Below are 115343 nucleotides of genomic sequence, written 5' to 3'. Positions count from 1 at the left end.
AGTCTCTGCTGCAGCTGCATCAGCTGCGTCAGCAAGTTTCTGCTTCAGCAGTTCGCCCAGAGTGTTACCGCTGTCGGCAGGACCGGAACGGAATTCTTTAGGCTGACGTTTTTCAGTGTCTTCCTTGAGCTGTTTGATGGAGAGGCCGAGGCGACGCTCATCAGCAGATACGTGGATGACTTTAGCCTGGATGGTAACACCTTCTTTAAACATCTCGGAAGGATTCTTGATCTTCTTGTGAGAGATTTCAGAAACGTGAACCAGACCTTCAATACCTTCTTCAACTTCTACGAAGAGGCCGAAGTCAGTGATGTTGGTAACGAGACCTTCGAGGGTGCAGCCAACGGGGTACTTAGTGGGTACCTGAGACCAGGGGTCTTCGGAAAGCTGTTTAACACCGAGGGTGAACTTCTCGTTTTCTTTATCAACAGTGAGGACTTTAGCCTGTACAGAGTCACCCACAGCGTATACTTCTGAAGGATGGCGAACCTTGCGGGTCCAGGAGATATCGGAAACGTGAATCAGGCCGTCAATGCCGTCTTCGATGCCGATGAACACACCGAATTCGGTGATGTTTTTGATCTGGCCTTCAAGGATAGTACCTTCGGGGAATTTCTCAGCAACAACATCCCAGGGGTTCGGCTTAACCTGTTTCATACCGAGGGAGATGCGCTTCTTGTCGGGGTCAACACCCAGAACAACTACGTCGACTTCGTCGCCAACGCGTACCATCTGGGAGGGATGACGCAGCTTGCGGGTCCAAGACATTTCAGAAATGTGAACCAGACCTTCAACGCCAGCTTCCAACTCAACGAATGCACCGTAGTCAGCGAGGTTGGTAACCTTACCGGTGTACTTAGCACCTTCGGGGTATTTGCCGGAGATATCTTCCCACGGATCGGGAACGAGCTGTTTGAGACCGAGAGAAACTTTCTGGCCTTCTTTGTCGAAGTTCAGAACTTTCAGTTCGAGTTCATCACCGAGTGCGACCATTTCCTTAGGATGCTTGATGCGCTTCCAGGACATGTCTGTGATATGCAGAAGTCCGTCGAGACCGCCGAGGTCAATGAACACACCGTATTCGGTGATATTCTTGACTTTACCTTTAACGGTCTGCTCTTCTTCAAGAGTTCCAAGCAGCTGGGAACGCATTTCGTTGCGCTGTTCTTCGAGAAGAACACGGCGGGAAACGATAACGTTGCTGCGACGACGGTTGATTTTGAGGATCTTGAATTCGTAGGTCTGATCCACGAGAGCGTCCATATCGGGAACGGGGCGCAGATCGACGTGAGAACCGGGCAGGAATGCTTCAACGCCACCGAGATCAACGGTGTAACCACCTTTGATGCGGCGGATGATTCTGCCTTCGACAACGCCTTCGTTTTCCTGCATTTCTTCGAGTTTGTCGAAGAGCTGCATGCGCTTGGCTTTGTCGCGGGAAAGGTGGATGGTGCCTTCGTTTTCGTTTTTGTTAGCAACAAAAACGTCTACTTTATCACCAACAGCAACAGTCATGTTGCCGTCTGCATCCAAAAATTCAGATACTGCAATCTGGCCTTCGGACTTGAAGTTAACGTCGATAAGAACGAAGTCCTTGTCTACTTTAACTACTTCACCGGAAACGATGCTTCCTTCGTCCAGATTTCCGAAATCGGCATTAAGATAATCTTCAAGGGCAGCCTCGAAGTCCATTTCCATTTCGGCGTTCATGTTTTCATTGTTTTCCATGGGTTACCTCCAACAACGATGTCCTCGGACAAAATTTTGGCATATATATCATGGGAGAAGCGCATTGGAATCAACCTGCTCACACGTTCCGAGGCAGCCGATGCCCAGATTGTCCGTTGACCCAAGGGGGCCACACTTCATCCCTAATGCCCGTTACGGGATAATTCCCAGCGGGTATTAAACCCTTCTGAGATTAAGAGAACTGCTTCTATCCTAAAAAAGCACTTATGTAAACCTAATTCCTCAGCCCCCTGAGACCTGAAATCGTTTGCATTCAAAGCTTAAGACAAAAAAAGAGCCGGACAAACCCGGCTCTTTCACATTGAATATTTCGCAGACAAAGTCAGCTGCAGTCTACCCTTTACACTGATGCTTGATATTCACACCCTTGGTTATAAAAATCACAGATTCGGCAATGTTGGTGGCCTGATCTGCAATACGTTCAAGACTGCTGGCAGCCATAATAAGATGCACTCCGCGCTCAACAATCCTTGTCTCGGAAACCATATTCTCGATAAGTCCCTTGAGAATCCTGACATTGAGGGCATCAGCTTCATTATCCATGCCGCAGACCTGAGCCGCGAGCTCATGATCCTCATCTGCAAACGCCTTGACCGCTTTGCTGACCATTTCTGAAGCCACAGAACAGATCTGATCAAGCTGCTGGTTGAAAGGAAGCGGCGGGCGGGTGCTCAAGAATACCGCACGATGGGCAAGGTTGACCGCCTGATCGCCGATACGCTCAAGGTTGCTGCTGATCCGCATGGCTCCGACGATAAAACGCAGGTCTCTCGCCATAGGCTGATCCAGCGCCAGCAGACTCAGGTTGTGTTCATCAAGTTCACATTCCAGTTCGTTGATCTTGATGTCATTCATGATAACGTCTTCAGCAAGCTCAGCATTGCATTCAGCCAAAGCCTTTACGGAACTATGCAAGGCAGTCTCCGCCATGCTGGACATTCTCAGAACCTGGACCTTCAAATCATCCATTTTTTTTATAAAATGAGCACGTTGCTCCATAAATAAACACTCCTCAGCAGTCCATTAACCGGACCTCAAATATAATTCAAAATCGACTTAACCAAAACGACCGGTGATATAATCTTCGGTCTGCTTATTCTTTGGCTTGGTGAACATGGTTTCGGTTTTGCCTGTCTCAATAAGACGCCCCATATAGAAAAATGCGGTCTGATCGGAGACTCGGGCAGCCTGCTGCATGGAATGGGTTACGATGATGATGGTGAAATTCTTTTTGAGCTCGTGAATCAGGTCCTCGATCTTCTGGGTTGCGATGGGATCGAGCGCAGAGGCAGGCTCATCCATAAGCAGGACTTCCGGTTCAACAGCCAAAGCACGGGCGATACAAAGACGCTGCTGCTGACCGCCGGAAAGACCTAGAGCCGAAGAATGCAGGCGGTCCTTAACTTCATCCCAGAGCGCGCCGCCCTTGAGACTGTCTTCTACCTTTTGGGCAACATATTCCTTATCCTGAATGCCGTTTACACGCAGGCCGTAAGCAACGTTCTCAAATATGGATTTAGGGAAAGGGTTGGGCTTCTGGAAAACCATACCGACACGCCTTCTCAGGGTAACCACATCAAGACCCTGAGCATAAATATCTTCCTCATCCAGAGTCAGGTCGCCGTCAACACGGGTTCCGGGGATAAGGTCGTTCATCCTGTTCAGGCAGCGCAGAAAAGTACTCTTACCGCAACCGGAAGGTCCGATAAGTGCGGTAACCCTGTTTTCCTCAAAATCCATGGAAATATCTTCAAGAGCCTTGAAGTCCCCGTAATAAAAATCCAAATTCCTTGAAGCGATTTTAACAGCTTGCCCCATTACATTCTCTCCGTAATTATATAAAAATAAAATCGGATCAGGCTCAACCGATCCCTGATCTTACTTGATACTCACCGAATAGTGGCCAGCCTGCATCAGCTGACACAAACTAACTATCCGGCACGGGTTACAGAGCAATGACTCGGCTGTTACGTTTATGTTACGCAAAATAAAGATGCCAAAAAGAACTAAAAAACAAATAGTTATCAGCCCAAAAAACAAAAAAACGCCTTGTAAATATATTTACAAGGCGTTTTAAAAATCAAAAAAAGTCGAAAAATCAGAATCCTAAATCAAAAGACAACCCTTTATCATGCTTACGTATCCCCGGTTTTATTTTCGCGGGAACAACTTTCTCATCAAGGTAGACAACCACACGAATCTTATCCGGATGTTCGCCAAGTACAATCTTCTGAACCGGGCAATCTTTCAAACGATATAGCGATTTAGCCTTATTCTGCCATTTCCCGTGGATATCCATAACCAACCTGCGCGGTTTATCAAGATTGAACCAGCTTACTTTTCCGGGAGCAGCAGAAAGCGCAACATCCACAGAAGCTTTAGCAGATTCACAAGAGAAGCTCACTTTTGAGATCGTCCTCTTGGAAACAGAGGATTTTGAAGGCTTCGCGGCAATCTTTTTCTGTTCCACAACCTTTGTTTCAACAGCCTTAGGCTCTGCAACCTCAGGTTTTGCAACAGGCTTTTCAGCAACAGAGACGACTTCCTCTTTCTTTTCTACAACGGGTGACGGCTGGGTAACAGTAGGCTCCTGTCCACTGATATCGGCTTCATTCAACTCTTCAGCTACGTCTGGAGCAGTTGATTTTGCGGACTCAAGAGGCAAAACAATCTTACTGACCTCCCGACGCACAACAGGACCTTCACCTTCCTGCTGCTGGCTTACTTCCACCTTTTCAGCGAAAAAAGCATCAAAAAAGCCCATGTGAAAAAGAGCAGTGCAGACTCCTGCCAACAAGAGGATAATCAGTAACAGGGCTGTAAAAGGACGAAATTTCATTTTCATTATCGGTAATCCATTTTTGTTATCATTCCGGAGGCGATAATATAAGAGAATTTCCAGCTTAAGGCAAAGCCGCCCTCATCCCGCTAACTATATAGGCTAATACAAAAACATATCCGCCTGCCCTCAATGAAGGCAGACGGACATGCTAATGATTTGCAAAAAAGACCAGACTATTTATCCATATCCATAGGCCGCACGCCCCAGATATTACGGGCATAGTCCAGAATGGCCCGGTCACTGGAAAAATGTCCTGATCCGGCTGTGTTGAGAATTGAACTGCGCAGCCATTTCTTACAATCCAGCCACAATTCATCAACCCGAGCCTGAGCATCAACGTAATCACGGTAGTCGGCAAGAACCATGTACTGGTCACCGCCGTTAAACAAGGCATCAAGAATCGGCCTGAACAACTCCCGGTCACCTTCCGAGAAAGTCCCGTCACCAATGTAATGCAGGGCCTCGGCAAGCTCCTGATCCGTCGAAGCTATTTCAGAAGGATTGTAGCCGTTATGCCTGCGCGCGGCCACTTCATCGGCATCCATACCGAAGATAAACATATGCTCGCGGCCGACCTCTTCCATGATTTCGATATTGGCCCCGTCAAGGGTACCGATGGTCAAGGCACCGTTAAGGGCAAACTTCATATTACCGGTACCCGAAGCCTCGGTTCCTGCGAGGGATATCTGTTCCGAAAGGTCTGTGGCCGGAATAATCCGCTCAGCCTGCGAAACCCGGTAGTTGGGCATAAAGGCGATGCGCAGCTTATGGTTTACAGCTGAATCGGAGTTGACCACCGCGCCCACGGAGTTGATCAACCTGATGATGCGCTTGGCAATGAAATAGCCCGGTGCAGCCTTGCCTGCAAAAATCTTCAGCCTCGGCACGGCAACACTGTTGGGATCTTTCTTCAGGCGGCAATAAAGGGTTACCGCATGGAGCACATTAAGAAGCTGCCTCTTGTACTCATGAATACGTTTAACATGGACATCATACATCCAGTCCGCAGGAAGGTAGAGCCCGTATTCATTACGTGCGTATTCTACCAGCCGCCTTTTTTCCTTGAGCTTGCATTTGTACCAGCGATCCTGAAATTCAGGATCTTCAGCCAGCGGCTCAAGCTTGCGCAACTGCGCGAGATCAGTGACCCACCCGTCACCTATCTTTTCGGTGATCAGATCAGACAAGGGCTGGTTGCATTGGCGCAGCCACCTGCGCGGAGTTATTCCATTCGTGACCGAGGTAAAGCGGCCCGGATACATTTCCACAAAATCCTGAAAGATACTCTTCTTGATCAATTCTCCATGCAGAGCGGACACCCCGTTCACAATAAAACTGCCTACTACGGCCAGCCAAGCCATACGCACCTGCGGAAACTCACTGTCCTCGACAATGGACATGCGCTTGAGCCTATCCTCATCACCGGGAAAACGGCTCTTCACATCTTCCATAAAACGGCGGTTGATCTCGAAGATAATTGAGACATGACGGGGCAGGACCTTGCGCATCATATCCAGCGGCCATGTTTCAAGAGCTTCCGGCATGACCGTATGGTTGGTGTAGGCAAAAGTCCGGCGGCAGATACGCCAAGCCACATCCCAGTTCAACATATGCTCATCAATAAGGATCCGCATCAATTCCGGAATGGCGATAGCCGGATGGGTTTCGTTGAGCTGGACCACAGCCCGATTGGGTAATTCCGAATAATCAAGCTTGAGCTTCATAAAACGGCGCATCATATCCTGAATGGTTGCCGAGACAAAAAAGTACTGCTGCACAAGACGCAGCTCCCGCCCTTCACTCAGCCTGTCATTCGGATAAAGCACCTTGGAAATTGTCTGCGAACGAACAGCATCTTCCATGGAACGTATGTAGTCACCACTGTTGAACAGATCGAAATTGAACCGCCTTGCGGGCTGGGCTTCCCAGAGACGCATATTGATAACGTTTCCGTTCCTGTATCCGGGGATCAACATATCCACAGGCACAGCCATGACCTTTGCACTGTCAGCCCAGCGATGTCGTACAGAACCGTCTTCATGTGTATACTGCTCTTCGCGGCCGTAAAGCCGGACAGTAAACATAAATCCCTTACGGTTGAATTCCCAGGGATTACCGCTATGCAGCCAGTCATCCGGGGCCTCAACCTGCTCCCCGTTCTCAATGGCCTGTTTGAATATTCCATACTCATACCTGATTCCATACCCGTATCCGGGAATTCCCAAGCTGGCCATAGAATCCAGAAAACATGAAGCAAGCCGTCCCAATCCCCCGTTTCCCAACCCAGCATCAGCTTCCGCACTTTCTGCTTCATCAAGGGTAACATCGAATTTTTCCAAAACCGCGGCCACTTCCTTTTCCACGCCAAGGCTTATGGTATTGCTTGCCAACGACTTCCCGGTCAAAAACTCCAAAGAGAGATAATATACACTCTTGGCTCGCTGACTGTAGTAGGATCTCTGGGTTTTAATCCAGTTTCCCACCAGCCGGTCACGCAGTGTATAGGCAAGAGCCTGATAAAGTGAAAACAGATCGGTCCGTCCATAATCGCGTCCCAAATACGACAGATGATGCCGGCAAACACTATTCACAAGGGATTCAACGTCCATTCCTCCAATCTCTTCCAGAAACTCAGCAATATCCTTTTTAGGCATAGCATCCTCTCTATCTATTCGAAATTGATATATTTAAACCCACGCTTAACAAGGTAAAACCCGACACAGCCTATTGAAATTAATTCTACATAGTTTTTATACATCAACTCTCAAAAAAAAGTAACGCAAACATGCTTTTTAGATTAAAACAAAAAGTTACATCCTTGGGCATTGACATTAGCCTGAACTATTTATTCCTTAAGTAGCGAACTAAACCACACTAAATTCGGCAAGTTATTATACTCTGCATTCCAGCTTTCTAAAAAAGTAGAAAGTTTTTTCATATTCTACTTCACCTTTATGGACATATAATGCTATTCATAGTTAGTCTTAGTTGATTAAATTTTCGAAGCGAGTATTAGCTCTCATATTAAGCTTCTACACCAAACAGAATGCGCTCTTACATCAACAGACTAAAAATTTAATACATAAATTATACGGCAACCGTAAAACATGGGAAGGGAGAGAACATGGAAGATAATCTTAAAGAAGCTCTTGAAATAGTAAAAGCACAGGCCAGTGTTAGAACCATGACTGAAGAAGAAATTACTTCCATGGTACATAAACTTGCCTCAGGAATAAAAAAAATAAGCGAAGGAATGATCGACAGCAGCTCTCCTGAACCGACGCCCCCGGTAGACCCCAAGAAAGCTATCAGGGAAAAAAGCATTATCTGTCTTGAATCAGGCAAGTCATTTAAAGTACTGACCAAAAGGCATCTGGCAAAATACGGCCTGACCCCTGACGAATATCGCGAAAAATGGGGATATGCCAAAAAGACTCCGCTGGTCTGTAAATCTCTGCAACGGGAACGGCGCAAGAAGATGAAAGAAATGAAGCTCTGGGAAAAACGCAAGAAACAATAGAACATTCAGAAATTACAACATAAAACAAAATGCCCGGTATCTGGAAAAGACACCGGGCATTTTCAATGCTGCAAAAATTATATTTACCAGCTATCAGAAGGCGGTTGGTAATAAAATTCCACCCTGCGGTTAATTGCCCTGTTTCTATTTGAAGTATTGGGCACCAAAGGCTTGGTCCCGGCATAGCCTACAGCCTTAACCCTTTTGGATGAAACACCGGATTTCTTGAGTATGTACCGCAGGCAGGAAGCAGCTCTGGCTGCTGAAAGTTCCCAGTTGGAACTGTAAAGATTATTCTTGGTAGCCCGGTCATCTGTATGCCCACGCACCACCAGATTAAATTTCTTCTTTTGCATAATACTGGCAACCTTATCCAGCACCATCGTGGCATTGGGGTTAATCTGGGCGGTACCGGGTTTAAAAATAGCCCGGGAAGGCACTCTGACCAATACCCCCTGCTGGTCAGTATTAACTGCCATCAACTTCTGCATCTGCCCCGCCGAAATAAAAGCCCTGATATCAACCTCTAGGGCTTGCATATCTTTTTTGGCTTTTGCGCTTGTGGAGGATGCAGAATGAGGGCTCTTGGAAAAAGCCATATGCTTTCCTGTCTTATCCTGACTCTGGATACCGAAGGCATCACGCATGGAACCTTTCAAGGTCTCAAAGTTGGCAACGTCCTGGTTGGCAAAGGAAAGCAGCAAAACAAAGAAGCAAAGCAGCAGGGTAACCATATCCGCAAAGGTGGCCATCCACGGCGGCAAGCCCTCTTCCGGCGGCGGCTCCGCTTTAGCTTTCGCTACAATATAAATTATCTCTTCTTTTTTACGGGGCACTGAAAATACACTCCGGGCAAAACCGTTCTATTCAAAAAACAGATAGCGGCTACCCGCCCATATTGCAAATTCAAAGTCAGCTAGCCAAGCATACGCCTGATTTCACTTACCATAACATCGCAAGTCGGCAGCGGTTTAAGAAAAATTGAATTGGAAACACAGGGAACTTCAGCCAGATCAACAGGAATACTGAACTCAGGTGACCCCGTATAAATTATAAATTTAAGCTCCGGCCATTTTTGCCGGGCCTCTTTAATGAAATCAGTACCATTCATACCGGGAAGCCGCAAATCAACAACAACCAGATCAACCGGCTGTGCTTCAAGAAACTTCAAAGCTTCTTCAGAGCTGCCTGCCTCATAGACTTCAAACTCTTCATCTTCAAGGCTTATTGCAAGACTTTCCCTTACATGGATATCATCGTCCAGAACAAGTATTGAGTGTGACATAGTTAAGCCTCCCGCCCTGAAATAGGAATCTTGATTCCAAACCGGGTCCAACTTCCCGGAACAGAGCTTACTTCCATATGACCTTTATGCTGATCGGTTATAATAAAATATGAAACAGAAAGCCCCAACCCGGTCCCGGACCCCACTCTTTTGGTGGAATAAAAAGGCTCAAACACCCTTTTACGAACGTCCTCATGCATTCCCGGACCATTGTCCTCAACTTCAATAACAGCCATCTGCCCATCTTTCTTCAGTCTTAAGATAAAACACGGTTTATCTTCAACATATTCCTTTTCCATCATTGCCTGCGCCCCGTTTTTCAGCAGATTAAGAAAAACCTGCTGAAGCTCGTTTTCTTCACAGACAACACTTGAAAGTTCTGAACTGTATTCTTTAATTATTTCAATTTTCCTGAAATCATACTCTCTCTTTAAATCGTAATCATTGGCCGCAAGCTCCAAGGTACTATTCATCAATTCAGCCAGATTGCATTCACCGAACTTACGTTCGCTCTTACGACTGAAGCGGAGCATATTGCTGACAATGGTCGCTGCTCGGTTGCAGGACTCGGAAATTCCATTCAGCATTTTCGGAATATCCCTTCTGGAAAGATATTCCCGGAGATTTTCCAGATCAACATCACATTCACTGGCTGTCTTGTGGTTCTGCTCCAGATCTTTATAGATGCGATTCAAAATATTCTGGGAGTTACCGACAATAGCGGCAAGAGGATTGTTGATTTCATGGGCCATACCTGCAGCCAGACCGCCGACTGACATCATCTTCTCGGACTGGATCATCATCTGTTCCAGATTACAACGCTCGGTAACATCGTCTATCTGGATAACCGCCCCGTCAACACCGTTGGCAATAAGCGGAAAGATAGTAACATCCTCATAACAGGTACCGCTTTTACCCTGCCGGGTCTTGCGCTCCTCGCAGCATGGCCGGCGCGTTCTGATGGTCTCTTTGATCTTGTTCATCTCCGACGCCATGCGCGGAAACACGGAAACAAGGGATTTCCCCTGCGCATCTCCGGCGGATATTCCGGTAACCTTTTCCGCGGTCATATTCCACTGGGTAACGAGCCCCTCTGCATCCACCCCCACAAGGATAGACGGCATTGAGTCTATAATGTTGGATAAATAGTTTCTCAGCCGACGTAACTCCTCACGCTGGCGATACTCTTCGGAAGAATCCCTGAAAACAAGGACCGTACCCGAAATTTCACCTTTCTCATTAAAGACCGGAGCTGCGGAATCTGCAATATGAAACTCTTTTCCGGAGCGAGAGATAAGTGCGGTATGATTCGCCATTCCGACAACTCCTCTCGTCTTCAGGACCTTATCAACAGGACTTGTGCAAGGATGTCTGGTGACCGGATTAACTATCTTAAAAACATCTGTAAGGGGGAGTCCCGCAGCCTCTTCAATAGACCAGCCGGTTAATTGCCGCGCAACCGGATTCATGCGGGTTACATTTCCAGTGCTGTCTGTGGCAATAACCGCATCTCCGATGGAATTGAATATGGTTTGTATTTCAGTTTCGCTCTCACGAGCCAGTTTTTCGGAACGAACAACCCGGTCATAGAGAAATGAAACAACTGCTCCACCTAATAAGAGAAAACAGACCAGCATACCACGCATATATATTTCATGAATATTATCAAAAGGCAGAAGATAGTAAGAAAACTGGCGTTCCGCTTCGTTGAACCACACAAATTCGAAATAAGAATCCATGATCCACAACAAAGCCGATACAAACCCGAATGTTAACAACATCTTTATGCCTGCATGTCTGTAACTGCTCATAAATCCATCCCGGTCCGATATCAAAACAGCAACTCACAATTTACAGGTTATCCGACTCCATCCACTCCGCAATCAAAGCATGCGGAAGACTCTAACAATAACCCAAACGATTCTTTTTTTCAGCAATAAAAAAGGCGGAAGCAACTACTTCCGCCTCTTGAGATATGACTCAACAAATCCAATAATTCTGATGAACGAAGTTAAGAAAGAGCCTCGTCAGGAGTCACTACCTCAATTCCGAAAGCCTCTCCTACAGCAGCGTAAGTCAGTTTACCTTTCATCGTATTGAGGCCGAGCTTGAGGGAATTATTCTCACGCAATGCATCGAGTCCTTTATCGGCAAGCTGCAACGCGTAAGGCAGCGTCTGGTTTACAAGTGCAAAAGTGGAAGTTCTGGGAACCGCACCGGGCATATTGGCAACACCGTAATGCACGACACCGTCCACAACATAAGTCGGATCACTATGGGTGGTAGGCTTGATTGTTTCAACACAACCGCCCTGATCAACAGCAACATCGACAATTACGGAACCTTCCTTCATAGTGGCAAGCATGCCTTTGGTGACCAGATTCGGTGCCTTAGCACCGGGGATAAGGACTGCACCGATAATAAGGTCTGCCTCTGCCACTGCTGCACGGATGTTTGGTTCAGTGGAAGTCATGGTTGTTACCCGGCCATTGAAGATATCATCCAGATACTGGAGACGGGCATGGTTGACGTCGAAGATAGTAACTTTAGCACCCATGCCTGCAGCAATCTTGGCCGCATTGGTTCCGACCACACCGCCACCGAGAACCATGACCTTTGCAGGAGCAACACCGGGAACACCGCCCACAAGGATACCGCGTCCGCCCTTGGGCTTTTCAAGATGCAGTGCTCCTTCCTGAGCCGCCATGCGTCCGGCAACTTCACTCATGGGTGTAAGCAGGGGCAGGGAACCGTCGGGCAGCTGTACGGTTTCATAAGCTACACCGGTAGTTCCGGATTCAAGGAGCACTTTTGTCAAAGGTTCGTCTGCGGCAAGGTGCAGGTAAGTAAACAGCAGGAGGTCTTCGCGAAGATATTTATATTCAGAAGCAATAGGTTCCTTGACCTTGATAACCATTTCAGCGGCCCAAGCGTCATCCACAGACCCCATCTTGGCACCGCAAGAAACATATTCTTCATCGGAAAGACCGGAACCGAGCCCGGCTCCCTTTTCAACTACAACGGAATGACCGCGACGAACGAGTGTTTCGACCGCACCGGGGGTCATAGAGACCCTATTCTCCATAGTTTTAATCTCTTTGGGAATGCCAATCAGCATGTCATCAACTCCTGCTGCTAAAAGTTGTAGATTTAAAATTATGCAACAATCTAACGCAACAGTAACTTTCTTAGCAACGGATAATTTCGAATAAAGTACAGAATATTTTTGGACCCAAAGACTTTTTTTCTACTTTGATATATTTTAGAGAAACATAACACTCTCTCAACCCGTTGACACGTAAAGGATTCAACAAAATGCCTGTTTGCCCAAACAATATACCAACCATTCTCATAGTGGATGATGAACCGTTCAACCTCGAATTTCTTGAATTGGTACTTAAACAACAGGGCTACAACATCATTACTGCTAACAACGGACGCAAAGGAAGAATCATTGCCGAACAGGAACAGCCCGACCTGATTCTGCTCGATATAATGATGCCCGGTGAAAACGGGTTCGAATGTGCATCCGTCCTACGCCTGTCACCAGAAACATCTGAAATACCGATCCTTTTCCTAAGTGCCCTTGATGATGAGACCAACACATCCAAGGGATTCGATGCCGGAGCCGTAGATTTCATTGTCAAACCGTTTGCATATAAGGACGTCATTCAGCGCATCAGACTGCACCTGAAACTCATGTCTTGCGACAGGCTGCTCAAAGATGAGTGTCCTGCTGCCCCCAGACAAAAACCGGTTGAAGCAGACTTTCCGGTAAAAGGTTCGAGAGCCTTTTTCCCGAACCATCCCCGCAATTCCGAAATGTTTATGCATGAGAGCGTAATCCTGACTGGTAAAAGCGAAAGCCACCTGCTGCTGAACTGCACTGAGCCGAGTCCCGATAACTTAGCCGCAACAATCAAAGAACTGCTGGCCGAAAACAGCGGTCCACTGTTCAGACCTTCGGAAACTCTGCGCAACATCGGCATCGGCCTAAAAAAAAATATCAGCAGCAAAAATGAATTTTCGGCCGCTTACATCCATCTTGATCGGGAAGATGAATCCCTCACTGTGGTCAACGCCGGAGCACTCCCGGTAATTCTCCTGCGCCGGGACAAATCCCCGCAACTCATCGAAAGACAAAGCGGCAATCTAGGCAGCCTCGGCATGGGACTGCCGCCCTGCTCCACTTACGACATGAAGAGAGGAGATCGCGTTTTCATGTTCAGTCGGGAAATGCTCAGCTCCTACGCACGCGAAGGCGATGCCATTAATGAACTGATGGAAGCCTGCCACCTCTCATCAGGTGTAGACCTAGAAACAGCCTGCCAAGCCGCAGGTGAAATGCTCCTGCGCAATGGAGAGCAACCGGCAGGAATTCTGGTGGGGATTGAGGGGTAAGAAAAGTTTAGACGGCTAAGAAAGTGCCAGATGCAAAAAGCCCCGGCACACAACGCACCGGGGCTGGGAGAGAGAACTGGGTTTGGACCCAGTTTGAAATTATTTTACAGAACCGACAGGATACTTTGCGCCTTTCCAAGCGAAGATGCCGCCGGGGTATCTTTTTACATTGGTGTAACCGAGCTTTTTGGCCCATGCTGCGCCGTTGTGGCTGCGGGTGCATTTTACGAAACCGCAGTAAACGACGATGAGCTTGTCTTTGTCAGGTCCGAGCAATTCAATGTACTGCTCTTTGGTCTTACCGTCAGTTTCCTTGACGTCCCACTCTACCATGTCGGGAATGGGGAAGAGGAACTGCTTGGCACCGGGAACGTGCTCTTTCTTATAGCTTGCTTCGTAGGGCATGGTATCGACAATGATCATGTCCTCTTTCTTATCCAGCAGAGCCTTAAGTTCAGCAGTAGTGATAATATCGTAATCACCACGCTGTACTTCCTTAAGCAGCTTTACAGCACCTTTTTCTTTTTCAACTTCCTGTGCGAATTTGTCAGAACCGAGACATCCGGTCATTGCAAACATCAGCGCGCACAGAGCCGCAATTACAGAAATATTCCTAACCATCTTCATTTCATCATCCTCCAAATTTCAAATTGATATTTAACGGGCAGCAAACATTGGAACAGGCCGGGCGCGGTATCCTTTTACCCGACGCAGGAAATACAGATATCCACAGGCGGCAAGCATAACAGCATCACGCAGCAAAGCTTCACGAAGAGAATGGTAAGCTTCTCCTTCCGGGTCACCGGGAGCAAAGCATCCGCAATCAACATCTAATCCCATGTTGATCCCATGAGCCAGCACCGCCATGAACATGAGCAACAGCAGCACGTAAGAAAAAAGAGAACCTTTCACATCCCAGAGCAGTCCCAATGCTATTACTACTTCCGCCAGAGGCAATCCAACCGCCGCAACATAATTCAATTGTCCGGGAAGCAAGCCATAACCGCTGATGACCGTGGCGAACCCCTGAACATCCATCAGTTTCCCAGCTCCTGCATACAGAAAAACAGCAGCAAGGACACACCTGAGAATGAAATACACCTGTTTGGACATCATCTTTTCAAGCATTACAACACCCGTTCAAAATAGTTTAATCGGTTCAGAAATACCTGCAATCTCAAACCAAGATCAAATAGTTAAACCCAATCGGGCACTTAACTTTACATCCATTTTTTCGATACTATCCATTGCATGCCAAAATACCCTTTGCAAAATCCGATAGTTATAGCGTAGTGTTTTGCGGATATTTCAAGTTTTAATAGGAAAAACATTTATGACCAATTCAAAAGACGACCAAGCTGCCCAAAAAATGCAGAACGAAAGCGTTCACGATGAACCGGATAAAATAGTTGAGCCCGAAGAGGCCCTCCCGGAAATCACCAAAGACAGACTCCCCCCATCCATACTGAACGCCCTTGATAAAGCGGGCTGGGACAAACTCACCCCGGTCCAGTCCAAATCCCTCCCCTACCAGTTATACAATCGTGATCTCATGGTGCAGGCCAAGACCGGAAGCGGTAAAACCGGCGCATTCGTCCTGCCGCTGCTGGAAAAACTCGATCCCAACATTAATTATACTCAGGCCTTGATCCTTGTACCAACCCGTGAACTGGCACGTCAGGTTGAACGTGAAGCAGAAAGAATTTTCGAAGGTTCAGAATTACGGGTTCTTTCCGTATACGGCGGAGTCGGCTACGGACACCAGCGCGAAGAACTGGAGAAAGGCGCACATATGGTTGTAGGTACCCCGGGCAGGATTCTGGACCACCTGCTCAAGCGCACCTTTGACCTTGAAGACCTTGAGACCCTGATTTTTGATGAAGCTGACCGCATGCTGTCTATCGGCTTCTACCCGGACATGCGTGAAGTTAAATCCTACCTGCCGCGCAGGCCTATTTCCACCTACATGTTCTCGGCAACCTTTCCGGAACATGTAATCCGTCTCTCCAACGAATTCATGTACAAGCCGCAAATGCTCAGCCTGAGCAGCAAGCAGGTACATGTAACCGAGATCGACCACGCCTATTACGAGGTCCCTTCCATGGGCAAGGAACGCCAGCTCATGCGCATCCTTGAAATGGAAAACCCCACCTCGGCCATCATTTTCTGTAATACCAAGGCCAATGTTGAATTCGTCACAGCGGTACTCAACAACTTCGGCTTCAATGCCGCAGACCTGACCTCTGACCTTTCGCAGTCCAAGCGCGAACGGGTGCTGGCCCAGTTGCGTGATGGCGAAGTGCGTTTCCTCGTAGCAACCGACATTGCAGCACGCGGCATCGACGTACCGGACCTCTCCCACGTAATCATGTACGAACCGCCGGAAGACAAGGAATCTTACATCCACCGTGCCGGACGTACAGGACGTGCAGGATCTTCCGGGGTGGCAATCTCACTTGTGGACGTAATCCAGAAGATAGAACTGCAGCGCATCGCTACAGCCTACAACATAAATTTTGAAGTCCGCGAATTGCCTGATGACAAGCAGGTACTGGATACAATTAACGAAAGGCTTACGACCATCCTTGAAGGCAAATTCCGTTCACGGACAATACTTGAAAGGGAACGCATCGGGCGCTATAAAGATCTGGTCCGCCAACTTGCCGAGGATGACGAGCAATGCACCCTCGTGGGCATGCTTCTGGACGAACTCTACCAGAAATCCCTGCACGCCCGTGCAGAGCAGCCCCCGGCTCCCAAGCCCAGACCGCAGAAACAATCCCGCCCCCGCAATAAGAACTACCGTGGCAAGCCGAAAGGCGGACACTACCAGAACAAGGGCCGCAGCGGGAATTCCAATAGCAACCGCAGATAACGGAGAATTAAAATGAAACTTCTTTCAACCCAAGTGGAAGGATACATCGAACGCTCATCCTGGATTCGCAAGATGTTCGAAACAGGTATTGAACTGAAGAAACAATACGGTGAAGACGCAGTATGCGACTTTTCACTGGGCAACCCGGACGTTCCCGCGCCGGCAGCAGTTGGTAAAGGTCTTAAGGAACTTGCTGAAACAGCAGACAAACCTTTTGCTTTCGGCTACATGCCCAACTTCGGTTACCCTTCCGTCCGCGAAAAACTCGCAGAAACAGTTTCCGAAGAACAGGGCGTAAAAGTATCCGGTTCAGACCTGATCATCACCTGCGGTGCTGCCGGGGCTATCAACGCTTTTTACCGGGCCATCCTCGAACCGGGCGACCAGATTCTCTGCCCCGCTCCCTATTTCGTGGAATACGGCTTCTATGCCCAGAACTCCGGCGGTGAACTGGTCACCGTACCTTCCAAGCCGCTGACCTTTGAACTGGACCTCGACGCTATTGAAGCAGCCATCACCGAAAAGACCCGCGTGCTGCTCATAAACTCTCCCAACAACCCCACCGGGGTTGTCTACACCAAGGAAGAGCTTGAAGGTCTGGCCGCAGTTCTCAAAAAGGCAAACGAAGGCCGCGAACGCCCCATCTTCCTCGTAGCGGATGAGCCTTACCGCTTCCTCGCATTTGATGGTGTTGACGTACCTTCCATCCTGCCGCTCTACCCCTACAGCGTAGTGGTAAGTTCTTTTTCCAAGAACCTTTCCCTTGCCGGAGAACGCATCGGCTACGCCCTGCTCAATCCGGAAATGCCCGAAAAAGCCAAACTCATGGCCGGCATGGTGCTCACCAACCGTATCCTCGGTTTCGTAAACGCACCTGCAGTAGGTCAGAAGCTGCTTGAAAAGGCCCTCGGCTCACAGGTAGACAAGAACATCTACCTTGAACGCCGCAATGCCATGGATTCCGTACTCAAAGATGCAGGATATTCCTACACCATGCCCAAGGGAGCATTCTACTTCTTCCCCGAAGCACCCGGCGGTGACGATGTAAAATTCTGCGCCGCACTGCAGGAAGAAAAAATCCTCGCAGTTCCCGGAACAGGCTTCGGCTTCCCCGGCTACTTCCGCCTCGCCTTCTGCGTCGGCACCGAAGTAATCGAACGCTCCAGAGAAGGATTTAAGAAGGCCATCGCATCTTTTAAATAAGATGCCTCCGGCGTCGCTTCGCTCGATTACGCGCAGCAACTAATAAACCCCGTAATATCTTTCGAGATATTACGGGGTTCTTTTATGGCAATATTTTGAAATGATATTCGAAACAGCTTAGAACTTATATCTCAAATTGAAAAACGCTCCGAAAGCAGCCTCCTGATCCTCTGATCCGAACTTATCTCCGTTCCTGTCAAAGAACTTTGTTTCTCTGGCAAAAACATATTCCGGACCGATGGATATGGAGCAATTATTGATGGGTTTGTAGTCATAGTAGACACCGACCTTCATGCTGCTCGTCTCAATATATCCCGCATCTGAAACAGCACTGCCATCCTTGAGTCGGTAAGTCTTACCGTCAAAGTTGAATGCAGCACGCAGGGTGGAAACCTTGTCAAAGGAGTAGCCGAGCTCAGTGGCGGGCATGCCGAGGTTTACGAAATAACCGGAGCCGTCAGCAGCATAGTCAGTGTAGTTGATGCCGAAATACGGCATAGCTGAAACGCGGATAGAGTTGGCAAAGGCGCGCAAACCGATCAACGCCTTTAAATTTTCATTAAAAGAGTAACCGATGTGCCCGCGCAAGGCTCCACCAAAGGAATCTTCCATCTGCTCTTCAAAGGCGGAAGTCCCGGTAATCCCGGCTCCATAAAACCAATTCTCATCGATTGCGCCATTCAAAGTATAACCAAGACTGAAACGGTGCAGGGTATTCCATGGATCATCCTGACCGTTGCCGAAATTAAGCTGCCCGACATTGTCCCATGAATAGTGCTGTCCTTCGTAACTGAATGAAAATCCACCGGCATTCAACCGCACCTGACCTCCGGCAATGCTGGAAGAACCGTCACTATCCTTGTAGTCGGCATCTGAAAGATAATCCCCGGTAAAACGAATGGATATGGGATCAAAAAGGCTGATTTCCTCGGCTGCTGCGGTACTGGCGCAACAAAGTATCAAAAAAGCTAATATAATATTTGTAACTTTGGTCATGTAATGCAACTCCTTCGAAACGTATTATTCTTTGCGACTAGCAATCGAATAACACCCGCAATGTGAACAACTTGTAATTAGCATGTGAAACTTGCGGAAAATAGCAACCCGAAGGATAGATGACATCTTAATTTTTCTTAAGAATCCACAACAAGAAAAGCTTACTCAATAACCTCTTCGGTTGAACTGAAATCAATGGAAACAATTGTACCGCCCTCAAGGCGACTGCTTATTGAAAAAAGCCAGCCGAACCGACCACACAATCTTTGGACAATAGACAGGCCCAGTCCGAAGCCGCTGCTACTTGAACCTTTTACATAAGGCTCTGAAATATTTTTCATAACATCATCGGAGATGCCAATTCCCGAATCCCTCACGGTCACAATCGAACCCTTTATGAGGACTTCTACAGATCCACCCGGAGAAAAATTATAGGCATTACAGAGCACATTATTGAAAACAATGGAAAAAGCACGTTCAGGGGCATGGTTTGAAGAACGATCGATCACCTCAACAGCCAGGTCAATCTTCTTAAGTTCAGCAAGTGGCTGCAAACTGCGAAGGACTCTCTCAGCCGCTTCACTTATATCGAACAGACCTTCGGAGACTTCCTTATTTTCTTCCCGGGCTATCCAGAGCAATGTTTCTATGGTCTCTTCCATGTCCTTCACTGAACGTTCTATACGCCCCAAAGGTTTCTGCAGCTCAGGGGTTTCTGATGAACGGGAAAGCCTTATGATTTCCAGGGCCCCTTTGATTACACTCAGCGGGGTGCGCAATTCATGGCTGACATCTCTGGTGAACTCCTTTTCACGCTTAATAAACATCCGCACTCTCTTAAAAGAATTCTGAATATTCAAAGCGATCAGACCTATTTCATCTTTACGCGATGACTCAGGTAGCTCCCTATTCAAATCATCCGGCCTGTACGCCCGGATTTTATCAGCCAATGAATCAAGGGGACGAAATACAATTTTACCGATAAAGATAACAAGAAGAATACTCAAGGCAGCGGTGCAAACGAAATAGAGAATAAAGATGCTGGTAGTGCCCAAAAAGCATGACTGTCTGGCAAGTACATGACTGGCATCATAAATCAGGAACAGCCGCCTGCCCCCTTCAGGATAAGTGCGCACTAATGTGTTGTGGGTAGAGGGACCGGGGATTGCTGCCGGGCCGCTGGTCTCATAAAAACCGTCCCGCAAAAATGGGAGCGAGTCCTTGAAATCATCAGGAAGCTGTGCCGGGTCTGTTGCCGCTTGCAAATTCCGCAACATGGGCAGGCGGGCATTTTTGTCTGCAGCGTAACGCCTGAAATAGTCATCAGCCTCATCACGGAGCATGTTGTTGATTACTTCGTCTTCTGTAATCCGCACAGTACCGAACTGTGCCCAGCTGTATAACCCCAGCAGAACAACCAAAGAGACACTGTAGGAGACAATCGCCTTAAAACGTAAGCTGTTAATCTTCATTGTTCCCGGCCAACTTAAATCCGACACCGTAAACGGTCTGTATCATTGGGTAAGAGAACCCCTTATCCACCTTGCAACGCAGTTTGTAGATATGACTGCGCAAGGAATCGCTGTCCGGAGGATCTTCACCCCAAAGGGAAAACTCAACATCCGTACGCGGCACTACATTAGGGTAGGCCTCCATAAGGAGCCGCAAAAGCTGAAAACAGGCCCTGTTAAGCTTGATGGGGACTCCTTCTCTGGTTACAGACCTCCGCCCGGTATCCATGACCAAAGTCCCGACACTAAGCGAAGACGGACCTCTCCCCCTGTTGCGGGCGGTAATTGCACTCAGCCGGGCACTGAGCTCTTCCAGAGCAAAGGGCTTAACCAGATAGTCATCCACTCCGGCATCAAAACCTGACAGCTTATCCTGCAATGTGTCCAAAGCTGTAAGCATGAGAATGGCAGGCTGGACAACGGAAGTCTTGCGAATACGGGAACAGACTTCAAGCCCGTCCATTCCCGGAAGCATCACATCCAACACCATAGCATCATAATTATTAGTCACAGACAGATGTAAACCGGCAACACCGTCCGCAGCATAATCTACCACATGACCGCATGATTCCAGATAATCACATATATTTTCAGCAAGATCATGATGATCTTCGACAACCAGCACTTTTAATGGCGGCATGGCAAAACCTCATTTCACAATAAGTAAAGCTACAACTGTAGATTAAAAACATCTTCCTCATACCCGGCAGCACCGGAAAAGGCGAGAAATAGCCGTAAACCTAAGCTGATTTTTGTGAAATAGATGTGAAAACCTTATCCTGCCTAATCTGCCCGCCCCTTCAAGCGTAATTCACGGTCCACAAACTGGCTGAGAACAAGCGAGATCAAAGACATTCCCGCTGCACCGAGGAAGACAATGCGGTAATCCTGCATCCATGCGATCCCACCCAATACGGGCACGAAAACAGCAGCAATATGGTTGATGGTAAAGCTGACCGCCATGGACGGGGCAATGTCCGGCTTATCGGCAATCTTCTGGAAGAAGGTCTTGATGGCCATGGTGAAGTTGAAGAAAATATTGTCCAGAATATAAAGTAGAGCACCTACCAGCGGACTGTCGGTGTAGGCATAAGCGGTGAAGATCAGGAACAGGCTGGCGTACTCAAGGGTCAGCACCTTGCGTTCACCGAACTTGTTCACCGACTTGGCAATGATCGGGTTGACGAAGTAGTTGATCACGTTGTTAACCACAAAAAGAATGGCGATGTGCTGCAATGAAAATCCGAACTTCTTGACCAGCAGGAAGACAGCAAAGGCCACAAAAATCTGTCTGCGCGCCCCGGCGATAAAAGTTAAGGCATAGAAAAGCCAGTACTTGGAACGAAAAATCATCTTCTTGTGCTGCGGCGGCAGGTCCGGGGAAGAAGGATCACGGGTCAGGCAATAAAGCCCCGCCAACACAGCGACAACGCCTGCCCCAAAGAAAATTTCAGAATAGCCCATGAAACCGGAAATCGAGATAACAACCACACCCACGCAAATATTGGTCGCTGCGGCAAGGCTGCGCAAACGGCCCATAACCAGCGGAGCCTCTGTGTAACCGAAATACTGCAGGGTCAGGGACTGGTTCAGGGTCTCGTAATAGTGAAAACCGAAAGACATAACCAGAGTAGTAAAAGCCAGTCCGGCAAAAGAAGGCATGAACCCGGTTATGCAGATACCAAGCCCCATGATAATTACAGAAAGTGCTGCCAAACGGTGCTCCTTGATGAACATGAGCACGTAGATTACAAGCAGGGCAAGGAAGCCCGGGATTTCACGAATGGAGCCGAGCATGCCGAACTGACCGCCGTCCAGTCCGGCCACTTCAACCGCAAAGTTGTTCAGCAGGGTTCGCCAGCCCTGAAAGCCGATAGTGGTGGCAATGGTCAGCACCAGCAGAAATATATACATCTTACGGGAAGTGAAGCTTTTTGTAGGCACGATGTGATCCTTAAAATGGTGAGATTATGATAAACGGATGCGTTCAATAAGGACGGAAAAAGTAATCCCGCGTGCGACATAAAACAAGTCAAAATTTAGCAGGAACAATATGGCAGACTTTCCTCCCCCGTACTCAGTGCGGGTCAGCCCAAGGGCAAAAAACGTAATAATCAAATTAATTCCGGACAAAGGAATAGAAGTAGTGCTGCCAAAGGGAGCCAACCGCAGGGATGTCCCCTATTTTCTGGAAAAACGCCGGGATTGGATAGAACATAATATCCGTAAACTGGAAGGAAAAGGATTGTCCCTGACCCCGCCGGAACTGGTTCTGCCTGATGAAATCTGCTTTGCCGCCAGCGGGAAAGTCTTCTCGGTAAGGAGAGTGGAAAACCGTAAATCCGGCCTGCGCATGCGACGTAATGTGGATAAGCTGCTCTTGAGCGGCAAAGGCTGGTCACCTGAAGAAGAACTTGAAGTACTGACCCGTTTTGTGCGCAGCGAAGCCCGCGACTTCCTTGTGCCGGAACTGAAAAAAATTTCAGAAGAACTTAACCTGCCCTTCAGCAAGGTCTTCATCCGCGCGCAGCGCAAACGCTGGGGCAGCTGCTCCGCCAAAGGCAACATCAACCTGAACATGAAACTCATGTTCCTGCCCTACCGCCTAGCCCGCTATGTACTCATTCATGAACTCTGCCACACAGTACACCTGAACCATTCCGCTAAATACTGGAGGCTGGTAAAAATGGTCGAACCGAATGTAGACAAATTGGAAAGAGAACTTTCCGAAGCTGGAAGACTGGTCCCGGCATGGATTAATTTTCAGGAAGATCAAAGCCTATAAAACGTCTTCCTCTTTACAAACCACCACAAATGGATGAAGTTAATCTTTTAATAAATACACATCTAAGAACGAATCACACAGCCATATCTCTTTAAGGAATCACAATGGAAATCAGCAGCAAAAAAGTCGGCGAAGTATTGATCATGGGCATAAATGGCCGCCTTGATGCCCTTACCTCCAGCAAGCTGGAAAGCAGGATGTGCGAACTCATCAACGCCGGCGAAACTAAAATTGTTCTGGATCTCGGTGAGCTGGAATATATTTCCAGTGCAGGACTTCGGGCCATACTTTTTTGCGCCAAAAAGCTGAAGACAATTGATGGAGACATAGCCTTCGCTAATATCACCGGGATGATAAGTGAAGTTTTTGAGATTTCCGGATTCGGAACTATGTTCAATCTATACAGTTCCGCCCTTGTTGCTGCGGAAAAAATATCCTGAGGAGCCCGGCATGCTACGCCCTGCCCTGACTATTCTGCTGACTTCGGCAATAATTTTTCATGCACAAATATGCGGGGCAGAAACTTCCCGGACCGTTAGCAAAGAAGAGGTCCGCCAAATCCTTAAGGACAACCCCGAAGTCATCTTCGAAGCCCTTCAGGGACACGAAGAAGAACTCTATGACCTTTTACAGGTCGGACTGGAAAAAAAGAACAAATCACGGATCAGAGAAGGCAGGCTCAAGCAACTTAGAAATCCAAAAATAGCAGCTCTCCACCCGGACCGTCCGATATGGGGATCTCCCAATGCGAAAATCAGCATCATTGTCTTTTCAGACTTCCAAAGCGCAACCAGCGCCAAGGCTGATCTAATTATTCATAAACTTCTGCAGCAAAACCCTGATATCAACTACCGATTCCGCCATAATCCTCTGGGATTACATAAAATGTCACTTCCGGCAGCCAGTTATTACGAAGCCCTTGCCCTGCAGGATCAGGCTAAAGCAAAAAAGCTTAACCGACTGATCTTAAAGAACAGATTGGCAATTAAGAAAAACGGGATAAAAAAGCTTGATGAGCTGGCAGAAGAATGCGGTGCAGACATGAATCAATTGCACCAGAACTTGAATTCCCCGCAGGTAAATGCGCGCATTGACGGAGACCGCAAGGAGGCACGCAAGCTCGGCCTGACAGCCTCCCCGGTCTTTCTTGTTAACGGGGTTACTGTAACTGGAGCTGCTCCCCTCGATGAATTTGAGGAAGTACTCCGGATGATCCGCACCAATTAAGCTATTTATAACAGAGACTTCACACTCTATTATTTAAGCTGAACAACGCGAAAGAGCATAAAATACTGGGCAGCAATGCGATAGTGATATATTATCATAAGACCTGCTAAAAATTTCCAAATCGCGGACAACATGAACACAATGCCACAAAATCAATCTGATATCCGCAGGGTATTCCTGCATACCGGAGACGCATACCTCGGAGTTAAACCGACTATTGTCTCCACCGTACTCGGGTCCTGTGTGGCAATCTCCATGTATTCTTCCCGGAAAAGACAAGGTATCATCTGCCACGCATTCCTGCCTTCACGCGCTGAAATCAAGGATATAAACGAGCCGTCAATTCAGATTTGCAGATATGTGGACACAGCAGTAGACCATTTGCTAAAGAGCATGAGACGTTTGGGGGTCAGGAAAAACGAACTTGAAGTAAAACTGTTCGGTGGTGCAACCGGATTGACTTATTCTCAGGTAAGGCCCTCATGCGCGCTGGGTATCGGCAATAGAAATGTTGATGCCGCACTTCAAAATTTGGAAGCAAAAGGACTCAAGCCTGTAAGCATGGATGTAGGCGGAAACGTGGGCAGAAAACTTCTTTCTGTACTTACTCCGGAGACGTCTGGATCAAGCGGCTTGAAAAAAATATGTTCTAGCCATCTAACCGGCCACCGTCTGCAAGAATAAAATGAAATTCACTAGCAAGCTATATTCAGTTCTTTTACTGTTCACTATCTTTCTTTTCAGCCTAACCGGAATATCCCGTGCCGGCGAGCCCATTTACCAATATTCGATCATTGATTCCCTGCTTGCAGGCAATTATGACGGGGAATTAACTATCGGCGGTCTCAAAAAACACGGGGATACCGGACTGGGTACATTTAACCGGCTGGACGGGGAAATGGTTTTCCTCGATGGCGAAGTTTACAAGGTTAATGCTCACGGCACTGCCGTTAAAATGAATGATAGCGAACGCACTCCCTTTGCTGCTGCTGCCTTTTTCAAGACAGGAAAAATAATCAAGCTTGATTCAGTTAAATCCCTTGAAGACTTGAACAGCAAGATTTCAAACTCTCTCGACTCTGAAAATCTTTTCTACATCATCCGTATTGACGGTAAATTCAGCAAAATACGCACCCGCAGCGTTCCTGCTCAGGATAAACCATATCCTCCGCTGAAAGAAGTGGTTAAGAATCAGAGTATTTTCGGATTCAAGGACATCACCGGGACCTTGATCGGCATTAAGAGCCCGTCTTATATCAAAGGAATCGGTGTTCCCGGCTTCCACTGGCACTTTATTACCAAAGAACGTACCTCCGGGGGACACGTCTTGAATTGCATTTTCAGCAATCTGGCTGCCAAGGTCGGAACATACAGCGAATTTCAGCTCCAGCTCCCGGAAACCAAAAGCTTTCTCGAATCCAGATTTGAACAGGACAGACAAAAAGAATTAAAAGAAGTGGAAAAAGATTCTGAGAAGAAGTAACATTGGTCAAAATCTAACAATTCCATTTTGTGACTGAATTATATTGTCCGGGAGATATATTATGAGTGAACGCATTCTCGTACAGGTAGATGAAGACCTTGAAGCCATCATGGACCGGTATCTGGAAATCAGGCAAAAAGAACTTGTTGAACTTGAAGAAGCTGTTGAGCAAAAAAATTTCGAAATCATAAGGCTTCTTGGACACCGCCTCAAAGGCACGGGGTCCTCATACGGGCTTGATGAACTGACCCGGCTGGGAACACTCATTGAAGACAAAGCCATGGGGGAGGATATGTCTGATGTTCCGGACTACACGGCAAAAATCAGACATTTTCTAACCAATCTGGACATTGAATACATCGAAATAGATGAGTAAAAACAAGGCCGGAAGGAGTATCCTTCCGGCCTTTCATATTTAAATCAGGAACTCTCCGGTCACTGAATTCGGGTTGGCAATAATCTCTTCAGGAGTCCCCTGAGCTACAATCTGCCCACCGGACTCCCCGCCTCCGGGACCTAAATCAAATACATAATCAGAAGCACGGATCACATCGGTATTATGCTCGATGACTATAACCGTGGCCCCTCTATCTACCAACTGCTGCAGGACCTTGATCAGTTTGCCCACTTCGTGCATATGCAGGCCGGTAGTAGGTTCATCAAGGATGTACAATGTTCCGGGCAGGCTGCGTTTACCAAGCTCGCGGGAAATCTTGATCCGCTGTGCTTCACCGCCTGAAAGGGTGGTGGCGGGCTGTCCCAGCTGCAGATATTCAAGGCCGACCTGCTCCAAGACTTCCAGCCTGCGCTTGAGGGTAGGATGATTTTCAAAGAAGGCCTTGGATTGACGCACGGTCAGATCAAGAACTTCGGCGATGTTCTTGCCCTTGTAATCCACTTCCAGAGTCTGGCTGTTGTAGCGCTTGCCCTTGCAGACATCACAGGTCACGTAGACATCGGGCAGAAAGTGCATTTCCACCCTGATCTGACCGTCACCGCGACATGCTTCGCAACGTCCGCCGCGCACGTTAAAGCTGAATCTTCCCGGCTTGTATCCGCGTTTCTTGGCTTCCTTGGTAGCGCAAAAAATCTTGCGTATTTCATCAAAAATCTTGGTGTAGGTGGCCGGGTTGGAACGCGGGGTCCTGCCAATGGGTGACTGGTCAATGGAAATAACTTTCTCCACTTTTTCAATCCCTTCAATTCCTGCAATACGTCCGGGCTGATCAACCTTCACACCGCGCGAAAGGGCAAGATGCTTATACATGGAATCCACAACAAGAGAACTTTTGCCCGAACCGGAAACCCCGGTAAAGCAGCAGAGCACCCCCAGCGGGATATCAACATCAAGGTTCTTGAGGTTGTTGGTCTTAACACCCTTGAGCTTAATCCAATCCTTGGGAATACGCCGCTCTTCAGGCTTATCCAAGGCAAGTTCACCACGTAGATACTTGGCGGTCAAAGTCTGAGCCTTGCCAAGCAGCTGTTTCACACTGCCCTGAAAAACAATCTCCCCGCCGAGCATACCCGATCCGGGACCGATTTCAATAACATGGTCGGCATTGCGAATGGTGGATTCATCATGCTCCACCACCAGCACGGTATTGCCGCGGGACTGCAAGGAACGCAGAGTCTTGATCAAACGCTCGTTATCACGCGGATGCAGACCGATGGAAGGTTCATCAAGCACGTAGGTAACGCCCACCAGCCCGGAACCGAGCTGACCAGCCAGCCTGATGCGCTGAGCCTCCCCACCGGAAAGGGTCGCCATATTCCGACCAAGGTTAAGATAATCAAGCCCGACATTAACCATGAATCCCAAGCGATGGGTCAGTTCCTTCAGGAGCGGCTCAGCGATGAGCAGTTCATGGCCGGTAAACTCCAGCCCTTCCAACCAGTCCAATGCACGTTTGATGGACATGGAGCAGAATTCAAAAATTGAAATGGAGTTCACTTTTACGGCTAATGATTCAGGACGAAGCCTCGCACCTTCACAGGCCGGGCAGGGCTGCGACTGTCTGAAACGGGAAAGCTCATCGCGCCAGATACGCCCGAGATTATGCCCCACTTCAAGCAGGTCAACCACGCCTTCCCAGCCCAATTCCTTGTCACCGTAGAACAGGGCCTTATATGCGTCAGCTGAAAATTCTGCGAGCGGAGTATCTACCTTGAAGCCATGCTTCTTGCCCAGCGCCCGGAAATCCTTTTCATAGCGCTCGAACATCTTCGGGGATTTCCACGGAATGACCGCTCCGGTCTTTAATGAAAGCCCCTTGTTGGGTGCCAGAAGTTCCGGCTCGTAATATTCAACACTGCCGATACCCGAACAAAGCGTACAGGCCCCCTGCGGGCTGTTAAATGAAAATAACTGAGGGGAAAGCTTGGGCATGCTGATCTTGCATGACGGACAGGTGGACATGGTTGAAAGATACACATCCTCGCCGCCAATAATGGAGACCACGATGGATTCATCCCCATAGCGCAGGGCCAGCTCGAGGGAATCGCCGAGGCGCTTTTTCATATCGCCCTTAATTACAAGGCGGTCCACAACCAGATCAACATTGTGCTTCTTGTTCTTCTCAAGGTCAGGCACATCATCGATGGTATAGACCGTACCGTCCACGCGCACACGGACGAAGCCCTCTTTTTTCAGCTTCTTGAACAGATCCTTGTGGGTACCCTTCTGATGATCAACCAATGGAGCCATCAGCATAAATTTTGTGCCTTCACCAAAAGCCATGATCCGCTCCAGAATCTCGTCCGAAGTCTGAGCTTCAATGGGAATACCGCACTCAGGACAATGAAATTTACCCAGCCTTGCAAAGAAAACACGCAAGAAGTCGTAAATTTCGGTCACAGTACCTACGGTTGAACGCGGGTTGCGCGAAGTGGATTGCTGTTCCAGCGAGATCGCCGGGGAAAGACCCTCAATCTTATCAACCTGCGGTTTATCCAGCTGCGGCAGGAACTGGCGGGCATAAGCGGAAAGAGATTCCACGTAACGCCGCTGGCCTTCGGCATAGACAATGTCGAAAGAGAGGGTTGATTTACCGGACCCCGACGGACCGCAGACCACCACCAGCTGATCACGCGGAATATCAAGGTTCAAATTCTTAAGGTTGTGCTGACGCGCACCTTCAATATGGATAGATTTTTTGTTCATGATAAGAGGCTGATTTGATGCGCATCGCGCTTTTAGTTTATTAAAATTTACCTCCTCCAGCTTTCCCCCTCTTCGTAAAAAGAGTTTAAGAACCCTGCAAACCCACATAAAAGCAGACTTGAAAATTGCCTTAAAAGCAACGATTCGAAGGGGTGAACCTCTGAAAGAGGCAAATCAAAACCTTTTATTAGGTCTTCGCTGTGCCATGCGACTGTTAAGATATACTTAACACGAAGAAAGATAATAAGCACTTCTAAAAAGAAGGCAAGAAAATTAGTAATGATTCTTAATTTTATACAAATCAACATTACACAACCATTTAAAATCATGAACTTTATTAACTAATAAATACTTATTAAAACTTTTAATTTAACATATTAATTGACAGTGTTATTTTTTTAACAAATATTACGGAAAACAATTACGGGAGAATCTATAGTGAAGAACAACTCAAAACCACCTATTCGTCTTTTTTATGGTGGAGTCGGTATATTCCTCACAATATACGGAATTACCCAAATCATCATTGATGCCCCACCGATAAAGCTTCTACCCATATTTCATAAATTCTATTCATTAGCAGGTTTTACCGGTTTGGTTGCTCTCACTATCTGTACAATCAAAATACACATAATAAACAAAACGCTTCAAGCGACAAAACCTGCAATATATATTTTAGAGATCCTTACGTTTTCCACCTTCATCATCTTTTCTCATCTTCTGGACACGCCTTTGATCTCTTTGCCCTTAAAACTAACCATCGCTTCAATTGCGTGGTTTATTGTAAATATTGGCTTGACCCAAGCTATCCCCAACAAATCACGCAAACGGGAAATAATATATGGGGCAAGTTCAATGACGGGACTAGCAAGTGGACTTTTAATCTGTGGGGAGGCTTTGTTTTGATATTAATAATTGGAAAAAGAAAATCAGGAAAGACGTGCTATTTGTATTTAATGCTTGAAAAAATAAGGCAACACGATCTGTACGGATGCCATACCATAGCAAGAAACCACGAAATTAGTGATGCTATTGACAGAAGAGAATGGATTAAGCCGACAATTCAAAACAAAGAAGCAAAAGAATTGGTTCGAAGATCGGTAATAATGAATCTGAGTGATAGAGAGCTAGATGTTTCTTTCAACCTTCCTGACATCTCAGGAGGGGATTTAGAACGCCTGGCCCGTAAATTAGAGTACTTTCAAAAACAACCACCCAATGTAATAAAACAACTTCTTTCCACATCAAATGACCCTGACGAACAATTACTACTCAGTATTTGCCAAGCTGATGGAATCATCATCATGCTGGATCTTGACGACCCTGCAATCCCTGAACCGTATGAAGTCAGCAACAAATTCGCTTTAGGCCAAACAACACCTATGTCTGACACAATGTTCATCAGGCGATTAGCGGAAATGATGTCACTCAACTATGGGTTGGACATTGGTAACCCAGTCAACATTCCTGTTATGGTAGTCCTCAACAAATCTGACATTCACTTTAAAACCGATAAAGTTGAAGACCTATATACCGAGGGAGATACAGCAAAAACGTTTTTTAGCAAAAAATATTTCACCGCGAGCAACCTTCTAAAAGACTGTTTTAACCCAGAGAATATCTCTTACACATGGCATTCTACAGTGGGCAATACTCACACAATAAACAACAAATCGTACCCAGACTATGAATACTACATAGAAATAGACGGACACATATATACAAGAAGCTTTATAAACTTTATTGAACGGATTGCAAAATGATTACTGGAGCCGACATATCACCAGAGACAGAGGTTTACACCTCCGAGCTATCTCACTTCATAGACTATCCCATGGAAATGTTTACAATAAACACCACCCAAGACAAAAAATATATACAAACATACAAAAGCAAACCAATAAAGCGACTCGAAGGGAGAGAAGGCAGGCTAATATTAAGATTCCAATACACCAACAAAAACGACTCCGTAGCGGTGTACTATTTCATTGAACATCTCATACGCAAACTTGAGCACCTTAATAAAACTGACATAAAATCAATTAAAGAATATGCCGTTTCGGCCGCATTTGAACAGGAGATAGAGGCATTCAATGCACTACTCTCGACGGAAACAGACCTCTGGGACACCCAAATGCAAGATATTGCATTAAGATCGCATTTTAGCCATCTAATTAACTATCAGCACATTGAAAATAAGAAACATCAGATAGTCTCGGTTGATTCAGGGTCATTAGCAGAATTAATTGCTGTTGCAGCAGAATTAAGCTCAACACAGCCGGCGATTATTCCAATAGAAATAAATGAAAACGACCAATACCTACACGTATTGAAATCTGGATACTGTGCGATCCTATCAAAACGACAACTAAGCAAAATTCACAACTCAATCGACAGAAAAAAAAATATAATCACAAAAACCTTGGAAAAACTCAACATACATACAACCAGCATCATTCCTCCACTATCAGCCCATGTATTTCTAAATGACATAGAGGATCAAAAGAAATTCACCCTGAACACAGAAGCTTATACAAAAAATGGAGTAATCTGTAATATTTCATACGAAGCTATTCTTGCCTGCAAAATACTGGGACTATCTTCTACTAAAATAACATCACTGATTCCTGACAACTTATCATCCACAAGCAACAACAAATGGGAAGACTGGAATTCATATATTTTTTTCGCATGCTTCTCTGAGATATTACAAACGAGCCATTTCTCAATGCTAATCAAAGCCAATCACCTAAAAATAGGAATTGAGCGAGGAGATGAAAGGACTCAACACCCCAAACGAAGTCCCAAAAGAAGACAATACCATCAAATTGCAAAACTGTGTGAGCAATGGGCAGAGAAAAACAATATTGAAGGGTCAATAGAGGTATACAATGTTTAACAGAAGAAAAATAGAACAGCTTAAAACAGCACTGACAACTTTTGGACTTTTATTAACAATATTAATATGCACAAGTGCATCAGCATACGCAACATATACAGGGCTCATAGACAGCGTATCACCATTCATAGCTTCAACAGTTGCACTAGCAAGCTTCTTTCTAATGCTGTACTTTTCAAATATAATAGCAAAATTTCTAAGCTCAACACACAGTTTCATATCAAGAATACTACTAATAATAACTGCGGCAATTCTTATATTCTCTAGTTCTACAATGTGGTCAATTGTAGGATTATCCAAAAATGAAATCTATAGATTATCCAACTATGATCAATACAAAACATTCTCAAACAATTTCACTGAAAGCGACTTAATACCCAAATATATAACCGCACAGCAATCTATCAACATCGCACAAAAAGACACAGAAAGAATTCTTAAAAATTCAAGTCAAGGTTTATATACTGGAAATCAAAAAAAAGGCACAATATGGAAATCTGCTACCATTGTAGATAAAAAAATATCTGATATACAAAATAAAGTAGACTCTAACATTGAAAAGATAAATGCATCACAGAAAATTATTACTTCTGAACTGAGCATAATGGAATCTGACCCTGAATCATTTACTAAAAGGAACTATTCGAACCATGTCCGCACAATTAATCTGGAGTTACAAAAAATACTATCTCCCGGAATAGGGATTGGACAAATATCACTTGAAAACTCAATTAAAAACCTCGAGCAAACTCTCCGTGAGTACTCCCAGCAGAAGCAAACAAGCACCCAAAAGGCTTTAACAACTGAAGCCAACACATTACAGGGTGATTTAGAACAGATACAAAAGGCATTCAAAGCATTAGATATAACAATTGCACCACTAAAAGATTTGGCCTCCAGCGAGCCAACTATAAAATTATGTTACAATAATATTCTGAACATGCTGCACTGGTGGGCCTTATGCTTAACATTGGATTTTGTTCCATTTCTATTCATGATTATATTAGTTCAAAAGACGATAACCAATCCAGGCAAAAGGTCTTTGAATTTCACAAATCGTGAGCAGTAAAAATACAACAGGGGCTTCTTTAATAGTCTAAAGAAGCCCCAACAAGGGCCTATACTATTAACCTGATTTTCCCATAGGGCAGGTACTGAAATTTTCTTCCACATCCTCAAGGCCGTTTTCTTTAGTTTCGGCTATGAAAAACTCCACCAACTTAGGATCAAGAGAAGGGCCAGCCAGCTTACGCAGGGTAGAATAGGCTTTTTCCAAATCCATAGCTTCCTGATAACTGCGGGTGGTGGTTACAGCGTCAAACACATCGGCAATAGAAAGGATACGTGATCCGGTCTTGATTTCATCGCCCTGCAAGCCGTTGGGATATCCGGTCCCGTCCAGACGCTCATGGTGCGAACGCACATATTCCAAAGCAGGACCGAGAAACTCCAGCCCGCGCAGCATCTTGAATCCCCATTCCGGGTGCTGCTTGATCTCCGCCAGCATATCCGCATCAACCTTGGTATCTACATTTTGGATCAAGCGGTCACTGAACCCGATCTTGCCTATATCATGCAGGGTTCCAGCTACATGCACGGTCCAGATTTCATCTTCGGAAAGTCCCATCCTGCGAGCCAAGCGCTCGCAATAATTACCAACCCGTTCCGCATGTCCGCGGGTATACGGATCGCGCAGACTCAAACCGCGAGCCACGGCTTTGACGGTTGCAACCACATTACACTTAAGTTCTTCATTAGCCTGCTCAAGCGCAAATTCACGGGCCTCAATACGGACCATCATCAAGCCAACTGATTCCGCCAGTTCCCGCACGTAAGGATCATATTCATCAGTAGTCAAATGCATGATGTCATTGGAATAATTTCCGCCGGAAATTTCCTGAATACAAGTCAGCAATTCGGTGAGTCCTTTCATGTGGCAGTCCGTAGATTAGTGTGAATGGGGTGTAGATGTCTTACGACTTTATACTGAAATTGTTTGGTGTGGGATAGGGGGGAAGTTGGTGAAGATGGAAGAGGCAAGGAGATAGATCAAAATTATTCTGACAGAACATTTAAAAATGTTCTGTCAGAATAATTCTAGTAGAATATTTTTAAAATGTCCTGACCAGCCACTTTCTAAAAACAGGATCAACAAGCTCCCAACCGTTTTCTTCATTGCTAACTAAATCCTGTATACTCAGGTGTTTTAAAGCCTTTTGGACTCCACCTGACGATAGATTCGTTTCCTTCAAAAACACCTGAGAAGTAACCTTGCTCCCCGGATATTTTGCCAACCCCACCAGCAAAGCCAGTTGCACCGGTGTTAAGCCGTCAACAATCCCCTGATAGGAATACCTCTCACTCGCAAGAAGTGACTCAAAACATTCATCAACATCCTCTAGACTGGGGTTGTCTCCCATACTGAATAACAAATAACTGAAAAGCTGCGCGTAGTAAGGATATTGCTGTACAAGATTTGAAACGGTAGAGGCAGCTTCGTGCGAAATGGACTTACCACCCTTATTGAAAAGCTCGACAATATACTCCACAAGATCTTCATGTGGCAGAGGAGGGAGTTCCATCAAAAGGGTGCTGTTATAGAAAGGACGATGCCTGTCAGTAAACATGGATTTAAGAATACGTCGCCTGCTTCCTGCAAATATATACCCCGCGCCATGCATCTGGATATGCGTTCGCAGTAAAGCTTCAGTCTTACCCTTGTCCACTTCAACAATATCCTGAAACTCATCCATGGCAATATGCACTGGCTTATCCGACTTCTCGGTAAACCGCCCTATCTCGGAGAGCAGGGATTCAAGCAGGTCATAACCGGAAATGCCTTCAGTAGCACGAACATCTATTTTTACTCCCCCTTCTTCAGTGGGAGTAAAAACAGGCCTATAAGTCTTGAAAAATTCAAGCAGAGCCTTTTTACCTTTCTCGAAAAAAGATACATACTCGCTCAATCCTTCATAAACAGCCCGCGCCAATCTCGAAGCAAGATCCTCAACCGACATGACCCTGTAAAAATCAACATAAAACACATAGGCGCCCTTATCATGCATTTCCTTCTGGGCACGTTTAATCAAAGATGTTTTCCCGTACCTGCGCGGAGAAAATAGGGTTACGTTCGCACCATTCATGCCGTGTGAAATCAAATCAGTGAGTTCCTTTTCACGGTCACAAAAGGGATCACTTGGTCGCAAGGTATTAAAGCGAAAAGGATTATTCACAACATACTCCAAATTATTCTAAAAGAATGCTAAATTTTATTCTCTTAGAATTATTCTAGTAGAATATTTAAATTTGTCAATTAACCTAGTCCACAAAAAAACTCCCTGCCTCAACCGAGACAGGGAGTTTTTCAAAACTTCAAACACGCATAAACCAATAAATTAAGCCCCGACATGCTCCTTATAAGCCTGTACGGTGTTGATCAGCAGCTGAGCGATGGTCATGGGACCGACTCCGCCGGGAACGGGGGTCATGGCGGATGCCACGTCTTCCAGTGCTGCGTAATCGCAGTCACCGACCAGACCTTCGTCAGTTCGGTTGATGCCTACATCAACTACAACTGCGCCGTCTTTAACCATCTCTTTCTTAATGAACTTGGGAATGCCGATGGCAGCGAAAACGAAGTCTGCGGCTTTGACTTCCTCAGCGAGGTTGTCAGTGCGGGAATGGCAGACAGTCACGGTGGCGTTTGCGAAATCACCGTACTGCATGAGCATCATGGCGAGAGGCTTACCAACGATGTTGGAACGACCTACTACTACGGCTTTCTTACCGGAAGTGGGCAGGTTGTAGCGTTCCAGCAGGGTAATGATACCTGCAGGGGTGCAGGAACGGAAACCGGGCAGGCCGAGCATGAGCTTACCTACGTTCATGGGATGGAAGCCGTCCACGTCCTTGCCGGGATCAATGAGTTCGAGACAGCGCTGGCTGTCCAGTCCCTTGGGCAGGGGCAGCTGCAGCAGGATACCGTCGATGGTCTCGTCTGCGTTGAGATTCTGGATCAGTGCTTCAAGCTCTTCCTGAGAAACGGATGCATCGATACGGTGGGCAGTGGAAACAATTCCTGCCTTTTCGCAGGCAATTTCCTTGTTGCGCACGTATACCTGAGATGCGGGGTCCTCGCCGACCAGAATAACGGCCAGACCGGGCGCTCTACCGTGTTTTTCTTTAAGTCCGTCTATCTCTACTTTCAGCTCTTCACGAATAGTAAGAGCTGTTTCTTTACCATTCAAAATCTGCATTGAAATTTCTCCGCTGTTTATGGCCTGTGGGTGAAAAATGCATATTGTAATTTTTGAGGACTGGCAAGCACACAGCCTACTGAATGATTACTCCGGTGTCTTTAAATGGAAGACCTTCCGCTTATCAATTTCAAGACTGTTTAGATCCTGCCCATAATATTTATCCACCAGTTTATCGATTAAGCCTGACGATTGTGCATTTCGCAAGGCTTTCTCCAATATAGGCTTCAATTCCCTACGTTTGGGTGAAAGATAGATTATGATGTTCTTATCATAAGAAAAAAGGATATTCGGGACAATTACCAAGTCCGAATAAGTACGAATCTCTTCCTTTGCTTCAAGAACAGATCGCGGAAAATAGTCAACATTTCTATTCGTACGACTCAGCATACAATAAATAAGCTGCCAATCCGCCACAGAGACATGCTTTAGACCATTCTCTTCCCACACTTTGTTATCGAACCATTTTTGGCCGAACGCGCCTACTAAATTCAAGGCCCGAAAATCTTCTAATGAATTTACATTTTCAAAAAGGCCTACTTTAGATTTTGAAACAACCAGCACTCGCTTTGAAATATTGCCCTTAGTGAGCGGAACGTTAATTGGAATATGCTCTTCGTCATACTTCTTACTTTGGATCAGCGGTAGTACATCGATTGAACCATGTTCAAGCATGCGGCGTTTGCGCAAATTCGGGTAGCATTTCAGCATAACAAAATTAACATCAGGGCTGCTGGCTTTTAAAGCACTGGAGAGCAACTCTCCTACAAACTGGTTGTTCCTCGTTTCGCAACATGAATACCGGACACTTACCTCCGCATAAGTGACACTTGAAAAAGAAAGTACAGCAAGTAATGCCGAAAAAATTAAATTTGCACGCATACTCAAACATACCTTTCGCAGCATAACGGGTCAATAATAAGAGACTTGATCGTGTTATAACATCACAAAAAAAGGCTGCGGGAAAAATCCCGCAGCCTTGTACTAAACTAAACAGACTGACTGTTTTTAGTCTTCGCCGAAGAAAGCTTCCTTCAAAGCGGGACCGTAGTAGATGCCATCATCGTCGAGGTCTTCCTCGATACGCAGCAGCTGGTTGTACTTGGCGAGACGGTCAGAACGGCAGAGGGAACCGGTCTTGATCTGGCCTGCGTTCAGACCTACTGCGAGGTCGGCGATGAAGTGGTCGCTGGTTTCACCGGAACGGTGGGATACGACGTTGGTGTAACCTGCGGTCTTAGCCAGTTCCATGGTGTCGAGAGTTTCGGTCAGGGTACCGATCTGGTTCAGCTTGATCAGGATAGAGTTACAAGCGCCCTGCTCAATACCTTCAGCGAGGATTTCGGGGTTGGTTACGAAGAGGTCGTCACCAACAAGCTGGATTCTTTCACCGAGGTCGTCGGTCATCTTCTTCCAGCCTTCCCAGTCGCCTTCAGCGAGACCATCTTCAATGGAGATGAGCGGGAAACGATCTACGAAGTCAGTGTAGAAGTCGATCATACCCTGAGCGTCGAATTCTTTACCTTCACCGGCCAGAACATACTTGCCGTCTTTGTAGAATTCGGAAGCAGCTGCGTCGATAGCGAGAGCTACGTCAGCACCGGGACGGTAGCCAGCTGCTTCAATAGCTTTCATAATGTATTCGAAAGCCTGAGCGTGGGACTCAAGGTTAGGGGCGAAGCCACCTTCGTCACCAACTGCTGTGTTGTGGCCGTCAGCAGCCAGCAGGCCTTTCAGGGTGTGGAAAATTTCAGCACCCATGCGCAGAGCTTCAGCAAAAGTCTCAGCGCCGATGGGCATGATCATGAATTCCTGAATATCAAGGTTGTTAGGTGCATGCTCACCACCGTTGATGATGTTCATCATGGGTACGGGAAGGAGCTTGCCGTTTACACCACCGAGGTACTGGTAGAGGGGAATACCGAGCAGGTTCGCAGCAGCGCGGGCAACAGCCATGGAAACACCGAGCATTGCGTTGGCGCCAAGACGTTCTTTATTTTCAGTACCGTCGAGCTCAATGAGGATATTATCGATGGTGATCTGGCGCAGGGCATCCTGACCAACCAGAGCTTCAGCGATTTCTTCGCGAACGTTGGCAACAGCAACCTGTACGCCTTTACCTTTGTAACGGTCTTTGTCACCGTCACGCAGTTCGAGGGCTTCGCGGGTACCGGTGGATGCTCCGGAAGGAACAGCAGCACGACCGGTTGCACCGGATTCAAGTACGACTTCAACTTCTACGGTGGGGTTACCTCTGGAGTCGAGAATTTCTCTCGCCCATACTGCGGTAATAGTGCTCATAACAATACTCCTTAAAAATAAATCAACACTTTCCGGTTACTTGAACTACCGGGTACGTCCCCGGCAAAAAACCTACACTAAACTATTTTTCACTGCCAAACCAAGCCATGCGCAACCCGTCCAGAAGGAGGGTCGGCTCCACACGGTCAATGGCCTGACAGACTTCAGCTATCTTAGAGGCGAACCCTCCGGTGGCGATGAGCTCAACCTCCCCGCCGAGAGTCTTGCCCAAACGCTCGCTCAAGCCTTCAACCATGGCTGCGAACCCGAAGATAAGCCCCTGGTTAAGGCTGTCTGCAGTGCTCTTGCCCGGCCTGATGGTATCGGACTCGATCTCAAGAGAAATATGCGGCAGTTTTGCGGTCCCGGATGCCAGCGCCTTGGTGGAAGAAAGCACCCCGGGGCAGATCAATCCGCCCATATAATCCATGCCCACCACACAGTCGAAAGTGGTGGCAGTGCCGAAATCGACAACAATGAGATTCTCGCTGCCGCTGATCCGGCGGCCCGCAAAAGCTGTGACCAGCCTGTCTGCACCGACTTCCCACGGCCTTTCATACTTGTTATTCAGTGCCAGAGGAATGGAATCCGGCGCAAAACGAAGCTCACAGGGAAAAAATCTTTCCACGGCCCGCTTCAGTATAGGGTTCATGGGCGGAACAACCGAGGATACGGCTCCGCCGATGATGTCTTCATTGGAGAACCCGGCAACCCGGCAGATTTCAATAAGCTTGAGTCCCCACGAATCCGCAGTGCCCCCGGGATCGGTGGGCAGAGTGAATGAAGGGCCAATTTTATCACGGGTGGAAAAACCGATTTTGGTATTGGTATTTCCCACATCAAAAAGTAAAATAGTTTCCGAACTCAACGTTGAACTCCGCTGCTTGCTGGATTCTTGCTCCAAAACTAATACCATATTCCGCAGAAACTAAAAACATGATTGCGAGACAATTATGGTACACTCCGGGGCTAGTTTTCAAAGACCGTCCGAAAAACGAAAATCACTGTTGATTCCTCTTTTCGGCCAGCCTTTTAAGACCTGTCAGGTTGACCGCGTACTCCATTCTTGAAAAGGAATCAATATGGTTTTCTGATCGAAAGTGAACACAAAAATGTTCGAATTGCAACATTTTTATAATAATTTGATAGTTTATAGACTGGACTTGCATTAAAAACTAAAAAAAAATAATAATAAATAAAGTTTGAATTTCCCATGAAACCCCAATGCGGAGCATGCCGTGCCAGACAAAAAACTTCTTTCCATCGCCGAAATTTCGCGCTTGCTGGAGGTACCAGAGTCAACCCTCCACTACTGGAAAAACCGTTTCGCCCAGTACCTGCCCAGTACCGGTCGCAACCGGCAAAAAAGATTCAAATCTGAAGCAATTGAAATTTTTAAAATTATCGCCTCCATGCTCAAACAGGGCCATACAGCCGAAGACGTTATGGCCGAACTTTCCCGCAAGTATCCGGTCAACGTAGCCATTGATCCGCAAGGACCGGAACTGGCAACACCGGCCGCCCCCGTTCAGATCCAGCAGGCCAGTTTGGAACCTGCCATCCAACTTGCCGCTGCCATGGGAACTGAAATCGCGAAATCTATCAATGAGGGCCTGAAGGGAATGCTCTCCTGCATGCCGCAGGGAGCAATATCCGAAGACGTAAGAGCCTGCATGGACAAGGCAAACGCCGACCTGAATGCCCAGAATGCAAGCATTGCAGGTTTAAAAGACGAAAACACACAGCTCAAAGAAAAACTTTCTGTGATGGAAGCAGAGCTGGTCCGGCTGCGCAAAGACCGCCGGGAAATGGAAAAGTTCCTCCTTGACAAGCTCAAAGCAGTAACTAAATAGATCAAACTGCTGAAAAGCAGCGACCTGCGGCGTAGCTGCAAAAAGCTCAAACCCTCACGTATTAAGTATACGCTTCGGTCTTGAGCTTTTCTTGCGCCTTGCATCTCACTACTTTTGAACAGTTTGATAGTACATTAAAATTTCAATTACCTTCCGACTGTCTTGAACAGCCGGAAGGAATTTTATGTTTATGGAGGAACTAAATGACTGCCCAGACAGAAAAATTCGAATTCAAGGCTGAAGTTAACCAGCTGCTGGACATCCTGGTCCACTCACTCTACACCAACCGCGAAATTTTCCTGCGCGAACTGGTTTCCAACGCATCCGATGCCCTCGATAAAATGCGTTTTGCCATCAACAGCAATCCCGAGCTGGAAGATGAAGTGGAACCCGAAATCCTCATCGCCTACGACGAAGAGAAGAAGACCGTAACCGTGACCGACACCGGTATCGGCATGACCCGCGAAGAAGTCATGACCAACATCGGAACCATCGCTCATTCCGGTTCTGCTGAATTCGTCAAACAGGCTGCCGGCTCCAAAGAAAGCCTTGATTCCCTTATCGGCCGTTTCGGTGTCGGTTTCTACTCCATCTTCATGGTTTCCGACCACGTTGTTGTGCGCACCAAGTCTTACCTCAAAGACGAACCTGCAATCCAGTGGGTCTCCGATGGCAAGAACGCATATGAACTCACTGAAGTTGAAGCTGAAATGGATCATGGTACCATCATCGAGATCCACCTCAATGAAGACAATGCCGGACGCTTCGGTTCCGACGACAAACTTAAAGACATCGTCAAACGCCACTCCAACTTTGTATCTTTCCCGATCATGATCGGCGGCGAACGCGTTAACACCGTATCCGCCCTCTGGCGTGAACCAAAATTCCAGATCAAACAGGAGCAGTACGAAGAATTCTACAAATTCCTGACCTACGACGTGCAGCCTCCCATTGATACCCTGCACTTTTCCGTAGACGCTCCGGTACAGTTCAACTCCCTGCTTTTCATCCCTGAAAATGACCTCGACATTTTCGGCATGGACCGCGACAACTGGGGCCTTGATCTCTACGTACGCCGCGTGCTCATCGAAAAGCAGAACAAAAACCTGCTCCCCGAGTACCTGAGCTTCATCAAGGGTGTGGTCGACACCGAAGACCTGCCCCTCAACATCTCCCGCGAGACCCTGCAGGACAACCTGCTCATCGGTAAAATCAGCGCAACCCTGACCAAGCAGGTTCTGGGACAGCTGGAAAAACTCGCTAATGATGATGCAGAAAAATACGCAAAATTCTGGAAAGCCCACTCCAAGATTTTCAAAGCCGGGCACATGGACTTCCTCAACCGTGACAAGTACGCCAAGCTGCTCCGCTTCGACTCTTCCAAAGCCGAAGCCAATACCCTTGTATCTTTTGCGGACTATATCGAACGCGCCAAGGAAGACCAGAAGGAAATCTACTACTCTTTTGTTGCCAGCCGCGAGGCCGCAAACCTCAACCCGCACCTCGAAATCTTCCGCAACAAGGATATCGAAGTACTCTACCTCTACGAACCCATTGATGAATTCGTCATGGAATCCATCCGTGAACACGAAGGTTTCAACTTTGTAGCCGCTGAGTATGCCGACCTTGAAAAGCTGGATAAATTCGAATCAGCTAAAAAAGAAGATGAGCCGGAACCGCTTTCCGAAGAACAGGAAAAAGATATGGAGGCACTCATCGCCAAGATGAAGGAAGTCCTCGGCGAACAGGTTTCTGAAGTAAAAGTTTCCGAACGTCTTTCCGACTCTCCCTGCCGTCTGGTCAACCCAGACGGAGCCATGACTTCTTCCATGGAAAAACTGATGAAGGCCATGAATAAAGACAGCTCCATCCCCACCAAGACCATGGAAGTGAACGCCGACCATCCGCTGCTGCGTTCCATGCTGGAAATCTTCAAGGTCAACCCTGATGACGAGTTCATCGCCCTTTCCTCTAACCAGCTGCTTGAATCCGCCCTGCTGCTGGAAGGCTACCTTAACGATCCCCATGCCTTAGTAGGCCGCATTCAGAGCCTGCTGACCAAGGCCGGCGGCTGGTATGCCGAGCTGGAAAAGAAAAACTAGTAATATATTACAAAAAAGTGCATCAAATCCCCGGTAACAATAGTTGCCGGGGATTTTTTAATTTATTTCAAATCCATGTTGCTGACAGCCCCTGCTTAAGATAAAATATAAATTACCGAACTAGACTTGAGCTGCAGGACAAACTCTCCCAGCCAATTGCAAATTGGAGATAAAAATGAACGAAACTGATTCCCCTGAACGCTTTGACCTGCAAAGTGCATTGGATAGATTCTCAGGTGATCATGAATTATTGGAAGAGGCTATTGAGATCTTTATAGAAGAAGCAGTTAAGCACCTTTCTGCAATCAAGACTAGTATCGAGCATGGCAACCTGAAAGAAGCATCCGCCAGCTCCCACACCCTGAAAAGTGAATGCGGTGCTGTAGGTGCTATTCAAGCCCATTCACTGAGCTATGCCTTGGAAAAGGGCGCGGCAAAAGGTGACATGGAAGAGTCCTTGGAAATTTTCCCTCAACTGGCAAAAGAAATTGCATTGGCCATAGAGCTCCTGCCGGAAGCCAGCAGCCAGTTGCACTTACAACTAAAAACAGGTTATTAATTACTTAATATACGCACTACTTCCTTTTTAAATCTGCTTGAGGTAGGCAATATAAAAATCTTTCTAACCACCTAATTATTATGAAGACTATTCTGATCGTTGATGACGACCCTAAGATGCTTGAACTGCTCAAGCACTACCTCAGAAAAGAAGAGGTTACCACTCTCGCTGCAACAGACGGCGAGAAAGGTCTGTCCTTATTTGAATCCAATCCGGTGGATCTGGTCATCATTGACATTTTCATGCCGAATATGGATGGCATCCAGACCATCATGGAATTAAAGCAGAAAAAACCGGAATGCAGCATTCTGGTCATATCCGGCGGTGGAGAATTTACAGGTCTTGAGTACCTGAAACAAGCCAAGGCCCTTGGGGCAAAAGAGGCACTGGTCAAACCGTTTACCCAGAACGATTTCCTGAGCACAGTGCACTCTATGCTGAATTAATATCCAAGAGTGTCCACTACCTTCTGGAGCAGGCCAGACTCACCCCGAGTCCCACAAAAGCTGTTCCCAGAACTTTATTTATATATCTGCAGACAGCCGTCCCCTTAATCATTTCCTTTATCTTTTCTCCACCACAGGCATAGATCATCATGCATCCGAATGCGATAATGGTGAGTAGAATAAGCAGCATGGCAAAATGCTGGATGGATGCCTGTCCGCTGCTGATAAACTGGGGAAACAAAGCACTGAAAAATACAATTGCCTTCGGGTTACTGGCTGCGACCCAGAATCCCTGCGAAAAGAGCTTCCAATTTGAGGTACTCTTGGCAGCATCAAGGCTGTCCTCTTCGAAAGTGAAATCACCGGACATAAGAACTCCGATACCAAGCCAGACCAGATAGGCGGCTCCGGCATATTTAACCAGCATAAAAGCTGTTTCGGATGCTGCCAGCAAAGCCCCAAGTCCGGCAATAGAAACAACTGCCTGTAAAAATGAAGCAGCAGAATTACCCAAAGCAGTGGCAATTGCCCTCTTGGCTCCATACTTAACACCGTGGGTCAAAGCCAGAATCATGCTCGGTCCCGGGATTATGGAAGCCAGAAAAACCGTAAGCACATATACTCCCCAAAACTCAACTGACATGCATTCACTCCCTTAAAAAAAAGACCGTGCTCAAAAAAAGAGCACGGCCTTTTAATACTTTCTTGCATTAAAGAGATTAGCCTTCCAGTTCAGCAGCAGCCTGCTCAACGGAATCGATGAAACCCTGACGGGCTTCCCTGATCTTTCCGGCCAGTTCTTCGTCATGGAGAGCCAGAATCTGAGCTGCCATCCATGCGGAGTTCTTTGCGCCTACCTTATCAAGGGCAACTGTTCCTACGGGGAATCCCGGAGGCATCTGCACGGTTGCCAGCAGGGCATCCATACCGCCGAGAGCGGAACCGCATATGGGTACCCCCAGAACAGGACGGATGGTTTTAGCTGCCACGGCACCTGCGAGATGCGCGGCAAGGCCTGCAGCACAAATGAATATTTGGCAACCGTTATCTTCCAATTCCTTGACCAGCTTCGCAGTCCTTTCCGGAGTACGGTGGGCAGAGGAAACAGTGAATACGTGGGGGATACCGAGCTTGGTCAGCAGATCGGAACAAGGCTGCATTGTATCCTTATCCGAAATGGACCCCATGAAAATAGCTACTTTTGCACTCATTTTTTAAGACCCTTGTCACCTATGTCGCGACGGAAATAAGCTTTGTCAAAACTGAGTTTTTCAACAGCTTCATAAGCCTTTTTCTGGGCTGCTCCGAGATCCGCCCCCAGAGCGGTAACACCCAGCACACGGCCGCCGCTGGTTAATGTTTTACCCTCTTCATACTTTGTCCCGGCCTGAAAGACCTTGACGCCTTCAATCTTCTCAGCTTCCTCGAAACCGGTAATCTCTGCTCCCTTTTCATAGGGACCGGGATAACCGCCGGCAGCCATTACCACGCAAAGGGTGGTTTCTTCCTTGAGTTTCACGTCCACTTCAGGGAGGCGGTTCTCAACGCAGGCCAGCATGATTTCGACCAGATCGCAATCCAGACGCATCAGGAGCGGCTGGCATTCTGGGTCGCCGAAACGAACATTGTATTCAAGAACGGAAGGACCGTCTTCAGTGTACATAAGTCCGGCATAAAGAATACCGGTAAAAGGCTCGCCGCGTTCGGCAAGCAGTTTGAGAATGGGCTTGATAACCAGTTCAGCGGTTTCAGCATATTTGTCGCGGGGCAGAATGGGGGCCGGGCTGTATGCACCCATGCCTCCGGTGTTGGGTCCGGTATCACCTTCGCCCACGGCTTTGTGGTCCTGCGCGGAAGGCAGCAGGGCATAGTCTTCACCGGCACAGAAAGCGAGAAAGGAAGCTTCTTCACCCTTGAGGGCTTCTTCCACTACAACGCGCTCACCGGCAGTGCCGAAGATTTTTTTAACCATCATGTCGTCGAGAGCTTCAAGAGCCTCTTCAACAGTTCCGGCAACAACAACACCTTTACCTGCGGCAAGGCCGTCAGCCTTGACCACGATGGGTGCGCCTTTTTCTTCTACAAATTTTTTGGCTTGTTCATACTCATCGAAAACCTGAAAAGGAGCGGTGGGAACACCGGAATCACGCATAGTGATCTTGGAAAAGGCCTTGCTGCCTTCAAGATTAGCTGCATATGCGCCAGGTCCGAAGCAGGGTATACCTTCTTTGGCGAGGGCTTCCTTGATGCCGAGCACGAGGGGAAGTTCCGGGCCTGCCACAACAAGATCAATCTTGTTTTCTTTGGCAAACTTGACCAGTCCGGGCAGATCGTCATCCTTGATGGGCACATTGGTGCCGTGCAGACGGGTTCCGCCGTTACCGGGTGCGATAAAGATCTCAGAAACCTTGGGACTCTGGCTGATTTTCCAAGCCAAAGCGTGTTCTCTTCCGCCTGAACCTACAACAAGTATTTTCATGAAATAATTCCTCTTGGGATTGAGCTGAAGTGACCTGTGGGTATGTGGGTATTACTGCCTCCTAAAATATTAGGTTGGCAGCAAGCATCACTTAGATAAATATTGCAGATTTGGCAAGAAAATGCGTACGCCTGAAATAATTATCCGTTAACCTTCACATCAGCGGCAATTACACCCAGTACCCGGCCCTTGGAATCAAAGAACGGACCGGAAACCGTAATACAGTTCTCCCCGGTAGCTGAAGATTCATAAACATCGGATACATACATAGTCTGATCTTCTACAGCTCCACTGAACCATTCCCGGCCGGACCAATCTTTTCCACAGGCTGAACCGTCTTCGGCAAAGCTCTGCCACTGGCCGCTGATATTGCTGACCGTCTGAATTCCGTTGTGATCGGTGATGTAGAGAAGTTCGAGAAAACGGTTATCTCTCAAGGCTTTGTGCATAGCCCGCTCCTGCAATCCCCTGTTCAGGGAAAGCACATCGGAAGATTTGGCGAGAGAATCAATCACTTCCTGTACCTTACCATTACCGACCAGCTTAAACACACCGATCATATCATCAAGATCAGCTACGCGTCCACCAAGAACGGAAACAGCTTCACCTGCTCCCGCCATGGCTTCTCCGGTTTCATTGGAAATAGAATGAACTTCGTTAACGGCTTCACGGACATTGTTGCTGGCTTCAGCCTGCTGAACTGCTTCCTCGGCAATAAGGCGCACTCCGCGGGAACTCTTTTCAGCAAGATCAACAATCTCGCCGAGCGCCTGCCCGGAACTGGAGGCCAAACCGGACGCATTGCCGGCCAGATCATTAATATGATTAACCCCGGCCACTGTCATTTCAACGTGTTCCTGAATCCTGCTGATTTCGGTACCCACATCACGGGTGGCTTCCATTGTCTTTTCCGCAAGATTGCGGACCTCATCAGCAACTACGGCAAAACCGCGCCCGGCATCCCCGGCACGAGCAGCCTCAATAGCGGCATTAAGCGCCAACAAGTTTGTCTGATCGGCAATATCAGAGATAACGGACATGATGCTTCCAATGCCCTCAGCCTGCCTACCGAGAGCCTCAACCCTTCCGTTAAGGTCATTGGTATTACTCATAACCGTATTGATTGACTCGATGGTCTGCTCAAGGACATCTTCACCAGCCCTTGCGCGTTCAGCAGCGGACTCAGCATCTACCGCCGCGGAATCAGCCCGCTCCACTGAATACTGGATGGAAACATCAATCTGTTCCATGGAAGCTACAACTGATGACAGGTACTCCAGCTGCTTTTCAGCTCCCTCACTGGCCCGCGAAGAAGATTCTCCCAGCATCTCAGAACTGGAGCGGATGCCCTCGACTGCATTTTCAAGGGTCCCTGCTGCGGAAAGAAGCCCCTTGCTTCGAGCCTGTTCACCACGCACCCTTGCATCCTCGGCCATTTTATAAGCCTCAAGCTGTCGGGAAATTTCAATTTTACACTGCTTGTCAGCTTTATCCAGCTCGGCACGAAGCCCACTTATATAAGCCTCCAATCTGTCAGCAGAAGGCAGCAAAATGAAAGTGAAATCTAAGTCACTTTTAGATTCATAACCGGAAATAAGTCCATCAATCCACCGGCTGACACCGGCCCACTGAGCATTAATTATACGCCTGAGCATAAATCCGGAAAGAAGAATCACAGCACCGGCTCCCGCAAACAACGCCAGCAAAGGAGTAAGGTTCCCGCCCACGAATATTTCCGGAACAAGGACAAACGCAAGACAAAGCCCCAACAGGACCAACACATTAATCACAATATGAACAACAATCCTGCCGGGCATAAACAACTCCTATTAAGTATAAATTATCGGGAATACGGACGGGGATTAACCGCAAAGAATCAACTGTTTCCTGTAAGTGTGTATTCAAGGGCGCTGACAAGCTCCCGCAAATGGATGTGATCTTCAATCCTGCCACCCTCCGGTCCTTCTACATGAAAGACATCAAAGACAGACTGACCGGTGGTCGAAATACGGGCCATGCGCAGATTAATATTCATTCTCGCGAAGAAGGCCGCCATATCATAGAGAAGACCGGAACGATCCTGAGTAATCACTTCAATCAGCGAGCATTCGGCACTGGATTCGTTATCCACACTGATCCGGGTAGGAACCCTGCTGGGCACAGACTTGGCGAGAAGTGAATTGCGCTTCTTGTGCAGACGGTAATCAAGGGCCAACCTTCCGGTAAGCGCATACATAATGGAACGCTCCACCCTGCCCCAAATATCGGCAGGACAATTTTCCGCCGGAGCTTCCACAATGAAAATATTCACCGCTGTCCCGTCGGCCCATGAGAAAACTTCTGCCGAAAGGATGTTCACAGAGTGCAGGGCCAGCACGCCGCTCTGGGCAGCAAATAAAAAATTCTGATCTCTGGCAGTAATAACCAGCTTGATGCGTTTTTCGTCTTCGGTTTCAAAAACCCGAACCAGACTCAAGCCAAGGCCACCCTTGCCCGAAGGCTTACGCACCATATCCAGCTCATAAGCCCGGTTAAACTCCAGAACCTGATGCATATGCAGCACAATCTCATCCGGATCCTCAACCAGCAGATAACGCTCGGGCATGCAGCTGATCATGGATTCCACTAATTCCGGATCAATAAGGTCAACGGCACACTCGCGGATGCGGTTCATGGTCTCACCAAGCTGTTCTCCTGAGACAATTTCAGCAAAAGACTCGTCAGTAAGCACCAGCTCCAATCCGGCATATATCTCCCGTAAAAGAGACTCACTCCATGAATTCCAGACCCTTGGTCCGGTTGCCATGGAATCGGCCATGGAAAGGATAAAGAGCATACGCAAGCGACGCAGGGAGCCGACCTTCTCAGCTATCTTCTGCAAGGCTTCAACTGAGCTGAGATCAATAGACCGCGAAGAACGAATCAGAAGCAGGTGTTCGCGAACCAGAAAGACCACATCCTCCTTAAAACGCGCAGGAAAATCCGTGCGGGAGAGAATTTCATCAGCAATATCAGCCCCGCGTTCACTGTGATTACGCTTGCCCTTGCCGATATCGTGAAAAAACGCGCCGAGAAGCAAAGCATCGAAGTCTGCAGCGGAAATACATTTTCCACCTTCTGAAAATTCGTTGCGAAAAATATCGCAACATTTATGGACTGTAAGCAATGAATGCCTGCCCGGAGGATACTGATGGTATCCGTCATAAGGAACCAGCTCGGAAACCTTGGAAAATTCTGGAAGGAAAGACTTGAACACCCCGCTATCAAGCATTTCCACTGAGGCGCGCCAGCCGTACTCGCCCTTGAATATATCAATGATAATCTTCAGAGAGCGGGTTAAACTGATATCATTTGCAGAATTGATTCCTGAAACCGCCCTACGTGCTTCACGTGTAAGAGGCGCACCGGTTCTGGACTTTATACCGAAAACTTCCAGTCCGGCTTTGAGGCCGGCAATACCGCGATGATCAATAAAGCAGCGCGAATCGGCATCAAATGATTCCCGATAAAGGGCATCACCCATGGAACGTACCCGAACCATCGCCTGATGGATTGAGGTGAGCAGATCGTTGCCGCGCTTTGCCGGATCATACCCCTTAACTCCGCACAGCGAAGCAGTATCCGGTAAAATTTCAATGATCAATTTATCCTGCTTGCGTTTACGCAAAAGATGAACAGCAGAACGGGCCTGCATAAGCAAGGCTTCGTCCCTGCAGAGATCTGTCAGATCATTCTCGTTCAGCGGGAAGTAATCCCCCTTGATATCTGCACACCAGCGGATGAACTGCACATCGCGCAAGGTTCCCCAGCCGTTTTTCAGGTCAGGCTCAAGAACAACGGAATCCATGCCCTTCCCGGTCTTGGAACGGTTCTCCCACAGAATACGGCAGAACTCATCGCCTGCACCGGGGAGAACTTTTGCTCTGAATTCTTTAGAAATAAGCTGAAATAGCTCGTCGCGACCGGAAATGAACCGTAAATCCAGCAAGGAAGCCAGTACCTTGAAATCTGACCTTGCCAATTCGATATTCTGCTCCACGGTGCGCACACCGTGACCAACATCAAATTTAAGATCCCAGAGCGGGTGAAATAGAAAAGAAGCCAAATCCTCAAGATCTTCCAGTGGGGTCTGATCTGTAAGAATTAGGACGTCAATATCAGAAAAAGGTGCAAGATGCCCCCGTCCGTAACCACCCACGGCCACAATACACAGGTCTTCATAAGAAGAAAGGAGTCCCTCGGAAACGGCTTCCCTGACTCTTGCCCTGAAGTATTCATCCACCAGAGCGCATAGCTGCTGCGGGAAGTCCCGCGGCATGCTCTTGGAGCATGCCGCGAGGAGTATTTCACGTCCCGCCAACAACCTGTCAATGGAAGTCTCAGGGGACAATCCGGGGGATTTTTCAGTATTCATTTATATGGCTTCCGGCCCAGTCTCGCCCGTACGGATACGCACCACTTCTTCAACCGGGATAACAAAGATTTTACCATCGCCGACCTTTCCGGTCTTGGCAGCGGCACTGACTGCGTCGATCACTTCGGAAACCCGGTCTGCATCGACCACAATCTCAACCTTGGTCTTGGCAATGAAGTCCACCTGATACTCGGCACCACGGTAAACTTCCTTGTGTCCACCCTGACGCCCGAAACCTTTCACGTCAGTTACGGTCATGCCCTTAAGTCCGAGAGCAGCAATGGCGTCCTTTACATCATCGACCTTGAAAGGCCGTACAATTATTTCAATCTTTCTCATTGGAACTATCCTATATTATAAGATCAAACCCATTATTAGGGATTCCAAAGGGGCTTAGCTCCTCTGGCCGCCGGAGGCGAAATCATCTGACAAAAGCGCGAGGCGCATCGAGTCTCTGTTTTAAATCTGATAACCGGTTTCGCTGTGATCCGAGACATCCATCCCTGCAACTTCCTCTTCTTCAGAAGGACGCAAGCCGTAAAACTTGTCGATCAATTTGAAAAGAATCCAGCTTACAGTAAAACAGTATGCCCAGGTGGCAATGCAGGATTCAATCTGGATCCAAAGCTGGGAGGCGTTGCCGTAAAAGAGACCTTCCGCACCGATGCTGGCAAACAATCCGGTAACGATAGCCCCGTAAGTTCCGCCCAGACCGTGAATACCGACAACGTCAAGGGAATCATCGTAGCCGAACTTGGATTTCATAAGCACACCACCATAGCAGACCATACCGCCACCGAAACCGATAACAATAGAAGCCATGGGAGTTACAAAACCGGCTGCCGGGGTGATGGCAACCAGCCCGGCCACAGCACCGGAAGCAGCACCGAGAGTGGTAGGTTTGCCACCATGCATGGCTTCAACAAGCAACCAGCCAAGAACTGCGGCAGCTGCGGCAAGGTGAGTGGTTACAAAAGCATTGGCAGCCAGACCGTTAGCAGCAAGGGCGGAACCGGCGTTAAAACCGAACCAGCCGAACCAGAGCATACCCGCGCCGAGCAGGGTCATAGGCAGGTTGTGGGGAATGAAAGGCTCTTTACCATATCCCTTGCGCTTACCCACGACCAAACATCCGGCAAGAGCTGCTGCTGCGGAACTCATGTGAACAACCGCGCCGCCTGCAAAGTCGAGAGCACCATGGTCCCCCATCCAGCCGCCGCCCCAGACCCAGTGGCACATGGGAGCATAAACAAGGATAACCCAGAAGGCGCTGAAAATCAGCAATGCACCGAACTTCATACGCTCGGCAAAGGCTCCGGTTATAAGTGCGGGGGTGATGACCGCAAACATACACTGGAAAACCATAAAAAGAAGATGAGGCAGGTTGCTGGCGGGGCTGTTAACTGTATCCATGCCCACACCATTAAGGGCGAAGAAATCCATACCGCCGATAACACCGCCGATGTCAGTCCCAAAGGACAAGGAATACCCGATGACCGCCCAGACAATTGAAACCAGTCCGAGCATGATGAAACTCTGCATGATCGTAGCCAATACGTTTTTGCTACGCACCATACCACCATAGAAAAGGGCCAGCCCCGGAGTCATAAACATAACCAGAGCTGCACAAATAAGTATAAATGAAGTATCCGCCGCATTCATTTCTGATCAACCCCCGTTGATTCAATGTCTCTTTTTTACAATTTCGTCTCTAAAATCGTTTTTAACGCTTCTTATTTTACAATTTTAGACAAATCAGCCTTCAAAAATGCATTTTAGCTAGTAACAAAGCACGCTCTGTGCCAAAACTGGAAACTTCATACACATAAAGACAACTTTTATACACATAAAAAACATATTTGGAAAATTGCGGCAGAAAATTCAACTGACATTTATTAACCATAGACAATTAAATAAATCAAATCGCAGAAGAACCACAACTAAGATTCGAAAACAGCGACCCAATCAGTAATTAAATTTTCAGATTCGAAGAAAGCGAAAAAACAGGGAGGATCAGACTTGGCAAAACTGATGACAATCACAATTGACATCATATAAGATATGGCTCATCTTCAACTAGATGAAATTGAATCTCAAACACAGGAAGAAGACATGAAACTATCCAGAACAATCTTACTGACCGCAATAACCATACTATTGGGCTATTCAGCAGCTGGCGCCGAACAACTCCAGGCGACAGTCTCGATTGCACCTCTGAAATATTTCGTAGAAAAAATCGGCGGAGACAAAATAAAAATAAACATTATGGTCAAAGCCGGAAGCAGTCCTGCCACCTATGAACCACAGCCTAAACAGATGGCTGACCTAAGCAAGTCAGAGGTTTACTTTGCAATAGGTGTCCCCTTTGAACAGGCTTGGCTTCCGCGATTCAAATCCGCCAACAGCAACCTTGAAATCATAAATCTTGGAAAAGAAGCTGTTCACCGGACAATGAAGACTCACATCCACGGAGACGAACACGCCCACCATGATGACCATGGCGAAGCACAAATCAAAGACCCTCATATCTGGCTTGCCCCACCCTTAGTCAGAATCATCAGCCAGAAAATCAGAGACACCCTGATTGAGCACGACCCAGCACATGCAGAAGACTACACCCGCAACTACCTGAACTTTGCAGCTGAAATAAACATAATTGACTCCGAGCTCCTGAAAACATTTACCCAAAAAGGACAGGAATTCAGTTTCATGGTTTACCATCCTTCATGGGGATACTTTGCTGACACATACGGTTTAAATCAGATCCCCATAGAACTGGAAGGCAAGGAACCCAGCCCCAAAAAGCTGGCCCAGCTCATCGAATTCGCCAAAGCCAATTCAGTAAAAGCTATTTTCATCCAACCCCAATTTTCCCAAAAAAGCGCAAAAACCATAGCAAACTCTATCGGAGCACGCGTACTGACAGCTGATCCGCTAGCCGAAGACTGGGCCGCCAACATGCGCCGTACAGCCAGCGCATTTGCAACACAACACTAAAAAAGCCCGTTCATCATTTGATGAACGGGCTTTTTTTTAGCTGGCGATCATCCCGCAAAATAGCGGGTACACAAAACTACTAAAAACTAATCACTCCCATCAGGGTAGCCATAAAGGCAATGGGAGCACGGAGCTTAAAAGAATAAGAACTTGTCACCGGCATTTCAGCGGAAAGCCTGCTGCGCAGGTCTTTAAATGCCTGATCCATCTCACGACAGCTATCCAAGCGTTCTCTCCGAGCCTGTTTGGCTTCGATTCTCAAGAGAGACATATCTTCGCGATGCATGGATATTAAACTTTCAACACTACTCATCAGACCATCTCCGTATATTCGAGGAATTGCGTCGAATTTGTTCTTGAAAAGGTTATGGACCGGAAAGCCCGGAGGGGTCGGGGAGGTGGAGTGGGCTCTCCGGTCCATACTTGACTAACAAGCTATCTTCCCTACAGCACCATCCGTGCCAAATTTTATCAAGAACTGCTGACAGCACTATTTCAAAGGGATCGTTCTCCCAAAAACGCCATCAACTTAATTATTCACCGTGCAATCATTGTTGACCAAGAGTAATTTTACCGATATATCATAAATATCTCTAAATAAAAGAATCGTATAACCTGATAAAAACTTATTATTATGACTATATCTGTAAATGATTACAAGGCCCTTTCTAAAGAATTAGACCCGGAAAAATTGCAGCAACAAATTCTGACCCTGTTGCTTAAACTGCAGAATGTTGAACGCGGTTCCCTCTGGCTGGAACGAGACGGCATGTATGAATGCGTTGAAGCATTGGGTGAAAAAAGCGAGAACGTGAAAGGAGTCAGAATCTCTCCGCAGGAAAAAAGCATTGTGGGCTGGGTTATTCAAAATGGCGAAATGACCATTGCCGAAGCAGGAGACTCGCGGCATTACAGCTCACTGGAAAAAGACTTCAAAATTAAAAGCCGTCTGATCCTCTGCTTTCCACTTAAACTTGAAGGACAGGATGTTTATGGAGCTGTGCAGGTCATCGACACCAGTGCAGCAGGGGAACAGCTCAACCTTGACCCGGCATACCTGACCATGCTGCAGGACATGGTGGATATAGGTTCAATTTCCTTACGCAATTCCATTGAATTTCAAAAACAGCGCATTGAATTCGCCCAACTCAGCCGGACCTTGAGCAGCATCCGGAACAACAAGACAATTGTGGGCAATAGCCAATCCGTAAACAAGGCCCTCAAACTGGTCAAAAATTACGGAGCTACAAACTATCCGGTCCTACTCTACGGCGAATCCGGGACAGGTAAGGAACTATTCGCCGAAGAAATTCACGCCCAGAGTTCGCGGGCCCAGAAACCTTTCCTGACCCAAAACTGCAGTGCCATTCCCGAGAACCTGCTTGAAAGTGAACTTTTCGGTTATGTAAAAGGGGCATTTACCGGCGCCACCAGCAATAAATCCGGATTGTTTGAAGCTGCGGATGGAGGCACAGTATTTCTTGATGAAATCGGTGACATGGACATCAACCTGCAAGCCAAACTACTTCGGGTCCTGCAGGAAAGTGAAATCAAACCCCTTGGCGGCACCCATACAAAAAAAATCGACATCCGCATCATCTCAGCCACAAACCGCAACCTTGAAGAGGATGTACGTTCCGGCAGATTCAGGGAAGACTTATACTACAGGCTCAACGTCCTGCCCCTCAAGCTGCCCGCCCTGCGCGAACGAAGAGAGGACATCAACCTGCTGACCGGACATTTCCTGAGCCGAGAAGCTGCCCATAGCCATATGCTGCCTAAAAATATGTCTAACGAAGCAATGGCTGTTATGGAGAAATACAACTGGCCGGGAAACATCCGCGAACTGGAAAACATGGTCAAACAATTTCAAGCCATGGTTCCCGGCGACACTATATCCATCAAAGACCTTCCACTGCACATCGTGCACCCCGGGACTAAACCGCCCGTGGAGAATAGAGCCCGCAAACAGAGCGAAAAAACAATTCTGCAGGACGGACCGCAGGAAGACCTCAGCTCTTACACATGGAAAGAGATGGAATACTCGTACATAATGAAAATGCTGGAGAAATACCGCTGGAACATCAGCCGTGCAGCCCGTGCTGCCGAAGTTAATCGCTCCACCTTTGATTCACGCATGAAGAAGCTCGGCATAAGTAAAAACAACTGACGTCCTCCGCAAAGTAGAAGCATGAAACCGCTCACGGAACACATCAAGCCGCTGACGGTAAAAGCTCTGGACGTCAACATTGGCCGGGTGCTAGAGAAATAAATGGATCTATTCATTAATGTAATACTGCTCACCAGCCTCCCGCATGAAACGGGGGAAGAATTCAAGGAATTACCAGATGCTCCTTCTTGGAATTGATGTCGGCGGAACCCACACAGACGCTGTTGCCATAGGCCCAGACGGACTGGAAGCGCAGGTCAAGGTTGCCACAGAACATGACAACTTGCTCTCCTCCATCAGGACCAGCCTTGGAGAAATTCTCCGCCACACCGACCCTTCCCGCATACGCCAGCTGAACCTGTCCACAACCCTGTCTACCAACTCCATTGTTGAAGGAAACTACGAAGATGTGGGCGTAATAGTCTCCGCAGGTCCGGGGCTCGACCCCCATTCTTTCATGATCTGCAAGGATTTCCACGTTATCCCCGGATCGCTGGATCACCGCGGTTCGGAAACCAAACGGCTTGACAACCTCTCCCTTGAAGAAGCGATTGCTTCCTGCCGTAAATCCGGAATCAAAGTATATGCAGCAGTCACCAAATTTTCCCCCCGCAACCCGGCCCATGAAAAATCCATTGAACTGGCCATCGGCGACAATGCGGACTTCATCACTTTAGGTCACCAGCTCACCGGAAGACTTAACTTCCCGCGCCGCATTTCCACCGCCTTCTATAACTGTGCGGTCTGGCGGGTCTTCAACAAGTTCGCAGATGCCATTGCCGAGACCCTTGATGAAATGGGACTCGGTCAGATCAAGGTCAACATTCTCAAAGCGGACGGCGGAACCATGCCGCTGGAGCTTTCACGCAGGGTTCCGGTGCAATCCATCTTTTCCGGCCCAGCAGCGAGTGTCATGGGCATCATTGCCCTGTGCAACATCACCCACGATTCCATCATCTACGATATCGGCGGGACCACCACAGACATTGCAATTTTCGCCGGGGGAAGCCCGCTTATAGAGCAGGAAGGCATCCACATCGGCTCCCACCCCACCCTTGTTCGGGCATTAAAAGTCCACTCCATCGGCATCGGCGGGGATTCGGCCATATCAATGTTTGACGGCAGCGTCCGGGTCGGTCCCAACCGTCTCGGCCCGTCCATTGCCTTCGGAGGTGAAATCCCGACCCTCACTGACGCGCTTATCTGGAAGGGTTCCTGCGACTGCGGCAACACAGAACGTTCGAAATCAGGATTTAGTGCTTTTGCCGCTAAACACGGCTTTGAAGCTGAAGAACTTGCAGATCAGGCCATCGGATACGCAATAGAGAAAATCCATGACTCCACCCGCTGCCTAGTGGACGAGATCAACCAGCAGCCGGTCTACACCATCCACGAATTGCTGGAGAACAGAAAAATTATCCCCCGCAAGATATACATAATGGGCGGCCCGGCACAGGCCATGAAAATGGATATCTTCCGCAAGTTCCGACTTTCGACTGAAGTTCCGCAAAACTACGACGTAGCAAACGCAATCGGCGCGGCCCTGACCCGTACAACCACCGAGCTGGAACTCTTCGCCGACACCGAACGCGGACTCATGTTCATCCCCTCTTTGGGACACCGTGAGAACATCCCCCGCAATTACAAGATCGAAGATGCGGAAAGAGACGCCATGAACCACCTGCTGGCCCATCTCGGCGAAATGCATGTGGCCTCAGACGGTTCCAATGCCCAGATCACCAGTTCCTCATCATTTAATATGGTTAACGGGGCCAGTACTGTCGGGCGCAATATCAGGGTAAAATGTCAGATAAAACCCGGCGTGGACCGGACATATTCATAAACGGAGTTTAGAATGCTCAAGGCTGAAAACAGTCTGGGAATCATATTTTTCCCCGCCTTTGACTGGGCAATTTCCCCCACCCATCCGGAAAGGGAAGAAAGATTGCTCTACACGCAGGACCAGCTGCGCGAAGAAGGACTCTTCGACATCGAAGGTATCCGCGAATACAAGCCCGAAGTTGCCTCCAGCGAAGATATTGAACGGGTTCATTTCTGCTTTCCCGAAGCCGAGGCCGTTGCAACCCGTTCGCACTACATTTCCGCAGGCGGGGCCATCAAAGCAGCACAACTTATTCTGGAAGGCGAAAGGGACCGGGCCTTTGCACTCGTACGGCCGCCGGGACACCACGCCATGAAGACAGTACAGGGATCACGCGGATTCTGCGCCATCAACATAGAAGCTATTATGTGCGAATACATCCGTGAACATTACGGTCCCAAGCGCATCGCCATTGTGGATACCGACTGCCATCACGGAGACGGCACACAGGATGTTTACTGGCATGACCCCGACACCCTGTTCATATCCCTGCATCAGGATGGGCGCACCCTCTATCCGGGAACCGGATTCCCCAAGGAATCAGGCGGCCCCAAAGCGCTCGGACGCACGGTGAATATCCCCCTGCCCCCCGGCACATCCGATGCCGGATTCATGATGGTCATGGAGAATGCGGTTATGCCTATTCTTGAAGACTTCAAACCGGACTTAATCATCAACTCCGCCGGACAGGACAACCATTTCACCGATCCGATCACCAACATGAATTTCTCGGCACAGGGCTATGCAGCTCTCAACTCCATGCTCAAGCCCGATATTGCCGTACTTGAAGGCGGCTATGCTATTCAGGGAGCCCTGCCTTACGTAAATCTGGGCATCAGTCTGGCCATGGCCGGAGTGGACTATTCCCATGTGCGCGAGCCGGGTTTCAACCCTGAGACCCTCAGGGAGTCCGAAGAAATAATGAATTATATCGCAAACATCTGCGAAGGCGTTAAGGACATCTATTTCAATCCTCCCACAAAAAGCAGTGAAGGCGTCATCAGCGGAGGCTGGTCCGTTCGCCATCGTAATATTTTCTACGATACTGAAGGATTCACTGAATCACAGACCGAATCCCTGATGCTTTGCGAGGACTGCCGGGGATTACTTAAGGTGGAGACCCAGCGCGAAGGCGGTCCTATGGGTTTTGGCCTTGAAATACCTGCTGCAGCCTGCGACAAGTGCCGTAATCAAGGCTATTCGCTTTTGGAAGAAGCACAGGTCAAAAGCCGCTACCGCTACATTCAGCTGATCAACCGCAAAGACAAGGACTACCTGCGCTACGGATTTTGACAAAAAAAACGAAAACTCCTCAGGCTGAGGGGATAGGTGCGTTCAACGCCTAACAAAAAGCGGGGCAGGTTCTGTAGAACCTGCCCCGCTTTTTAATTTATTTCTTCTGCATTCCGTGAATAATACCGGAAAGATCATCCGCCAGCTTGGCCAGTTTTTCAATGGCCGCTGAGGATTCGACCATGGCCTGTTCGGTCTCGTTTGAAATGCGGTTAACCGTCTCAGTGGAACGGTTAATCTGCTCACTTGCTGCAGCCTGTTGCTCAGCAGCGGTAGCGATAGACCTGATCCGGTCGGAAGTCTCCTCGGACATGGAGACGATGCGCGCCAAAGCCTCACCGGATTCCCCGGCCAGCGAGGTACTGCGGGCAACTGACTCAACCGCGGCTTCGGTAGCCTTAACGTTAGTCTTAGCTCCCTGCTGAATATTTGAAACAGCCTGATGAACCTCGGTTGTTGCCTGTACGGTTTTCTCCGCAAGCTTGCGGACTTCATCTGCTACAACGGCAAATCCTCGTCCGGCTTCACCGGCACGTGCAGCCTCAATTGCAGCATTCAAAGCCAGCAGGTTGGTCTGGTCAGCAATATCCTCAATCACGCTGAGCACATTACCGATAGCTTCAGCTTTGATATCCAAATCTTCCATGGACGCTTTCAGCGAATTGGCCTGCCCGGAAACTTCATCAATTGCACTGACAACACCGGCAACAATATCTTCACCTTTCTCAGCTTCAGCCTTTGCTTTATCAGCATCACTTGCGGCTTCCTGCGCATGGCGGGCTACTTCGAGCACAGTGGCATTCATTTCTTCCATGGCAGTAGCGGCCTGTCCGGCTTCCTCACTCTGAACCATGGCTCCCTTGCGGGCCTCACCGACCAATCCACGTAACTGTTCAGCCGCGCTGCTCAAATCATAAACAACAGAATCGGCCTGGTCAGCAGCTCTGGCGATAAGTTCATTCTGATCAAGGATATGCGCTTCACGCTGCTTTAATTCTGTAGTGTTGATATACAGACAGCATCCGCCGATAACATTGCCAACCACATCATGCAGGGGAAACAGGTTGGCCAGAATATTAATATCACTACCGTCCACATGCTTGAAAATGACTTCGCGGTTCATAGCCCGGGTATCGTCATCCATACAGTGACCGATCAGGGACTTGCGATCATCATGGTAAAAAATCTGGGAAATCATGCGTCCATGATATGAAGCAGGTTTCTCGCGGGAACCGATCATTTCCAGAATTTCTTTGTTGAGAAAAGTGATGTGTTCCTTAGTGTCTACAATGCAGCAACCAAGAGGCAGGCCTTCAAGAATACTGGTGCTGAAGCCAAGGCGTTCCTTATAAGAATCACTCAAATCGCTCACAGCAGCACGCAAGCCGTCAAGCCCCGGACTGGAGCATTTATCAGCTTCGGAGTATTTACCCTTGATCACCAGATTGGCAAAATTTGTAAGGCATTCAACAGGTCGGACGACCTGATTTTTAAGAACGGTAAAAATACATATTCCAAGCAAGGCCAGAAGTGCTATCAAGCCGAAAGCCAGCCCGGTAATAGCCCACGGTTCATTGCTGAAACCAGTTAAGATCACGCCGCAAAAGGCTGCAGCGACAACTAACACCCCAAAATAAATCCATGCGACAGTACGCATGAATTTTCCATTTCCATTCTCCATATCAACTTCTCCCAGCTAAATGCGAATAACCAACTGAATTATCCGATCATCCCTTTCTACCGATTCACCTCGTCTCCACAAACGAAGGTTATATTCGTATATGATACAATAATATATCGGTAGAATTAAGAGTATTTTTAGCCTTCCAAAGCCGAACCTTCAATAAACCTCGCAAATTCGCTTCTAAACACTATATAAGAGCTTGTCTACTCGTTTTGATATATTAAAAAAATACAAACGGAGTCAGTGTATTACACTGACTCCGTAACCTATTCGTAACTAAGATATTTTTAATCTGCGGATTCTACGCAAATATTTACGTACGGCAGTCTAAACCATTATGTCGGCAAAAGTACCCAAGAACAGGAGTACTGAAATCACTCCGTTCAAAGTGAAAAAAGCCATATTAACCCGGCTCATATCTTCAGCAGATATTACCTGATGTTCAAAAATGAGAATTCCGCCCACTACAGCGAGGGTGGAAAAATAAATCCAGCCCAGTCCGGCTGCCAGCCCGGCCAGCGCGAAAAAGATGACCGTATTAATGTGACTGAAGGTTGATATGGTCAAAGCCTTCTGGATACCGAGATTAGCCGGAACGGAATTAAGTCCCCGGTTACGGTCGAATTTACGGTCCTGAGTAGCGTAGAGAATATCGAATCCGGCCACCCAGAAAGTAACCCCGAAGAAGAACAAAATCGCGGGCAGGGAAAAATTAGGATCAACACAGAGCCAGCCTGCAACAGGAGCCAGACCAAGCACTGAGCCAAGCACAAAATGACAAAGCATGGTGAAACGTTTGGTCAGGGAATAAAAAGCCGACCAACCCAGCGCAAAAAAGGAAAGCTTGTAACAAAGTTCATTCATGCCCTTGCAAGCGAAAACAAAAACAACGGCACAAACCGCGATAAAGCAGAAAGTAAAGAAAGGAGTAAGTTCCCCGGTAACAAGCGGGCGAGTCCGGGTACGCGGATTTTCACTGTCGATATTGATATCAAAAAGCCTGTTCACAGCCATGGCAAAGGAGCGCACAGCCACCATAGCCACGGTCAGCAGGGCAAAAGGCTTGAATTCCGGCCAAGTTCCGCTGGCCAAAAAAACACCCATATAAGCGAACGGCAGAGCAAAAATGGAGTGTTCAATCTTGACCATCCGGCAGACCAGAACAGTATTTTCCCATAGCTTCTTCAAGTACTTGCAAAGAATATCCTTCAAAACCCCACTCCTTGATATTTAACCTAAAATTTCTCAATCAGCACTGCGCCGACAACGACCAGCAAAGCGCCGACAATACGGCCCATCGTTGCCTCCCGCACGGCATACCCTATGATTCCGTAGTGGTCCAGCACAAGGGAAGCAGCCATTTGCCCGGCAACCATCCAGCACATCATTGTTCCGGCACCCAGCACCGGGGCAACAACCACTGCCGCCGCCACAAAGAAAGCGCCCATAAATCCGCCGGTCCACATCCACCACGGTCCTTTTAAGACAGTCGAACCTTCCGGAAGCGGAACCTTGGTAAAATAGGCATAAACCAGCAGACTCAATGTCCCGACAGCAAAAGAAACAATGGCAGCTAAAACAGGATCGCCCACAAAGCCGCGCAGCTTGAGGTTAACTCCGGCCTGAGTTGGCGCAAGAGCACCAAAGAGAAATGACATTACAATGAAAAACAGTCGCATAAACTACCCTCTACTCAAATTGCATGCACACAATACATTGCTTAATCCTGATTGCAAAGCAGTATGCACAATAAAGCCCGCTGAAAGGATCTTCCAGCGGGCCAAATCAATCCGTATTGGACTTTATTTATTTAACGGTAACTAAACCGTAGTTCTTTTTACCTTTGCGGATGAGCATGCATTCACCGCCGATAAAGTCATTCTCGCCGGGAACATAATCGAACTCGGAGACACGTTCGTTGTTAATGTACAATCCACCACCCTGAATATCCTTGCGGGCCTGACCTTTGGATTTAACCATGCCGAGGTCGAGCAGGATCTGGGGCAGATCGGGCAGGTCTGCCTTAGCGTATTCAACGCCGGGAGCAGCTTCCATGGCACCGCGCAGGGTTGCGGCATCAACAGACATGATATCGCCATTGCCGAACAGAGCTGCGGTTGCGGCCTGAACCTTTTCCAGTTCTTCCTTACCGTGAATCATGATGGTTGTTTCTTCGGCAAGACGCTTGTGAGCGGCACGCATGTGCGGAGCTTCCTCATGCTCTTTTGCGATCTCAGCAATCTCTTCCTCGGTAAGGAAGGTGAAGTACTTGAGGAAACTGATTACATCACGGTCATCAGTATTGATCCAGAACTGGTAGAATGTGTACGGAGAAGTCAGTTCAGGATTCAGGAATACGGCGTTGCCTTCACTTTTACCGAACTTCTGGCCGGATGCGGTTGTGATCAGCGGAAAGGTTACTGCATAGCCTTCACCCTGAGCCTTGCGGCGGATCAGTTCGCAACCTGCGGTGATGTTGCCCCACTGGTCGCCGCCACCAATCTGGAGCTGGCAGCCTTTTTCCATGAAAAGATGGTAGTAATCGTAGCCCTGCAGAAGCATGTAGCTGAATTCAGTATAGGAAATACCAACATCATCACGACCGAAACGGCCTTTTACGGATTCCTTGGCCATCATCCAGTTGATGGTGAAATGCTTACCCACATCGCGCAGCATATCAAGAAAGGAGATCTCTTTCATCCAGTCGTAATTGTTAACTACTTCGGCCTTCTCACCGGTATTGCGCTCAACAAAAGATTCAATCTGGGCTTTGATATTTGCAGCCTGAGATTCAATTTTTTCAATAGAAGAGAATTCCCTTTCCTTGTCCTTACCGCTGGGGTCACCGATACGTCCGGTTGCACCACCAAGAAGAAACAGCGGATTGTGACCGGCACGCTTCATACGTACAAGGCTGAGCAAAGGAACAAGGTTACCGATATGCAGGCTGTCGGCAGTGGGGTCGAAGCCGCAATACATGTACTGACCCGGAGTATCCAGATACTCGCGTACCTTCTCTTCGTCAGACACCTGATTGATCAGCCCTCGCCACTTAAGTTCATCATAAATGTTCATTTGGTTAAACCTCTTTAAGAATGTATTTATTTGCCTGCATTAGGCTTTTTATGCCTTCGGCGAGCCTCCCGGCGGACTCAAATCTTTTTGCAAAGGGTTTGTTCCACTGTCGCTATCCCTAAGACTCGAAACAGAACTTCTCGCCTAAGGGCTAGAGCAAGAATCCCAAAACCTTTTGTTAAGCTTTGCTGGGGAAAATCGTCGATAAGCAATATTTTTATAGAAACTTTTCTTATACGGTCATCCGGCCCGAATTGTATGTCTCAATTGAGACAGTCCGACCTGTTTCTTCATCTATTTCTAGCAGCACGCCTTGTAATTCTATGGGGCCGCCAGCAACTTTCCATTTCTGGGGAAGACCGGTCACAAAGCGTTTGATGACCGGATTGGGACTTAAGCCCAAACAGGATTCAACCGGACCGCACATACCTGCATCGGTTATATAGCCGGTGCCGTTTTCAAAAATGCGGGCATCATTGGTCTGAACATGGGTGTGGGTGCCCAGCATGGCACTGACCCGCCCGTCAAGGTAGCGCCCGAGGCTCTGCTTCTCCGAAGTGGCCTCAGCATGAAAATCAACCAGTATGACCTTAATCTCTGGGCCGATTTCCTCTAAAATTTTATCCGCACATTTAAACGGGCATTCCACCGGGTCCATAAAGACCCGTCCCTGCAGATTAATAACCGCAACGGGCACTTCACCACGGACAGCAAAAGAAGTCCAGCCTCTTCCACGAGTTCCTTCCGGCAGGTTCGCCGGACGCACGATCCGGTCATTGGTCTTTAAGAAAGAATAAATATTACTGAACTTCCAGATATGGTTACCGGAAGTTAAAAGGTCAATCCCGTAATCAAGAAGCTGCTGGGCATTCTTGATTGAAAGCCCGATTCCCTGAGACGCATTTTCCCCGTTGGCAATGATCAGATCAAGACCAAGCTCCTCACGAAGCGCCTTAGCTTTTGCAGCGATCCCCTTACGACCGGGCCTGCCGAATATGTCACCGAGAAATAATATGCGCATGGAATGTGATAATAAAGAAAAGGCCCGGTTAACCGGGCCTTTCAGGAAGTTACTTACTTTGCATAGCCCACCGAGCGCCGTTCGCGGATAACGGTCACACGAATCTGGCCTGGATAGGTCATGTTGTTTTCAATCTTGGTGGCAATGTCCTTACAGAGCATATGGGTGTTATCGTCAGATACTTTTTCAGCATCAACCATAACCCTGATCTCACGGCCCGCCTGAATGGCGTAGGCTTTGGAAACACCGTCGAAACCGGTAGCCACGTTTTCAAGCTCTTCAAGACGCTTAACGTAGTTTTCCAGCAGTTCCTTACGTGCACCGGGACGGGCACCGGACAGGGAGTCCGCAGCCTGTACGAGGGTTGCGAGTACGGATTTGGGCGGAACATCTTCGTGGTGAGCCTGAATAGCGTGGATGATCTCTTTGGATTCACCATGCTTCTTGGCAAGGTCGGCACCGATAACAGCGTGAGGACCTTCGATTTCGTGGTCAACAGCCTTACCGATATCGTGCAGCAGGCCTGCGCGCTTGGCGATTTTCTCGTCCATGCCCAGTTCTGCAGCCATGATTCCACAGAGGAAAGCCACTTCAAGTGAGTGCTGAAGCACGTTCTGGGAGAAACTGGTACGGTACTGCAGCTGACCGATGAGTTTGACGATTTCGGGATGAATACCGTGTACGCCTACATCGAAAGTTGCCTGCTCACCAATTTCACGCAGTTTGACGTCCATTTCCTGCTCGACCTTGTTGACTATGTCTTCAATGCGTGCGGGGTGGATACGTCCATCGTGGATCAGACGCTCAAGAGCCTGCTTAGCCACTTCGCGGCGCAGCGGACTGTAAGCGGAAAGAACAACTGTTTCCGGAGTATCATCAATGATCAGGTCAACACCGGTAGCAGCTTCAAGAGCACGGATGTTGCGGCCTTCACGTCCGATAATGCGGCCCTTCATGTCTTCGGAAGGAAGGGTTACAGCTGTAACAGTCTGTTCGTTGACGTAATCGCCGGAGTAACGCTGGATAGCGAGGGCGAGAATCTTGCGGGCCTTGCGGGTTCCCTCTTCCTTGGCTTCCATTTCAATGGCGCGAACCATTTTGGCAGCCTCGTGGCGGGTCCTGCTTTCAATTTCGGTCATGAGCTTTTCACGCGCTTCTTCAACAGTCAGTCCGGAGACTTCCTGCAATTTGCGCTCGTGCTCATCCTTTCTTCTTTCGAGATCTTCGCGAAGACCTTCGAGCTTCTTTTCCTGCTTGATCATACGCTTTTCAAGAGCCACAACTTCGGACTCTTTACTGGCTACTTTCTCAAGCTTGTGTTCAAGACGCTCTTCTTTTTCCTGGAGACGTTCCTCCTGCCTTTTCAGGCCGCGCTCCATCTCTTTATACTCATTTTCCTGCTCTTTTTTCAGAGCATAAACTTCATCCTGACCCTGAAGCTTGATTTCCTTTTTCATGGCTTCAGCTTCTTTACGGGCTTCCTGGACAATACGGTCAGCCAATCCTTGAGAATCAGCCAGACGTTTGGAATTCACGTACCGATGCAGGGCGTATCCGCCTGCGGCACCCAGGGCGATTCCAAATAAAATCAGAAAAAAATCCCCAAACATGCCTTTCTCCTTTGTATGTTGACAGGCCTCAAAGGACCTGATTCGTCATTACCGATTAATACAATCGGACGATTATAACAATCTGCAATGGAAAGAAGAGAACTAAAGGCTGAATGAGGTGTTTTTAAGTGGTTCGGTAGAAATTTAATAAATTAAACTTGTTAATTCATACCAAGACCGAGAATACCCATATTGGGACCCCGGAGATGCCGTGTTGCCGTATACGTTAGAACCTAGTCTAACAGGTGGGCGCCGCCCCCGGAATTTCAGGCTTCCCGGCAAAACCGGGCCTGCACACCACTCCGGTGAAGCTTGCTCCCTTACTTTTTATATTGGTTCAAAAGCCATAGGGCAATCACGCACTCCCCAGGGAAATTTCTTTATATCTTAAAAAGCAGTGCCGTGCACAGCTTATCACTTCTCTAACAGCGCGTTAATTTTCTCTTCCATCATTTCGAGTTTGCGGCTGTGTTCAAGGTAATCATCGGCCAGACTAAGAGCCAGACAGGTGAGTAATTTCTCCCTGCTGACATTTTTTCCGCCCCGGGTAAGCTCGCCAAATCTCTCTTCGAGCACATCTTTCGCGGCTTCAATTCTTTCTTTGTCCGCATCGGTCTTGAAAGAAATTTCAAGTCCGAGAACGGGAATAGTATAACGGGGCATATTAATCCGGCGGCAGTATTCCTGTAGAATTTATATAAATCCGTTCCCTCCTTTTGAAGGGAAACGGATCTGAAAACCCTTATTCGATGGTACCTTCAACTTTGTTCAGGAGAACTTCAATGCGATCGCGGACCTCGTCCTTACGCTGTTTCTCCTGCTCAAGTTCCTCAAGAAGAAAAGCATTTTCTTCTTCGAGTTGCTTAATTTTTTGCAGCATCTTATCGAAACGTTCTTCCAAATGAGCGATTATTTCCATAGTTCTACCCTAATACCTTATCTTTACAAAATCAAGACTTCTTAGAAGTCCGGGAAATGTTGACCTGCCTGCCTCTTGCGACACCGAGGTCACCATCTTTTACATTCTTAGTTATTGTGGAACCGGCTCCGATCAAGGCACCTTTGCCTATAGTCACCGGGGCCACCAAAGCAGTATTACTGCCGATGAACGCACCTTCACCGATAACGGTTTTGTGTTTGTTCACCCCATCATAGTTGCAGGTGATAGTACCCGCTCCAATATTTGTTCCTGCCCCGATTTCACTGTCTCCGAGGTATGTCAGGTGGCTGGCCTTTGCTCCCTTACCGAGAACTGCCTTCTTTACTTCTACAAAGTTGCCCACCTTGGACTCTTCCTCAAGAACAGCACCCGGGCGCAGACGTCCGTATGGACCGACCATACAGTCACGGCCAACCTGAGCTTCCTCAAGGTGGCTGTATGCTTTAATTATTGCTCCGGATTCAACAAAGCTGTCCACTATCCGCACATGTGACTGAAGTACAGCACCACGACAGATCTTTGACGAACCATAAATCTCGCAAGGCCCTGTGATTTCAGCACCCGGCTCAATTTCAACACCGGGACCGACTACAACCGATTCCCAATTGTGCAGGGTAACCCCATTTTCAAGCAACTTTTCAGCTGTCCTCAAACGAAGCGCCGACTCTGCCTTGGCAAGCTCCAGCGGGCTATTAATCCCCATAAGATCAATGGAGTTTCCGGCATTCACTGCGGTGACGTTCATGCCACATTCCACAGCAAGGTCAACAAGATCAGTAATATAATACTCACCACTCTTATTATTGTTGGTCAGTTTACTAAGTAAGCTGTCCACAGCAGAGATTTTAAGACAATAGATCCCGGCATTGACTTCGCCGCTCGCAGGACCGAGTACTGATTCGTCATAATCCTTGGCTTCCACGATGGCGGTAACCCGACCGGCCTTATCGCGGATAACACGCCCAAAAGCAGCCGGTTTATCAGGAGTGATGCTCATAAAAGAAAGATCGGCAACATCATTTTTAACCGCTTCAAGAAAATCTGTCACGGCCTGTTCCTGAATCAGCGGAGTATCACCATTAATAACCAAGCAGTATTCAGCACCGGAATCTTTGATCCGATCCCAGCCCATCTGGAGGGCATGACCGGTTCCAAGCTGTTCGGCCTGAAGGACAAAACGGTCCTTCATGTCGGGAAAAGCACTCTCAACCTGTCCGGCTTCAAACCCGACAATGGTAAAGACATCCTCTCCAAGAGCAGGTTTCAAGGCCTTATATACATAGTAGAGCATGGACTCACCGAGTAAGGTTTTAAGCACCTTGGGGCTGTCCGAATGCATGCGGGTACCCTTCCCTCCGGCGAGAACAAGAGCGCAGGCAAATGATTTATTCATAATAAATTACTCTCCAATATTATTTGCTCGCAACTTGTTATCAGGTTGCCGGACTTGAGTAAATGCGTAATAAAATTTTATTGAATTTAATTTTTACATGATTTCAGTATGCTATCTAAGAGATTACATAAAAAAAGGAGCAGACTGTTTAAACAGTCTGCTCCCTGATAGCCATGTGGGCTTGAGGCTGAAACTAAGCTCTAGTGAGTGGTAGTTCCGGCCTTCTGGGCCGCATCTTTGCAGCTTAAGCGTGCAAGAGCTCTCTGGAGAGCGGCCTGCGCGCGAGCGGATTCAATGCGATCCTGTGCTTTAGCCAAACGAGCCTTCGCTTTTTCCTGAGCTTTCTGAGCCCGAGCGATGTCGATCTCAACGGCCTTTTCAGCAACTTCAGCGAGAATGGTCACTTTATTGTTTCCTACTTCGGCAAAGCCGCCGGAAACAAAGATATAGTGAGTGCGGTTACCTTCTTTAAAGTAGAGGTTACCTACGCCGAGAGCCGAAAGAAAGGGTATGTGATTGGCCATAATACCAAACTCACCCTCAATTCCCGGTGCGCCGACATAGTCGACTTCCTGGGAAAGGACCTTGCGATCAGGAGTAACGATTTCCAAAAGGAGCTTACTAGCCATAATCGCGTCCTATGCTATTTGTTTTTCTCTTTTTCAATGGCTTCTTCGATTGCGCCAACCATGTAGAAAGAGTTTTCAGCCATGCTATCGTATTCGCCGTCGAGGATTCCTCTGAAAGCCTTAACAGTATCTTCCAGCTTTACGTATACGCCGGGGGTACCGGTGAATACTTCAGCAACGTGGAAGGGCTGGGAGAGGAAACGCTGGATGCGGCGTGCACGTGCAACAGTCTGCTTATCTTCGTCGGACAGTTCGTCCATACCGAGAATGGCGATGATGTCCTGAAGGTCTTTGTATTTCTGCAGAACCATCTGAACTTCACGAGCAGTGTTGTAGTGCTCGGCACCAAGAATGTTGGGGTCGAGAATACGGGAGGTGGAGTCAAGAGGGTCAACCGCAGGGTAAATACCAAGCTCTGCAATCTGACGGGAAAGAACGAGAGTACCGTCAAGGTGAGAGAAGGTGGTAGCAGGTGCGGGGTCAGTCAAGTCATCCGCAGGGACGTAAACAGCCTGAACAGAGGTAATGGAACCTTTGTTGGTGGAGGTAATACGTTCCTGGAGTCCACCAAGGTCAGTACCGAGAGTCGGCTGGTAACCAACTGCGGAAGGCATACGACCGAGAAGTGCGGATACCTCGGAACCTGCCTGGGTGAAACGGAAGATGTTATCAATAAAGAGAAGAACGTCTTCACCTTCTACATCACGGAAGTACTCAGCGATGGTCAGAGCGGTCAGTGCAACACGAGCACGTGCTCCCGGAGGTTCGTTCATCTGGCCGTATACGAGAGCAGACTTCTCAAGAACGCCTGCGTCTTTCATTTCATGGTAGAGGTCGTTACCTTCACGGGTACGCTCACCAACACCTGCGAAGCAAGATTTACCACCGTGCTGTTTCGCAATGTTGTTGATCATTTCCATCAGAATAACGGTTTTACCAACACCTGCGCCGCCGAAGAGGCCCATCTTACCACCCTTGGGGAAGGGGACGAGAAGGTCAACAACCTTGATACCGGTTTCCAGCAGCTCAACCTTGGTGGACTGCTCGGTAAATTCCGGAGCAGCGCGGTGAATAGACATAGATTCTTTAGCGTCGATGGGACCCAGTTCATCAACAGGGCGACCAACAACGTTGAGGATACGACCGAGAACGCCGTCACCGACAGGTACGGAGATGGATTTACCGGTTGCAACTACTTCCATGCCGCGAACGAGACCTTCGGTAGCGTCCATAGCGATGGTACGAACAACATTGTCACCGAGGTGCTGTGCAACCTCACACACCAGATCAGGTGCATCGGAGTTGTTCGGGTTATCAATCTCGACCGCAGTCAGAATGTTGGGCAATTGCCCTTCAGGAAATTCGACGTCAACAACCGCGCCGATAACCTGAACAATTTTACCTGTAACTTTACTCATCAGAGTAACCCCCTATATTATCCTTTCAGCGCTTCTGCGCCGCCGACAATGTCCATAAGATCCGCGGTAATAGCGGCCTGCCTGGTTTTGTTGTAAAGCAGAGTCAGAGTCTCGGTCATATCGTCGCATGCTCTGGATGCGTTATCCATGGCAGCCATACGTGCAGCGTGTTCACTGCAGGATGTGTCGAGCAGACCGCGGTAAACCTGAACTTTAACAAAACGGGGCAGCAGCTCCGCGAGAAGGCCTTCAACGGAAGGTTCGTAAATGTATTCGCTGCTAGCACCGGATTCAGCTTCTTCACCTGCGGCGTCTGAAGACATGGGCAGGATCTGGAGGGTTTCCGGTGGCTGGCTGCCAACGTTTACAAATTTACCGAAGACGAGGAAAACCTCATCAAGATCTTCAGCAAGGTAGGCGTCGATAACTTTGTTACCGATGGATGCAGCAAGGTTAAAGTCGAAGGAGCTCATATCATCAGTATATGCTTCAATGATTTCGAACTCAGTCTTCTTAACGGCGGCAGCGCCTTTTTTACCTACGCAGTAAAACTTTACAGCTTTACCTTCAGCCTTCTTTGCAGCAGCCAGTTTAAGGGCTGCATTTATCATATTCGCATTAAAACTACCGCAAAGTCCGCGATCAGAGGTAGTAAGTACGATACCTACGGTCTTGATCTCTTCGTGGACTTCGAGCAACGGGTGAACGGAGGAATCCGCGCCTGCTGCCAGATCGCCAAGCATTTCATAGAACTTGTCTGCGTAGGGGCGGAAGCGCTCAATTCTGTCCTGAGCACCACGCAGTTTAGCCGACGCAACCATGTTCATGGCTTTGGTAATCTGCTTAGTCTTTTTAATACTGACGATTTGGTTTTGGACATCCTTAAGAGAAGCCATCAGTACCTCCCAGGATTAAGCTGTGAAACCTTTATTAAACTCTTCCAGAGCGGCCTTCAGCTTGCCTTCGATATCGTCGTCAATAGCGCCTTTAGTCTTGATGCCTTCCAGAATTTCAGGCTTCGCGTTAGCGATGAATTCCTGGAGTTCATCTTCATATTTACGTACTGCGGAAACAGGAACTTCATCCATGTAGCCGCGGGTACCGGCGTACAGAGATACAACCTGCTCCATGACGTTCATGGGCTTGTACTGAGGCTGCTTAAGAAGCTCAACCATGCGGGCACCGCGGTTCAGCTTCTGCTGAGTGGCCTTATCGAGGTCGGAACCGAAAGCTGCGAAAGCTGCCAGTTCACGATACTGTGCGAGGTCAAGACGCAGAGTACCGGCAACCTGCTTCATAGCTTTAATCTGAGCAGCACCACCAACTCGGGATACGGACAGACCTACGTTAACAGCAGGACGGATACCGGAGTTGAAGAGGTTAGGCTCGAGGTAAACCTGACCGTCGGTAATAGAGATAACGTTGGTCGGGATGTATGCGGATACGTCACCTGCCTGAGTTTCAATGATAGGCAGTGCGGTCAGAGAACCGGCGCCGAGGCTATCATTTACTTTACAAGAACGCTCGAGGAGCCTTGAGTGCAGGTAGAAAACGTCACCGGGGTATGCTTCACGTCCCGGAGGGCGACGAAGCAGGAGAGACATCTGTCTGTAAGCAACAGCCTGTTTGGAAAGGTCATCGTAAGCGATGAGGGCGTGCTTACCACCGTCACGGTAGTACTCAGCCATGGTTGCACCGGTGTATGCAGAAATAAACTGCAGAGGTGCAGGCTCAGATGCTGTTGCAGAAATGATTGTGGTGTATTCCATTGCACCGTGCTTACGCAGAATGTCAGCAACAAGAGCAACTGATGCTTTTTTCTGACCGATAGCTACGTAGAAGCAATGGATACCGGAATCTTTCTGAGCGAGAATTGCGTCAACGCAGATAGCGGTCTTACCAACCTGACGGTCACCAATAACCAGCTCACGCTGACCACGTCCGATGGGAGTCATCGCATCAATCGCCTTCAGACCGGTGTACATGGGTTCATGTACGGACTTACGTGCGATGATACCGGGAGCTTTAAGCTCAACAGGACGGGTTTCTTTTGCTTCAATAGGTCCGAGACCGTCGATGGGCTGTCCGAGAGGGTTCACAACGCGACCCATAACAGCGTCACCAACAGGTACGGAGAAGAGCTTGCCGGTACGTTTTACCGGGTCACCTTCTTTAATGCCTGTGTCGTCACCGAGGAGAGCAACACCGACGTTATCTTCTTCGAGGTTGAGAACCATGCCCATCAGGCCGCCGGGGAACTCGAGGAGTTCCATAGCCATTGCGTTCTCAACACCATGTACACGAGCAATACCGTCACCAACATACAGTACGGTACCGGTTTCGCTCATTTCGACCTTAGACTCATAATTCTGAATCTGATCTTCAATGATTTTGCTGATTTCTTCCGCTTTAATCTGCATGGCCCTACACACCCCTTTTAATCTGTTCTTTCATCATTTGCAGCTGTGCGCGAATGCTTGCATCAAGAACTTTATCGCCTACCTTGAGAACAACACCTCCGAGGATGTCTTTATCCATAGCAAACTCGAGCTCAAGTTTGCTTTTCAGTTGTTCTTCAAGACGGTCTTGAATTTCTTTCTGACGCTTAACGGTCAGCTTGATTGCAGTCACCAGTTTGCCACGGACGACACCCTGAACGTTGTCCAGCATTCCTGCGAAGTCGCTTGCGATCTCGGGAATAACCGGCAGACGTCCTTTGTCGGCCAGAAGGCTGCAAAAGTTTTTAACCACAGGTCCTGCCGAGGTCTTCTCAAGCAGTTTTTCAAGCACGGCTTTCTTTTCATCCGCACTGAAAACAGGATTCTGGAAGAGCCTCAGGGCCTCCGGGGATTCCTCCAGTATCTGGGACAACTCGGACAGTGCCTTACCATACGCCGCAAGGTCAGTTTCTCCCTGCTTCTGGCCAACGGAGAACAGCGCCTTGGCGTATCTGCGTGAGACTATGTTCCCGGTCATTAGAGCACCACCTTTGTTAAGTATTCATCCACCAGAGTCTCGTGCTGAGCTTTGGTAAGCTTGCTCTTGACGATTTTCTCAGCTGCTTCGATGACTTTGTCAGCCATTTCTGCACGCATTTCGTCCAGTGCTACGTTTACTTCCTGCTCTGCGGAGACTTTGGCCTGAGCTTTGATCTGCTCGGCAGTCTGCTCGGCTTTCTGGATGATCGCCGCCTTCATGGCCTCGCCCTGAGATCTGGCCTCGGAAAGGATGGAATCCTTTTCCTGTTCCAGATTAGCAATACTTGATTCGACGTCGCGGAGCTTTTTCTCTGCTGCTTCCTTGCGGGACTGCAGATCGTTTAGCTCCTGTTTGATGCCTGCCTGGCGTCCTTTAAAGAGAGAGGCGATTTTCTCGCCAGCAAACTTGTAAAGGATCCCGAGGACGAGGATCAAGTTAAGTACACGCCAACCGAAGTTTGCCCAGGGAATCTCGTGCGCCCCTTCTCCACCACTTGCATAGGCTGCGCCTGCTGCCAGCAGTACGGAAAGAGCGGTTGTTGCCATGATCATGTTTTTCCGCTTCAAGGCTAAACCCCCCTTCGATATTGATTAGGCCTAGCCAAGAACCTTGGCTGTAACCTTCTGAGCAAAAGCTTCAACTTCGCCACCAAGAACTTTCATTGCTGCACCTTTATCAGCTGCAACCTCCGCGCGAGCTTCCTTCATAGTCGCGGCTGCGACTTTTCCGGCCTCGGCAAGCAATGTTTGTTCCTGAGCAGCTCCCTGATCTTTGAAGTCGTTCCGGATTTCCATTCCCTCTTTGCGGGCAGAGTCCAGAGCAGCTTCGTAATCCTTAACCTTGGTTGCAGCCTGTCCGTTGAAATTTTCCACCTTGGAGAGTTGATCGCTCATAAGCTCTGCGCGTCTCCTGATGATTTCACGGATAGGACGAAACATAAGAAGGTTGAGAACAAGAAGGGTGATGATGAAGTTCGCTAACTGGATAAAAAAGCTAATATCTAAATCAATCATGCCTGCTCCCGAAAAGGTTGTGAATTTTTGTCCAAAGTCAGTTGCGGTGTAGCTAAATTTAGAGCTTGTGTCAAAGGGTTTTTGAAAATGAATCGGTTACTTTTCGCCCATTAACCCCCGTCAACACTGGCTTGTTATTTTTTTAACTAATTTCTTCTGTTTCTGTTTCAGTTGCAGAAGACGAGCTAGAACTCATGGTTACACGCCCTTCCAGAACCGCACCTTCTTCCACTACCAATGTGGGGGTGACCAGGTTGCCCTGCAGATTTGCAGTCTTATGCAGGACTGCCTTTTCGCCAGCATAAACCTCACCTGTCACACGCCCGCTAAGAACAAGCTGACCTACACGCAAAACGCCTTCAACCTTCGCTTCGCGGCCTACGACCAGAGTTCCCTCGGATTCAACTTCACCGTTGAAATTACCGTCAATACGTACTGCACCCTGAAAGTTCAGCTTACCCTGATAATCGGTTCCGCTGCCTAAGAATGCATTTATTTCATCTTTTGCCATTTTAATCTCCTTTTCCCCAGAGCCGGTTTTTGAAAACCCAAACATGCGGCTTACCCCTGTTTAAATACGTAACGCCTCATGGAAACGTTTAAAACGAGCCCCACGAGACAAAGGTTGACGACGGTACCACTGCCGCCATAACTGATGAATGGTAAAGGGATGCCTACTACCGGCATTAGTCCGAGGACCATACCCATATTGATAAGGATTTGCCAGAAGAAATAAAAGAATACGCCTGCCGCAAGATAGCTTCCGAACAGGTCTTTTGCTTCTCTGGCTGTCACAACCATTTGATACAAAAACACACAAAAAAGACTAAGCAGAGCCATGGCTCCGGCAAAGCCCCACTCCTCACCGAAAACAGCGATGGCGAAGTCAGTATGCTTTTCGGGCAGAAACCGCAGCTGAGACTGCGTTCCGCCCAGAAATCCTTTACCCCAGACACGTCCGGAACCGATAGCGATTTCCGACTGGATGATATGATATCCCGCTCCCAGCGGATCGCTGGCCGGGTTCATGAATGAAACAATACGCCGCTTCTGGTAATCGTGCAGAAAAAACCAGCCGATCGGAATCAGGCACGGTCCTATAATTGCCAATGTCTTAAACAGCTTGGGAGTAAGTCCTCGATAAAGAATCATCCCGCCAAGAATAAGCAGGATGTTCAGACCAGAACCAAGGTCCGGCTGAGTAATTACCATACCTGCGGGAATAAGCCCCACACCGACGACATAAGCGAGACTCTTAAGATTCAGGGGATCACCGCTGCGTGACAGAATCTTGGCCCCGATAACCAGAATGGTGATCTTAGCCATTTCACTGGGCTGGAAATTAAAAAAACCCAGATCAAGCCAACGGCGGGCACCGTAAATGGTCTTACCAATTACGGGAACGCAGGCCAGCAGAATGACGGTCACCCAGAACAAAGGCCATGCAATAGTCCTTAAGTGCCGGTAATCAAAAAGCATAAAAGTGATCATTCCGGCGAAGCCCATCAGGCCCCAGATAAGCTGCTTCTGATAGAAGGAACTTACACTCATGCCCTGCTCCAGCCTGAACCCGCTGGCGGAATAAAGATTTAGGACACCGACAAAGAAAAGCATTGCCGCCAGTCCCAGCAGGAACCAGTTCATATGAATAAGTAATCTGCGGTCAATGGGAGACATTATTTCTTTTCCTTCTTTTCTTTGAAAAGATACTCATAGATGGATTTTACTATCGGACCGGCGCCGGAGCTTCCGTGCAATCCATGCTCCACCATGCAGACCACCACATAGCGCTGGGTCCCTTTTTCAGCAAAACTGGCCATCCAGGCATGGTCCCTGTATTTATAGGGGATATCTTCATCCTTCATTTTTTTAAGCTCATCAGTAAGCTTAACTACCTGTGCGGTGCCTGTCTTTCCGCCTACAACAACCCCTTTCATGCGCAGCCTGCGGGCAGTCCCCCGTTGACCATCAACTGTTTTGATCATGGCCTTGCGAATTATTTCACGTTGTTTGTCTGTAAGCGGAAGCTCGCCCTGCTCTTCAGCCGGTTCACCGGCCAGAAGCTGGGGACGAAGCAGCTTGCCTCCATTAATGAGCGATGAAATGGAGCGGGCCACTTGCAAGGGGGTTACCAGAGTATATCCCTGTCCAATGGAAAAGTTGAGATTCTCACCCGGATGCCAGATATCACCGAAGCGCCGTTTTTTCCAATCACGGGTCGGGATCAAGCCGCCTTTTTCATGCGGAAGTGAAATTCCTGTGGGCTTACCGAATCCGGCGGCAAAGGCAAATTCACTGAGCCTGTCGACACCGAGCTTAAGTCCGAGCTTGTAATAATAGACGTCACATGATTCAACCAACGACTTTTCAAGGTCTGTTTCACCATGCCCGCCCTTTCGCCAGCAACGGAAAACATATTTACCGAGCTTCATATGTCCGGGACAATAAACAGTATCTTCAGGAGTAATCATCCCGTAATGCAACCCAGCCCCGGCAACAGTCATCTTAAAAACCGATCCCGGAGGATATACCGACTGGATAACCCTGTTTTGCAACGGTGTACGCGGATCATCACGCAAGGCAACCCACTGTTTCTGGCTGAGGCCGTCAGTGAATGCATTGTTGTCGTATGAAGGAGCACTGACAAAAGCCAGAATCTGGCCGTTATCAGGATTCATGACCACTACTGCGCCGGCTTTTCCTTCAAGCAGCTTTCCACCTAATTCCTGCAAGCCGAGATCAATTGAAAGATCGATATCCTCCCCGGCAATTGGCGGATTAAGAATGCGCTGCTTGAGTCTCCGTCCGGTGGCATCGACCTCGCTCTGCCTGCGGCCCTTGACCCCCCGGAACCTTTTTTCCAGCACAGACTCAAGACCCTGCTTTCCGACATAATCGCCTACAGCCAAATCAGAATCCTCTTCCAGTTCCGCCTCATCAACCTCTGACACATATCCGAGGACGTGAGAAAGGAGCGGCCCCTGCAAATATTTACGCCGGGGACGGACAACAACTTCAAGACCGGGCCAGTGCAGCGAATTGGCTTCAATCACTGCCACCTGTTCAAAAGTAAGGTTGGGAACAAGAATGAGAGGTTCGAAGGGCTTGACCCTGCGCCTGGACTTTTTGAAAACTTTCTCGATTTCAGCCAGTTCAACACCGGTCCACTTGGAAACGGTTTTCAAAGTGGCATCGAGATCCTTACAGTCTTCGCGGACAATTCCGAGCGCATAGGCAGGTTCGTTTACAGCCAGAAGCTGACCGTTACGGTCCCTGATCAGTCCGCGCGGGGCATATAGATTGTCCTGACGCAACTGGTTATTGCGGGCCTGTTCGGAAAAATATTCGCCCTTATGTATCTGTAAGTACCAGAAACGCAGTGCAAAAATGCAAAACAGGAGCAGAATAAGCCCCTGCAAAAGCAACAATCCGTTCTTGGGAGGTTGCTGGGTTTTGGATTCATACAGGCTCATGTCTAAACCTTTGCGGATAAATATATTTCAACAGGAGCCACTCAACTGGAAAAATAACGGCCTGCAGGACTCCTTCAAAGATATAACGGTCCGGCACCCAGATCATATCCGCGAGCATAGACATCATTGCGGTCAACGCAGGATGCAACGCACCAAGCACAACTCCGCAAAGCAGGGCGAACATCATGGACTGCACATCAAAAAACATCGCTCCGCAACGATACAATACGAGTATTGAGGAATACCAGAGAACGGAATAACCGAAGGGAAGACCGCCGATACCGTCCTGAACAAGAGACCAGATCAGGATCAGCCAGACGATATGATACTTCTTCTCCAACTGGATGCAGAGCAACAATCCCGGAGCAAGGAAATCCACTCCCGGTATAATCTTCTGCACCCAAATTGCTAAAAAGCTGAAGCAGGCCCACCAAAAAGCGGAATACATGGCCTACCTCCCTTCATCTGTGGTGGAATTTCCGGTGCGGGACGTGGCGTTTGCATTCCCGGCAGGAGAATTGGTATCGGGAGCACCCCTGTGCAACAGAAGCACCTCTTCGGTATTCTCCATGTCCACCAATGGAATAGCTTCCACATTAAGAAAAAGCGAAATATCAGATCGCTCAACAGAAATAATCTTGGCGACCGGCAATCCAGGAGGGAACAGACCGGCAAGTCCGGAGGTGACCAGAATTTCCCCCTCTGTGACCGGGGCATTGATCTTCATATACTTTACACTTAAAGGCTCGCCATCTCCGTTTCCGACCAGAAGCCCGGTTGAACGGTGGATCTGACCGCGAACAGAAATCCTGCTGTTCAAATCAGTCAGCAGCATCGCCTTTGAAGCACTGAGTCCAGGTTCTACAACCCGGCCCACAACTCCGAGAGGAGTGATCACAGGGGTATCGGGATCGACACCCGAGACTACACCTTTATTGATGATCATTGTATCAAGGGCTGCTGTAGGCCCCATCCGCTGGGCGATAATCCGGGCTCCGTCTGTTTTCCAGTTATGCACCGGCTTGATCTCAAGCAGGTTCCGGTAACGTTCGGCCTCGGCAGCCTTTTCACGCAGCTTCATAATCTCAAGACGCATCAAATCATTCTGGGAACTCAGTTGATCATTGAGTTGTTTCAAACCCACCAGATAAACATACTTGTCCCAGAACTCCACCGACTGGTCATGCACATATTCACAGGGCCACAGAACCCATTTGACGATTTCAAGACCGGTAAACCCGGCGAGACGGTCCAGTTGTCCGGACCTCAAGTTCCATGAATAAAGACTGAGGTAGACAAACAGGCCAATAATGACGGCTATAGCGGCACGCTTAAGCTTCACACTTAATCCTCTGTAATTGAGAGCAGAGATTAAAAAACAAATTGAAAATAGCTATAACCAGAAAGACGAAAATCCGGACTGAGAAAATTGGAATCAATCTCAAATCCGGGTGCGGTTAATTTCTGAGGACATAGCTTTTTACAGATAGAATCCGCAAAAAACTATGCCCTCAGCCGTAACTGGTGCACTCGATCCCATCCGCGGCAAAAGGAGCGGACAATTAATCAATAGTTACGTCTTTATAGATGTTTATCTCATCTAAAGCTCTACCGGAACCGACAACAACAGCATCAAGAGGCATATCAACCACAGTGATGGGCAGATGGGTTTCCTGACTCAGAAGCTGGTCCAGCCCCTTAAGCAGTGCTCCACCGCCGGTAAGCACAATACCGCGGTCAACGATGTCGGCTGCAAGCTCAGGCGGAGTCTGTTCAAGGGCCACACGAACGCCCTGAACAATGGAATCCACCTGTTCGGAAATTGCTTTCCTGATCTCTTCGGAAGTGATCAGAATATTCTGGGGGATACCGGTCACGAGGTCACGTCCCTTGACTTCCATCTCCAGTTCCTCTTCCAGCGGGAATGCGGAACCGATCTTGATCTTGATGGATTCGGCAGTGGATTCACCGATAAGCATGGAGTACTTGCGCTTTACATGCTGCATGATGGCTTCATCCATCTTGTCACCGCCCACACGAACGGAACGGGCGTAAACAATACCGGAAAGGGAGATAACCGCGATTTCGGAAGTACCGCCGCCGATATCTACAACCATGTTGGAGGTAGGTTCGGTGATCGGCAGGTTGGCACCGATAGCCGCTGCCATGGGCTCCTCAATGAGGTAGACCTCACGGGCACCGGCAGACTGTGCGCTTTCCTTGACCGCCCTTTTTTCCACCTGAGTAATTCCGGTGGGAACGCAGATCATGATCCGCGGACGGACCAGCCTGCGGCTGTTATGGACTTTTGAAATGAAATGGCGCAACATGGCTTCAGTGACTTCAAAGTCAGCAATAACGCCATCTTTCATGGGTCTGATAGCCACGATGTTACCGGGAGTTCGACCAAGCATCCTCTTGGCTTCCAACCCAACGGCGAGAACCTTGCTACCGCCGTTAACGTCTCTCTTCACAGCGACCACAGAAGGTTCGCTGAGCATAACGCCTTTACCTTTTACATAAACCAGTGTGTTAGCTGTACCGAGGTCGATTGCAAGGTCACTGGAAAACGAACCGAGTATCTTGTCGAAAATCGATGCCATATTAAACTGGAAACTCCAAAAAAAATGTGATTCTAAAACACCTCACAGGAGGCGGACTTAACGTCTATCAAAAGAAAATCCTAGGAGTTAACTAGCAGAAGAAAGTGTAGCAGGCAACACATTACAGTACTTCGATCAGTTACTGTCCCATCATCATAACAGTCCGTAAAAACAAACTTTTACAACTAAACTGTAAATAAACAGTTTTAAAAACTACAAATAAGGAGATTTCATGCACCGTTTTTACGGTTTAGCTGCCCGGCTGAGACAAAGTTTCGGAGAACGGGTCCAGAAAATCCCGCTTGATTTCGGATTCACCTGTCCCAACCGGGACGGTTCCATTTCCCGCAAGGGGTGTATTTTCTGCAGCCCGCAAGGTTCAGGTTCGGGACTGCACAGCCTTTCCATGTCCATTCCGGAGCAATGGGCCCACTGGCAGGAAAAACTTTCTAAACTTTACACCGCCAAGCTTTATCTGGCTTACCTGCAATCCTACTCCAACACCTATTGCAGTCATGATGAGCTGAAATGCGCTCTCGACCAACTGGACGGACTTCCCGGACTGGCCGGACTCTGCATTGGCACACGCCCAGACTGTCTCGATGACGACAAACTTGCTCTGATCAAAAATCTGGGGCTCAAGGAGACATGGCTGGACCTCGGCCTGCAAAGCTCCAACAATACGACGCTTGAACACATCAACCGCGGCCATACTGCCGAACAATTTGCCGAGGCCGTTAGAATGGCCCATGACCACGGCTTGGATGTCTGCGCGCATCTTATAGCGGGTTTACCCGGAGAAACCCGTGACGATTTCCTTGAATCAGTGCGGTTCCTCAACGAACTGCCCATTGCCGGAATCAAATTCCACAATCTTTTCGTTGGCAAGGGAACTCCGCTGACCAAACTCTACGAAGCGGGCGAATATACTCCCCTTGAGCAGGATGAATACATTTCCATGCTGGTGGAAGCCATCTCAATCCTGCGCACCGACATCGTCATCCACCGCCTCAAGGCTGATGCTGTCCCCGGCGGACTTGTCGCTCCGGAATGGGTGCGCATGAAGCGCACTGTGCTTAACGAGATTGAAAAAGCAATGAAGGAAAAGGGCATCTGGCAGGGTTGCGCACGGGCCGATGCACCGCAAGAACCGCCAGCATGGTTCGATCCCAATTATGATTTTGACAAATGATTTATAAATAGCAGCCTATTTCAATTTATAATATACTTAGACATGATTATTTTAGTCTTTTGACTGTCAATAAGCTTTATCTCTATTGAGAGTAAGTAACGGCCTACAGCAACAAATTGAATTCACCATGATAGATATATCAAAAAATAAAGATATCCTGAACGCAATAACAGATGGAATATACTGTCTTAACAAAGACAGGCGCATAACCTTCTGGAATAAGGGAGCGGAGAAACTGACCGGCTACACAGCGGCTGAAGCAGAAGGGGAACGCTGCAAAGATAATCTTCTTCGTCACTTAGACGAGAATGGAATTGAAATTTGCATTAACGGGTGCCCTCTTGAGACAACAATGAAAGACGGAAAAACTCGAGAAGCAAATGTATATATGCACCACAAACAAGGACACAGGGTATTGGTTCATGTAAAATCATTTCCATTGAGAAATGAACTCGGGCAAATTGACGGAGCATTGGAAATCTTTACAAGAGTCACTGACACTAACGAATTAGCCCATGAACTTGATTTATTGCGTCAGGAGACAATGACCGATCTTCTCACCGGTATGGCAAACCGGCGCGGAATGGACATGGCAACCGAACATTTTGAAGAATCTCTTAGAAGCACAGGGCAAAAGCTGGGAATCCTGTTTGTGGATATTGATAAATTTAAAACGGTCAACGACATATTCGGACATGACGCCGGAGATAAGGTTCTGACCATGGTAGCCAAAACGATTATTTCTGCCTTGCGCCCAACGGATCTCGCCGGTCGCTGGGGAGGAGAAGAATTTGTAATATTTATTCCGGACGTGGAGACGGATAAACTGACAAATCTTGCAGAACGTCTCCGCAGGCTGATTGAAATGTCATGGCTTGATACTGACGATGAACGAATCTCCGTCACCGCATCAATAGGTGGGGCTGTAGTCAAAACAAATGAAACAATTGCCTCGGCAATCAAGCGAGCCGATAAACAACTCTATTTAAGTAAACAGGCCGGTCGCAACTGCATTCACATTGATGAATAAAACACCCAGCTCAACACCAAACAGAACTTTAATCCTTAGCGGCAAAAACAGCTTCATAAGCTTTTAACAACTTAGGTTCTTCGTACTTCCACTCAAGCTCATTCCGTACCCGGCGGTATCCCAATGCTCCCATTTTCTCTCTGAGATCCGGAGCATCAAGCAATTGCACGATCTTATCGCCCATGTCCTTATAATCATTCGGCGCAGCGTAAAGAGATGCCCCCTGAGCGGAAAATCGTCCTTCAGTCAGATCAAACTGAACAATGGGCTTCCCAAGAGCCATGTATTCCATGATTTTATTCATGGTAGACTTGTCATTCATTTCATTGGCCCGGTCGGGATTCACACAAATGTCGGCGGTATTAAGCATCTCCAGCAGCTCCTGATCAGGAACTCTACCGGTAAAAGTGACATAATCGGATACCCGCAATTCCTCTGCAAGAGTCTTCATTTCCTCCAAAGAAGTACCTCCGCCCACAAGACCGAAATGAATATCATGACGGTCCAAGCCATGAACTATGTAATCAACCGCGCGCAGCAGCAGGTCGAGTCCTTCCTGTTTGCCCATTACGCCCACATAGCCAACCAGATAGGTCCGCCCTTTCTTGAGTGAATCAACAGGAGGGAGAAACTTCAAGCGATCCAGCTTGGGTCCGCTGCGAACCACATAGACCTTTTCAGGGTCCATCTTGCCTCGTTCAATGGCGATACGCTTATATGATTCATTGGTGGCAATAGAGATATCAGCAGCCATGAAGGTTGCCCGTTCAAGCCAGACCATCAGCTTCCAGAAAAAATCACGCCTGTTGAACTTGGCCTCGTACAGTTCCGGATTGATGTCGTGATGATCAAAAATAAATTTGGTTTTATAGAGCAATTTGAAAACAATCCCGACCAGAAAAAGAAGATCAGGCGGATTGCAGGCATGGATGACATCAAAGCCCTGCTCCCGGCGTACCTTCCAAGCCAGCCTGAAGGTGTGCCACAGTGCCGCACCGTATTCCACGGCGTATCCCTTTGCCCCTTCCCCTTCCAATGGCAGGTCATAGCGGTAGATATGAATCCCTTCTATTTCTTCATAGTACTCTTCATACCCCTTACCTGTAGGGCATATGATGGAGACATGGTATCCTGCGCTGCACAAAGACATAGCTTCCTGCCAGACCCGGCGGTCAAAGGGGGAAGGTAAATTTTCGACAAGAATCAAAACTTTTCGAGACACAAGGCTCTCCACACTGTTTAAACTGTCAGCTTTACCAGCAAATACCGTCAATATGCTCATTTTCGGATGAAGGCTCATCAACCCTGACCAGATCCACCACGACCTGACCGGGCCGGATTTTAGATTGCAGGTCCTTGAACTCAGCAGAATTATTACCAACGACAATCGTTTCCGCAAAATCCAAAACACTCTCGATATCTGAAACCATAAGCTTCGAAATATGCGGAATGCGATTCATGATGTAATCCCGGTTGGCACCTAAAAGCTTGGCGGCATTAACATTACGATCATACAATCTAAGCTCGAACCCCTTACCTATAAGCTGTTCGATTACTTCCACCAAAGGGCTTTCCCGCAGATCGTCGGTACCGGCCTTAAAGCTGAATCCAAGAAAGCCGACCTTTCTATTGCCCTTGCCCATGATCATGGACACCCCTCTTTCAATATGACGCCTATTACTGCGCAACACATTGTTTAAAAGAGGTAAATCCAAACCCAATTGATTCGCCTTGTAAGTCAGGGCCCGCACATCTTTTGGCAGGCAGGAACCGCCAAAAGCAAAACCCGGTTTCATATAGTAACTGGAAATATTAAGCTTGGTATCCTTGCAGAAAATATCCATAACCTTGTGGCTGTCTATGCCGACTTCTTTACAGATCGAACCTATTTCATTTGCAAAAGCCACCTTGACGGCATGCCAGTTGTTATCGGCATACTTTACCATTTCAGAAACTTCCATTTCAGTCCTGATCAGCGGCGCATCAATATTTGCATAGAGTGAGGCAAGAACATCCCCGCTTTTCGAGTCACTTTCCCCGATAACAGTTTTGGGTGGGTTATAGAAATCATGAACAGAGGTGCCTTCGCGCAGGAATTCCGGGTTATTACACACGCCGAAGTCTACGCCGGCGACTTTGCCGGAAGCGGTTTCCAAGGCTGGAATAACCAACGCACGCATGGAACCCGGCAGGACGGTACTACGGATAACAACTACATGAAAATCTTCCTTATCTTTGAGGATAGCACCGATATCCTCACAAACCCGGCGGACATAGCTTAAATCAAGGCTACCGTTGAATTGGCTCGGCGTTCCTACACAGACAAGGGAAATTTCAGATGAAAAGACCGCTTCTTCGGCAGAAGTGCTTGCCTTCAAGGAACCATCCTGAACTGCCTGTTGGAGAATATCACCGATATGATCTTCAATGATAGGAGTCTGACCGGAGTTGATCAAGTCGACTTTAACCTGATTCGGATCAACACCGATAACCTCATGCCCCTCTTTGGCTAAGCAACCGGCAGACACTGTGCCGACGTAACCCAAACCAAATACGCTAACCTTCATTTCCGCCTCTACTTAAAAGTATATTTTAAAAGCGTTAAAAACTTACTCTTACCTTCAATCTTCCCAGTCCAGACTATAGTTGGGGACGGGACTTTGAAGTCAAATCGCCTTGAAATCCAACCCAACGGAAGATTCTCATTACCTTGAACCATCTTCGGTTCCATCTCGGATTCAGGCATTGACATTTCAAGACAGACTTTCGGGGAGTGTATGAACACACTCCCTTCGCTGATTTCAACAGAACAGGATTCCGAAATATGCCAGAACAATTCAATTTCATGCTCCTGAGCACAATCAAAACTATCGCAGACCTCAATCCTTTCCGACTCTTTTTCAAATCTCACACTGCGGTAATGAACAACAGGATCAGCAAGACGAGTATAGCCGTCATGAGCTCCCCTAAAACAATCCTGCTCAGTCGAAACCTCAAATAAATCAAACCAAGCCTTGGCATGTGTTGTCCACAAAAAATTACCGCCTGAAACTGACTGGTCCTGAAAGTCAATACGAACCGTATTATGCGCGGATGTTCCTTTAAAGTAATCGCGCCATTTCCGTTCTGTATGGTAGGCATACGTCCCGGGGTCAATTAGTATCTCATCCCCGCCAATGGACAAAACCATGGCAAGAGCATCGGCATGGCCGTGCGCCGCAATAGAGGTATACCCCAGAGGTCCGGCATCAACGATAAGCTTCACTTCCTTATCAGTTTCGAAATCCTTCCCGAGAATATAGTAGCCTCCTGCAGGATACTCCTGTCGAAATACGATGCTATCATTTTGAGAGACAGACAGTAACTCTGTAAAAACCGACTCGCCCTCTTTACCTAAGAGCCATCTACTTTTGTCATCAAAAAATCCAGCCTTCCGCGCAAAATCGGAGCGATTGAAAAGCACTGCCCCGGTTGCAAGCAGTGACTGATAAACGGAAAAGCCATCGTCCGGAACAAAGCGGACCATCACCGCATCGTCTGAATCGCCGATCATAGGCACTGACATCTTAGCGTTTGCCATGGACCCGATGAATTCAATCATTGCCTCAAGGCGAGCCCAGTAATCTTTTGAAAAATCGACTCCGTTTGTACGGCCCACAAGACCGCAGAGCAGAAGCATATCCGCAACTTCATGATGATACCAGATACCCTGTTCCCGGTTACAGCCATCAGTAAAATTCTGCTTCAGAGCCTCAATTTCAAGGCCAGCCTTCGCACTCTCCTGCCAATATGAACTTTCTTTCCAGCAAGGCCAGACCGTTGAAGCGACAAAAAGGCCCATGTATTCACCCAGCAAGTGGTTGTTGGCCGACGAATAGCGGGAATAATAACCGTTGATAAAATGGCAATGCTGAAAAACTGATCTCAGCCAGCGTTCTCTGAATGCCATGCCTTCACTGCCTGCAAATAGGAAAGAATCCTCTCCTCCCAGAAACTGCCATACAAAGGCCCAGTTTATCAGCCGTACAGCATGTTCAAGGGAACTTGTCCAATTTGGCCCATATAAATACGGACACTGCTCAAACCATGAATCCAACATTTCTCTGCAGACATGGGCATACTTTTCATCGACGGACAACGTATATGCCTGAGCAAGAGTCACCAATTCCAAATGTCGGTTAGGCTCCCAAAGATATTTGATATTACCGACAATAGCCTCATCGCGATAATTCAACTTTTTCCCGAAAACCAAAGGGGCGGCAATTCCGGTCAGTGGGTCTTTGTTCCAATTAGGAGGAAAGCCAAGACTGCAATCCCGCAGAGCAAAAATATTAAAATTCCCATTGAGTATTCTGTCTGCCGCCTGAAGATAATTGCCGGCATCAGGCAGGGCTAAATCAACATCAAGCACGGGACAGCTTTTCCCTGCAGCATCGCCCGGTTCAGCAATGAAACAGCCTCGTGACTGCGCCTCTGTCAGACAGACCATGCGTACCCGATACAACACTTCAGGAACACTCATCCGCCTAAGTCGGGCAATCAACCAACCGAGTTTCTTGATGTTCAAGACCATAACCACCTGTTTCAATAGAAATTTAGACAGACTACAAAATAGCATAATTCACTCCCAACCACTATCTTTGATTATTCCCTCCCCAGCCGACGGAGACAATAAACAAGAAACGGCCCGCACGTATATACGCACGGGCCGTTCCAAGCACGGTCAAGAGGGTGAGGATGAAAATTACTTATTACCTTTTTTCTGCATCTTAGCCCTGATGTAGATAGCCAGCATATTCATGCTCAGCACAAGGGTAATCAATACGAGGGATGTACCGTACTGGATATGCCTTGTCTTTTCGATCTCAGTACCGGCGGTTGCCAGAACGTAGATATGGTAGGGCAGTGCCATTACGTCATCAAAAAGAGATTCCGGCATTTCCGGGGTGAAGAAGACGGCTGCAGTGAACATGATCGCAGCGGTTTCCCCGGCAGCCCTTGAAAGGGTCAGAATTGCTCCGGTGAGCATTCCGGGCAGAGCCGCAGGGAGCACGACTTTATAGATAGTCTGCCACTTGGTCGCTCCGAGACCGAGAGACGCTTCACGATAGGTCTGGGGGACGGAACGGAGAGCTTCTTCAGATGCTCCGATAACCAGCGGCAGGGCCAGTGCACCGAGAGTGCAGACCCCGGCCAGAATGCTTACGCCCATACCCATAACGGTAACAAACAGGGAAAGCCCGAAAAGTCCGAAAACAACAGATGGAACACCTGCAAGGTTATTGATTCCCAGACGAATGATACGCACCAGTCTGGGGGAAGTTGCATACTCATTAAGGTAGATGGCAGTGGCAATGCCCCAAGGCAGGGCAATCATCAGCGCGCCGTAGCTGAGCACGATGGTCCCCACAATACAGGGAAGAATACCGCCCGCAGTCATTGACTCGCGCGGGGATTCGGTCAGAAACTCCCAGCTCATGGCCGGCAGGCCGTAATACAGCACAAAACCGACAATGATCAGCAGCGCAAGACCGTTAATGGCAGCTGCACCCTTGAACAGCATGAAGACAATTTTCTGGATCTTCTCCCGCATTGAATAATTATTTTTTCCCGGTTCCATCATGGTCTCGGCTACTTCAATATTACTTTCCATCATGGATTCCACTTGTTCTATTGTTTCAGCATTATTCATTTCTTTCACCAATTGTTTTCCCGTGCGTTTCCGTTACAGGGAGGCGGAACCGACCTGTTTATATTTATGGGCCACGTAATCCGCAATGAGGTTGAAAGCCATGGTAAACAGGAAAAGCACCATGCCGATTGCGAAAAGTGCATAGTAATGATCGCTGTGAAAAGGAGCTTCACCCATTTCAGCAGCAATTGATGCCGGCATGGGGCGGACTGGATCAAAAATAGAAGTCGGCAGCAGACCCGCCCCCCCGGCGACCATAAGGACAACCATGGTTTCACCGATTGAACGGGCCATACCAAGGATAACCCCGGTAGAAATACCGGAAAGCGAAGCCGGTACGAGAACTTTATAAATGGACTGCCAGTGGGTGGCCCCCAGAGCGAGGGAAGCCTCTTTAAGTTCCGGCGGAACAGAATAAAGGGCATCCTCTGAAATACTGGTAATGGTCGGTACAGCCATAAAGGCAAGCATGACCGAGGCATTGAAAAGGTTCAGGCCAACCGCAATCCCAAACGTTTCCTGCAGGAAGGGTGCAACAACGACCATGCCGAAGAAACCGATAACAACCGAAGGCAGAGCGGCAAGCATTTCGACTGCAGGCTTAACAATATTGCGCACCTTGAGCGGGGCGATCTCAGCAAGATAAATCGCAGTCATTACACCAAGGGGAATCGCGATAAGTGACGAAAGCATGGTCACCGCTCCGGAACCGACGATCAGGGGCCAGATTCCGAATGCAGGCTCTTCATCAGTAGGATACCATTCGTGACCGAAAATAAAGTCGGAGACGGAAACATGCTTGAATATGGGCAGCCCCTCGATGAAAAGAAACATCATGATCAGAAAGAGGACCAGAATCGAAGTAAAAGCTGTCCCCAGAAATATAGAATGGATTATGCGCTCAGTTGTGCGCCTGCTGAGCGAAAGACTGGAAAGAGCGAAGATAACTGCTCCCAGCAGAGCAAGAACCCCACAAAGTACGTACCAACCTGTTGATCTGGAAGACACCATGTTCTCGGCACTTGCTTTAATACTGGCCATAGTCTCAACATCGGCCTTATTTTTACCCATAACAGCAGGATCAGTGCGAACAAAGGTGTAAACCCTGTTCAATTCGGCATTCAGCTCTTTCATCCGGAATTCTTTTTCTGCTTTGCTGAGATTTGATTCTTCTGTGGACTCAGCAACTTCATGGGTTGAAAGCATCATGACTTTCTTGAGTGCTCCTGCAGCACTCATGGAATAATCTCCCCTCTGGGCCACCTTCTCAGCTGAGGAAATAAAAATCTGTTCGGCTTCAGTGCGCACACCCAGCTTATAAGCATAAACTCCGGTCACAACTGCAAGGGTGATGAGCAGTAAACAGATATTGCGGGACGTTATCACGACTTTTCCCCTGATATAAAAATTTGTTTTTTACTGTTTGTCTTAGAGACTTGAAATTCCGGGGGGATTTTTGAAATCCCCCCGGACCTTGTGCTTATTCTATCGGACCCGGCTTTCCGGAAAGCCTGTATTATTTTACGGGGATGAAACCGGTGTCAGCAGCAAGCTTCTGACCTGCAGGGCTCATCATGAAGTCGATGAGGGCTTTAGTTTCACCGGTAGGAGCACCGGGAGTGTAAAGATTCAGGCCACGAGAGATGGGGTAGGAACCGTCTTTAGCAGTAGCAACGGAAGCTCCGACACCGTTCACGACAACACCCTTGAGTTCTTTGTTCAGGTAAGCAAGACCAACGTAGCCGATGGCTTTTTTGTTCTTGGATACAGCCTGTGCAACAGCACCGTTGGAAGCCTGAAGCAGAGCGCCGGGGAATACGCGGTGTTTTTTACCGTCGTGCTTCATTACTTTGCTCTTCCAGCAGTCATAAGTACCGGAGGAGGTGTCACGGGAGATAACAACGATCTTTGCATCTTCGCCGCCAACTTCTTTCCAGTTGGTGATATTACCAGTGTAAATACCCCAGAGCTGATCCTTGGAAAGCTTGGAAACGGGGTTACCGGGGTGTACAACGGGAACGATGCAGTCAAGAGCAACAATAAACTGGGAAGGTTTGCGACCGTTATCGGTAGCCTTCTGGATTTCGCTGCCCTTCATGTCGCGGGACATCATGGCGATATCGGTGGTACCGTCGATCAGTGCTTTTGCACCGTTGGAAGAACCGCCACCGGAAATGGAAATTGAAACATTGGGGTTGGCTTTCATAAAAGCTTCAGCAGATTTCTGCATGAGAGGCAGAACAGTAGTTGAACCTTTAACCTGAATGGAACCTGCAAAAGCAGAACCTGTAAAAGCCATTACCATCACAGCAACGAGAGCAATAATTTTTTTCATTCTTGTTTTCCTCCAAATAATGGAATTTTGATTTCAGACTCAGTTCATTTTTACCGCGTCCGTTTTCTAGCGTTGAGCAATGGTCTATCCGAACTTAGTTACAAACCTGTTACGCGTAAAAGGAAGATCAGTTACAGTGTAACTTCTACCCCATCGCACTCAGCCAAACCCTTAAAAAGCAGCATGTTAAAAGAAGTAGTTTTTTAAAAATATTTGCGACAAAACTCAGAAACAGCTCTTGAATATGTCTGGCATAGGGATTGCTTCAATTACATGAGATTAAAATTTTATGTTGCGGAGTAAGCACTATGAAATGCAGATATGTCATAATCGGCGCGGGTCCAACCGGCCTTGGCGCGGCTCGTCGCCTTTCTGAACTTGGTGAAAAATCATTCCTCGTACTGGAAAAAAATTCCTGGGCAGGGGGATTGGCGTCCAGCTTTACCGATTCCAAAGGATTTACCTGGGACATTGGCGGGCATGTGATGTTTTCCCATTACGACTATTATGACAAAATGATCGAAGACGTGCTTAAGGGTGAATATATAGAGCACTTGCGCGAATCGTGGGTCCGCATTCTTCAGAGTTGGGTTCCCTACCCTTTCCAAAACAATATTCGTTACCTGCCCAATCAGGAGAAATGGGAATGTGTGCGCGGTCTTCTGCCTGGAGAGCGTTCTGAGGATAAGCCGCACAACTTTCTTGAATGGATTCATTCCATCTTCGGTAAGGGCATCGCCAAACATTTCATGGAGCCATACAACTATAAGGTATGGGCCACCCATCCCGAAAAAATGTCTTTCTCATGGATAGGTGAACGGGTAAGCGTGGTTGACCTTCGTTCTGTGCTCAAGAATATCCTTCTTGAACAGGACCAACTTTCATGGGGACCGAACAACAAATTCAAATTCCCGCTTAAAGGCGGAACCGGAACCATATTTAAAAAACTTGCGGCTACTGTTTCCGATCACATTAAATATAACACCAATGTGGCTGTCATTGATCCGCAGGCTAAAACAATTACCGACAGCAAGGGTAATTCATATGAATATGAACACCTGCTCAATACCGGGCCCATAGATATTCTTGCTTCCCGCTGGTTGGCCGCCCCGGCCACGCAACTTGTCAACGCAACTCAAGCCCTTAAACACAACAGCGTAATTGTAGCCGGTATCGGACTGTCCAGTTCCAAACCGGATTCCCGCTGCTGGATGTACTTTCCTGAAAATGACAACCCGTTTTACAGGGTTACCAATTTCCACAACTACTCTCCAAACAACACACCGCAACCCGGCAAAGGACGGGCTCTTATGTGTGAGGTGTCATACTCAAATAACAAAGTTATCGATAAGAACAATATAATAAGAGAAGTAGAAGACGGCTTGGTCAACACAGAAATGTTGAAAGAAGAAGACCGTAAAGACATTATTTCGCGCTGGTCAATTAATGTGGATTACGGCTATCCCATCCCTTGCCTGCAACGCGATGAAGCGTTAAAAGTTCTTCAGCCTGCCCTTGAATCCATGAACATATATTCCCGCGGCCGTTTCGGCGGCTGGAAATACGAAGTTTCCAACATGGATCATTCTGTAATGCAGGGAGTAGAATGGGCTGAACGGATGATTAACGGACAGCCTGAAACCACATACAGGATCAGTTAAGCACATGACAATTTCCACCGCCACTTACGAACAGCGGCGGGAGGATGTCCGCAAACGCCTTAAGGATCGCGGACATCCCCCTCTTCTGGTCAGCTTCGCAGCCAACCGCTACTACCTCAGCGGCTTTGAACTTCATGATCCCCAGTGCAACGAATCAGCAGGCTGGCTGATCATTGATCCAGCAGGCCGGGATTTCCTGCTCACTGACCCCCGCTACCTTGATGCGGCCCGCAAGGTCTGGAAAGAAGATGACATCTTCATTTATTCAGGCCGTAAATTCGATGCCCTGCGCGAATTCTTTAAATCAAACGGTTTCAAGAAAATTTCCTACGATCCGAAATCCATCAATATTTTCGAGCATGAAAAGCTTAACGATTTTTGTGATCTTAAGCCTGTTTCAGGGTTGGTGGAAGATCTTCGCCAGATCAAGGACGAAACAGAAATCAAGATCATGGAAGAATCCTGCGCCCTGAACCACAAAGTATACGAACTGCTTGAGACTAAGCTGGTTCCCGGTCGCACTGAAGCTGAAATAGCATGGGACGTGGAACAGCTTTTCCGTAACAACGGTGCGTCCGAACTGGCTTTCCCCAGCATTGTCGGCATCGGCCCCAACGCTGCCCTGCCCCACGCCATCCCCGGAAACGACAAACTTGAGGACGGTTCGCTGGTACTTATCGATATGGGTGGTCGCATGGGAGATTATTGCTCCGACCAGACCCGTACATTCTGGGTCGGTGACAAGCCTTCCGACCGTTTTCTCACTGTGCGTGATCAAGTGCAGGAAGCACAGATGGAAGCCATCAAGGTTCTGCGTCCCGGGCTGCCGATCCAGCACGCCTATCACACCGCCAAAGCTGTTTTTGAAAAATACGGAGTGGAAAAGTACTTTACCCATTCGCTCGGACACGGTATCGGCCTTGAAACGCATGAGCCGCCCAGTGTAAGCCCCATTGCTTCCGGTGAACTTAAACCGGGCATGGTTATCACTGTGGAGCCCGGTCTCTACTACCCCGATTGGGGCGGTATCCGCTGGGAATACATGGTGCTCATAACTGAAGACGGATATAAAATTTTATAGAAGAGGCCTTTGGCGGCCAGAGAAACTTTTTGAAAAAAGTTTCTCTGGACTCTTCAAAAACTTTTAATAAGGCTTCGCCTCCTTGTAAGGAACGAAGCACTATATTTTATATGGCCCGTAGAAAAAGAAAACCTCGTCCGCGTCCCCTGCCACCGCCGCCGGAGAATTCCTCCCGCATGTATATCCAGATTGCACCTTCTGATATTGCAATCTTTCGTTTCCTCATGGAGGCCGTGGACAATCTCGCACTTTTCACTATTGCCGACCGCTTCAAAGGAATCCTCCTGCTGCGCTACAGTCCGCATCAGGAACGCGAATTCCGTGAATTCATGAATGGACTCAAGCAGGAAATCGACATCAAATTCCTGCCCAATCCATCAGATCCGGCATAACTGATTTGCTCAAACATTTTTAGCCCGGTGCTTAACAGTGCCGGGCTTTCTTATTTTCATGTAAGATCTAAAAACATGAATTTTAATTCATATTTATTGACAATGTGAATATGAATTTATATTCATAAAATTAAATTATAAAACTCAGGAGATAACATGACCCGGACACCAACCCAGAAACGAAGCCAAGAAAAAAAGCGCCGGATCATTGTCGCCGGGATGAAACTGTTCTCCGAAAAGGGATTTCACAAAACAGGAGTTACTGAAATTGCACACGATGCTAAAGTCTCAGTAGGATCATTCTACAGTTACTTCAAAGACAAGAAAGACCTGCTGGATCAAGTAAGTGATGCATATACGACAAGTATCACAAAAGGCGTTTATGGTAATTTTGCAGACAATGCACCATACACAAAAAGTTCACGCGAAATCACTGCTTACATAGTGGAAACCGCAAAGCAGGCCCACACTCTGTCAACAGAGTTGCACCGCGAAATGCTGGCCCTGAAAAACAGAGAATCCCATATGGCAAATCTGGACCGCAACATCATTTCGGCATTAGAGAAGGGAGTGACCCAAATACTGAAAAATTGCGGGGACAAAGTCAGGATCAAGGACATAAACATAGGGGCAAGACTTGTCAGCGGAGCAATAGAAGAAACAATGCACCGTTGCATATTAGAAACCGGAGAGCCGGACGCGGACAAGACTTTTACCGAACTGACCGAGATGTGCCAGCGATATCTTTTCAAAAAAGAATAGTATTCAACAAACGGTTTTTGTTGCTCTTTTATTTAAACTGTAAGACTATGATCCTGTGAGGAATTATATTCACATTCAAGTACAGCGGTGCTGATATCAACTGGAAAAATAGTGGAGCAGATAATGGAAGAACGCAAAAGAAGTGTATTCGGAGTCGGCCTGAAAATCTTCAAGCCCACAATTATTTACGGCCTTGCATCCTTGATCATCACACTGATCTTTCCCAAAATTTTCTTGATGACTTTCCTGCCCAGTGCAGCATTCAATATTCTGGGCGGCATGCTGCTTGGAATCGGTATAGCATTTCTTTTTATCTCCGGAGTAACTGTAAAAAAGGCAATTGCTGAAGAACGGCTGGAAACAACAGGAACCTTCGCCATAGTTCGCAACCCGCTCTATTTTGCATGGATCGCCTTCATCTTCACCGGAAGCGCCATTGCCACTCAGGCTTGGCTACTCTTTGGCATGTGTTTTGTTGCCTACTACAAATTCCTGCACCATATTCCCGAAGAGGAAGCTGTTCTGGAAGAAATTTTCGGTAAACAATATATGGACTATAAAAAGCAGGTTCCATCCATTGTTCCCAACCTTAAAGAACTGCTCTAGTCTTTCACTGGATATAGCATAAAAAAAGTCTGGCCATATTTGGTCAGACTTTTTTTTATTTCGGACGCCTCAACTGAAGCGCGGAAAGACTATCACGTTCCGCCGGGGCAATGATAATGCGCCCGGTTGCGGGCAAACGGAACGTTATCCGTTTGACTGTTTCCGCCGAAACAGGATTCAAATGTCGGGGCGTAGCGAGTGGAGCATTTCTCCATCACTATACAAAAAAGATCTCTGGGAAGCGCGCCTTCTTCAATCCGTTCAATGGATTTAATTTTGAAGCCGCTCGCCAGTCCGCGAAGCTTGTCCTCGCTAAAAAAATGAACCGCAAACTTTCCGACCTCATACAGGTTCTCGCCCAGATGTTCACCTGCACGATAATGGCGGTCAAAGATGGATCGCACAGAATAGATCGCCAGTCCACTGGGTTTCAGGACCCTGTGCAATTCACTCAAGGCACAGGAAATCTCAGCCATGGTCAACTCCATGCATAAAAGCATATGGGAGTAACAGGCATCAAAGGATTCGGAGTCAAAAGGAAGAGGTTTGCGGATATCGAAGCAACGGGAATCAATACAGGATGAGAGGGAGGAAGAAGTGGCTTTGGCGGAAATTTCATCAACAGCCCGGGGGGAATAATCAAGAGCAGTAACCTTGATACCGTCTTGCGCAAACAAAAACGTATCACGCCCCTGTCCGCACCCGGTCTCCAATACGGAACAAACGTTATTTTCCCGGAACAACTCAAGCGACTTCTGCGCCAACATACTGGGTTGTTCTCCAAAATAACTTTCGGACTCTGTAAAGATTTGATTCCAAAGCTCTTGCTGCTTGGTAAAGGCATTCATTACCGGCTTCATCACCCCTCCCTGAAAGAACCAGTACGGTAGGTAATATTACAGCCTGTCGGACTTGGCAACTACTGAAATGTGGCAATCAAGCATCAAATACGACATTATCACGTTCATATTAAAACACTGATTACGCCAAGAATCAGCTTTGTCTATCCATACTACGGTAATTGATAGCTTCAGCTAAATGTTGAACCTGAATCATGTCCGCTCCGGCAAGATCGGCAATGGTCCGCGAGATACGCAAAATACGGGTATAAGCACGTGCAGAAAGACCAAGACTGCGCACAGCCTGCTCCAGAAAAGCATGTTCGGATTCGCTGAGTTTACAGAATTTATCCAAAGAGGAACCGGACAGCTCGCTGTTGGTCAAAATGCCCATATCTATATAACGCTCAGCCTGAATTCCCCGCACCCGCTCGATATTTGCTCGCATGGACCCTGAATCGAGCCCGGAAGAATCCCGCAAATCTTTATACTCAACAGCCGGAACCTCAATCTGCAAATCTATGCGGTCCAGCAAGGGGCCGGAAAGCTTGGAGCGGTAACGGGCAACAGCCTGTGCGGAACAGGTGCAGGCATGCCGTTCATCAGTAAAATATCCGCAGGGGCAAGGGTTCATGGCGGCGACAAGCATAAAGTCAGCAGGATAGGAAAGAGACATGGCTGCACGGGAGATGGTCACTTCACCACCTTCAAGCGGCTGTCGCAAAACTTCAAGGACATTCTTCTTGAATTCCGGCAGTTCATCCAGAAAGAGAACCCCGCGATGAGCCAAGGAAACTTCTCCCGGTTTCGGGTAAGCCCCGCCGCCGATCAGGCCGGCATCGGAAATAGTGTGGTGCGGAGCGCGGAAAGGCCGGGTAACCATGAGTGACTTATCACGTTCCAGCTGTCCTGAAACACTGTAAATCTTGGTGACCTCCAACGCTTCCTCAAATACCAGCGGAGGAAGCACTGTAGGAATGCGCCGGGCCAACATGGTCTTACCGCTGCCCGGAGGACCGATGAAAAGCATGTTATGTGTTGAGTACCCGACGCAAAACTGATATACATAACACTGATTGGAGGACTCCAACAATGAACATTAAACCCAAAGCATACAGCTACTTAAGGTTCTCAACACCTGATCAAATGAAAGGTGACAGTTTCCGCAGGCAGACTGAACTTAGCCGCAAATATGCAGAAGAAAACAATCTTGATCTCGACGACACATTGAACCTTCAAGACCTCGGAGTATCAGCCTTTAGAGGCCGTAATGCCGAGGAAGGTGCTCTCAGTGTTTTCCTTGAAGCAGTCCACCAGGGTAAGGTTAAGAAAGGCTCATACCTTCTCGTTGAGAGCCTGGACCGTCTCTCAAGGCAATCTCCATATCGAGCTTTTCAGCAGTTCTCAAGTATCCTGGATATGGGAGTTAATATCGTCACTCTCCAAGATCGTAAGGTCTATTCAGCAAACGAAGGTGATCTTGCTTTCTCTGATCTCATGATCTCAATAGCCATCATGCAGAGGGCCTATGATGAATCACTCACGAAATCTAAAAGGTTATCTGAATCATGGAAGGAAAAACGTAGAAAGGCTACAGCAGGAGAACAGAAACTGACTTCTCGTTGTCCTGCATGGTTGAAGCTGGACAAAAAGAATAACGAATATGTTGTCATTGAAGAAAGAGCCGAGGTGGTCAGACGTATTTTTAAAATGACACTCGAAGGTATTGGGAAGCGTAAAATTGCAATGACCTTAAACGAAGAAGGGATAAAACCATTCGGACGATCTAAGGGATGGATATATTCTTATGTGGATAAAATATTGCAGAATGAAGCTGTGATAGGACGCTATCAACCGCATAAGATGAAAGACGTAGAAGGTAAACGTAGGCGTGTCCCTGTAGGCGATCCCATAGACAACTATTTTCCGACTGTAGTACCTCTTGAAACATTTCTCCGAGCACTGAAAATAAGGAAAAGCAAAGCTGTACCAGGAGGGAATATTGCTAAGAAGTATTCAAACTTATTCAGTGGAATATGTTATTGCGGCTCTTGTGGTGGAAAGATGCACTTTGAAAATAAAGGAAAGCCGCCCAAGGGAGGAAGTTATCTCGTATGCTCTCATGCAAGAATGAACTTAAATTGCAAGCGTTACGCATGGAGATACCCGGAGACACAAGCCCATATAATTCTGAATCTACTTGAGCTTGATTATAGGGAACTCTTTCCATCCGTCTTTGAAAATTGCCGTGAGAGCGTTCAAAAACTTGAAGATAGTGTAAACACTACCGAGAGCAGATTAAACGCAACACAGAGCAAGATAGAACGTCTTACAGACCTTTTGCTTGAGCGTCCTGACAGTAATGCTTTGCTTACCCGCCTCGATGCATTGGAAGAAGAGCGAGACAAACTTCAAGAATCATTGGCTAAATATCAAAGTGATCTTGCAAATGAGCAAGAGCGTTATGAGAGTGTAGGCAAAGAGTATGAGGAGCTTGAGTCTGCAATGATAAAATTTATCACGATAGAGCGTGAAGGCTCTGAGTCAGATAAACTTGACGTGAGACGCAAGCTCTTTCACCTACTCCGTAAATCCATTGACAAAATTGTGTTTACCCCGGCTACCCCTGAGGAAAAAGCACACGGTACAATTTCAATAAGCATGAAGGGTATCAAAGGTAAGCCTCGGAAGATACTCGTAAAAGAAGGTCAGAAGGATTCTGAGGGATACAATGGAGAAGGTTTGTCGATGCCTGAGGTTGTGGTAGTCGATGCTCAGTGGCCTCCGGTGGACCGTATATTGAACGGTGCAGCGTTGCGAGATATTTTTCTTCAAGGCTGATACGGTGCTTTCGTCAGTTGTGGTGGAAATCACCACGGTTGCCGCTGACGGCAAGGAAATCGTGACGATGCGTCTCACGTCCTCACCCTCTGGTTCCGTCAGGGATTCAAGAAGAACGAAATGGCATATTTAAATTTAAAATAACTGATCCTGATTTTGTCTTTTATTACAGATAGATAGAATTGGGGCGCACTATGTAAGGAGAGAGACCCAGGGATGAAGAAAGATTCCCTATAAGATACCTATAAGAGTACCATAGGTAATCTATAGTCTTCTTATAGTTATACCTAAGTTTAATCTTACTTATCTTCTTCTTATATCCCTATCTTAAGTTAACCCATAAGAATACCATAGGTGTTCTAAAGATATTCTTTGTTCATGTAATTCTCCTTTGAAGCAAGACCAAGAGGTCTGTCTCAGTTCCTGGTAGCTATTCGGTAGACCAGAACAGAGTTAAGAAGCTCATCACTTTGATTGTCTGATGGTGGACAGTCAGAGCGGTGAGCTTCTTCGATTATGATTCTTCTTCACAATTGATCCTCCCTCCCACCGTCTCTTTGCGTTGGGTACAGCAGGGCAGTCATTACGGCTGTCCTGCTTTTCTTTTGTCCAAAGTAAACCATTAACCACATACAGGAGTAGCTATGTCTAAGACCGTCAAAAGCAACAGCGATACTTTGAAGATTCCCCGCAGCAGCAATACTCAGCCTCAGGTTCGCCTCAAGGGTGCAGGCAAAACACAGAAGCATGCTTTCTGTACCACTCCAGAGCTTGAAGACGACCTCCAGTTCATCCGTGATTGGTACAGTGAAAAGCTTGGAGGTCGTTCCTTGTCGGCTTCTGCAATTGTTCGCCGCTCTCTGGTCATTCATGCAGAACACCTCAGGAACCTCAAGTCAGGTGAAGAGTCAGACCGAGAACTTATCAAGTTTCTCATGCTTGCAGGGGCCAGAGGTAAAAGCTCAATCGTTTAACACGACAGGAGGTCAAGAATGTCAAAAGCAGATCAAGATCAGCTAAAGTCTCTCTGGTATGCCCTCAGGGACACCATGATGAAACAACTGGAAAATGACGATGAACCAAAAGCCTCGTTTCTTAACGTGGTCCGTCAGTTCCTCCGAGACAATGGAGTCACTCAGGACACCATAGGTGATCCCTTAGCAATGCGTGAGGCTCTGGAGAAACTTACGGCTGATCTTCCTACCTACGATGATGAGTCCTGGAACCAGTAGCAGATATACCCGTTTTTGCTCGTGAACCAGGGTCTATAACCCCTTCCATGAATTTTTAGCTTTCTTCCCTTACCAAAGTTCATCTTAAACCCCTTGTGTAAAAAAATGGGACACAGAGTCCCGAAAAATGAAAATTATGAATACTGAAACAGACACCTCAATTACCTCTCCGGTTAAGGCTGTCAGAGCCAAGTGTCTTGATTGCTCTGGCGGTAGCTCAAATGAAGTTAAGAAATGCACAATCACTTCCTGTCCTCTCTTCCCGTTCCGCTTTGGGAAAAACCCTTTTAACTCCCGAACAAAGCTCTCAGATGAAGACAGGAAGTTAATGGGCATTGCGTAGAGGTTACGCCCATGTGTGAACCGATAAGTGCAACGACAGCGTTCTGGTCTTCAATGGCTGTGGCAGCAGCATCTGCCGGAGCAAGTTACATGCAGGGCCAGGAACAGGCCAACGCACAGGCCGAGTATCAAGCCCGTCTTGCGAAAGAGAACCAGAGAGCCATGCTCCAGAACGCTGAGATCGCAAACAAAACATACGTTGAACAGGCCGCAGCTTCTAACATGGAACTCATGCAGAAACAGGAAGCTGCCTCAGAAGAAGTACAAGACCTGCACATTGAAGCCCTCCAGAAAGCTGGTACTGCAATGGCTTCCAGTGAATCCGCTGGTCTGTCATTTGATTCCCTTATGGCTGACTTCTACAGACAGGAAGCTCGTTACAAAGATTCCATCCTGCATGGCTATGAGATGGATTCAGTACAGAATGACATGCAGATTCAGGGATTCCGAAGGGAAGCTAAGAACCGTGGAACAAGCTTCCAGAGGTATACCCCGGCTCCTGTGTCGAGTCCAAGCCTTCTGGGTGCAGGTCTTTCCATCGGAGCTTCTGCCTTAGAGAACTACCACAGATTCTACAAAGACGATGAATGATAAAGATCGAAAAAGATTAGCTCATCTCAAGGCAAACCCTCAGCATTGCTCAGTACCAGGGTGTTTTGGATACCGGAAGAACTTTAGCCAGTATTGCCAATACCATGATGATCGTAACAGAAGCACAGGGCATCCACTTGGCAAGACAGTGACCAAAGGTGAGCTACGTCCATACCTGGAAAAAGCTCAAACATTTACCGAGGCCAATAAAAATCACGGTGCTCTTGTAGGAGCCAGGATTGTCCTCGGCGATCTGTTAGCGAAAGCTCAATGGCACGAGATCAATCACAAATCGAAAGCGGTATGGCCTCGTGTCAGCAACTGGCTCGTTACCCTCCGCAATGCCGGGGTTAAGCCCTCGGATATTCTCACAGTCATTATAGCCATGTTCCTCATGCAGGAAGATGAACCCAGGCGTTTTCATAATGACAGAGAGTTCAGACACTCTTTGATTACTCGGATTCTACGTCTCCCATCTTCCCGCAAGGAATGGGAAGGAAAGACCATCTATCGCAAGAACAGGATTACCGTAGGCGTGAAGGACTTTCTGGCTGATCGTATCTGTGATTCTGCCATTGGCTCCTTTGCCCTCAATGTCGCACGACAGGTGATCAAGAAAGAGCGAGAAGAGCGGCAAACACTTCCTTCCCATCTTGAAGACATGGACAAACCTTTCAATCTTTAACCACCAAATTAATCAACGCAAAGAGGTAAAAGAATATGACCAGTTACGATGAAGCAATGTCACAGCTTTACGCTCCTAAAGCCCCTTCTACTCCCATTCAGGGAAGCATTGAGGACAATGGTCCTGGCATGACCTGTGATGTCTACAGCGGTAAGACCATAGTCGACAATGGAAGCCACTCATACGATGTCTGGGATGAACAGCAGAAAGCCAAAGAAAGTGGAGCACACTACTTGGATACTGGAAGGACAGCCTCAGGAACTCCGATCAGGGGCCGAGGTAACCTGACTGATGATTCTATTGTTACCCTTCCTGATGGGACAGAGGCCAGAGTTAAAGACCTTGTGAACATTGGTATCCTCCAGGTGAACCCTGATGGAACCTACAGTGAAGCTCCTCGTCATTCTCCATCACAAAAGCCGGAAGTCTCTGAACAGGAAGACTATGAGCAAAATGACCAGCCTGAATATTTCAGTGACGACACAGAAAATACTCTTAATGCCATTGGCAGCATGGTCGATCAGTCTACGATATGGGGAGCCTTGAACCGTATAGCAGCAGGTGAAGACATTGATAGCTATCTCGGTCGTGCATCTTCTCAGGTAGGCAAAGAGCCTGGAGAAATGGCAGAGATCGTTAATGGCCTACGCTCACAGTTTGAAGGACAGGCATATAAGGTTGTCTCGGATATGGGCCTGGATCCTCAGCAGTGCTTTGAATGGGTACGAAACAATAAGCCGAGAGAACTCCATCAAGCCATTATGGACCATGCTGTTAAGCGTACAACCTCCGGTTACAAACAACTTGCCGGAGAGTTCCTTGCAGACATGGATAAGATGAATCCTGATGCAATCCTTAATGCTGACCTGGGTAATGGTATCCTTGAGGCCCGTAAGGTTGGTAATGAAGTTGTCCTTAAGACTGCTACAATGGGTGAAATACCGTGGAAAGCAGCCGTTAAGATGGGGCTTGTTAAAGTGGGCCGTAGGTAGGCTACGGGGTGACTTGAGGGGATCGCTTAAATTGCGTCCCCTCCTCATGGCTATTGTAAAGTTGCAGTGCCTTTTTTGTAGTCATAAATGGCTATGACCCTACCTCCTTTCTTGCTGGGACTAAAACTTTTAGCGATCCCTGTTCGTGTATCCAGAATTGTAGGAGTTCTGATGTTCGTAAACTGATATCGCCCTGGACCTCCAAATTGGTTAAAAAGTAGAACTGCGATTGCATAGCCAAGTAGAATTCCAAAAAACAACATTCTGTACATGTGAACCTCCTTGAAAGTAAGGATAATTTTCAAATTGAAGAGGTCAAGTCTATCTATCCTTCGTAAATATTTTGACTGAAAAATTTGAGACGCTTTACAATATATTTCTACCTCGGTTTTCCCCCGATAGGGCCGTTCGCTCTCCTATAGGAGCCTGGAGTCAGCAATAGGTATGTGATGGGCAGGGAGGGGCTTACCAATGGGCTGGATACCGTCGTGATTCGCTACTGTATTCAAAGGGTGTAACGATTAGTGACACCCTTAAACCATGCAAAGGGAGTCGCAAAATACGATACCCTTCATACTGTGAAGGCTAGCTCCTTTATCTCAAAAGGTACACCTTCTGTGACATGTTACACTGCCTCAGTTAACCCGCATAACACCGTGTAACACAACCTTGTAATTTAATTTATTGACACTACTTCTTATCATGTCTAAACCTTTTGTTACACGACAACGCAACAGGAGGTAAAGACATGACACAAGTAGGCTACATCCGTGTAAGCACAACAGACCAGAAAACAGACCGTCAGCTTGATAAGGTAGAGCTTGACCACGTTTATGAAGAGAAGGCCAGTGCTTCAACTTCTAAGCGTCCTGTCCTTGAGGAATGTCTTAGATTCCTGAGGAAAGGTGACACTCTCCACGTTCACTCAATCGATCGCCTTGCAAGGAACCTGAGTGACCTTCTGTCCCTTCTTGAGATACTGACGGGAAAAGGAGTTGCTGTAAGGTTTCATAAAGAGTCCCTGACGTTTACCGGAGAAGATAACCCATTCCAGACACTGCAATTGCAGATAATAGGTGCAGTGGCTCAGTTTGAAAGGGAGATCATCAAGGAACGTCAGAGGGAAGGAATTGCAAAGGCTCAGGCAAAGGGCAAGCATTGCGGAAGGAAAGCCAAGCTAACACCGGAGCAGGTGCAAGAGATAAAGGATAAGGTTGCAGCAGGGTCCGAGAAGAAGGCTCTGGCTGAGGAATATGGAGTCAGTCGTCAGACCCTATACAGGGTTCTTTCTTCTTAGTGTTACGTTTTTAATTATCTGTGTCACCCATCTGGTGACCGGAATAATCCTTAAATCTGCCAGCCGTTCTCTTATGGAAATTTAAAGACAGGCCAAACAACAATATGCTGAATGACCTGCCTTTTTATAGAGATGCCAAGGTGTTGAAACTAACCCTGATTATTGGGGCGGGGAAGCTGTTGTCATATGTGCAAAGGTAGATTGTATCATTTGATGCATGCTTTCTTTATTTTTGGCGTCACGAATACGCAGGGCACTGCACCTGCATTTGGGGCACATCGTTTCATGAATCAGTTCATACCACTGTCCAGTCCAATCACAATTCAAACATTTGTAGGCCATAAGTCCTCCTTTGAGCATGAGATTAGACCCCAGCCGAAACTGGGGCCGTATAACAGGATTAAGGGGATTATTGAGTAGCAGAACTCTCGATTGCGATTTTTCTAGAATTGCTTTCAACTGCCTTTGTTCTGGGCATAGTAACGCGCAGTATGCCTTTATTTAACTTGGCAGTTATTTTTTCTTTGTCAGCATCCTCAGGAACATTCAGTACTCTTTTGAATGATCCGTATGAACGCTCAACTCTGTAGTAGCCTTTCTCTTCAGTCTTCTCTTCATGTTTCATCTCGGCAGAGAGAACCAGAACATCATCCTTAAGCTCAATGGATAAGTCTTTTTCCTCAATGCCAGGAAGCTCGGCTTCAACTACATACTCTTTGTCTGTTCCGTATACGTCGACTTTGGGCTTGATTGTTGCCTTACCAAAGTTCGGCTCAACTTTGTTGAAGAGCTGCCTCGGTGATGGCATGCCAAAGTCTGAGAACATTGAATCAACCATACGATCAAAGTCCGTGTGGAAACGGTCAATCGGAGAAGCGTAACCTCTTACGCCCTGTTCCGTTTGTTTAATCGGAAGGGTTCTTTCGTGTTCGCTTTCCTTCTTGAACCAGTTCCAGGGATTCAGCTTGGTAATGCTCATAGCATCCTCCTTGAAAGTGTTTACAGTTAGGGTCAGCAAGAAAAAAATAAAGCAGAGTTTCGAGCTGTCAAGAATGCTAAATAAAATTTTTAAACCCCATTATATCAGAATGATAAGCTCTGTTCTTAAAATAATAAATTGGTAGCCAGGATTCCCTGAATGTCGTCACCTTCAAGCCCAGGACGCCGAAAGGTTTCAAAGGTTTCCATAAGGAACTCCTTGAGAACCGGAAGGATCATTGGCTTACGTTTCTCCTTCCGGTTACTTTTGTATTTCGGATAGACGTCCTTTCGGAAGTTGTAGTCGTCGTCAGACAGAGCAATGATTACCCTGTCTGACTTGAGGGTTTCCTGGAGTTGGAGAACGCGATCCTCCAGAGCAACTTCGGCTGGCCCTTGTTCTGCATGAAGGGTCCAGAAGCCGTCACCCCAGTTGATCGGTTTCTCCTCTCTGGATGCTATCTGGTAGGCAAGGATGTCACCGTCGATGATTGCGACACGGTTATCCATTAGGCGGCCTCCCCATGGTTCAAGACCATACCGAAGGGACCAGCGATAGTCCTGACAGCCTGGGCCAGTTCCTTACGGTCAACATAGCCCTCCGCTGCGAGACGATCTTTGAGCAATGCTTCACACGCATCGACCACACGCAGCTCGGTCTCGGTCATGCCATCCCTGGCGATCTTCACGCCGCGCTCCTTACTGAGCTGCTTGGCGTCTTTACCAAACAGAAGGAAGTACATCTGGTTGGTGAAGCGGGAATAGTCATGCTGACCAGGGTCGTCGAGAACACGAGCCACAGTGGATGTGAGACTGTTACGGGACACGGTTCCTTTGAGACGTGCTTCGATCTGAGCATCGGTCATACCCATGCGGCGATACCGATTCACGGCACGGTCAATCGCTTTGGACGGGTCGATCTCCTCCTCGATGTATCGCTTGATGATTTTGTTGGCAGCGATGTGGAACTCAGGGGAGAGATACTTGGCGTAGGCCAGCGCGATCTGCCAGTGACCGAAGGTGCCGCCATAGCGTCCCTTGGTGATTTTCAAAAGGTCAGATTTCTGACTTTTAAACTCCTTCGCCAGGGAAGATATGAAGTCCTTGGCCCCTTCGTTAGTGAGCCACTTAACAGGCTTGTTACGTTCGTCACCACCAGCGGCTTTCCACAGCGAGGTCAGGTTCACCAGTTCTCCATCGAAACGAATCTCAACGCCGTTGATAGTTGCTGCTCTGTTATCCATTACGCTTACCTCGCCATTTTTTAAGTTCCTTGTAGAGACAGGCAGTGAGTATGCCCACTCCCACTAAGCCTGATATGGCAAGGGCTGTGAGCCAGCCTGCAAAGAACCACGCTATGAGTTCGAGTAGAGTTTCCATGAGCCTACGCTGCCTCCACCTCGTCCAGAACGAGCCATGCAGGTTCTTCGTCGATCAGCCCTTCGGAGAGGAGAAGCTGGCTGATCAACCACATGCCCCTCGGAGTGATGTAGTAGGAAGCACGATTGACACCACCACTCTTAATAGGACGCCACATGAAGAAACCTTCGTCCACATAAGCTTGGTGAGGGACGTAGCGGAACTGTACGCCTCCCTTCATCACAGGGTTCGGGAAGGATTTCTTCTGGAAGACGTTGTACTTGAGAAGAGTCTCACGCAGGTCAGTTGAAGAAATCTCAAAGGCTTTGTAGGCATCATTGAAAAGGTAACGTCTACCGTTGTCAGTCTGGAGATCATTGAAGATCGCTTTGGGAGTCAGTTCCTGATTCTTAGACTCCAGGATGTGGTTACGCTCCTGTTCCATCTTGAGATTCTGTGCCAACTGGATCACGGTGTCAGGGTTAAGGAGAACCTTTTCGATTACCTCCGGTGTCATGTATGCCCCATGCTTGCGGATGGACGGGAGGACTTCTTCACATACCCACTCCTCGAACTGTTCGGCAGACGGGAGCTTGGAGCGCATGATGAGGCGATACACATCAGATTCGGGGATGATAGCAACAGCTTGCTGCCCACCAGGGGTATAACAATTCGTTACCCCCTTTCTTTTGCAGTGGTCATTTATAGCTTTGGAAGTATTCTTATACCCCAACGCCACTGCCACATCCTTGGCAACGAACCATATTTCACCATCAGCATCTTTAAGAACACGGATAATTCCAAAGAGTTCGTGGGTGAACTGTGCAGGGGTCATGTTGTCAAATTTGTTGTTGATGTTAGCCATTGTAGTTTCTCCTTTTTCTTTTGAAATTCTGTTGGTGGTTGACCAAAAGAAAAGAGGCAGACCACTTGGAGTGATCCACCTCTTTCTCATTGCCTATCTTTCGCCAGCCGTCGGGCTGGTTACATAGTGCGTCCCAATTCTAAGACGCTGAATTTAATACAGAAGTTGCTCGAATTTTTCCTTCATTCTTGCTGCTTGCAGATACTGACCGTTGAGCCTGTCGCTCTTATCTTGAAGCTCAATGATCTGACGCTCGACTTCATCAGCTTCCTCATTGAGTTTCTCTGCGGCTGCGTCGAGTTGATCTATGGTTTTCTCAACGAAGGCAGTAGCTTCTGTCAGGAGTTCTTCTCCGGTTTTCTTCTTAAGTTTAAGCATGGTGTTTCCTCCTTACCATCCGATAGGGTCTTCGTAGTTTACTGGTGTGATTTCCTTGAGTCCGCTTTCGATAATGATTTTGCGAAGCTTGCGTCTCAAAGGATATGAATGGTTTTTCGGGAGGGAGAAAACAAAGGTGTATGGTGAGCTTTATAGGGAAGAGAAGGTGATAAATTTGGAATAGGAGTGATTTAGGAATGGACAGGATTCCTAATCCTGGTGCCGCAGGTTCGATTCCTGCCGGGGTCACCATCTAGTACAAAAGTAGTACAATATTAAAGGGTTAACTCATTTTTTGAGCTAACCCTTTTCTGCGTTTATTTGCGGTTTTTTTGGGCTGCTGCCAACCTTTGATGCCAACCGGAGTGGGTGAGTGATGTTGTGATTGTTACTATATAAAAATTGTGGTGCGTTCATTTTGGGTGTGAGTTTACAAAAGGATAGTAAGTGTCTATGTTATATCTGTTTTGTTGTTGATACGGGTTCTTTCTATATTTAAAGATAAAATTTTCAGGTGTTTTTTATGAGGTTATTATGAATTTTGAACCGATTATACGTGCAAAGCTAGCAAAATTTAAAAACCAGTATGAATATGAAAATTTGAGCGACCCTGACTCGTTTGAATTGTTTGTTAATTATCAAATTTTACATCAGCAACAGCCAGATGCATTTTGGGGCAATAGTGATACTCTTGAAGTTGTGTCTACCGGTGGGCATAATGACCTTTCTATTGATGGTGTAGCCGTAATAGTCAATGGCATTATTGTTAAGAGTAAAGAAGATATAGATGTTATTTGCGGTAGATCTCATAAAATAGATATAGATTTTATTTTTATACAATCAAAACTTAAGTCTCGTTATGACATGGGAGAGTTTAATAATTTCCAGTCTGGTGTAAAAGATTTTCTTTCTGAAGAACATAATTTGCCTAGTAATGATAAAATTAAGCATTTGTTAGAACTTAAAGAGTATGTTCTTAGAGATGAGTTAATGCCGCAGTGGAATGATAGTCCAACTGTAAAAGCTTATTTTGTTGGTATTGAAAAGAAGAAGGACTTGCCGCATATTGCGGGTTTGTCACGTACATTCAATAGTGAAATTCAGAATTTAAAAACATATAGTGAAGCTTCTATCGAAGTAATCGATGGTGAAGGTCTCAAGCTTATCTGTGATAACAATGAAAATAATATAGATATTACAATCGGCGTTTTGGAAAGCCTGTCACTTACCGAAGTTGAAAATGTAGATGATTCTAATATTATTTTATGTTATGCAGATGAATTTATAAATGTATTTAAAAATAGTGATGGTAGTTTAAGAAAGACTGTCTTTAGTGATAATGTTAGAGACTTTCAGGGTGAAACAAGTATTAATAAAGAAATTGTTAAAACGATAAAAGAGGAACCTGCTAAATTTATTCTTTTGAATAATGGCTTAACTGTTGTCTGTGATGATTTCAAACCTCGAAATAGAACTATAAAAATTACTAATCCTCAAATTGTAAACGGATGTCAGACGAGCCATGTTTTATACTATGCACATAAGGAAGGATTTAATATTTCTGGTGTGCCTCTTGTTGTAAAAATAATATCAACTAAGAATAGTGGGATTGCTAACCAGATTTTGCGTGGTACTAATAGACAGAATATCGTTTATAATGAGGCTTTTGAGACAACAAAGCCATTTCATAAAGAATTAGAAGCGTACTTCGAAGCAATGAAATTTAACGAAACATCATATTATTATGAAAGACGCTCTAAGCAATTTCAAACATCTTTGAATATTAAACAACATCAAAAAATAAATTTTAGGTCTTTAATTCAGTCTTTTACTGCTGTATTTTTAAAAATGCCCAATATATCGTACAAGCATGAATCAAAGCTTATAGAAGAAGTTGGTGGGAGAATTTTTTTAGAAAATCAATCAAAGCATCCTTACTATGTTGCAGCAATTATGCTGCTGACTCTTGAACATAAAATTATTAATGAACGGGTTCTTAGGGGAGAGTTTAAAGCTTATATTCATCATATTTTACTTGTCATGAGAATGTTAATTGATGATAGTGATGTTGATATCAATAATGAAAAGGCTATAGATAAACATTGCAATAAAATTATTAAAGTAATGGAGAGTGATGAGACTCTAATGATTAGGTCGATGGAGTTTTTTAGGGATGCTAAGAATAAATGGATTGCAATGGGACATAGTAAGTATGGAATTAAAGACAATAAAGAATTTTTAAACCACTTACTTGGTTTTTTCTCTGCGCCTATGGTTAATCATCCTCCTGAAAATATACGGACTGAAGGACGAGTTGCTAAAGTTGGTTTCGATCGATACGGATACTATTATGGTTTTATTGATTATTACCCAACAGATTTATTTTTCCATTCTAGAACATCTAAAATTGATTCTTTTGATAATTTACATGGAAAAACTGTAAGTTTTAAAATATCTAAAAATGCACAGGGGCGTGATATTGCTATAGATGTCAAGCCTGTGTAGTTCTACTAAAAATAATACAAAGAGAGAAAGTTGGATTTCCGGCTTTCTCTTTTTTGTTTAATTGCTTGAATACGTCACCGTCACCTTCGGTCAACCGAAGAATCGAAGCACCAGTAACAACCCTAACAATCCAAACTCCACCAGCCCACCACCGTCTGATCCACAGAATCACCAAAAAAATCGAAAGATAATCAGCCCACCCCAGTGACCAAATCAAACCAATCAGGATAACCTTCAATTTTCATGATTATTTAACAATATGAAATTGAAGGAGATTTGAGCCCACGATCCAAATCATGACTTTTGTGATTAATAATCAAATGGTCGCTATGCGGTTTCGTGAACGACAAGCTACTCACACACCACAAACGGATTCATATTACCTTGAATATCCTGAATCCGCTTGGCTCGCACACATTCCCACTTCGATGTCGGGTACATCTTGTCCCATGCATCCATTAGTTTTCTCTGGGCCTTACTCATCTTATATCCGGGGTATGCCCACTCCATGTATTTGTAGGTTCTAGCGATCCTGCCACGAGAATTCACTGGCGGTTCTGCTTTTCTGTTTTCAATCTTCATAGAACAGGAACCAAAGTCGGATTCTTCATCGGGTAACATGGTGAAGTTGTAGTTTTGGCGCATGGCATTAACTGCACCGATAGCCGGGTACAGATTGTACATGTCACTCTGCATGTACCGATATTCAGTATTGACTTTCTCAGCACATTTACGGCCCTTGAATGGTTTACCCCTTTTGTCCACACATTTGGAATCACCGTCACGCCATTCAGTAAAAGTGCGTCCGAAGTTCTCTGCTGGAACGACATGTTCCCATTCAATTCTGTTTGCTCTCTTAGAATACTTGGATGTACTGAAACCTTGTGGATGAATAACTCGTTTATTACCTGTATATTCTGCACCACAGTATATTGTTTCTTGGTGGTCGAAATAAACTTGCCGTTCAAGAGTTCTCTTTGCTTTGTTGAAAGATTGGTTCCATTTATTGCCCTGTTTAGAGTTCAAAGTCCCAGCAAAGCAGATAGCCGGAATCAGGAGAAGGAGTAGTAGAATCGGAGCTAATGATAATTTTTTCATAATCTAAATTTTCCTTAACCAGCAAAATATTGATAATTACTGTATTTTGAAAGCCATCTTCATTTAAATAGTTTTGTAAATACTCATAATTTAGGCATGTTGGGACTGATACATCTTTGGGTATTGCGAATACAATTTTAGCAGATTATGGTTGCCCGCCGCCCCGATCTCAATAGCCCGCTTGGCGTGCTCCTGTCCTTTGACTTCTGAAAAGTCCATACCGAAGGACTGCCGCCCGGACCAAAGCAGGTCCGTATCCACCGTTGCTGGTTCAAGGTTATCCTCACCGATGAGGAAGTTAACCAATTGAGAAAGTGTAGGAACTCCGTATACGGAAAGTCCTTCCACCACAGCAGCTTCATTGACGTTCTCAGGACTGACGATCAAACCCTTTGCACCCTTGCGCCTTGCTTCAATAGCCAGAGGCAGAACCCCGTGCACAGGTTTGACTCCGCCGCTAAGTGAAAGTTCCCCGGCAAGAAACCAGCCTTCCAAGGCAGACTGGTCAACCACGCCTGCCGCACCCAGCAGAGAGACGGCCAGCGGAAGGTCGTAAGCTGACCCGGCCTTGCGGATATCAGCAGGAGCAAGGTTTACGGTAATGCGTGATGGAGGAATGCGATAACCGGAATTCTTCAGCGCTGAAAAGACACGTTCCTTACTTTCCTTAACCGCTCCCTCGGCAAGACCGACCATGGTGAATGCAGGCATGCCCTGCCGGGTCAAATCAACTTCCAGATCAACTTTAAAGGCATCAATCCCCATAAGGGCGGCACAGGAAACTTTGGCAATCATTGAACTTCCAGCGGTAAAAATTGGTATCTAATTAATAATCGGCTTTTAGATATCCGGTTTAACAGCTTAAGGCAAGATAACAAAGGGAGTTCACTATCTGGGTAGCAGAACATACATTTAAAATCATATAGATAGGGATACTATTTAATATTTTCAGACCAGTCTTTTGCGCCGCCCTGCTTGATAAACTTCACAATTTTATAATCTTCTCGCAGGATGTGCTCCAGCAGCCAACCGGACAGCAGCTCTTTTATCTCATCAGGGGTAACTTCTTCATAGTGGAAACGGGCAGCCCGTAAAGATTTTACAGAGCCCTTGAGCCTTGCATGGGAATTACGATGCTCTTGAATATGGGGGTATTCAATCTTTTCCATATATTTTTCTTCAGCATTGAAATGCACGACTGTATATTCATGCAGTTGCCCCAGCATCCGGTCAACCGCAGTATCCGTTTCACCCTTTGCAAAGGCTTCAAGAATTTCATTTATCATCTGCACCAAACCTCGGTGCTGCTCGTCTATTTCCTTAACCCCGATATTCAAGCTGTCATTCCATTCAATCCTGCCCATGAGCCCCCCTAAAAAATCAAGTTCTCTCACCGGAAGTATACATTATTTTAACGGATCGCAGCAAGACAACATCTAGATATTAAAACCGAGGGCAGTATAGACTGCATTCATGTCCACATTCTCGCGTACCACGGAAGCGAGACGGTCAAGCCCCTCTTCCATATTGAAAACAGACTGCACCTTGCCCAGCTTGGGCAGTCCTTTGCGGACGCGAAGTGAATCAACAAACCAGCGCCTGAATTCATCGGCATCAAAGATGCCGTGCAGGTAAGTTCCCCAAATCAAACCGGACTTGGAGCCGAATCCCAAAACCTTGGAAATCGGAACTCCCCCGGTAATGCCTTGCGGGACAATGGCCGCCCGCACTGTGGGCAACAACGGCTCGGTCTTACCGTGATGAATTTCATAACCGACAACTTCCAGCTTGCTCTGGGAATGCATGCCTATGGTTCGAGTCAGGGTCTTTTCCGGGGCAAGAGTGGTCTGCAACGGCAACATCCCCAATCCTTCAGCAGAACCACCCGATTCAATTTCATCCGGGTCACTTATGAACTGACCCAGCATCTGGAAACCGCCACAGATGCCTACAATAACAGCTTTATCACGCAGTCCTTTCACTGCTTCTGCCAACCCTGATTCACGCAGATAGGCAAGGTCGGAAAGAGTAGACTTGCTGCCCGGAAGAATTATCGCGTCAGGGTTTCCGAGGTCATCAGGGGTATCAACAACTCTCAGGTTTACATCCGGCTCACCCTTGAGTGAATCAAGATCCGTAAAATTGGAAATACGCGGCAGGTCAATGCAGACCACATCAACACAGTCTTTACGTTTGCTGTCGGATCCTGATTTTTTCAAATCTTCCTTGAATGAGACAGAATCCTCATCCGGCAAACCGAGATTAACTATATACGGGATAGTCCCAAGCACGGGCTTTCCGGTATGGCTGAGCGTAAAATCAAGGGCCGGGGTCAAAAGAGAAGCATCCCCGCGAAATTTATTGAGAAGAAATCCGCAGACTAACTCCCTTTCTTTCGGCTCCAGTAAATCCATGGTCCCGGCAAGGGAGGCGAATACGCCGCCCCGGTCAATATCCCCAGTGATGATTACCTTGGCTTCGGCATAATCAGCCATGGCCATGTTTACGATATCGTGCTGCTTAAGGTTAATCTCCGCAGGACTTCCCGCACCTTCAATAACCATCACGTCAACATCGCTGCTCAGGGAATCGTAAGCATCCTTTACCGCCTCAAAAGCGGTGGGCTTGTACTCCACGTACTTCTGAACCTTCATATTGCCCACGGGCTTACCCATAACAATAACCTGCGAACCTATGTCACTCCCCGGTTTTAGGAGGACCGGATTCATGCGTACATCCGGCGACATCTTACAGGCCGCGGCCTGAGTAACCTGCGCCCTGCCCATTTCCAGACCGTCATCAGTAACAAAAGAATTGAGTGACATATTCTGGGCTTTAAACGGAGCGACTTTAAAGCCATCCTGTAAGAAGATGCGGCAGAAGGCCGCAGCAAGAATTGATTTACCGGCATTGGAGCAGGTGCCCTGAATCATGAGGGCCGGGGTCTTTTTAGGTTTGGGAGCGGCAACTTCCATACCGGAGAAAGAACGCAATCCATCTAGGAGGATCCGGTTTTCTTCTTCTGTACGCACGGCAATGCGGAAATAAGTGGAATCCAATCCGTCAAAGTTATCGCAATGGCGTACAGCTACACGATTCTTGATCAGGTGCTCAATGAGCCCGGAAGCATCCATGCCCACCCGCTGAACCTGACAAAGCATGAAATTCGCTTGCGAAGGCAAAGCCCTGATACCGGGAACCTCCAGAATTTCCTGCGCCAACTCTTCACGCAAGCGGGCCGTAGTCTCAATTGTTTTGCGCTCGTATTCCTCATCGCGCAGGCAACGCAGACCGACCTTCTGAGCCAGAATATTCACAGACCAGCAGGGCAGCACATTCTTGATCTCCATGATGATCTCAGGCGAAGCAAATGCCAGCCCCAGCCGCAAGCCGGGGATAGCATAAAATTTGGTCATGGAAACAACGGTAATTACGTTGGGCGGGCGTTGCCCGGCCAGCCGCTGCAGTCCCGGCACAAAATCGGCAAAGGATTCATCAATCACAAACCGGGATTCAGGATGCTTGCGGGCCAGTGCCTTGAGTTCTTCGGGATCAAAGGCTGTACCGGTAGGATTGTTAGGTTGAGCCAGAAAAACCAATGCCGGAGAAGCAGCAAGAAAAGACGAAAGAGTCTCAAAATCAGGTGCAAAAGCATTTTGCGGATCAAGCGGAATATGCTCAGTTTTCAGCCCGCCAAGCTTACAGGAACGCTCATAATCAACATAACAGGGAACCGGGATAACTGCCCGCTTGAATCCACCCACCCGTGCAATTGCCGCAATCAACTCTGAAGCACCGTTCCCGGCCACGCACTCCGTGGGCCAGACCGAAAACTTTTCACAGGCGGCAAGGGTAAGTTCCGAACATTCCGGGTCAGGATAACGATCCACTTCGGCAAGAGCCCTGCTCACTTCCTGCTGCAACCATGCAGGAGGTCCCAGCGGATTGATATTGGCAGAAAAATCCACAATAGCAGAGGAAGGACACCCGGCCCTGTCCGCCAATTGGCGCAAATTACCACCGTGGGTATATTTCCTTTTTTCAGCTTCAATTTCAGCAAG

At 47.5% G+C, this 115343-nt stretch carries 106 protein-coding genes, 1 other RNA gene and 1 pseudogene (2 of these 108 only partly in view); 37 read left to right on the top strand and 71 right to left on the bottom strand.

The window, feature by feature from the left end; translation table 11 throughout:
* The 5 genes from ACKU40_RS18095 to ACKU40_RS18075 all read right to left on the bottom strand — a co-directional run.
* Positions 1-1728, bottom strand: partial view of a 30S ribosomal protein S1 gene (locus tag ACKU40_RS18095; protein WP_320174183.1) — the 5' portion only. The gene continues 18 nt to the left of window position 1, outside the view; the window shows 1728 of its 1746 coding nt (coding positions 1-1728); it begins with the start codon at positions 1726-1728; its stop codon lies beyond the left edge, outside the window.
* A gap of 354 nt (positions 1729-2082) precedes the next feature.
* Complete coding sequence (phoU, locus tag ACKU40_RS18090; protein WP_320174182.1) at positions 2083-2748, bottom strand: phosphate signaling complex protein PhoU; 666 nt, start codon at positions 2746-2748, stop codon at positions 2083-2085.
* Positions 2749-2805: 57 nt separating this feature from the next.
* A complete protein-coding gene (gene pstB, locus ACKU40_RS18085) occupies positions 2806-3567 on the bottom strand; it encodes a phosphate ABC transporter ATP-binding protein PstB (RefSeq protein ID WP_320174181.1) in 762 nt (253 codons plus the stop codon).
* Between the two features lie 280 nt (positions 3568-3847).
* Positions 3848-4594, bottom strand: a complete 747-nt coding sequence (locus ACKU40_RS18080; protein ID WP_320174180.1) for an AMIN domain-containing protein — start codon at positions 4592-4594, stop codon at positions 3848-3850.
* Positions 4595-4764: 170 nt separating this feature from the next.
* Positions 4765-7245, bottom strand: coding sequence for a glycogen/starch/alpha-glucan phosphorylase (locus ACKU40_RS18075; protein WP_320174179.1), 2481 nt, complete (start codon positions 7243-7245; stop codon positions 4765-4767).
* 470 nt (positions 7246-7715) lie between these two features.
* Here ACKU40_RS18075 and ACKU40_RS18070 point away from each other — a divergent pair, with 470 nt between their 5' ends.
* Positions 7716-8111 (top strand): MucR family transcriptional regulator, encoded by a 396-nt coding sequence (locus ACKU40_RS18070; RefSeq protein WP_320174178.1) that lies wholly within the window; start codon positions 7716-7718, stop codon positions 8109-8111.
* 83 nt (positions 8112-8194) lie between these two features.
* Here the strand turns inward: ACKU40_RS18070 and ACKU40_RS18065 are convergent, their stop codons facing one another.
* From ACKU40_RS18065 to ald, 4 genes are all read right to left on the bottom strand, one after another.
* Positions 8195-8947, bottom strand: coding sequence for an OmpA family protein (locus tag ACKU40_RS18065; protein ID WP_320174177.1), 753 nt, complete (start codon positions 8945-8947; stop codon positions 8195-8197).
* Between the two features lie 80 nt (positions 8948-9027).
* Entirely contained in the window at positions 9028-9396 is a 369-nt protein-coding gene (locus ACKU40_RS18060) for a response regulator (protein ID WP_320174176.1), read from the bottom strand.
* A gap of 2 nt (positions 9397-9398) precedes the next feature.
* Complete coding sequence (locus tag ACKU40_RS18055; RefSeq protein ID WP_320174175.1) at positions 9399-11207, bottom strand: PAS domain S-box protein; 1809 nt, start codon at positions 11205-11207, stop codon at positions 9399-9401.
* A gap of 200 nt (positions 11208-11407) precedes the next feature.
* Positions 11408-12514 carry an alanine dehydrogenase gene (gene ald, locus ACKU40_RS18050; protein ID WP_320174174.1) on the bottom strand — a complete coding sequence of 369 codons (1107 nt, stop codon included), beginning with the start codon at positions 12512-12514 and terminating at the stop codon, positions 11408-11410.
* 197 nt (positions 12515-12711) lie between these two features.
* On the opposite strand from ald, the gene ACKU40_RS18045 reads away from it, so the two are divergent.
* Positions 12712-13797, top strand: coding sequence for a response regulator (locus ACKU40_RS18045; protein WP_320174173.1), 1086 nt, complete (start codon positions 12712-12714; stop codon positions 13795-13797).
* Positions 13798-13896: 99 nt separating this feature from the next.
* Here ACKU40_RS18045 and ACKU40_RS18040 read toward each other — a convergent pair whose 3' ends face one another.
* Both ACKU40_RS18040 and ACKU40_RS18035 read right to left on the bottom strand, forming a co-directional pair.
* Positions 13897-14424: a rhodanese-like domain-containing protein gene (locus ACKU40_RS18040; RefSeq protein WP_320174172.1), complete on the bottom strand. Its 528-nt coding sequence runs from the start codon at positions 14422-14424 to the stop codon at positions 13897-13899.
* A gap of 30 nt (positions 14425-14454) precedes the next feature.
* Positions 14455-14925, bottom strand: a complete 471-nt coding sequence (locus ACKU40_RS18035; RefSeq protein WP_320174171.1) for a MauE/DoxX family redox-associated membrane protein — start codon at positions 14923-14925, stop codon at positions 14455-14457.
* Between the two features lie 205 nt (positions 14926-15130).
* On the opposite strand from ACKU40_RS18035, the gene ACKU40_RS18030 reads away from it, so the two are divergent.
* A complete protein-coding gene (locus tag ACKU40_RS18030; RefSeq protein ID WP_320174170.1) occupies positions 15131-16672 on the top strand; it encodes a DEAD/DEAH box helicase in 1542 nt (513 codons plus the stop codon).
* A 12-nt stretch (positions 16673-16684) separates the two neighbouring features.
* Positions 16685-17875, top strand: a complete 1191-nt coding sequence (locus ACKU40_RS18025) for a pyridoxal phosphate-dependent aminotransferase (RefSeq protein WP_320174169.1) — start codon at positions 16685-16687, stop codon at positions 17873-17875.
* 117 nt (positions 17876-17992) lie between these two features.
* Here the strand turns inward: ACKU40_RS18025 and ACKU40_RS18020 are convergent, their stop codons facing one another.
* The 4 genes from ACKU40_RS18020 to ACKU40_RS18005 form a co-directional block, all read right to left on the bottom strand.
* The gene (locus tag ACKU40_RS18020) at positions 17993-18871 is read right to left on the bottom strand and encodes a DUF6268 family outer membrane beta-barrel protein (protein WP_320174168.1); all 879 of its coding nucleotides are present in this window, start codon (positions 18869-18871) and stop codon (positions 17993-17995) included.
* Positions 18872-19032: 161 nt separating this feature from the next.
* Positions 19033-20343: a HAMP domain-containing sensor histidine kinase gene (locus tag ACKU40_RS18015; protein ID WP_320174167.1), complete on the bottom strand. Its 1311-nt coding sequence runs from the start codon at positions 20341-20343 to the stop codon at positions 19033-19035.
* Positions 20333-21022 carry a response regulator transcription factor gene (locus tag ACKU40_RS18010; RefSeq protein WP_320174166.1) on the bottom strand — a complete coding sequence of 230 codons (690 nt, stop codon included), beginning with the start codon at positions 21020-21022 and terminating at the stop codon, positions 20333-20335. Before ACKU40_RS18010 ends, ACKU40_RS18015 begins: the two co-directional genes overlap by 11 nt.
* Before the next feature lie 143 nt (positions 21023-21165).
* Positions 21166-22326 (bottom strand): MFS transporter, encoded by a 1161-nt coding sequence (locus ACKU40_RS18005; protein WP_320174165.1) that lies wholly within the window; start codon positions 22324-22326, stop codon positions 21166-21168.
* A gap of 109 nt (positions 22327-22435) precedes the next feature.
* Here ACKU40_RS18005 and ACKU40_RS18000 point away from each other — a divergent pair, with 109 nt between their 5' ends.
* The 6 genes from ACKU40_RS18000 to ACKU40_RS17975 all read left to right on the top strand — a co-directional run bounded on the left by ACKU40_RS18000 (position 22436) and on the right by ACKU40_RS17975 (position 26253).
* Positions 22436-23167 carry a SprT family zinc-dependent metalloprotease gene (locus ACKU40_RS18000; protein ID WP_320174164.1) on the top strand — a complete coding sequence of 244 codons (732 nt, stop codon included), beginning with the start codon at positions 22436-22438 and terminating at the stop codon, positions 23165-23167.
* A gap of 104 nt (positions 23168-23271) precedes the next feature.
* Positions 23272-23607, top strand: coding sequence for an STAS domain-containing protein (locus ACKU40_RS17995; RefSeq protein ID WP_320174163.1), 336 nt, complete (start codon positions 23272-23274; stop codon positions 23605-23607).
* A 10-nt stretch (positions 23608-23617) separates the two neighbouring features.
* A complete protein-coding gene (locus ACKU40_RS17990; RefSeq protein WP_320174162.1) occupies positions 23618-24394 on the top strand; it encodes a DsbA family protein in 777 nt (258 codons plus the stop codon).
* Between the two features lie 132 nt (positions 24395-24526).
* On the top strand, positions 24527-25078 hold the full coding sequence (locus tag ACKU40_RS17985; RefSeq protein WP_320174161.1) for a chemotaxis protein CheD: 552 nt from the start codon (positions 24527-24529) through the stop codon (positions 25076-25078).
* A gap of 1 nt (position 25079) precedes the next feature.
* The gene (gene budA / locus ACKU40_RS17980; protein ID WP_320174160.1) at positions 25080-25877 is read left to right on the top strand and encodes an acetolactate decarboxylase; all 798 of its coding nucleotides are present in this window, start codon (positions 25080-25082) and stop codon (positions 25875-25877) included.
* A 61-nt stretch (positions 25878-25938) separates the two neighbouring features.
* On the top strand, positions 25939-26253 hold the full coding sequence (locus ACKU40_RS17975; protein WP_320174159.1) for an Hpt domain-containing protein: 315 nt from the start codon (positions 25939-25941) through the stop codon (positions 26251-26253).
* A 39-nt stretch (positions 26254-26292) separates the two neighbouring features.
* Here the strand turns inward: ACKU40_RS17975 and uvrA are convergent, their stop codons facing one another.
* Positions 26293-29040: an excinuclease ABC subunit UvrA gene (gene uvrA / locus ACKU40_RS17970; RefSeq protein ID WP_320174158.1), complete on the bottom strand. Its 2748-nt coding sequence runs from the start codon at positions 29038-29040 to the stop codon at positions 26293-26295.
* A 438-nt stretch (positions 29041-29478) separates the two neighbouring features.
* Here uvrA and ACKU40_RS17965 point away from each other — a divergent pair, with 438 nt between their 5' ends.
* Genes ACKU40_RS17965 through ACKU40_RS17950 form a run of 4 tightly spaced genes read left to right on the top strand, consistent with a single transcriptional unit; the run spans position 29479 to position 33008 of the window.
* Positions 29479-29946, top strand: a complete 468-nt coding sequence (locus ACKU40_RS17965; RefSeq protein ID WP_320174157.1) for a hypothetical protein — start codon at positions 29479-29481, stop codon at positions 29944-29946.
* The gene (locus ACKU40_RS17960; protein ID WP_320174156.1) at positions 29943-30803 is read left to right on the top strand and encodes a hypothetical protein; all 861 of its coding nucleotides are present in this window, start codon (positions 29943-29945) and stop codon (positions 30801-30803) included. The genes ACKU40_RS17965 and ACKU40_RS17960 overlap by 4 nt, the downstream gene beginning before the upstream one ends.
* On the top strand, positions 30800-31939 hold the full coding sequence (locus tag ACKU40_RS17955; RefSeq protein WP_320174155.1) for a hypothetical protein: 1140 nt from the start codon (positions 30800-30802) through the stop codon (positions 31937-31939). The genes ACKU40_RS17960 and ACKU40_RS17955 overlap by 4 nt, the downstream gene beginning before the upstream one ends.
* Complete coding sequence (locus tag ACKU40_RS17950) at positions 31932-33008, top strand: hypothetical protein (protein ID WP_320174154.1); 1077 nt, start codon at positions 31932-31934, stop codon at positions 33006-33008. The genes ACKU40_RS17955 and ACKU40_RS17950 overlap by 8 nt, the downstream gene beginning before the upstream one ends.
* 57 nt (positions 33009-33065) lie before the next feature.
* Here ACKU40_RS17950 and ACKU40_RS17945 read toward each other — a convergent pair whose 3' ends face one another.
* From ACKU40_RS17945 to ACKU40_RS17920, 6 genes are all read right to left on the bottom strand, one after another.
* Positions 33066-33872, bottom strand: a complete 807-nt coding sequence (locus ACKU40_RS17945) for an HD domain-containing phosphohydrolase (RefSeq protein ID WP_320174153.1) — start codon at positions 33870-33872, stop codon at positions 33066-33068.
* Positions 33873-34050: 178 nt separating this feature from the next.
* On the bottom strand, positions 34051-35172 hold the full coding sequence (locus ACKU40_RS17940) for an ATPase (protein WP_320174152.1): 1122 nt from the start codon (positions 35170-35172) through the stop codon (positions 34051-34053).
* 162 nt (positions 35173-35334) lie between these two features.
* On the bottom strand, positions 35335-36195 hold the full coding sequence (folD, locus tag ACKU40_RS17935; protein ID WP_320174151.1) for a bifunctional methylenetetrahydrofolate dehydrogenase/methenyltetrahydrofolate cyclohydrolase FolD: 861 nt from the start codon (positions 36193-36195) through the stop codon (positions 35335-35337).
* Positions 36196-36282: 87 nt separating this feature from the next.
* Positions 36283-37077: a hypothetical protein gene (locus ACKU40_RS17930; protein ID WP_320174150.1), complete on the bottom strand. Its 795-nt coding sequence runs from the start codon at positions 37075-37077 to the stop codon at positions 36283-36285.
* A 126-nt stretch (positions 37078-37203) separates the two neighbouring features.
* Entirely contained in the window at positions 37204-38496 is a 1293-nt protein-coding gene (gene eno / locus ACKU40_RS17925) for a phosphopyruvate hydratase (RefSeq protein ID WP_320174149.1), read from the bottom strand.
* Positions 38497-38578: 82 nt separating this feature from the next.
* Positions 38579-39364: a type III pantothenate kinase gene (locus ACKU40_RS17920; protein WP_320174148.1), complete on the bottom strand. Its 786-nt coding sequence runs from the start codon at positions 39362-39364 to the stop codon at positions 38579-38581.
* Between the two features lie 370 nt (positions 39365-39734).
* Here ACKU40_RS17920 and ACKU40_RS17915 point away from each other — a divergent pair, with 370 nt between their 5' ends.
* From ACKU40_RS17915 to ACKU40_RS17900, 4 genes are all read left to right on the top strand, one after another.
* On the top strand, positions 39735-40349 hold the full coding sequence (locus ACKU40_RS17915) for a MerR family transcriptional regulator (RefSeq protein ID WP_320174147.1): 615 nt from the start codon (positions 39735-39737) through the stop codon (positions 40347-40349).
* A 203-nt stretch (positions 40350-40552) separates the two neighbouring features.
* Entirely contained in the window at positions 40553-42451 is a 1899-nt protein-coding gene (gene htpG / locus ACKU40_RS17910; RefSeq protein ID WP_320174146.1) for a molecular chaperone HtpG, read from the top strand.
* Positions 42452-42626: 175 nt separating this feature from the next.
* On the top strand, positions 42627-43010 hold the full coding sequence (locus ACKU40_RS17905; RefSeq protein WP_320174145.1) for an Hpt domain-containing protein: 384 nt from the start codon (positions 42627-42629) through the stop codon (positions 43008-43010).
* A gap of 80 nt (positions 43011-43090) precedes the next feature.
* A complete protein-coding gene (locus tag ACKU40_RS17900) occupies positions 43091-43456 on the top strand; it encodes a response regulator (protein WP_320174144.1) in 366 nt (121 codons plus the stop codon).
* Positions 43457-43472: 16 nt separating this feature from the next.
* Here ACKU40_RS17900 and ACKU40_RS17895 read toward each other — a convergent pair whose 3' ends face one another.
* The 7 genes from ACKU40_RS17895 to ACKU40_RS17865 form a co-directional block, all read right to left on the bottom strand.
* On the bottom strand, positions 43473-44099 hold the full coding sequence (locus ACKU40_RS17895; RefSeq protein WP_320174143.1) for a LysE family translocator: 627 nt from the start codon (positions 44097-44099) through the stop codon (positions 43473-43475).
* Between the two features lie 76 nt (positions 44100-44175).
* On the bottom strand, positions 44176-44667 hold the full coding sequence (gene purE, locus ACKU40_RS17890; RefSeq protein ID WP_320174142.1) for a 5-(carboxyamino)imidazole ribonucleotide mutase: 492 nt from the start codon (positions 44665-44667) through the stop codon (positions 44176-44178).
* Entirely contained in the window at positions 44664-45935 is a 1272-nt protein-coding gene (gene purD, locus ACKU40_RS17885; RefSeq protein WP_320174141.1) for a phosphoribosylamine--glycine ligase, read from the bottom strand. The genes purE and purD overlap by 4 nt, the downstream gene beginning before the upstream one ends.
* A 140-nt stretch (positions 45936-46075) precedes the next feature.
* Positions 46076-47752, bottom strand: coding sequence for a methyl-accepting chemotaxis protein (locus tag ACKU40_RS17880; protein WP_320174140.1), 1677 nt, complete (start codon positions 47750-47752; stop codon positions 46076-46078).
* 59 nt (positions 47753-47811) lie between these two features.
* A complete protein-coding gene (locus ACKU40_RS17875; RefSeq protein ID WP_320174139.1) occupies positions 47812-50349 on the bottom strand; it encodes an ACT domain-containing protein in 2538 nt (845 codons plus the stop codon).
* Positions 50350-50688 (bottom strand): P-II family nitrogen regulator, encoded by a 339-nt coding sequence (locus ACKU40_RS17870; RefSeq protein ID WP_320174138.1) that lies wholly within the window; start codon positions 50686-50688, stop codon positions 50350-50352.
* Between the two features lie 120 nt (positions 50689-50808).
* On the bottom strand, positions 50809-52011 hold the full coding sequence (locus tag ACKU40_RS17865; RefSeq protein ID WP_320174137.1) for an ammonium transporter: 1203 nt from the start codon (positions 52009-52011) through the stop codon (positions 50809-50811).
* A gap of 450 nt (positions 52012-52461) precedes the next feature.
* On the opposite strand from ACKU40_RS17865, the gene ACKU40_RS17860 reads away from it, so the two are divergent.
* Positions 52462-53346 (top strand): metal ABC transporter solute-binding protein, Zn/Mn family, encoded by an 885-nt coding sequence (locus ACKU40_RS17860; protein ID WP_320174136.1) that lies wholly within the window; start codon positions 52462-52464, stop codon positions 53344-53346.
* Between the two features lie 79 nt (positions 53347-53425).
* On the opposite strand, the gene ACKU40_RS17855 is transcribed toward ACKU40_RS17860, so the two are convergent.
* On the bottom strand, positions 53426-53659 hold the full coding sequence (locus ACKU40_RS17855) for a hypothetical protein (protein ID WP_320174135.1): 234 nt from the start codon (positions 53657-53659) through the stop codon (positions 53426-53428).
* A gap of 321 nt (positions 53660-53980) precedes the next feature.
* Between ACKU40_RS17855 and ACKU40_RS17850 the strand changes: the two genes are divergently transcribed.
* The 3 genes from ACKU40_RS17850 (at position 53981) to ACKU40_RS17840 (ending at position 58691) form a co-directional block, all read left to right on the top strand.
* A complete protein-coding gene (locus ACKU40_RS17850; protein ID WP_320174134.1) occupies positions 53981-55516 on the top strand; it encodes a sigma-54 dependent transcriptional regulator in 1536 nt (511 codons plus the stop codon).
* 178 nt (positions 55517-55694) lie between these two features.
* Positions 55695-57359: a hydantoinase/oxoprolinase family protein gene (locus ACKU40_RS17845; RefSeq protein ID WP_320174133.1), complete on the top strand. Its 1665-nt coding sequence runs from the start codon at positions 55695-55697 to the stop codon at positions 57357-57359.
* Between the two features lie 12 nt (positions 57360-57371).
* Positions 57372-58691, top strand: a complete 1320-nt coding sequence (locus ACKU40_RS17840) for a histone deacetylase (RefSeq protein ID WP_320174132.1) — start codon at positions 57372-57374, stop codon at positions 58689-58691.
* A gap of 97 nt (positions 58692-58788) precedes the next feature.
* Here the strand turns inward: ACKU40_RS17840 and ACKU40_RS17835 are convergent, their stop codons facing one another.
* The 23 genes from ACKU40_RS17835 to ACKU40_RS17725 form a co-directional block, all read right to left on the bottom strand.
* Positions 58789-60372 (bottom strand): methyl-accepting chemotaxis protein, encoded by a 1584-nt coding sequence (locus ACKU40_RS17835; RefSeq protein WP_320174131.1) that lies wholly within the window; start codon positions 60370-60372, stop codon positions 58789-58791.
* A gap of 330 nt (positions 60373-60702) precedes the next feature.
* Positions 60703-61587, bottom strand: a complete 885-nt coding sequence (locus ACKU40_RS17830; protein ID WP_320174130.1) for a 4-hydroxybenzoate octaprenyltransferase — start codon at positions 61585-61587, stop codon at positions 60703-60705.
* Between the two features lie 23 nt (positions 61588-61610).
* Positions 61611-62054 (bottom strand): DMT family transporter, encoded by a 444-nt coding sequence (locus tag ACKU40_RS17825; RefSeq protein ID WP_320174129.1) that lies wholly within the window; start codon positions 62052-62054, stop codon positions 61611-61613.
* A 127-nt stretch (positions 62055-62181) separates the two neighbouring features.
* Positions 62182-63450, bottom strand: coding sequence for a tyrosine--tRNA ligase (tyrS, locus tag ACKU40_RS17820; protein ID WP_320174128.1), 1269 nt, complete (start codon positions 63448-63450; stop codon positions 62182-62184).
* A 232-nt stretch (positions 63451-63682) separates the two neighbouring features.
* Positions 63683-64471 carry a TIGR00282 family metallophosphoesterase gene (locus ACKU40_RS17815; RefSeq protein WP_320174127.1) on the bottom strand — a complete coding sequence of 263 codons (789 nt, stop codon included), beginning with the start codon at positions 64469-64471 and terminating at the stop codon, positions 63683-63685.
* A 53-nt stretch (positions 64472-64524) separates the two neighbouring features.
* Positions 64525-66081, bottom strand: a complete 1557-nt coding sequence (rny, locus tag ACKU40_RS17810; RefSeq protein ID WP_320174126.1) for a ribonuclease Y — start codon at positions 66079-66081, stop codon at positions 64525-64527.
* A gap of 193 nt (positions 66082-66274) precedes the next feature.
* Positions 66275-66457, bottom strand: a non-coding RNA gene (ssrS, locus tag ACKU40_RS17805) — 6S RNA.
* A 38-nt stretch (positions 66458-66495) separates the two neighbouring features.
* Positions 66496-66744 (bottom strand): cell division protein ZapA, encoded by a 249-nt coding sequence (locus ACKU40_RS17800; protein WP_320174125.1) that lies wholly within the window; start codon positions 66742-66744, stop codon positions 66496-66498.
* Positions 66745-66823: 79 nt separating this feature from the next.
* The gene (locus ACKU40_RS17795) at positions 66824-67000 is read right to left on the bottom strand and encodes a hypothetical protein (protein ID WP_320174124.1); all 177 of its coding nucleotides are present in this window, start codon (positions 66998-67000) and stop codon (positions 66824-66826) included.
* 31 nt (positions 67001-67031) lie between these two features.
* Positions 67032-68414 (bottom strand): bifunctional UDP-N-acetylglucosamine diphosphorylase/glucosamine-1-phosphate N-acetyltransferase GlmU, encoded by a 1383-nt coding sequence (gene glmU, locus ACKU40_RS17790; protein WP_320174123.1) that lies wholly within the window; start codon positions 68412-68414, stop codon positions 67032-67034.
* Positions 68415-68614: 200 nt separating this feature from the next.
* The gene (locus tag ACKU40_RS17785; RefSeq protein WP_319777935.1) at positions 68615-69043 is read right to left on the bottom strand and encodes a F0F1 ATP synthase subunit epsilon; all 429 of its coding nucleotides are present in this window, start codon (positions 69041-69043) and stop codon (positions 68615-68617) included.
* Positions 69044-69057: 14 nt separating this feature from the next.
* Complete coding sequence (gene atpD, locus ACKU40_RS17780) at positions 69058-70461, bottom strand: F0F1 ATP synthase subunit beta (protein WP_320174122.1); 1404 nt, start codon at positions 70459-70461, stop codon at positions 69058-69060.
* Positions 70462-70478: 17 nt separating this feature from the next.
* On the bottom strand, positions 70479-71357 hold the full coding sequence (locus ACKU40_RS17775) for a F0F1 ATP synthase subunit gamma (RefSeq protein WP_320174121.1): 879 nt from the start codon (positions 71355-71357) through the stop codon (positions 70479-70481).
* 15 nt (positions 71358-71372) lie between these two features.
* A complete protein-coding gene (atpA, locus tag ACKU40_RS17770; RefSeq protein ID WP_320174120.1) occupies positions 71373-72881 on the bottom strand; it encodes a F0F1 ATP synthase subunit alpha in 1509 nt (502 codons plus the stop codon).
* Between the two features lie 4 nt (positions 72882-72885).
* Positions 72886-73437, bottom strand: coding sequence for a F0F1 ATP synthase subunit delta (locus tag ACKU40_RS17765; RefSeq protein WP_320174119.1), 552 nt, complete (start codon positions 73435-73437; stop codon positions 72886-72888).
* Positions 73437-73991 (bottom strand): F0F1 ATP synthase subunit B, encoded by a 555-nt coding sequence (atpF, locus tag ACKU40_RS17760; protein WP_015853322.1) that lies wholly within the window; start codon positions 73989-73991, stop codon positions 73437-73439. Before atpF ends, ACKU40_RS17765 begins: the two co-directional genes overlap by 1 nt.
* A 45-nt stretch (positions 73992-74036) precedes the next feature.
* Positions 74037-74453 carry an ATP synthase F0 subunit B gene (locus tag ACKU40_RS17755; protein ID WP_320174118.1) on the bottom strand — a complete coding sequence of 139 codons (417 nt, stop codon included), beginning with the start codon at positions 74451-74453 and terminating at the stop codon, positions 74037-74039.
* A gap of 142 nt (positions 74454-74595) precedes the next feature.
* Positions 74596-74964 (bottom strand): polymer-forming cytoskeletal protein, encoded by a 369-nt coding sequence (locus tag ACKU40_RS17750; protein ID WP_320174117.1) that lies wholly within the window; start codon positions 74962-74964, stop codon positions 74596-74598.
* Between the two features lie 50 nt (positions 74965-75014).
* Entirely contained in the window at positions 75015-76130 is a 1116-nt protein-coding gene (gene rodA, locus ACKU40_RS17745) for a rod shape-determining protein RodA (protein WP_320174116.1), read from the bottom strand.
* Positions 76130-77926, bottom strand: coding sequence for a penicillin-binding protein 2 (gene mrdA, locus ACKU40_RS17740; RefSeq protein WP_320174115.1), 1797 nt, complete (start codon positions 77924-77926; stop codon positions 76130-76132). The genes rodA and mrdA overlap by 1 nt, the downstream gene beginning before the upstream one ends.
* Positions 77913-78374: a hypothetical protein gene (locus ACKU40_RS17735; RefSeq protein WP_320174114.1), complete on the bottom strand. Its 462-nt coding sequence runs from the start codon at positions 78372-78374 to the stop codon at positions 77913-77915. The genes mrdA and ACKU40_RS17735 overlap by 14 nt, the downstream gene beginning before the upstream one ends.
* A gap of 3 nt (positions 78375-78377) precedes the next feature.
* Complete coding sequence (mreC, locus tag ACKU40_RS17730; RefSeq protein WP_320174113.1) at positions 78378-79268, bottom strand: rod shape-determining protein MreC; 891 nt, start codon at positions 79266-79268, stop codon at positions 78378-78380.
* 220 nt (positions 79269-79488) lie between these two features.
* Positions 79489-80529, bottom strand: a complete 1041-nt coding sequence (locus tag ACKU40_RS17725) for a rod shape-determining protein (protein WP_015853329.1) — start codon at positions 80527-80529, stop codon at positions 79489-79491.
* Between the two features lie 232 nt (positions 80530-80761).
* Here ACKU40_RS17725 and ACKU40_RS17720 point away from each other — a divergent pair, with 232 nt between their 5' ends.
* Positions 80762-81721, top strand: a complete 960-nt coding sequence (locus tag ACKU40_RS17720; RefSeq protein ID WP_320174112.1) for a TIGR01212 family radical SAM protein — start codon at positions 80762-80764, stop codon at positions 81719-81721.
* Between the two features lie 85 nt (positions 81722-81806).
* Positions 81807-82751, top strand: coding sequence for a GGDEF domain-containing protein (locus tag ACKU40_RS17715; RefSeq protein ID WP_320174111.1), 945 nt, complete (start codon positions 81807-81809; stop codon positions 82749-82751).
* A gap of 28 nt (positions 82752-82779) precedes the next feature.
* Here ACKU40_RS17715 and ACKU40_RS17710 read toward each other — a convergent pair whose 3' ends face one another.
* From ACKU40_RS17710 to ACKU40_RS17685, 6 genes are all read right to left on the bottom strand, one after another.
* On the bottom strand, positions 82780-83973 hold the full coding sequence (locus tag ACKU40_RS17710) for a glycosyltransferase family 4 protein (protein WP_320174110.1): 1194 nt from the start codon (positions 83971-83973) through the stop codon (positions 82780-82782).
* A gap of 31 nt (positions 83974-84004) precedes the next feature.
* Complete coding sequence (locus ACKU40_RS17705) at positions 84005-85318, bottom strand: UDP-glucose/GDP-mannose dehydrogenase family protein (protein WP_320174109.1); 1314 nt, start codon at positions 85316-85318, stop codon at positions 84005-84007.
* 8 nt (positions 85319-85326) lie between these two features.
* Positions 85327-87369: an alginate lyase family protein gene (locus ACKU40_RS17700; RefSeq protein ID WP_320174108.1), complete on the bottom strand. Its 2043-nt coding sequence runs from the start codon at positions 87367-87369 to the stop codon at positions 85327-85329.
* A gap of 126 nt (positions 87370-87495) precedes the next feature.
* Complete coding sequence (gene pstA / locus ACKU40_RS17695) at positions 87496-88344, bottom strand: phosphate ABC transporter permease PstA (protein WP_407944341.1); 849 nt, start codon at positions 88342-88344, stop codon at positions 87496-87498.
* 132 nt (positions 88345-88476) lie between these two features.
* Positions 88477-89340 (bottom strand): phosphate ABC transporter permease subunit PstC, encoded by an 864-nt coding sequence (pstC, locus tag ACKU40_RS17690; RefSeq protein ID WP_320176397.1) that lies wholly within the window; start codon positions 89338-89340, stop codon positions 88477-88479.
* A gap of 619 nt (positions 89341-89959) precedes the next feature.
* The gene (locus ACKU40_RS17685; RefSeq protein ID WP_320174107.1) at positions 89960-90778 is read right to left on the bottom strand and encodes a PstS family phosphate ABC transporter substrate-binding protein; all 819 of its coding nucleotides are present in this window, start codon (positions 90776-90778) and stop codon (positions 89960-89962) included.
* Positions 90779-91086: 308 nt separating this feature from the next.
* On the opposite strand from ACKU40_RS17685, the gene ACKU40_RS17680 reads away from it, so the two are divergent.
* The 5 genes from ACKU40_RS17680 to ACKU40_RS17660 all read left to right on the top strand — a co-directional run bounded on the left by ACKU40_RS17680 (position 91087) and on the right by ACKU40_RS17660 (position 95280).
* Positions 91087-92439 (top strand): FAD-dependent oxidoreductase, encoded by a 1353-nt coding sequence (locus ACKU40_RS17680; protein WP_320174106.1) that lies wholly within the window; start codon positions 91087-91089, stop codon positions 92437-92439.
* Between the two features lie 4 nt (positions 92440-92443).
* A complete protein-coding gene (locus ACKU40_RS17675) occupies positions 92444-93520 on the top strand; it encodes an aminopeptidase P family protein (protein WP_320174105.1) in 1077 nt (358 codons plus the stop codon).
* 110 nt (positions 93521-93630) lie between these two features.
* Positions 93631-93912, top strand: coding sequence for a DUF4911 domain-containing protein (locus ACKU40_RS17670; protein ID WP_320174104.1), 282 nt, complete (start codon positions 93631-93633; stop codon positions 93910-93912).
* A 156-nt stretch (positions 93913-94068) separates the two neighbouring features.
* Entirely contained in the window at positions 94069-94674 is a 606-nt protein-coding gene (locus ACKU40_RS17665; protein ID WP_320174103.1) for a TetR/AcrR family transcriptional regulator, read from the top strand.
* A gap of 123 nt (positions 94675-94797) precedes the next feature.
* Positions 94798-95280: an isoprenylcysteine carboxylmethyltransferase family protein gene (locus tag ACKU40_RS17660; protein ID WP_320174102.1), complete on the top strand. Its 483-nt coding sequence runs from the start codon at positions 94798-94800 to the stop codon at positions 95278-95280.
* A 92-nt stretch (positions 95281-95372) separates the two neighbouring features.
* Here the strand turns inward: ACKU40_RS17660 and ACKU40_RS17655 are convergent, their stop codons facing one another.
* Both ACKU40_RS17655 and ACKU40_RS17650 read right to left on the bottom strand, forming a co-directional pair.
* Positions 95373-96140 carry a class I SAM-dependent methyltransferase gene (locus ACKU40_RS17655; RefSeq protein WP_407944297.1) on the bottom strand — a complete coding sequence of 256 codons (768 nt, stop codon included), beginning with the start codon at positions 96138-96140 and terminating at the stop codon, positions 95373-95375.
* 133 nt (positions 96141-96273) lie between these two features.
* Positions 96274-97155, bottom strand: a pseudogene (locus ACKU40_RS17650) (YifB family Mg chelatase-like AAA ATPase); the annotation flags it as partial.
* 56 nt (positions 97156-97211) lie between these two features.
* Between ACKU40_RS17650 and ACKU40_RS17645 the strand changes: the two are divergent.
* The 7 genes from ACKU40_RS17645 to ACKU40_RS17615 all read left to right on the top strand — a co-directional run bounded on the left by ACKU40_RS17645 (position 97212) and on the right by ACKU40_RS17615 (position 104099).
* Positions 97212-98960 carry a recombinase family protein gene (locus ACKU40_RS17645; protein WP_320174100.1) on the top strand — a complete coding sequence of 583 codons (1749 nt, stop codon included), beginning with the start codon at positions 97212-97214 and terminating at the stop codon, positions 98958-98960.
* 644 nt (positions 98961-99604) lie between these two features.
* Entirely contained in the window at positions 99605-99934 is a 330-nt protein-coding gene (locus ACKU40_RS17640) for a hypothetical protein (protein WP_320174099.1), read from the top strand.
* An 18-nt stretch (positions 99935-99952) separates the two neighbouring features.
* Positions 99953-100192 (top strand): hypothetical protein, encoded by a 240-nt coding sequence (locus ACKU40_RS17635; protein ID WP_320174098.1) that lies wholly within the window; start codon positions 99953-99955, stop codon positions 100190-100192.
* 354 nt (positions 100193-100546) lie between these two features.
* Positions 100547-101125, top strand: a complete 579-nt coding sequence (locus ACKU40_RS17630; RefSeq protein WP_320174097.1) for a hypothetical protein — start codon at positions 100547-100549, stop codon at positions 101123-101125.
* On the top strand, positions 101118-101810 hold the full coding sequence (locus ACKU40_RS17625; protein WP_320174096.1) for a hypothetical protein: 693 nt from the start codon (positions 101118-101120) through the stop codon (positions 101808-101810). Before ACKU40_RS17630 ends, ACKU40_RS17625 begins: the two co-directional genes overlap by 8 nt.
* 35 nt (positions 101811-101845) lie before the next feature.
* Positions 101846-102802, top strand: a complete 957-nt coding sequence (locus ACKU40_RS17620) for a hypothetical protein (RefSeq protein WP_320174095.1) — start codon at positions 101846-101848, stop codon at positions 102800-102802.
* A gap of 748 nt (positions 102803-103550) precedes the next feature.
* Complete coding sequence (locus ACKU40_RS17615; protein WP_320174094.1) at positions 103551-104099, top strand: recombinase family protein; 549 nt, start codon at positions 103551-103553, stop codon at positions 104097-104099.
* 409 nt (positions 104100-104508) lie between these two features.
* Here the strand turns inward: ACKU40_RS17615 and ACKU40_RS17610 are convergent, their stop codons facing one another.
* The 6 genes from ACKU40_RS17610 to ACKU40_RS17585 all read right to left on the bottom strand — a co-directional run bounded on the left by ACKU40_RS17610 (position 104509) and on the right by ACKU40_RS17585 (position 107679).
* Complete coding sequence (locus ACKU40_RS17610) at positions 104509-105078, bottom strand: Hsp20/alpha crystallin family protein (RefSeq protein WP_320174093.1); 570 nt, start codon at positions 105076-105078, stop codon at positions 104509-104511.
* Between the two features lie 125 nt (positions 105079-105203).
* Positions 105204-105587, bottom strand: a complete 384-nt coding sequence (locus tag ACKU40_RS17605; RefSeq protein WP_320174092.1) for a hypothetical protein — start codon at positions 105585-105587, stop codon at positions 105204-105206.
* The gene (locus ACKU40_RS17600; RefSeq protein WP_320174091.1) at positions 105587-106321 is read right to left on the bottom strand and encodes a KilA-N domain-containing protein; all 735 of its coding nucleotides are present in this window, start codon (positions 106319-106321) and stop codon (positions 105587-105589) included. Before ACKU40_RS17600 ends, ACKU40_RS17605 begins: the two co-directional genes overlap by 1 nt.
* On the bottom strand, positions 106314-106457 hold the full coding sequence (locus tag ACKU40_RS17595) for a hypothetical protein (RefSeq protein WP_319760775.1): 144 nt from the start codon (positions 106455-106457) through the stop codon (positions 106314-106316). The genes ACKU40_RS17600 and ACKU40_RS17595 overlap by 8 nt, the downstream gene beginning before the upstream one ends.
* A 4-nt stretch (positions 106458-106461) precedes the next feature.
* Positions 106462-107301, bottom strand: a complete 840-nt coding sequence (locus ACKU40_RS17590; protein ID WP_320174090.1) for a BRO family protein — start codon at positions 107299-107301, stop codon at positions 106462-106464.
* A 153-nt stretch (positions 107302-107454) separates the two neighbouring features.
* Entirely contained in the window at positions 107455-107679 is a 225-nt protein-coding gene (locus ACKU40_RS17585) for a hypothetical protein (RefSeq protein ID WP_320174089.1), read from the bottom strand.
* A gap of 534 nt (positions 107680-108213) precedes the next feature.
* Here ACKU40_RS17585 and ACKU40_RS17580 point away from each other — a divergent pair.
* Entirely contained in the window at positions 108214-110184 is a 1971-nt protein-coding gene (locus ACKU40_RS17580) for an AIPR family protein (RefSeq protein ID WP_320174088.1), read from the top strand.
* 351 nt (positions 110185-110535) lie between these two features.
* Here ACKU40_RS17580 and ACKU40_RS17575 read toward each other — a convergent pair whose 3' ends face one another.
* The 4 genes from ACKU40_RS17575 to ACKU40_RS17560 form a co-directional block, all read right to left on the bottom strand.
* Positions 110536-111282, bottom strand: coding sequence for an endonuclease (locus tag ACKU40_RS17575; RefSeq protein WP_320174087.1), 747 nt, complete (start codon positions 111280-111282; stop codon positions 110536-110538).
* A gap of 90 nt (positions 111283-111372) precedes the next feature.
* On the bottom strand, positions 111373-112077 hold the full coding sequence (locus tag ACKU40_RS17570; RefSeq protein ID WP_320174086.1) for a magnesium chelatase domain-containing protein: 705 nt from the start codon (positions 112075-112077) through the stop codon (positions 111373-111375).
* A 140-nt stretch (positions 112078-112217) separates the two neighbouring features.
* Complete coding sequence (locus tag ACKU40_RS17565; RefSeq protein WP_320174085.1) at positions 112218-112646, bottom strand: bacteriohemerythrin; 429 nt, start codon at positions 112644-112646, stop codon at positions 112218-112220.
* 72 nt (positions 112647-112718) lie between these two features.
* On the bottom strand, positions 112719-115343 hold the 3' portion of the coding sequence (locus ACKU40_RS17560) for a cobyric acid synthase (RefSeq protein WP_320174084.1). 36 nt of this gene lie beyond the right edge of the window; only the last 2625 of its 2661 coding nucleotides appear in the window; the start codon falls outside the window, past its right edge; the stop codon is at positions 112719-112721.

This window comes from Maridesulfovibrio sp., from assembly GCF_963666665.1.
Lineage (GTDB): Bacteria > Desulfobacterota > Desulfovibrionia > Desulfovibrionales > Desulfovibrionaceae > Maridesulfovibrio.
The sequence above is the reverse complement of the archived record's forward strand: the minus strand, read 5'-3'. Positions and strand labels throughout refer to the sequence as shown.

Excerpts from the sequence above, each read along its gene's own strand:
- ACKU40_RS17775 (WP_320174121.1), bottom strand. The coding sequence starts at position 71,357 with ATGGCTTCTCTTAAGGATGTCCAAAACCAAATCGTCAGTATTAAAAAG.
- ACKU40_RS17860 (WP_320174136.1), top strand. The coding sequence starts at position 52,462 with ATGAAACTATCCAGAACAATCTTACTGACCGCAATAACCATACTATTG.
- ACKU40_RS17705 (WP_320174109.1), bottom strand. The coding sequence starts at position 85,318 with ATGAAGGTTAGCGTATTTGGTTTGGGTTACGTCGGCACAGTGTCTGCC.
- ACKU40_RS18055 (WP_320174175.1), bottom strand. The coding sequence starts at position 11,207 with ATGAGCAGTTACAGACATGCAGGCATAAAGATGTTGTTAACATTCGGG.
- ACKU40_RS17615 (WP_320174094.1), top strand. The coding sequence starts at position 103,551 with ATGACACAAGTAGGCTACATCCGTGTAAGCACAACAGACCAGAAAACA.
- ACKU40_RS17595 (WP_319760775.1), bottom strand. The coding sequence starts at position 106,457 with ATGGAAACTCTACTCGAACTCATAGCGTGGTTCTTTGCAGGCTGGCTC.
- eno (WP_320174149.1), bottom strand. The coding sequence starts at position 38,496 with ATGAGCACTATTACCGCAGTATGGGCGAGAGAAATTCTCGACTCCAGA.
- ACKU40_RS17800 (WP_320174125.1), bottom strand. The coding sequence starts at position 66,744 with ATGCCCCGTTATACTATTCCCGTTCTCGGACTTGAAATTTCTTTCAAG.
- ACKU40_RS17610 (WP_320174093.1), bottom strand. The coding sequence starts at position 105,078 with ATGAGCATTACCAAGCTGAATCCCTGGAACTGGTTCAAGAAGGAAAGC.
- rodA (WP_320174116.1), bottom strand. The coding sequence starts at position 76,130 with ATGTCTCCCATTGACCGCAGATTACTTATTCATATGAACTGGTTCCTG.
- ACKU40_RS17995 (WP_320174163.1), top strand. The coding sequence starts at position 23,272 with ATGGAAATCAGCAGCAAAAAAGTCGGCGAAGTATTGATCATGGGCATA.
- ACKU40_RS17570 (WP_320174086.1), bottom strand. The coding sequence starts at position 112,077 with ATGATTGCCAAAGTTTCCTGTGCCGCCCTTATGGGGATTGATGCCTTT.
- ACKU40_RS17855 (WP_320174135.1), bottom strand. The coding sequence starts at position 53,659 with ATGAGTAGTGTTGAAAGTTTAATATCCATGCATCGCGAAGATATGTCT.
- ACKU40_RS17685 (WP_320174107.1), bottom strand. The coding sequence starts at position 90,778 with ATGAAAAAAATTATTGCTCTCGTTGCTGTGATGGTAATGGCTTTTACA.
- ACKU40_RS17665 (WP_320174103.1), top strand. The coding sequence starts at position 94,069 with ATGACCCGGACACCAACCCAGAAACGAAGCCAAGAAAAAAAGCGCCGG.
- tyrS (WP_320174128.1), bottom strand. The coding sequence starts at position 63,450 with ATGAACATTTATGATGAACTTAAGTGGCGAGGGCTGATCAATCAGGTG.
- ACKU40_RS18015 (WP_320174167.1), bottom strand. The coding sequence starts at position 20,343 with ATGAAGATTAACAGCTTACGTTTTAAGGCGATTGTCTCCTACAGTGTC.
- ACKU40_RS17720 (WP_320174112.1), top strand. The coding sequence starts at position 80,762 with ATGCACCGTTTTTACGGTTTAGCTGCCCGGCTGAGACAAAGTTTCGGA.
- rny (WP_320174126.1), bottom strand. The coding sequence starts at position 66,081 with ATGTTTGGGGATTTTTTTCTGATTTTATTTGGAATCGCCCTGGGTGCC.
- ACKU40_RS17580 (WP_320174088.1), top strand. The coding sequence starts at position 108,214 with ATGAATTTTGAACCGATTATACGTGCAAAGCTAGCAAAATTTAAAAAC.
- ACKU40_RS17670 (WP_320174104.1), top strand. The coding sequence starts at position 93,631 with ATGGCCCGTAGAAAAAGAAAACCTCGTCCGCGTCCCCTGCCACCGCCG.
- ACKU40_RS17640 (WP_320174099.1), top strand. The coding sequence starts at position 99,605 with ATGTCTAAGACCGTCAAAAGCAACAGCGATACTTTGAAGATTCCCCGC.
- ACKU40_RS17645 (WP_320174100.1), top strand. The coding sequence starts at position 97,212 with ATGAACATTAAACCCAAAGCATACAGCTACTTAAGGTTCTCAACACCT.
- ACKU40_RS18040 (WP_320174172.1), bottom strand. The coding sequence starts at position 14,424 with ATGAAGATGGTTAGGAATATTTCTGTAATTGCGGCTCTGTGCGCGCTG.
- ACKU40_RS17755 (WP_320174118.1), bottom strand. The coding sequence starts at position 74,453 with ATGATTGATTTAGATATTAGCTTTTTTATCCAGTTAGCGAACTTCATC.
- ACKU40_RS17680 (WP_320174106.1), top strand. The coding sequence starts at position 91,087 with ATGAAATGCAGATATGTCATAATCGGCGCGGGTCCAACCGGCCTTGGC.
- ACKU40_RS17955 (WP_320174155.1), top strand. The coding sequence starts at position 30,800 with ATGATTACTGGAGCCGACATATCACCAGAGACAGAGGTTTACACCTCC.
- ACKU40_RS17625 (WP_320174096.1), top strand. The coding sequence starts at position 101,118 with ATGAATGATAAAGATCGAAAAAGATTAGCTCATCTCAAGGCAAACCCT.
- pstA (WP_407944341.1), bottom strand. The coding sequence starts at position 88,344 with ATGCGGGAGAAGATCCAGAAAATTGTCTTCATGCTGTTCAAGGGTGCA.
- ACKU40_RS17850 (WP_320174134.1), top strand. The coding sequence starts at position 53,981 with ATGACTATATCTGTAAATGATTACAAGGCCCTTTCTAAAGAATTAGAC.
- ACKU40_RS18000 (WP_320174164.1), top strand. The coding sequence starts at position 22,436 with ATGGCAGACTTTCCTCCCCCGTACTCAGTGCGGGTCAGCCCAAGGGCA.
- mrdA (WP_320174115.1), bottom strand. The coding sequence starts at position 77,926 with ATGAGCCTGTATGAATCCAAAACCCAGCAACCTCCCAAGAACGGATTG.
- ACKU40_RS17900 (WP_320174144.1), top strand. The coding sequence starts at position 43,091 with ATGAAGACTATTCTGATCGTTGATGACGACCCTAAGATGCTTGAACTG.
- ACKU40_RS18080 (WP_320174180.1), bottom strand. The coding sequence starts at position 4,594 with ATGAAAATGAAATTTCGTCCTTTTACAGCCCTGTTACTGATTATCCTC.
- ACKU40_RS17825 (WP_320174129.1), bottom strand. The coding sequence starts at position 62,054 with ATGCGACTGTTTTTCATTGTAATGTCATTTCTCTTTGGTGCTCTTGCG.
- atpF (WP_015853322.1), bottom strand. The coding sequence starts at position 73,991 with ATGATCATGGCAACAACCGCTCTTTCCGTACTGCTGGCAGCAGGCGCA.
- purE (WP_320174142.1), bottom strand. The coding sequence starts at position 44,667 with ATGAGTGCAAAAGTAGCTATTTTCATGGGGTCCATTTCGGATAAGGAT.
- ACKU40_RS18075 (WP_320174179.1), bottom strand. The coding sequence starts at position 7,245 with ATGCCTAAAAAGGATATTGCTGAGTTTCTGGAAGAGATTGGAGGAATG.
- ACKU40_RS17750 (WP_320174117.1), bottom strand. The coding sequence starts at position 74,964 with ATGGCAAAAGATGAAATAAATGCATTCTTAGGCAGCGGAACCGATTAT.
- atpD (WP_320174122.1), bottom strand. The coding sequence starts at position 70,461 with ATGAGTAAAGTTACAGGTAAAATTGTTCAGGTTATCGGCGCGGTTGTT.
- atpA (WP_320174120.1), bottom strand. The coding sequence starts at position 72,881 with ATGCAGATTAAAGCGGAAGAAATCAGCAAAATCATTGAAGATCAGATT.
- ACKU40_RS17620 (WP_320174095.1), top strand. The coding sequence starts at position 101,846 with ATGACCAGTTACGATGAAGCAATGTCACAGCTTTACGCTCCTAAAGCC.
- ACKU40_RS17865 (WP_320174137.1), bottom strand. The coding sequence starts at position 52,011 with ATGAATGCGGCGGATACTTCATTTATACTTATTTGTGCAGCTCTGGTT.
- ACKU40_RS17575 (WP_320174087.1), bottom strand. The coding sequence starts at position 111,282 with ATGAAAAAATTATCATTAGCTCCGATTCTACTACTCCTTCTCCTGATT.
- ACKU40_RS17950 (WP_320174154.1), top strand. The coding sequence starts at position 31,932 with ATGTTTAACAGAAGAAAAATAGAACAGCTTAAAACAGCACTGACAACT.
- ACKU40_RS17905 (WP_320174145.1), top strand. The coding sequence starts at position 42,627 with ATGAACGAAACTGATTCCCCTGAACGCTTTGACCTGCAAAGTGCATTG.
- ACKU40_RS17945 (WP_320174153.1), bottom strand. The coding sequence starts at position 33,872 with ATGAAAGGACTCACCGAATTGCTGACTTGTATTCAGGAAATTTCCGGC.
- glmU (WP_320174123.1), bottom strand. The coding sequence starts at position 68,414 with ATGAATAAATCATTTGCCTGCGCTCTTGTTCTCGCCGGAGGGAAGGGT.
- ACKU40_RS17845 (WP_320174133.1), top strand. The coding sequence starts at position 55,695 with ATGCTCCTTCTTGGAATTGATGTCGGCGGAACCCACACAGACGCTGTT.
- ACKU40_RS18070 (WP_320174178.1), top strand. The coding sequence starts at position 7,716 with ATGGAAGATAATCTTAAAGAAGCTCTTGAAATAGTAAAAGCACAGGCC.
- purD (WP_320174141.1), bottom strand. The coding sequence starts at position 45,935 with ATGAAAATACTTGTTGTAGGTTCAGGCGGAAGAGAACACGCTTTGGCT.
- ACKU40_RS17895 (WP_320174143.1), bottom strand. The coding sequence starts at position 44,099 with ATGTCAGTTGAGTTTTGGGGAGTATATGTGCTTACGGTTTTTCTGGCT.
- ACKU40_RS17700 (WP_320174108.1), bottom strand. The coding sequence starts at position 87,369 with ATGCTATTTTGTAGTCTGTCTAAATTTCTATTGAAACAGGTGGTTATG.
- ACKU40_RS17985 (WP_320174161.1), top strand. The coding sequence starts at position 24,527 with ATGAACACAATGCCACAAAATCAATCTGATATCCGCAGGGTATTCCTG.
- ACKU40_RS17765 (WP_320174119.1), bottom strand. The coding sequence starts at position 73,437 with ATGACCGGGAACATAGTCTCACGCAGATACGCCAAGGCGCTGTTCTCC.
- ACKU40_RS17975 (WP_320174159.1), top strand. The coding sequence starts at position 25,939 with ATGAGTGAACGCATTCTCGTACAGGTAGATGAAGACCTTGAAGCCATC.
- ACKU40_RS17990 (WP_320174162.1), top strand. The coding sequence starts at position 23,618 with ATGCTACGCCCTGCCCTGACTATTCTGCTGACTTCGGCAATAATTTTT.
- ald (WP_320174174.1), bottom strand. The coding sequence starts at position 12,514 with ATGCTGATTGGCATTCCCAAAGAGATTAAAACTATGGAGAATAGGGTC.
- ACKU40_RS17735 (WP_320174114.1), bottom strand. The coding sequence starts at position 78,374 with ATGTATTCCGCTTTTTGGTGGGCCTGCTTCAGCTTTTTAGCAATTTGG.
- ACKU40_RS17590 (WP_320174090.1), bottom strand. The coding sequence starts at position 107,301 with ATGGCTAACATCAACAACAAATTTGACAACATGACCCCTGCACAGTTC.
- ACKU40_RS17870 (WP_320174138.1), bottom strand. The coding sequence starts at position 50,688 with ATGAGAAAGATTGAAATAATTGTACGGCCTTTCAAGGTCGATGATGTA.
- pstB (WP_320174181.1), bottom strand. The coding sequence starts at position 3,567 with ATGGGGCAAGCTGTTAAAATCGCTTCAAGGAATTTGGATTTTTATTAC.
- ACKU40_RS18025 (WP_320174169.1), top strand. The coding sequence starts at position 16,685 with ATGAAACTTCTTTCAACCCAAGTGGAAGGATACATCGAACGCTCATCC.
- ACKU40_RS17815 (WP_320174127.1), bottom strand. The coding sequence starts at position 64,471 with ATGCGCATATTATTTCTCGGTGACATATTCGGCAGGCCCGGTCGTAAG.
- ACKU40_RS17795 (WP_320174124.1), bottom strand. The coding sequence starts at position 67,000 with ATGGAAATAATCGCTCATTTGGAAGAACGTTTCGATAAGATGCTGCAA.
- ACKU40_RS17675 (WP_320174105.1), top strand. The coding sequence starts at position 92,444 with ATGACAATTTCCACCGCCACTTACGAACAGCGGCGGGAGGATGTCCGC.
- ACKU40_RS17930 (WP_320174150.1), bottom strand. The coding sequence starts at position 37,077 with ATGCGTGCAAATTTAATTTTTTCGGCATTACTTGCTGTACTTTCTTTT.
- ACKU40_RS17725 (WP_015853329.1), bottom strand. The coding sequence starts at position 80,529 with ATGGCATCGATTTTCGACAAGATACTCGGTTCGTTTTCCAGTGACCTT.
- ACKU40_RS17880 (WP_320174140.1), bottom strand. The coding sequence starts at position 47,752 with ATGCCCGGCAGGATTGTTGTTCATATTGTGATTAATGTGTTGGTCCTG.
- ACKU40_RS17605 (WP_320174092.1), bottom strand. The coding sequence starts at position 105,587 with ATGGATAACCGTGTCGCAATCATCGACGGTGACATCCTTGCCTACCAG.
- ACKU40_RS18010 (WP_320174166.1), bottom strand. The coding sequence starts at position 21,022 with ATGCCGCCATTAAAAGTGCTGGTTGTCGAAGATCATCATGATCTTGCT.
- ACKU40_RS18030 (WP_320174170.1), top strand. The coding sequence starts at position 15,131 with ATGACCAATTCAAAAGACGACCAAGCTGCCCAAAAAATGCAGAACGAA.
- ACKU40_RS17840 (WP_320174132.1), top strand. The coding sequence starts at position 57,372 with ATGCTCAAGGCTGAAAACAGTCTGGGAATCATATTTTTCCCCGCCTTT.
- ACKU40_RS18045 (WP_320174173.1), top strand. The coding sequence starts at position 12,712 with ATGCCTGTTTGCCCAAACAATATACCAACCATTCTCATAGTGGATGAT.
- phoU (WP_320174182.1), bottom strand. The coding sequence starts at position 2,748 with ATGGAGCAACGTGCTCATTTTATAAAAAAAATGGATGATTTGAAGGTC.
- folD (WP_320174151.1), bottom strand. The coding sequence starts at position 36,195 with ATGCAGATTTTGAATGGTAAAGAAACAGCTCTTACTATTCGTGAAGAG.
- budA (WP_320174160.1), top strand. The coding sequence starts at position 25,080 with ATGAAATTCACTAGCAAGCTATATTCAGTTCTTTTACTGTTCACTATC.
- ACKU40_RS18060 (WP_320174176.1), bottom strand. The coding sequence starts at position 9,396 with ATGTCACACTCAATACTTGTTCTGGACGATGATATCCATGTAAGGGAA.
- ACKU40_RS18035 (WP_320174171.1), bottom strand. The coding sequence starts at position 14,925 with ATGCTTGAAAAGATGATGTCCAAACAGGTGTATTTCATTCTCAGGTGT.
- ACKU40_RS18020 (WP_320174168.1), bottom strand. The coding sequence starts at position 18,871 with ATGACCAAAGTTACAAATATTATATTAGCTTTTTTGATACTTTGTTGC.
- ACKU40_RS17875 (WP_320174139.1), bottom strand. The coding sequence starts at position 50,349 with ATGAATACTGAAAAATCCCCCGGATTGTCCCCTGAGACTTCCATTGAC.
- ACKU40_RS17655 (WP_407944297.1), bottom strand. The coding sequence starts at position 96,140 with ATGAAGCCGGTAATGAATGCCTTTACCAAGCAGCAAGAGCTTTGGAAT.
- ACKU40_RS17835 (WP_320174131.1), bottom strand. The coding sequence starts at position 60,372 with ATGGAGAATGGAAATGGAAAATTCATGCGTACTGTCGCATGGATTTAT.
- ACKU40_RS17585 (WP_320174089.1), bottom strand. The coding sequence starts at position 107,679 with ATGCTTAAACTTAAGAAGAAAACCGGAGAAGAACTCCTGACAGAAGCT.
- ACKU40_RS17630 (WP_320174097.1), top strand. The coding sequence starts at position 100,547 with ATGTGTGAACCGATAAGTGCAACGACAGCGTTCTGGTCTTCAATGGCT.
- uvrA (WP_320174158.1), bottom strand. The coding sequence starts at position 29,040 with ATGAACAAAAAATCTATCCATATTGAAGGTGCGCGTCAGCACAACCTT.
- ACKU40_RS17600 (WP_320174091.1), bottom strand. The coding sequence starts at position 106,321 with ATGGATAACAGAGCAGCAACTATCAACGGCGTTGAGATTCGTTTCGAT.
- ACKU40_RS17635 (WP_320174098.1), top strand. The coding sequence starts at position 99,953 with ATGTCAAAAGCAGATCAAGATCAGCTAAAGTCTCTCTGGTATGCCCTC.
- htpG (WP_320174146.1), top strand. The coding sequence starts at position 40,553 with ATGACTGCCCAGACAGAAAAATTCGAATTCAAGGCTGAAGTTAACCAG.
- ACKU40_RS17565 (WP_320174085.1), bottom strand. The coding sequence starts at position 112,646 with ATGGGCAGGATTGAATGGAATGACAGCTTGAATATCGGGGTTAAGGAA.
- ACKU40_RS17660 (WP_320174102.1), top strand. The coding sequence starts at position 94,798 with ATGGAAGAACGCAAAAGAAGTGTATTCGGAGTCGGCCTGAAAATCTTC.
- ACKU40_RS17785 (WP_319777935.1), bottom strand. The coding sequence starts at position 69,043 with ATGGCTAGTAAGCTCCTTTTGGAAATCGTTACTCCTGATCGCAAGGTC.